Annotated in this window: 119 protein-coding genes and 3 pseudogenes (2 of these 122 cut by a window edge); 15 read left to right on the plus strand and 107 right to left on the minus strand. The window is 42.1% G+C overall.

All coding sequences use genetic code 11. The features are described 5' to 3' along the window. From V9W66_RS08745 to V9W66_RS08900, 32 genes and pseudogenes are all read right to left on the minus strand, one after another. A protein-coding gene (locus V9W66_RS08745) for an integrase DNA-binding domain-containing protein (RefSeq protein WP_207705775.1) crosses the window boundary here: on the minus strand, nucleotides 1–669 show its 5' portion. It extends 171 nt beyond the left edge of the window; the window shows 669 of its 840 coding nt (coding positions 1–669); its start codon is at nucleotides 667–669; its stop codon lies off the left edge, out of view. A gap of 11 nt (nucleotides 670–680) precedes the next feature. Then, entirely contained in the window at nucleotides 681–932 is a 252-nt protein-coding gene (locus V9W66_RS08750; protein WP_008789357.1) for an excisionase, read from the minus strand. Nucleotides 933–946: 14 nt separating this feature from the next. Further along, nucleotides 947–1,183, minus strand: a complete 237-nt coding sequence (locus V9W66_RS08755; protein ID WP_330575276.1) for an excisionase — start codon at nucleotides 1,181–1,183, stop codon at nucleotides 947–949. Beyond that, nucleotides 1,164–1,394: an excisionase gene (locus V9W66_RS08760; protein WP_144093548.1), complete on the minus strand. Its 231-nt coding sequence runs from the start codon at nucleotides 1,392–1,394 to the stop codon at nucleotides 1,164–1,166. Before V9W66_RS08760 ends, V9W66_RS08755 begins: the two co-directional genes overlap by 20 nt. A 91-nt stretch (nucleotides 1,395–1,485) precedes the next feature. Next, nucleotides 1,486–1,707, minus strand: coding sequence for an excisionase (locus V9W66_RS08765; RefSeq protein ID WP_144093550.1), 222 nt, complete (start codon nucleotides 1,705–1,707; stop codon nucleotides 1,486–1,488). Beyond that, nucleotides 1,700–2,260, minus strand: coding sequence for a type II toxin-antitoxin system PemK/MazF family toxin (locus tag V9W66_RS08770; protein ID WP_144093552.1), 561 nt, complete (start codon nucleotides 2,258–2,260; stop codon nucleotides 1,700–1,702). The genes V9W66_RS08765 and V9W66_RS08770 overlap by 8 nt, the downstream gene beginning before the upstream one ends. Before the next feature lie 104 nt (nucleotides 2,261–2,364). Continuing rightward, on the minus strand, nucleotides 2,365–2,952 hold the full coding sequence (locus V9W66_RS08775; protein ID WP_144093554.1) for a sigma-70 family RNA polymerase sigma factor: 588 nt from the start codon (nucleotides 2,950–2,952) through the stop codon (nucleotides 2,365–2,367). Between the two features lie 561 nt (nucleotides 2,953–3,513). Continuing rightward, entirely contained in the window at nucleotides 3,514–4,239 is a 726-nt protein-coding gene (locus V9W66_RS08780) for an ImmA/IrrE family metallo-endopeptidase (RefSeq protein WP_002594700.1), read from the minus strand. Between the two features lie 130 nt (nucleotides 4,240–4,369). Further along, entirely contained in the window at nucleotides 4,370–4,945 is a 576-nt protein-coding gene (lexA, locus tag V9W66_RS08785) for a transcriptional repressor LexA (protein ID WP_330575277.1), read from the minus strand. Nucleotides 4,946–5,444: 499 nt separating this feature from the next. Continuing rightward, nucleotides 5,445–6,266 carry a hypothetical protein gene (locus V9W66_RS08790; protein ID WP_024853353.1) on the minus strand — a complete coding sequence of 274 codons (822 nt, stop codon included), beginning with the start codon at nucleotides 6,264–6,266 and terminating at the stop codon, nucleotides 5,445–5,447. A 34-nt stretch (nucleotides 6,267–6,300) separates the two neighbouring features. Next, entirely contained in the window at nucleotides 6,301–7,590 is a 1,290-nt protein-coding gene (locus V9W66_RS08795; protein ID WP_144093558.1) for an ATP-binding protein, read from the minus strand. Nucleotides 7,591–7,991: 401 nt separating this feature from the next. Next, nucleotides 7,992–8,309 carry a hypothetical protein gene (locus V9W66_RS08800; RefSeq protein ID WP_080656541.1) on the minus strand — a complete coding sequence of 106 codons (318 nt, stop codon included), beginning with the start codon at nucleotides 8,307–8,309 and terminating at the stop codon, nucleotides 7,992–7,994. A gap of 147 nt (nucleotides 8,310–8,456) precedes the next feature. Then, nucleotides 8,457–9,440: a helix-turn-helix transcriptional regulator gene (locus V9W66_RS08805; RefSeq protein WP_144093560.1), complete on the minus strand. Its 984-nt coding sequence runs from the start codon at nucleotides 9,438–9,440 to the stop codon at nucleotides 8,457–8,459. Nucleotides 9,441–9,478: 38 nt separating this feature from the next. Next, nucleotides 9,479–9,697: pseudogene (locus V9W66_RS08810) on the minus strand (TfoX/Sxy family protein); the annotation flags it as partial. A gap of 29 nt (nucleotides 9,698–9,726) precedes the next feature. Further along, nucleotides 9,727–10,683 carry a D-alanyl-D-alanine carboxypeptidase family protein gene (locus V9W66_RS08815; protein WP_144093565.1) on the minus strand — a complete coding sequence of 319 codons (957 nt, stop codon included), beginning with the start codon at nucleotides 10,681–10,683 and terminating at the stop codon, nucleotides 9,727–9,729. 37 nt (nucleotides 10,684–10,720) lie between these two features. Beyond that, on the minus strand, nucleotides 10,721–11,224 hold the full coding sequence (locus tag V9W66_RS08820) for a hypothetical protein (protein ID WP_024853357.1): 504 nt from the start codon (nucleotides 11,222–11,224) through the stop codon (nucleotides 10,721–10,723). A 521-nt stretch (nucleotides 11,225–11,745) separates the two neighbouring features. Beyond that, the gene (locus V9W66_RS08825) at nucleotides 11,746–13,035 is read right to left on the minus strand and encodes an IS110 family transposase (protein ID WP_144093630.1); all 1,290 of its coding nucleotides are present in this window, start codon (nucleotides 13,033–13,035) and stop codon (nucleotides 11,746–11,748) included. A gap of 146 nt (nucleotides 13,036–13,181) precedes the next feature. Then, entirely contained in the window at nucleotides 13,182–14,369 is a 1,188-nt protein-coding gene (locus tag V9W66_RS08830) for an ABC transporter permease (protein ID WP_144095174.1), read from the minus strand. Further along, nucleotides 14,359–15,072 (minus strand): ABC transporter ATP-binding protein, encoded by a 714-nt coding sequence (locus tag V9W66_RS08835; RefSeq protein ID WP_144095123.1) that lies wholly within the window; start codon nucleotides 15,070–15,072, stop codon nucleotides 14,359–14,361. The genes V9W66_RS08830 and V9W66_RS08835 overlap by 11 nt, the downstream gene beginning before the upstream one ends. Nucleotides 15,073–15,092: 20 nt before the next feature. Beyond that, nucleotides 15,093–15,944, minus strand: a complete 852-nt coding sequence (locus V9W66_RS08840; protein ID WP_144095125.1) for an efflux RND transporter periplasmic adaptor subunit — start codon at nucleotides 15,942–15,944, stop codon at nucleotides 15,093–15,095. Nucleotides 15,945–16,080: 136 nt separating this feature from the next. Beyond that, nucleotides 16,081–17,166, minus strand: coding sequence for a vancomycin resistance histidine kinase VanS (vanS, locus tag V9W66_RS08845; protein ID WP_144095127.1), 1,086 nt, complete (start codon nucleotides 17,164–17,166; stop codon nucleotides 16,081–16,083). Further along, nucleotides 17,153–17,854: a VanR-ABDEGLN family response regulator transcription factor gene (gene vanR, locus V9W66_RS08850; protein ID WP_144095129.1), complete on the minus strand. Its 702-nt coding sequence runs from the start codon at nucleotides 17,852–17,854 to the stop codon at nucleotides 17,153–17,155. The genes vanS and vanR overlap by 14 nt, the downstream gene beginning before the upstream one ends. Nucleotides 17,855–17,859: 5 nt before the next feature. Beyond that, nucleotides 17,860–18,072: a helix-turn-helix domain-containing protein gene (locus V9W66_RS08855; protein WP_024853363.1), complete on the minus strand. Its 213-nt coding sequence runs from the start codon at nucleotides 18,070–18,072 to the stop codon at nucleotides 17,860–17,862. A 246-nt stretch (nucleotides 18,073–18,318) separates the two neighbouring features. Then, nucleotides 18,319–19,585, minus strand: a pseudogene (locus V9W66_RS08860) (lysozyme family protein); the annotation flags it as partial. Nucleotides 19,586–19,886: 301 nt separating this feature from the next. After that, entirely contained in the window at nucleotides 19,887–20,639 is a 753-nt protein-coding gene (locus tag V9W66_RS08865) for a MerR family transcriptional regulator (RefSeq protein ID WP_243121811.1), read from the minus strand. Nucleotides 20,640–20,902: 263 nt separating this feature from the next. Continuing rightward, nucleotides 20,903–21,382, minus strand: a pseudogene (locus tag V9W66_RS08870) (lysine--tRNA ligase); the annotation flags it as partial. Between the two features lie 171 nt (nucleotides 21,383–21,553). Continuing rightward, nucleotides 21,554–22,792: a site-specific integrase gene (locus tag V9W66_RS08875; RefSeq protein WP_144095131.1), complete on the minus strand. Its 1,239-nt coding sequence runs from the start codon at nucleotides 22,790–22,792 to the stop codon at nucleotides 21,554–21,556. 45 nt (nucleotides 22,793–22,837) lie between these two features. Beyond that, complete coding sequence (locus V9W66_RS08880; RefSeq protein WP_334296081.1) at nucleotides 22,838–22,999, minus strand: CopG family transcriptional regulator; 162 nt, start codon at nucleotides 22,997–22,999, stop codon at nucleotides 22,838–22,840. A 93-nt stretch (nucleotides 23,000–23,092) separates the two neighbouring features. After that, entirely contained in the window at nucleotides 23,093–23,281 is a 189-nt protein-coding gene (locus tag V9W66_RS08885; RefSeq protein WP_144095135.1) for a DUF6462 family protein, read from the minus strand. A gap of 481 nt (nucleotides 23,282–23,762) precedes the next feature. Beyond that, a complete protein-coding gene (locus V9W66_RS08890; RefSeq protein ID WP_144095137.1) occupies nucleotides 23,763–24,035 on the minus strand; it encodes a helix-turn-helix domain-containing protein in 273 nt (90 codons plus the stop codon). Further along, nucleotides 24,025–24,459 (minus strand): sigma factor-like helix-turn-helix DNA-binding protein, encoded by a 435-nt coding sequence (locus V9W66_RS08895; RefSeq protein ID WP_144095139.1) that lies wholly within the window; start codon nucleotides 24,457–24,459, stop codon nucleotides 24,025–24,027. The genes V9W66_RS08890 and V9W66_RS08895 overlap by 11 nt, the downstream gene beginning before the upstream one ends. A 5-nt stretch (nucleotides 24,460–24,464) precedes the next feature. Beyond that, nucleotides 24,465–24,737 carry a hypothetical protein gene (locus tag V9W66_RS08900; protein ID WP_144095141.1) on the minus strand — a complete coding sequence of 91 codons (273 nt, stop codon included), beginning with the start codon at nucleotides 24,735–24,737 and terminating at the stop codon, nucleotides 24,465–24,467. 211 nt (nucleotides 24,738–24,948) lie between these two features. On the opposite strand from V9W66_RS08900, the gene V9W66_RS08905 reads away from it, so the two are divergent. After that, nucleotides 24,949–25,314 carry a helix-turn-helix domain-containing protein gene (locus V9W66_RS08905; RefSeq protein WP_144095143.1) on the plus strand — a complete coding sequence of 122 codons (366 nt, stop codon included), beginning with the start codon at nucleotides 24,949–24,951 and terminating at the stop codon, nucleotides 25,312–25,314. 74 nt (nucleotides 25,315–25,388) lie between these two features. On the opposite strand, the gene V9W66_RS08910 is transcribed toward V9W66_RS08905, so the two are convergent. Further along, complete coding sequence (locus V9W66_RS08910) at nucleotides 25,389–25,721, minus strand: hypothetical protein (RefSeq protein WP_144095145.1); 333 nt, start codon at nucleotides 25,719–25,721, stop codon at nucleotides 25,389–25,391. A 173-nt stretch (nucleotides 25,722–25,894) separates the two neighbouring features. Here V9W66_RS08910 and V9W66_RS08915 point away from each other — a divergent pair, with 173 nt between their 5' ends. The 3 genes from V9W66_RS08915 (at nucleotide 25,895) to V9W66_RS08925 (ending at nucleotide 26,661) form a co-directional block, all read left to right on the plus strand. Beyond that, nucleotides 25,895–26,152, plus strand: coding sequence for a helix-turn-helix domain-containing protein (locus V9W66_RS08915; protein ID WP_144095147.1), 258 nt, complete (start codon nucleotides 25,895–25,897; stop codon nucleotides 26,150–26,152). Between the two features lie 178 nt (nucleotides 26,153–26,330). Then, nucleotides 26,331–26,504 carry a hypothetical protein gene (locus V9W66_RS08920; RefSeq protein WP_186290103.1) on the plus strand — a complete coding sequence of 58 codons (174 nt, stop codon included), beginning with the start codon at nucleotides 26,331–26,333 and terminating at the stop codon, nucleotides 26,502–26,504. Further along, on the plus strand, nucleotides 26,491–26,661 hold the full coding sequence (locus V9W66_RS08925) for a type II toxin-antitoxin system RelE/ParE family toxin (protein WP_243121812.1): 171 nt from the start codon (nucleotides 26,491–26,493) through the stop codon (nucleotides 26,659–26,661). Before V9W66_RS08920 ends, V9W66_RS08925 begins: the two co-directional genes overlap by 14 nt. Nucleotides 26,662–26,849: 188 nt before the next feature. On the opposite strand, the gene V9W66_RS08930 is transcribed toward V9W66_RS08925, so the two are convergent. Next, complete coding sequence (locus V9W66_RS08930) at nucleotides 26,850–27,287, minus strand: winged helix-turn-helix domain-containing protein (RefSeq protein WP_330575402.1); 438 nt, start codon at nucleotides 27,285–27,287, stop codon at nucleotides 26,850–26,852. 286 nt (nucleotides 27,288–27,573) lie between these two features. On the opposite strand from V9W66_RS08930, the gene V9W66_RS08935 reads away from it, so the two are divergent. The 4 genes from V9W66_RS08935 (at nucleotide 27,574) to V9W66_RS08950 (ending at nucleotide 32,580) form a co-directional block, all read left to right on the plus strand. Continuing rightward, nucleotides 27,574–28,323 (plus strand): ABC transporter ATP-binding protein, encoded by a 750-nt coding sequence (locus tag V9W66_RS08935; protein WP_144095149.1) that lies wholly within the window; start codon nucleotides 27,574–27,576, stop codon nucleotides 28,321–28,323. 12 nt (nucleotides 28,324–28,335) lie between these two features. Then, entirely contained in the window at nucleotides 28,336–30,309 is a 1,974-nt protein-coding gene (locus tag V9W66_RS08940; protein WP_144095152.1) for an ABC transporter permease, read from the plus strand. Nucleotides 30,310–30,428: 119 nt separating this feature from the next. Continuing rightward, nucleotides 30,429–32,000 (plus strand): ATP-binding protein, encoded by a 1,572-nt coding sequence (locus V9W66_RS08945; protein WP_186290101.1) that lies wholly within the window; start codon nucleotides 30,429–30,431, stop codon nucleotides 31,998–32,000. After that, nucleotides 31,978–32,580: a response regulator transcription factor gene (locus tag V9W66_RS08950; RefSeq protein WP_330575404.1), complete on the plus strand. Its 603-nt coding sequence runs from the start codon at nucleotides 31,978–31,980 to the stop codon at nucleotides 32,578–32,580. The genes V9W66_RS08945 and V9W66_RS08950 overlap by 23 nt, the downstream gene beginning before the upstream one ends. Nucleotides 32,581–32,652: 72 nt before the next feature. Here the strand turns inward: V9W66_RS08950 and V9W66_RS08955 are convergent, their stop codons facing one another. Then, nucleotides 32,653–32,781, minus strand: a complete 129-nt coding sequence (locus V9W66_RS08955) for a hypothetical protein (RefSeq protein ID WP_279232891.1) — start codon at nucleotides 32,779–32,781, stop codon at nucleotides 32,653–32,655. A gap of 203 nt (nucleotides 32,782–32,984) precedes the next feature. Here V9W66_RS08955 and V9W66_RS08960 point away from each other — a divergent pair, with 203 nt between their 5' ends. Together V9W66_RS08960 and V9W66_RS08965 are read left to right on the plus strand one after the other, a co-directional pair. Continuing rightward, a complete protein-coding gene (locus V9W66_RS08960; RefSeq protein WP_144095158.1) occupies nucleotides 32,985–33,326 on the plus strand; it encodes a plasmid mobilization protein in 342 nt (113 codons plus the stop codon). Further along, nucleotides 33,275–34,666 carry a relaxase/mobilization nuclease domain-containing protein gene (locus V9W66_RS08965; RefSeq protein WP_144095160.1) on the plus strand — a complete coding sequence of 464 codons (1,392 nt, stop codon included), beginning with the start codon at nucleotides 33,275–33,277 and terminating at the stop codon, nucleotides 34,664–34,666. The genes V9W66_RS08960 and V9W66_RS08965 overlap by 52 nt, the downstream gene beginning before the upstream one ends. Nucleotides 34,667–34,681: 15 nt before the next feature. Here V9W66_RS08965 and V9W66_RS08970 read toward each other — a convergent pair whose 3' ends face one another. The 6 genes from V9W66_RS08970 to V9W66_RS08995 all read right to left on the minus strand — a co-directional run bounded on the left by V9W66_RS08970 (nucleotide 34,682) and on the right by V9W66_RS08995 (nucleotide 40,607). Continuing rightward, the gene (locus V9W66_RS08970) at nucleotides 34,682–34,963 is read right to left on the minus strand and encodes a winged helix-turn-helix domain-containing protein (RefSeq protein ID WP_330575405.1); all 282 of its coding nucleotides are present in this window, start codon (nucleotides 34,961–34,963) and stop codon (nucleotides 34,682–34,684) included. A gap of 243 nt (nucleotides 34,964–35,206) precedes the next feature. Next, nucleotides 35,207–37,603, minus strand: a complete 2,397-nt coding sequence (locus V9W66_RS08975; RefSeq protein WP_144095164.1) for an ABC transporter permease — start codon at nucleotides 37,601–37,603, stop codon at nucleotides 35,207–35,209. A 15-nt stretch (nucleotides 37,604–37,618) separates the two neighbouring features. Further along, on the minus strand, nucleotides 37,619–38,284 hold the full coding sequence (locus V9W66_RS08980; RefSeq protein WP_144095166.1) for an ABC transporter ATP-binding protein: 666 nt from the start codon (nucleotides 38,282–38,284) through the stop codon (nucleotides 37,619–37,621). Nucleotides 38,285–38,381: 97 nt separating this feature from the next. Beyond that, on the minus strand, nucleotides 38,382–39,413 hold the full coding sequence (locus V9W66_RS08985; RefSeq protein WP_144095168.1) for a sensor histidine kinase: 1,032 nt from the start codon (nucleotides 39,411–39,413) through the stop codon (nucleotides 38,382–38,384). Next, nucleotides 39,410–40,099 (minus strand): response regulator transcription factor, encoded by a 690-nt coding sequence (locus tag V9W66_RS08990; protein WP_144095170.1) that lies wholly within the window; start codon nucleotides 40,097–40,099, stop codon nucleotides 39,410–39,412. The genes V9W66_RS08985 and V9W66_RS08990 overlap by 4 nt, the downstream gene beginning before the upstream one ends. A 127-nt stretch (nucleotides 40,100–40,226) precedes the next feature. Beyond that, entirely contained in the window at nucleotides 40,227–40,607 is a 381-nt protein-coding gene (locus V9W66_RS08995) for a winged helix-turn-helix domain-containing protein (protein ID WP_243121813.1), read from the minus strand. Nucleotides 40,608–40,914: 307 nt separating this feature from the next. Here V9W66_RS08995 and V9W66_RS09000 point away from each other — a divergent pair, with 307 nt between their 5' ends. Beyond that, nucleotides 40,915–42,123 (plus strand): IS110 family transposase, encoded by a 1,209-nt coding sequence (locus tag V9W66_RS09000; protein ID WP_144100615.1) that lies wholly within the window; start codon nucleotides 40,915–40,917, stop codon nucleotides 42,121–42,123. A 239-nt stretch (nucleotides 42,124–42,362) separates the two neighbouring features. Here V9W66_RS09000 and V9W66_RS09005 read toward each other — a convergent pair whose 3' ends face one another. The 8 genes from V9W66_RS09005 to V9W66_RS09040 form a co-directional block, all read right to left on the minus strand. Beyond that, nucleotides 42,363–43,055 carry an ABC transporter ATP-binding protein gene (locus V9W66_RS09005; protein WP_144094036.1) on the minus strand — a complete coding sequence of 231 codons (693 nt, stop codon included), beginning with the start codon at nucleotides 43,053–43,055 and terminating at the stop codon, nucleotides 42,363–42,365. After that, nucleotides 43,048–44,469 carry a hypothetical protein gene (locus tag V9W66_RS09010; RefSeq protein ID WP_144094037.1) on the minus strand — a complete coding sequence of 474 codons (1,422 nt, stop codon included), beginning with the start codon at nucleotides 44,467–44,469 and terminating at the stop codon, nucleotides 43,048–43,050. The genes V9W66_RS09005 and V9W66_RS09010 overlap by 8 nt, the downstream gene beginning before the upstream one ends. A 9-nt stretch (nucleotides 44,470–44,478) precedes the next feature. After that, a complete protein-coding gene (locus V9W66_RS09015) occupies nucleotides 44,479–44,805 on the minus strand; it encodes a hypothetical protein (protein WP_144094038.1) in 327 nt (108 codons plus the stop codon). A 42-nt stretch (nucleotides 44,806–44,847) separates the two neighbouring features. After that, entirely contained in the window at nucleotides 44,848–45,966 is a 1,119-nt protein-coding gene (locus V9W66_RS09020) for a helix-turn-helix domain-containing protein (protein ID WP_144094039.1), read from the minus strand. Between the two features lie 202 nt (nucleotides 45,967–46,168). Continuing rightward, nucleotides 46,169–46,393 (minus strand): class B sortase, encoded by a 225-nt coding sequence (locus tag V9W66_RS09025; protein ID WP_243121704.1) that lies wholly within the window; start codon nucleotides 46,391–46,393, stop codon nucleotides 46,169–46,171. A 194-nt stretch (nucleotides 46,394–46,587) separates the two neighbouring features. Next, nucleotides 46,588–49,869 (minus strand): DUF3849 domain-containing protein, encoded by a 3,282-nt coding sequence (locus V9W66_RS09030; RefSeq protein WP_144094040.1) that lies wholly within the window; start codon nucleotides 49,867–49,869, stop codon nucleotides 46,588–46,590. A 23-nt stretch (nucleotides 49,870–49,892) separates the two neighbouring features. Further along, nucleotides 49,893–50,765 carry a DUF6674 family protein gene (locus V9W66_RS09035; RefSeq protein WP_144094041.1) on the minus strand — a complete coding sequence of 291 codons (873 nt, stop codon included), beginning with the start codon at nucleotides 50,763–50,765 and terminating at the stop codon, nucleotides 49,893–49,895. A 12-nt stretch (nucleotides 50,766–50,777) separates the two neighbouring features. Continuing rightward, nucleotides 50,778–59,093 (minus strand): DEAD/DEAH box helicase family protein, encoded by an 8,316-nt coding sequence (locus tag V9W66_RS09040; RefSeq protein ID WP_144094042.1) that lies wholly within the window; start codon nucleotides 59,091–59,093, stop codon nucleotides 50,778–50,780. 78 nt (nucleotides 59,094–59,171) lie between these two features. Here V9W66_RS09040 and V9W66_RS09045 point away from each other — a divergent pair, with 78 nt between their 5' ends. Further along, the gene (locus V9W66_RS09045; protein ID WP_144094043.1) at nucleotides 59,172–59,858 is read left to right on the plus strand and encodes a type II toxin-antitoxin system PemK/MazF family toxin; all 687 of its coding nucleotides are present in this window, start codon (nucleotides 59,172–59,174) and stop codon (nucleotides 59,856–59,858) included. Between the two features lie 136 nt (nucleotides 59,859–59,994). Here the strand turns inward: V9W66_RS09045 and V9W66_RS09050 are convergent, their stop codons facing one another. From V9W66_RS09050 to V9W66_RS09330, 57 genes are all read right to left on the minus strand, one after another. Next, complete coding sequence (locus tag V9W66_RS09050; RefSeq protein WP_144094044.1) at nucleotides 59,995–60,492, minus strand: helix-turn-helix domain-containing protein; 498 nt, start codon at nucleotides 60,490–60,492, stop codon at nucleotides 59,995–59,997. Between the two features lie 3 nt (nucleotides 60,493–60,495). Then, nucleotides 60,496–61,497 carry a radical SAM protein gene (locus V9W66_RS09055; RefSeq protein WP_144094045.1) on the minus strand — a complete coding sequence of 334 codons (1,002 nt, stop codon included), beginning with the start codon at nucleotides 61,495–61,497 and terminating at the stop codon, nucleotides 60,496–60,498. 86 nt (nucleotides 61,498–61,583) lie between these two features. Beyond that, the gene (locus V9W66_RS09060) at nucleotides 61,584–67,958 is read right to left on the minus strand and encodes a SpaA isopeptide-forming pilin-related protein (protein ID WP_144094046.1); all 6,375 of its coding nucleotides are present in this window, start codon (nucleotides 67,956–67,958) and stop codon (nucleotides 61,584–61,586) included. A 19-nt stretch (nucleotides 67,959–67,977) separates the two neighbouring features. Further along, on the minus strand, nucleotides 67,978–70,074 hold the full coding sequence (locus tag V9W66_RS09065; protein WP_144094047.1) for a DNA topoisomerase 3: 2,097 nt from the start codon (nucleotides 70,072–70,074) through the stop codon (nucleotides 67,978–67,980). A gap of 23 nt (nucleotides 70,075–70,097) precedes the next feature. Beyond that, a complete protein-coding gene (locus V9W66_RS09070; protein ID WP_144094048.1) occupies nucleotides 70,098–70,373 on the minus strand; it encodes a hypothetical protein in 276 nt (91 codons plus the stop codon). A 70-nt stretch (nucleotides 70,374–70,443) separates the two neighbouring features. After that, nucleotides 70,444–71,886: a CD1107 family mobile element protein gene (locus tag V9W66_RS09075; protein WP_144094049.1), complete on the minus strand. Its 1,443-nt coding sequence runs from the start codon at nucleotides 71,884–71,886 to the stop codon at nucleotides 70,444–70,446. After that, nucleotides 71,870–72,118 carry a DUF4315 family protein gene (locus V9W66_RS09080; protein ID WP_144094050.1) on the minus strand — a complete coding sequence of 83 codons (249 nt, stop codon included), beginning with the start codon at nucleotides 72,116–72,118 and terminating at the stop codon, nucleotides 71,870–71,872. The genes V9W66_RS09075 and V9W66_RS09080 overlap by 17 nt, the downstream gene beginning before the upstream one ends. 14 nt (nucleotides 72,119–72,132) lie before the next feature. Beyond that, nucleotides 72,133–74,913 (minus strand): C40 family peptidase, encoded by a 2,781-nt coding sequence (locus tag V9W66_RS09085; protein WP_330575525.1) that lies wholly within the window; start codon nucleotides 74,911–74,913, stop codon nucleotides 72,133–72,135. Nucleotides 74,914–74,945: 32 nt separating this feature from the next. Further along, the gene (locus V9W66_RS09090; protein ID WP_144093308.1) at nucleotides 74,946–77,369 is read right to left on the minus strand and encodes a VirB4-like conjugal transfer ATPase, CD1110 family; all 2,424 of its coding nucleotides are present in this window, start codon (nucleotides 77,367–77,369) and stop codon (nucleotides 74,946–74,948) included. A 25-nt stretch (nucleotides 77,370–77,394) separates the two neighbouring features. Further along, the gene (locus tag V9W66_RS09095; protein ID WP_144093282.1) at nucleotides 77,395–77,823 is read right to left on the minus strand and encodes a PrgI family protein; all 429 of its coding nucleotides are present in this window, start codon (nucleotides 77,821–77,823) and stop codon (nucleotides 77,395–77,397) included. Nucleotides 77,824–77,835: 12 nt separating this feature from the next. After that, on the minus strand, nucleotides 77,836–78,708 hold the full coding sequence (locus V9W66_RS09100; RefSeq protein ID WP_144093284.1) for a VirB6/TrbL-like conjugal transfer protein, CD1112 family: 873 nt from the start codon (nucleotides 78,706–78,708) through the stop codon (nucleotides 77,836–77,838). Between the two features lie 3 nt (nucleotides 78,709–78,711). Beyond that, nucleotides 78,712–78,927: a Maff2 family mobile element protein gene (locus tag V9W66_RS09105; protein ID WP_144093286.1), complete on the minus strand. Its 216-nt coding sequence runs from the start codon at nucleotides 78,925–78,927 to the stop codon at nucleotides 78,712–78,714. A 233-nt stretch (nucleotides 78,928–79,160) separates the two neighbouring features. Next, a complete protein-coding gene (locus V9W66_RS09110) occupies nucleotides 79,161–80,984 on the minus strand; it encodes a VirD4-like conjugal transfer protein, CD1115 family (RefSeq protein ID WP_144093310.1) in 1,824 nt (607 codons plus the stop codon). Between the two features lie 155 nt (nucleotides 80,985–81,139). Beyond that, complete coding sequence (locus V9W66_RS09115; protein ID WP_144093288.1) at nucleotides 81,140–81,622, minus strand: PcfB family protein; 483 nt, start codon at nucleotides 81,620–81,622, stop codon at nucleotides 81,140–81,142. A 388-nt stretch (nucleotides 81,623–82,010) separates the two neighbouring features. Beyond that, the gene (locus tag V9W66_RS09120; RefSeq protein WP_330575252.1) at nucleotides 82,011–82,418 is read right to left on the minus strand and encodes a hypothetical protein; all 408 of its coding nucleotides are present in this window, start codon (nucleotides 82,416–82,418) and stop codon (nucleotides 82,011–82,013) included. 69 nt (nucleotides 82,419–82,487) lie between these two features. After that, on the minus strand, nucleotides 82,488–83,297 hold the full coding sequence (locus V9W66_RS09125; RefSeq protein ID WP_144093292.1) for a hypothetical protein: 810 nt from the start codon (nucleotides 83,295–83,297) through the stop codon (nucleotides 82,488–82,490). Nucleotides 83,298–83,299: 2 nt separating this feature from the next. Then, nucleotides 83,300–83,587, minus strand: coding sequence for a helix-turn-helix domain-containing protein (locus V9W66_RS09130; RefSeq protein WP_243121615.1), 288 nt, complete (start codon nucleotides 83,585–83,587; stop codon nucleotides 83,300–83,302). A 17-nt stretch (nucleotides 83,588–83,604) separates the two neighbouring features. Then, entirely contained in the window at nucleotides 83,605–83,799 is a 195-nt protein-coding gene (locus V9W66_RS09135; RefSeq protein ID WP_144093296.1) for a hypothetical protein, read from the minus strand. 74 nt (nucleotides 83,800–83,873) lie between these two features. After that, nucleotides 83,874–84,173: a DUF6809 family protein gene (locus tag V9W66_RS09140; protein WP_144093298.1), complete on the minus strand. Its 300-nt coding sequence runs from the start codon at nucleotides 84,171–84,173 to the stop codon at nucleotides 83,874–83,876. 10 nt (nucleotides 84,174–84,183) lie between these two features. After that, nucleotides 84,184–84,522: a DUF6050 family protein gene (locus V9W66_RS09145; RefSeq protein WP_144093300.1), complete on the minus strand. Its 339-nt coding sequence runs from the start codon at nucleotides 84,520–84,522 to the stop codon at nucleotides 84,184–84,186. Next, the gene (locus V9W66_RS09150) at nucleotides 84,519–85,607 is read right to left on the minus strand and encodes a DUF6017 domain-containing protein (RefSeq protein ID WP_144093302.1); all 1,089 of its coding nucleotides are present in this window, start codon (nucleotides 85,605–85,607) and stop codon (nucleotides 84,519–84,521) included. Before V9W66_RS09150 ends, V9W66_RS09145 begins: the two co-directional genes overlap by 4 nt. A gap of 21 nt (nucleotides 85,608–85,628) precedes the next feature. Then, the gene (locus V9W66_RS09155; protein ID WP_144093304.1) at nucleotides 85,629–86,504 is read right to left on the minus strand and encodes a ParB/RepB/Spo0J family partition protein; all 876 of its coding nucleotides are present in this window, start codon (nucleotides 86,502–86,504) and stop codon (nucleotides 85,629–85,631) included. Then, a complete protein-coding gene (locus V9W66_RS09160; RefSeq protein WP_144093306.1) occupies nucleotides 86,497–87,273 on the minus strand; it encodes a ParA family protein in 777 nt (258 codons plus the stop codon). Before V9W66_RS09160 ends, V9W66_RS09155 begins: the two co-directional genes overlap by 8 nt. Nucleotides 87,274–87,288: 15 nt before the next feature. Continuing rightward, entirely contained in the window at nucleotides 87,289–87,465 is a 177-nt protein-coding gene (locus V9W66_RS09165) for a hypothetical protein (protein ID WP_186290008.1), read from the minus strand. Next, nucleotides 87,459–87,923 carry a DUF6075 family protein gene (locus tag V9W66_RS09170; protein WP_144093314.1) on the minus strand — a complete coding sequence of 155 codons (465 nt, stop codon included), beginning with the start codon at nucleotides 87,921–87,923 and terminating at the stop codon, nucleotides 87,459–87,461. Before V9W66_RS09170 ends, V9W66_RS09165 begins: the two co-directional genes overlap by 7 nt. 254 nt (nucleotides 87,924–88,177) lie before the next feature. Next, nucleotides 88,178–90,211: a lysine--tRNA ligase gene (gene lysS / locus V9W66_RS09175; RefSeq protein WP_144100373.1), complete on the minus strand. Its 2,034-nt coding sequence runs from the start codon at nucleotides 90,209–90,211 to the stop codon at nucleotides 88,178–88,180. Nucleotides 90,212–90,275: 64 nt separating this feature from the next. Next, the gene (gene greA, locus V9W66_RS09180) at nucleotides 90,276–90,761 is read right to left on the minus strand and encodes a transcription elongation factor GreA (protein WP_015526720.1); all 486 of its coding nucleotides are present in this window, start codon (nucleotides 90,759–90,761) and stop codon (nucleotides 90,276–90,278) included. 269 nt (nucleotides 90,762–91,030) lie between these two features. Then, on the minus strand, nucleotides 91,031–91,981 hold the full coding sequence (locus V9W66_RS09185; protein WP_015526721.1) for a glycosyltransferase family 2 protein: 951 nt from the start codon (nucleotides 91,979–91,981) through the stop codon (nucleotides 91,031–91,033). 115 nt (nucleotides 91,982–92,096) lie between these two features. After that, nucleotides 92,097–93,065, minus strand: coding sequence for a tRNA dihydrouridine synthase DusB (gene dusB / locus V9W66_RS09190; protein WP_144093621.1), 969 nt, complete (start codon nucleotides 93,063–93,065; stop codon nucleotides 92,097–92,099). A gap of 9 nt (nucleotides 93,066–93,074) precedes the next feature. After that, nucleotides 93,075–93,443 (minus strand): DUF6145 family protein, encoded by a 369-nt coding sequence (locus tag V9W66_RS09195; RefSeq protein ID WP_015526724.1) that lies wholly within the window; start codon nucleotides 93,441–93,443, stop codon nucleotides 93,075–93,077. Between the two features lie 131 nt (nucleotides 93,444–93,574). After that, nucleotides 93,575–94,381: a biotin--[acetyl-CoA-carboxylase] ligase gene (locus V9W66_RS09200; protein WP_144093620.1), complete on the minus strand. Its 807-nt coding sequence runs from the start codon at nucleotides 94,379–94,381 to the stop codon at nucleotides 93,575–93,577. Next, a complete protein-coding gene (gene argF / locus V9W66_RS09205; RefSeq protein ID WP_015526726.1) occupies nucleotides 94,381–95,379 on the minus strand; it encodes an ornithine carbamoyltransferase in 999 nt (332 codons plus the stop codon). Before argF ends, V9W66_RS09200 begins: the two co-directional genes overlap by 1 nt. Nucleotides 95,380–95,405: 26 nt before the next feature. Further along, the gene (locus V9W66_RS09210) at nucleotides 95,406–96,347 is read right to left on the minus strand and encodes an SPFH domain-containing protein (protein WP_144093619.1); all 942 of its coding nucleotides are present in this window, start codon (nucleotides 96,345–96,347) and stop codon (nucleotides 95,406–95,408) included. Between the two features lie 3 nt (nucleotides 96,348–96,350). Beyond that, nucleotides 96,351–96,791 (minus strand): NfeD family protein, encoded by a 441-nt coding sequence (locus tag V9W66_RS09215; RefSeq protein ID WP_144093618.1) that lies wholly within the window; start codon nucleotides 96,789–96,791, stop codon nucleotides 96,351–96,353. A gap of 15 nt (nucleotides 96,792–96,806) precedes the next feature. Further along, the gene (locus tag V9W66_RS09220) at nucleotides 96,807–97,583 is read right to left on the minus strand and encodes a TrmH family RNA methyltransferase (RefSeq protein ID WP_144093617.1); all 777 of its coding nucleotides are present in this window, start codon (nucleotides 97,581–97,583) and stop codon (nucleotides 96,807–96,809) included. A gap of 36 nt (nucleotides 97,584–97,619) precedes the next feature. Then, the gene (locus V9W66_RS09225) at nucleotides 97,620–98,279 is read right to left on the minus strand and encodes a potassium channel family protein (protein WP_114002749.1); all 660 of its coding nucleotides are present in this window, start codon (nucleotides 98,277–98,279) and stop codon (nucleotides 97,620–97,622) included. A 13-nt stretch (nucleotides 98,280–98,292) separates the two neighbouring features. Beyond that, nucleotides 98,293–99,687 carry a TrkH family potassium uptake protein gene (locus tag V9W66_RS09230; protein WP_243121601.1) on the minus strand — a complete coding sequence of 465 codons (1,395 nt, stop codon included), beginning with the start codon at nucleotides 99,685–99,687 and terminating at the stop codon, nucleotides 98,293–98,295. Between the two features lie 8 nt (nucleotides 99,688–99,695). Next, nucleotides 99,696–100,685: a 6-phosphofructokinase gene (gene pfkA / locus V9W66_RS09235; protein ID WP_144092968.1), complete on the minus strand. Its 990-nt coding sequence runs from the start codon at nucleotides 100,683–100,685 to the stop codon at nucleotides 99,696–99,698. 212 nt (nucleotides 100,686–100,897) lie between these two features. After that, a complete protein-coding gene (locus V9W66_RS09240; RefSeq protein WP_144092970.1) occupies nucleotides 100,898–101,767 on the minus strand; it encodes a sigma-70 family RNA polymerase sigma factor in 870 nt (289 codons plus the stop codon). Between the two features lie 910 nt (nucleotides 101,768–102,677). After that, nucleotides 102,678–102,911, minus strand: coding sequence for a hypothetical protein (locus V9W66_RS09245; RefSeq protein ID WP_144092972.1), 234 nt, complete (start codon nucleotides 102,909–102,911; stop codon nucleotides 102,678–102,680). Nucleotides 102,912–103,305: 394 nt separating this feature from the next. Next, nucleotides 103,306–103,476, minus strand: coding sequence for a hypothetical protein (locus V9W66_RS09250; protein ID WP_186289991.1), 171 nt, complete (start codon nucleotides 103,474–103,476; stop codon nucleotides 103,306–103,308). Nucleotides 103,477–103,694: 218 nt separating this feature from the next. Next, nucleotides 103,695–103,910 (minus strand): hypothetical protein, encoded by a 216-nt coding sequence (locus tag V9W66_RS09255; RefSeq protein WP_144092974.1) that lies wholly within the window; start codon nucleotides 103,908–103,910, stop codon nucleotides 103,695–103,697. Beyond that, complete coding sequence (locus V9W66_RS09260) at nucleotides 103,907–104,431, minus strand: hypothetical protein (RefSeq protein ID WP_144092976.1); 525 nt, start codon at nucleotides 104,429–104,431, stop codon at nucleotides 103,907–103,909. The genes V9W66_RS09255 and V9W66_RS09260 overlap by 4 nt, the downstream gene beginning before the upstream one ends. Further along, nucleotides 104,424–104,888 carry a hypothetical protein gene (locus tag V9W66_RS09265; protein WP_144092978.1) on the minus strand — a complete coding sequence of 155 codons (465 nt, stop codon included), beginning with the start codon at nucleotides 104,886–104,888 and terminating at the stop codon, nucleotides 104,424–104,426. Before V9W66_RS09265 ends, V9W66_RS09260 begins: the two co-directional genes overlap by 8 nt. Beyond that, nucleotides 104,869–105,021 carry a hypothetical protein gene (locus tag V9W66_RS09270; RefSeq protein ID WP_186289992.1) on the minus strand — a complete coding sequence of 51 codons (153 nt, stop codon included), beginning with the start codon at nucleotides 105,019–105,021 and terminating at the stop codon, nucleotides 104,869–104,871. The genes V9W66_RS09265 and V9W66_RS09270 overlap by 20 nt, the downstream gene beginning before the upstream one ends. Nucleotides 105,022–105,166: 145 nt before the next feature. Beyond that, the gene (locus V9W66_RS09275) at nucleotides 105,167–105,337 is read right to left on the minus strand and encodes a hypothetical protein (protein WP_186289993.1); all 171 of its coding nucleotides are present in this window, start codon (nucleotides 105,335–105,337) and stop codon (nucleotides 105,167–105,169) included. A gap of 34 nt (nucleotides 105,338–105,371) precedes the next feature. Continuing rightward, a complete protein-coding gene (locus tag V9W66_RS09280) occupies nucleotides 105,372–105,521 on the minus strand; it encodes a hypothetical protein (protein ID WP_186289994.1) in 150 nt (49 codons plus the stop codon). A gap of 92 nt (nucleotides 105,522–105,613) precedes the next feature. Next, nucleotides 105,614–105,763 carry a hypothetical protein gene (locus tag V9W66_RS09285; protein ID WP_186289995.1) on the minus strand — a complete coding sequence of 50 codons (150 nt, stop codon included), beginning with the start codon at nucleotides 105,761–105,763 and terminating at the stop codon, nucleotides 105,614–105,616. A 108-nt stretch (nucleotides 105,764–105,871) separates the two neighbouring features. After that, complete coding sequence (locus V9W66_RS09290; RefSeq protein WP_144092980.1) at nucleotides 105,872–106,060, minus strand: hypothetical protein; 189 nt, start codon at nucleotides 106,058–106,060, stop codon at nucleotides 105,872–105,874. Then, nucleotides 106,057–106,284: a hypothetical protein gene (locus tag V9W66_RS09295; protein WP_144092983.1), complete on the minus strand. Its 228-nt coding sequence runs from the start codon at nucleotides 106,282–106,284 to the stop codon at nucleotides 106,057–106,059. Before V9W66_RS09295 ends, V9W66_RS09290 begins: the two co-directional genes overlap by 4 nt. Further along, nucleotides 106,281–108,137: a bifunctional DNA primase/helicase gene (locus V9W66_RS09300; RefSeq protein ID WP_144092985.1), complete on the minus strand. Its 1,857-nt coding sequence runs from the start codon at nucleotides 108,135–108,137 to the stop codon at nucleotides 106,281–106,283. The genes V9W66_RS09295 and V9W66_RS09300 overlap by 4 nt, the downstream gene beginning before the upstream one ends. After that, a complete protein-coding gene (locus tag V9W66_RS09305) occupies nucleotides 108,122–108,859 on the minus strand; it encodes a helix-turn-helix domain-containing protein (RefSeq protein WP_186289996.1) in 738 nt (245 codons plus the stop codon). The genes V9W66_RS09300 and V9W66_RS09305 overlap by 16 nt, the downstream gene beginning before the upstream one ends. After that, on the minus strand, nucleotides 108,798–109,157 hold the full coding sequence (locus V9W66_RS09310; RefSeq protein ID WP_144100371.1) for a hypothetical protein: 360 nt from the start codon (nucleotides 109,155–109,157) through the stop codon (nucleotides 108,798–108,800). Before V9W66_RS09310 ends, V9W66_RS09305 begins: the two co-directional genes overlap by 62 nt. Before the next feature lie 14 nt (nucleotides 109,158–109,171). Further along, a complete protein-coding gene (locus tag V9W66_RS09315; RefSeq protein WP_144092989.1) occupies nucleotides 109,172–109,357 on the minus strand; it encodes a hypothetical protein in 186 nt (61 codons plus the stop codon). After that, complete coding sequence (locus V9W66_RS09320) at nucleotides 109,354–109,605, minus strand: hypothetical protein (RefSeq protein WP_144092991.1); 252 nt, start codon at nucleotides 109,603–109,605, stop codon at nucleotides 109,354–109,356. The genes V9W66_RS09315 and V9W66_RS09320 overlap by 4 nt, the downstream gene beginning before the upstream one ends. Before the next feature lie 89 nt (nucleotides 109,606–109,694). Further along, nucleotides 109,695–110,183, minus strand: coding sequence for a hypothetical protein (locus V9W66_RS09325; protein ID WP_243121602.1), 489 nt, complete (start codon nucleotides 110,181–110,183; stop codon nucleotides 109,695–109,697). 40 nt (nucleotides 110,184–110,223) lie between these two features. Continuing rightward, nucleotides 110,224–110,415 carry a helix-turn-helix transcriptional regulator gene (locus V9W66_RS09330; protein WP_144092993.1) on the minus strand — a complete coding sequence of 64 codons (192 nt, stop codon included), beginning with the start codon at nucleotides 110,413–110,415 and terminating at the stop codon, nucleotides 110,224–110,226. A 142-nt stretch (nucleotides 110,416–110,557) separates the two neighbouring features. Between V9W66_RS09330 and V9W66_RS09335 the strand changes: the two genes are divergently transcribed. From V9W66_RS09335 to V9W66_RS09345, 3 genes are all read left to right on the plus strand, one after another. Then, nucleotides 110,558–111,208, plus strand: a complete 651-nt coding sequence (locus V9W66_RS09335) for a helix-turn-helix domain-containing protein (RefSeq protein ID WP_144100369.1) — start codon at nucleotides 110,558–110,560, stop codon at nucleotides 111,206–111,208. Nucleotides 111,209–111,724: 516 nt separating this feature from the next. Then, the gene (dinD, locus tag V9W66_RS09340; protein WP_144092997.1) at nucleotides 111,725–112,621 is read left to right on the plus strand and encodes a DNA damage-inducible protein D; all 897 of its coding nucleotides are present in this window, start codon (nucleotides 111,725–111,727) and stop codon (nucleotides 112,619–112,621) included. A 60-nt stretch (nucleotides 112,622–112,681) separates the two neighbouring features. Beyond that, complete coding sequence (locus V9W66_RS09345) at nucleotides 112,682–113,728, plus strand: site-specific integrase (protein ID WP_144093000.1); 1,047 nt, start codon at nucleotides 112,682–112,684, stop codon at nucleotides 113,726–113,728. Between the two features lie 91 nt (nucleotides 113,729–113,819). On the opposite strand, the gene V9W66_RS09350 is transcribed toward V9W66_RS09345, so the two are convergent. Beyond that, on the minus strand, nucleotides 113,820–115,343 hold the end of the coding sequence (locus tag V9W66_RS09350; protein WP_144100367.1) for a DNA polymerase III subunit alpha. The gene runs 1,944 nt beyond the window's last position; only the last 1,524 of its 3,468 coding nucleotides appear in the window; its start codon lies off the right edge, out of view; the stop codon is at nucleotides 113,820–113,822.

Genomic DNA, 115,343 nt, shown 5'->3' on the forward strand with positions numbered 1-115,343 from the left:
TCCGGTCAATTCGCCCACACGCAATCCAGTTCCGACCATAACCGCAAATATTGGATACCAATACTGTGTTTCCGGTGTGTTCTTCAGATAGTTAAGAAAAAGTTCCTGCTCTGGTTTGGTTAATGCCCTGCGTTTTTCAGTCTTAAAACAATGTGATTTTTTCAATTCACGCAAAACATTGTCCGTTGGATTGCTTCTGATATAATCATCATCTACTGCCATTTCAAAGACCTGATGTAAAACGGTATGTATGCTGTCAATCGTTGCGGGTTTCAGATGTCTATCATCAACAAGACTGTTGTAATATCTTTTTATATCAGTCTTTTTTATAGACATTATGAATTGAGAACCAATCTGATTACGCACGAATGTCTCGTACATATATTTGTAATTCTCAAAAGTATTATTCTTTATTCCACGTTTCAAATCTCTCCAAAGTTCATACATATCGTTAAGTGATGTATAGCGTGCTTCTGCCTTGATACCGTCTTTCTTGTCCTTGTCGATTTCATCTTCCTTATATCTTAAATCATCCAAGTTCCTTGCATAAATACAATGTCTTTTACGGTTCTCATCTGTCCATCGGAATTGATAAGTACCGTCCGGACGTTGCGATTCCCCTTTGCGGAGAACCTTTCTTGATTTATCTTTTCTTTTTGTATTTGCCATTGTGTTACCTCCTACAATTCTGTGCTTGAGTCAATAAACTCCTCTAACTTCTCTCGTATAATTAAAAGCCTGTCGCTTCTTGCAATTCTGAAACTGCAATCCTTATCCATCAATAGTGCCTTTAATCTTCGCTCTCCAATACCTGAATAAGCAGCCGCTTCCTCGACCGTAAGACATTTCTTTTCCCAAATCGGTATATCCTCCGGTGGTTGCAATAGCTGTTGCTGATATTCATAAAGTTCAGAACCATCTATTTTGTACATCTACATTCCTCCCCTCAAATAGAACACATCTGGTCTAAATATTCTTCAAATTGTTTGCGTTTAATTAGAGTTCTTTTCCCAATTTTCAATGTAAATTGTTTTGCTTCCGGTTGCTTTGTAAGTTCTCGTATTGTTTCTCTACCAATGCCCGTATATACATACATTTCATCAATAGAAAGTGCTATCTTATGCCACAACGGAACGCTCTCGCTTTTACTGAAAAACCACTCATCATTCAATCTGTTCATCATCTGCACCTCCCTTAAATTCCGATGTCTGAATAAATTTCTCGAATGCTTTTCTCTTGATAAATCTGCGATTACCCATCCATAATACAAATGGGCAGGCATATAGATTTGTTATTTCAATCAGTTTTTTCTCACTGATTCCTGTATAAAAAGACGCTTCTCTTATGGTTAATATAGGCTTATGCTCTAATGGCATTTCTTTTTTGCTTTTCATTTCGTCCTCCTTGTATTGATGGCATCAGTATATTCATTTTTCTGCGATAAGCCCATTATGCAATCGGACTCATCGCAGATTTGACTTTTTACTATATTGAATACTGCCTTTCGAGATATTCCTCAAAGGATTTTCTCTTGATTACCCTGCGACTTCCTATCCATATCACAAAAGGGCAGTCCTCCGATTCTGACATCTCATATATCTTATTGGCACTTATCCCTGTGTAAATTGAAGTCTCCGTTACCGATAAAACAGGTTTTAACCAAAGCGGAATGTCATAACTTACACTTTCATATCTTTTCTTAGACATTCTGACACCCCTTTCCTCTTGCGTTGTGCTGTCTTTCAGCAATCACATAATCCCAACCGGATTGATTGCATTTATCACAATGGTCTTTGACCTTAGCAAACGGGTCAAGCCGACGCACGATATAATCGGGATTGTGAATATAATCTTTCAGGCACTTTGAGCAAAGGCAACGGATATTTTCTTTCTTTTCTTCCTTATAAATCCAAAGTCCGAAAGTCTTTTTAAGCGTTATATTTATTCGCCTTAAAAGCTGCTCATCTTCAATCGTTCCGATGTAATCTCTGAGTTCATCTTTGTTTACTGTCTGAAGTTGCTCCAGTAGAACCATTGACGGCTTCTTGAGTCCAAACTCCTGACCGAGCAGGATATGTGACGGCAGGTATCTTTTCTTGATAACGCCTGTTACCGCAGCCACAATAATTGTTGGTGCGTTTCTGTTATAATCATCTGCCTGAATTACAAGTACCGGTCGTGTTCCGCTTTGTACCGAACCTGTTCGTGTTCCGAAGTCGTAGTAGAATAAATCCCCACGGCAAATTGTTTTTTCTTTCATATGTAAAACCTCACATTTCTAAATATTTTGAAGTGTCATTCGTATCTGGAATGAAATACCCCCTTCACTCATTGCACAAAAGGGTTCATTTTGGACACCCAAAATCAGAGGTTCTTATAAATTTTCTTAAAACTTTTCTTTGCCGCTTCAATAGACTTGCTGACAGAACTGTGATAAGTTCCTTCTTCTGCTGCTATTTCACGGCAGCTCTTTCCCTCAATGACAAACTTATACAATCTTCGTTCCTGAGCTGGTTTCATCATTGAAAGCACTATTCTAACTTTCTCAATTTCACGCAGACGCTGTAATTCTTTTCTCTCTGCAATTTCTTCTGCTTCTCTGAGTTCAAACGGGTCAACAAAATCTAAGAATGCTTCATTATGGAATTGCTCAAATAAATCATCCTCATAACAAAAAGCATCTAAATGTCTTGCATCTCGCATTTCACATCTATGAGTTTCTCTGTTATCGTCAATAATCACTTTTCCCTGTGCCATAGACAGCAGGACAAATGGAGTGTATCTGCTGATAATATCCGGGTATTTATCCCACAGTTCTTCTTCGGTAAGTTCGGTAATAACTGCCCATTTCTCTCTGCCAGTATATCCGTCATACTCATATTTGAGGTTCATAAGTTTACAATCTCTTGCAAAAAGTTCTTCCTGATTATTTAATTTGTTATTCTTTGTCATTTCCGTAATCTCCTTGAACTTGAATTTTTGAATTGGTTTGAAATCAAAAATTCGGAGATTACGGGTATTTAGCTATCTGGCACTGCCAAACGGTATAAAACATAAAAGTCCTTTCCCAAGTAAGGGAAAAGACCTAATACTGCACGAAGCATAATCGAATAAAACAGCAACAAAAAAAGCACCGTCGAATCTGGACAGCAAAGAATACTTCTATTCTTCACTTATCCGGCTTCGTACGGTGCTTGGTAGTTTAGCAAATAAATTGCTTATCTCCGCTTACTCGATTAGAAATCGTTTCGATATTTACTTGTAATCTTCATCGCCTGCAATTCCTGCCATATCCGTTCCTGCGGATTCTGCGGAAGTAAGCGAGATTTAATATGTGAACATTCTTGCATTTCTGACATTTCACACTCAAATGTCCGGTTGCGTCTGAAAAAACTCTCTGTATCCTGAACCCTCAAGTCGGGCAGAGAATATCACGCTCTTTCAGACTTTCTGCTTCTACTCTTGATAGAAGCAATCTCTTTTGTATTTCAGGTGCTACCTGAGTCTGTAACCTCATTGAGAAACACCTCCCAGATTTAACTCATTGGAAATGTACTCAAGGATATTGTGATACTCAAATAGCCCCATATCTCTCAATCTGATAACCAAGGCTGTATAAGATACTCCGATATAAGCTGCCATTCTGCGGATAACTGCTTTATCCTTTGAAGTAATGGTATTATCGCCATAAACTCTTATCGGATTTGACTGATTATATTTCGCCAAGGCATTTTCAATAATTCTTCTCGGCATAAGAAGCGAAGCTCCCATTGTATCTGCCTGCCACTCGACAGACGCAAACATCTGAGCCAGTTCCTCTTTGGAATAACTACGCTCACTGTCATACTCTGCATGAAAGCGTCCTTCACTCGGCATTGCATACATCTTACTCAAGATATGATGTGACGCTTCGTGTGCCATTGTAAATCTGCGACGTCCCTGCTCCTTTTCGGCAAGAAGAAATTTATCAAGTACGATGGTATCTTTCGGGAAAACAAAGGGAATAATTTTTCCGTCCTGATGTACCAGCAGTGGTGTTGCTCCATCTGCCAGAAAACCAATCCTGCCTGCATCATCTTCTGCGAAAGAAGCGTATTCAATTCGTAACATAAGAAATTCTGTAATGAAATGTTCTATGTCGATGGATTGAATCACTCGATTGCTAAACTTATTAGCATAAGCTGTTATCAAGCCTTCGCTGATTTCTTCCAACTCGGCTCTTGACATATAAATACTCAAGTTGTGTCCACCTCCGACTCCACCTTGTCCGGCGGTGCAACTCCTCCGGCAAAGTTCTGTTGTATTTCCGCACTATCCAAATTGATTAGATAGCGAATTCCTTCAAGTGTTCTCATTCGTCTGTCCTCTGTTATAGTTCTTTGATGATGTGACAAGCCACACCCTGAATGCAGCACTCATCTACAATAATGTCTTTCATCTTCTTATTTTCCGGATGGAGAATGATTTTCTTATTCTCATCATCACGGAAGTAGCGTTTCAATGTATTCTGATTATCCACAAGGGCAACTACTATATCGCCCTCATTGGCTTCTACCTGCTTTTTGACAACCACAAGGTCGCCGTCATCAATCCCTGCTTCAATCATAGACTGGCCGCTTGCTCTTAATATAAAGAAATCTCCTTTGCCGAAAATAGCAGTAGGAAGTGATACATATTCTTCAATATTTTCTTCCTCATACTGAGGACTGCCACAAGGAATAGAACATACAATCGGTGTCTGTGTCTGTTCGCCACTGTACTTACGGGTCACATTGGTGCGAATCTCCTGCCCGTCGTACTCAATCATATTCTTCTCAGCCATCTCTACCAAGTATTTATATGCTGTACCTCTGGCAATTCCAACTGCTTCAGCAATCTTTGTAGTCGATGGGGATTGTCTGTTTTGCAGGTAATAATCCTCGATATACTTTTTTATCTCACTCATAAGTTCAGGACTCTTGCTTCTCATACCTGCACCTCGCTTTCTTTTCTATTGGAAGCAGTTTGCTTTCGATAGTTTCATTATACCTGATGCGAAAAATTTTTCAAGTAGGTTTTTCGCAAAAGAAAAGAGGTGTCGCAATTTGCTAACACCTCCGTACCTTTTAACTCATTTTATTTCTTTTTAACTCAACAATGTTAAAAGCAAAGTTTTTGAGTTGTTTTGGCTTTTATTAAAAATTTCTGCCTATATAGGCTTTTTTGTTCAATGAACCTTTATTCTTTAATTTGTGCAGACCGTCTGCACAATTAGATTGTTTTCTCAGTGTGGCAACAATCTAAGCAATATATAAATCTCCGATAATAGCCGCATTGATTGTGGATTCACTGAGTCCAAAATCTTTAAGAACTCTTTTACTATATATTATCCTTCACTCCATAACACTGATACAACATATCTGTCATATTTATTTCATTGAAAATTGTAGCCCATAAAGGCTTTTTTATTCACTACGATTGTTTTCAAATGTTCTATACACGATGAGTTTGATACACAATATGCCAAGTTCTCTGATAAACTCTGGTGTAATTTCCCAAAACGGAGATTGATGCAGCTTTTCAAAAACAAGCTTCAATATCTCCCGCAAAATACTATTGCTGATATTGATTTTACTCTCTATTGCTTTTTCAGCGACATTCCAATCTTCTGTACCTGCCACTTCTTCTGAAGTCATCACATATACGATGATAAGCGAGATATATTTTTTCGCTTCTGAATCCTGACGACTTATATGATTGTAGCAATTTAGAATTTCATCAGCAGCCATTTCGAGTTTAAGAGTAGCATATTCAGACATAATGGAATCTGCCATTATATCTGCAATCGCTTCTCTCCATACAGCATATCCGGCATTATAATATCCATCTTCTTCGCCACTTCCCATACAATATCTGTCGAAAAAATCTCCGCTTTCAATTTCATTTCTTGTACAAAACAGATGGGATATTTCGTGTAAAAATGTCATCAATACTTCGCTAAGAGAAAACTCTATATCTGATCTAATAAGTACACCATAAAGTTTTTTCCCAACAAATGCTTCCGCTGCAATAAACTCAAAGTAATTCTCAGTTTCGTGCTGCTTTTCATATTTGTCAGAAAAATATTTCTCGCAAAACCGCTTATATACAGCAAGTCCGTTGGCAGGTGTAAAAAAGTCCAATACAACATTTTCAGATATAATATCTGACTCCAGAACATCGTTAAACATAGCTAAGGCTTCAAAGAAGTACTCTTCCAATTCTTCTTTCGTATATCTTGTACTCACTTATCTTCCTCCAACAATCGCTATATGCTCTTTTTTATATAAGCTCCTTATCCAAAAGGAAATCAATCACATTGATATTCAAAATACCGTTATCATCATACCAACGCTTTCCAATATCTTTCCTTACCACAATTTTAGGAAAAGAATCTCCTGTAAGTGTAAATGGTCTGAGTTCTACTTCAGCTTTTTCATCAGTCGGCATCGCATACGCTGACTGGATATAGGTACGTTTTCCTCCTGAATTTACAACAAAATCTATTTCCCTTGGAGTACGAATTGAATTGCCTTTTTCACTGAGTGTCCTTGCATAAACAACACCAACATCAACGGAAAACTGCCTGATATTCAACTCATTATATATGATGTTCTCCATTATATGTGTCATTTCCTGTTGACGGAAGCCTATTCTTGCATTTCTGAGTCCAATGTCCTCGCAGTAATATTTATTTGGCGAATCAAAATAAGATTTGCCTTTTACATCATATCGCTTACTTTCTGAAAAAAGGAACGCATCTTCCAAATGTCCGATATATGCCCGAATCGTGTTGGCAGACACACCGCCCCCTTGTTTAGATTTCAGAGTGTTCGCAATTTTAGTCGGATTTGTTAATGAGCCAACCGATGAACAGAGCAAATCTAATATCTGCTCCAGAACATCTTGTCTTTCAATTCTCTTACGTTCAACAATGTCCTTAATATACACTTCTGAGAAAAGCGATTTCAGATAATTCATCTTAGCTGTATCATTAGGTCTCGACAAGATAAGCGGCATACCTCCATAGAACGCATATTCATCAAATGCTTCGTTTTTATCTCCACCAACAGCAGAGTAATATTCTGCAAAACTAAGTGGGTGTATTCTTATTTCATCGCTTCGTCCTCTAAATTCAGTAAGAATGTCACTGGAAAGCATTTTTGAATTACTTCCGGTTACATAAACATCTAAATTCGATAAACCTCTCAAATCATTAAGAGCGTCGTAAAAAGTAATTTTCTTACCGTCCGGATTATATGGATTAGCCACTTCATCAGACATTTGAATTTCATCAACGAAAAGATAATACTCGTCTTTGCTTTTTTCCACTTTCTCTCTTACATACGATGAAAGAATAAGCGGATTACGATATTTAATATCTTTCGCAAGGTCAAGCTCAATCGTAATAATCTGCTCCTCTTTTACACCGTTATCAATCAGATAATTTCGATATATATTTTTAAGAAGATAGGACTTGCCACATCTCCTGATACCGGTAATTACTTTCACTAAGCCGTCAAAACGATATGAAAGCAACTGTTCAAGGTAACTATCACGCTTAACTTCCATAAAGCCCACTCCATTTCATTGAAAATTTCTGCCTATTTAGGCTTTTTCAATCAATATTATATATGTTTTCTATCAGAATTTCAAGTTATCATTGAAAATTATAGCCCAAAAAGGCTAAAATATTCAACGAATTTTTTTTCTTTCTCCCTATAAATCAAAAAGGTGCTGCACACTTGCTAACACCTCTTTAGTCATACGATATATCCATTGAAAATTCCCGCCCATAAAGGCTTTTTTGTTCAATGAACTTTAATCTTGTAATTTGTGCAGACCGTCTACACAATTTCTATTCTGCTTCCTTATCTTCGCTATCCTGCTACTGAAGATTAAATATGGAATAGTCTACACGCTGTGTCGATAATTTCAAGAAAAAACTTATAAAACTTCAAACAAGATATACATTACTTCTTGAATTTATATTTCCCTTTTCCGTGACCGGATACTGGTTCAATAATATCTGCCTGAACCAAGTTGGAAAGAAGTTTTGAAGCACCTGAACCTTTCAGCTCAAAAAGTTCCATAACCGCACTTCTTCCAAACACCTCATCAAAGCCAAACTTCTCAAAAAGTCTATGGATATGAATCCTCATTTTTACCGAGAAATCACTACCTTTTTCGGAAAGTACACTTTCAATATCCACTTTTTTGTCTTGAATGTCCACTTTTTCATTCTCAATATCCACTTTTGTATCCCCAATGTCCACTTTCTCTTCGTCCAAAAGTCCACTTATATGAAGATTTCGATTATGAAGCTCATTTTTCTCGTTCAAAAGCAGATTTCTGAGAAACACTTCCAAATACTCTGTTGTTTCGTGAAAGCCTTTTTGCAGGTTCGTATAGTTTGCACGGACAAGTTCAAATCTGCACTATTCGCTTTCCTGCATATTCTCATCAGCTTTTGAAATCATCTGTCTGTACTGTTCTTTCACACTTTCCGGTGCAAGTATCTGTACCTTGCCATTGAAGCCAAATACCCAACCGAAAAAGGTAGGACTGGCTGATACTTCGGTCTGTACCCTGAAAGACGTCATATCATACGCAAGGGTTGTCACATCTTCTCCGAAACGGTCTACCATTGTTTTCATCAGGCTGTTATCACACCGTAAATCCACAAGGACTTTTTCGCCTGAGAACATAAAGAATACTTCCTTTGTGTAATTCTCAATATCAAAATCATCGGGCATAGGAACAATATCTTTATCCAATATCTCCGGCTTGGAAGCAATACGGTCTACCCTGAAATTGATAACCTTGCTTTTCTTCTCTGAATATCCGAGAACATAATAATAGTCCCCACACCAGAGAAGTTTATACGGACTGAGCTTATACACTTCGCCCTTATTCTTCATAACCTTTTTCTTTAATCCGGTATAATCGTAATACTGGAAAGAAATCTGTTTACCTGCGTTGATGGCATCGTTTATAGCGTCAATAATGTAATATATCTGCTCATTATCCGGCTTAATGCGATTGACCACATAGTTATTACGCTTCAGCTTTGCCACCTGCCCCGGGCTGGTCATCGTATGTATCTTCTCAATCAAAGTTTCGCTTTTCTTCTTGGTAATGAACTTCGATGACTCCACTGCGTCTATCAGCAGTTTCAGTTCCGGCAATTCAAACTTTCGACTGGCTACAAAGTATTTGCTCTGAGTAGAATGGATAGTAACAATGTCCATTCCAAACTCCTGAAGTGCAGCAATATCTTTCGTGACCGTCGTTCTGTGTGCAGATATTCCGTATTCATCATTCAACATATTGATTAACTGTGTTGTGGAAAGAGGATTTTCTTCATCGGTTCTTTCCAGTAAAATCTTTTGTAAATATAAAATCCTTGGCTTTGTTTCCATAATTTTTATATACCTATCGCTCCATCAATAGTATCTGTCTACTTTTTCTTTTTAGGCTTAGGTGCTGGTAATTCATCGTACATTGCATTAAATAGTCCTGTTAAAAATTTCTTATTATCCACATCTTCTACAAGCAGCATTTCCTTTGCCCCATCATACGGCAATTCATAAGTAGCTGTCGGCATATATGAAATTGCTGATTTTATCGGTTTTACAAGTAATCTGTCATCATAAATTCCGCCGACAATTTTGCCTTTACTCTTTTTTAAATAGAGTAATATGAAACTTATTGTGTAAGATAATATGATTCATCAATCGTTTTCAAAATGAAATCCACATCGTCATATCGGGAAGTATCAGACTGAGAACCTAAACTGCATATCAAAAATTCTTTGTTGTGTTGCCGGTAAAGTACAATTAGATTGTAATCATCTGATAAAGAGCCAGTCTTGATACCACATACATTTTCATTATAATATTCTGACGCAGGATCAAGGAAAGTGTTTGTATTCTGCCAAGTTTGCGTACTGCCATCAGGCAAGGTTGCCGTATAAGTGTTTTGAGATACAATTTCCCTAAACCACGAATATTCCAATAACCGATATACCACGGTTTTCAAATCTAAAGTAGTTGTAAGTGCTTCTGTATCAAAACCACTGGGATCATATAGAACTGTGTCCGAACACCCTTCTTGCTGTAAATACCGATTTAAATTTTCCATAAAAATTTGGACACGCTCTCGACTGCTTCCTGCCTGTGGAGAAAGAATACCACCGCAATAGTCTGCCACAACATACGCAGCGTCATTTCCTGACGGTACTAACATTGCTGCAAATAGATTGTGTAAAAAATATTCTTTTTCCTCAATATGGGCAACAGACGAGCCGGGTTTAGTGAGTGAAATAGCCTCATAGCTCACATCAACAATGCTGTCAAGTTCTGCCAGCGTTGCTGCATATTCTACAACAAATAGTTTTGCCAAACTTGCAGGCACTTGTGGTGCTTTTTCATCCTTTGAAATAAATATCTCATCATCAGAACAGTCCACTGCAATCAGTGATTTCGCATTATAGGAGTCCGGAAAATTTTCTTTGTATAAAAAGCTATTGATTTTATTCTTGACATCCCTAAAATTTTCCGGCTGCATTACCCACGGTACAAACAGCATACCGCCTCCTATACAAAGTATACAAAAAATTAAAAGTATTCCCACCCGTTTCTTTTTACGGCGTTTTCTTTGCATATCAAGTCCACCTCCTTAAGCAAAATTATACGATAGTTTAATCGGCATAGTTTGCCCGAATACACTCTGTAAATCCTGACGGATCGCCCAATTTGGCTTTATCAATATTCTGGCGAAGATAATTGCGAGTGGCGTCATCACACCGATCTTCTCCCATATAAGGCATATCAAACGCTTTTTCCAGTTCTTCCAAAGCTTTTGCCGCCCTCTGTGAATCCGTATTGTAGGTGTCAAGCCATTCTTTCATCCAAGTATATTCCCAAAGATTAGATGCTCTTGTATCACCATATCCTACCTGAAAAGACGCTCCCGTATCTTCTCCCTCTAAAGTGTCCGGCGGCGTAAAGCCCTCCGGCCAATCCAAATTCTCAATCGTCGTCAGATATTCTTTCTCAATCGTTTCAAAGTCTGTGAAACCTCTTGTACCCGTATCAGAGTTCGGAGAAGCAGAACACCCTGCCAATATAACCACCAACGAAGAAATCATAATGCAAAGCAGAAGTTTAGAAAACTTTTCAAATTTAGAGATTGTTTGTTTCACTTTTATTTCCTCCCTATATAGTCAAGTCTTTTTTCCTTGAAAATCAAGGATTTTTTAGTGTTTCATCAATAAATATCTCAGAAGAAGGAGCCATAGGAATGGACATTTCTCTGTATCTGGTACGAAAATAGTGGATTTTGGGTGCACGAAGTAAAACGTCTTCTTATTTCGTTTTACATGGCCTTGTGTGTACCCATCCATCTACGGCAGCGAACCTCCCATGTCTACCAGGATCATCAGTCTATGCCGAGTCCTAACTTCTCTCGTCCCGCCTGTCCATAACCAGGGTGTCAGCTCAGCTCCTTTACAGGGTCATGCCCTCTGGAATATATTCCTGCCGACTACTGGCTCATTCTTTGTTTGTTGTATTACTGACTTCTTTCCTGTAACAGCACCTTCCGGTGGACGTTTTCCTGTTACATTCCATTTACTTCTTAATTACAGCTATCATGGCTGGTCTCAGCCTTCCACTTCCCTCTCTGAAGGGCTCAGACCGGCCATGATACACTGTTTCTTTCTCTTTATGCCGCTGGCTGTATTTCTGGTCTTACGATGTCATTCAGCATCTTCTGACCATCATAATCCACACCTTTGGTTAGTATCGTATAAAATATCCGGATCAGCTTACATGCCACCGTTATCACTGACTGCATCTTTTTCAGTGGATTTTTCTCCCTTGTCCGGTAATAACTATGGATCTCTTTAAACTCCTTGTTTTTTCCGATCACGGATATCGCAGCTTCATATAATGCATATCTCAAACGCTTTCTTCCTCTGTGACTGATCCGGCTTTCTCCGTTGTGTTTCCCAGAGCTGTCCGCAACAATCGCATAACCGGCAAGCTTCTGCACCTGTTTCGGATTATCAAAACGTCCAATGTCTCCTACTTCTGCAATAAAGCAGCTCACCGTCTTTATCCCTATCCCATTGATCTCCATCAGCTTATCTATATAGGGAATTTCAGAAAGCGTTTTCTCTATCTCTTCCATAAGTTCATCCATCCGTTTCTTATATCCTTCGTAATCTTCCAGCAGGTTTCGGATCTCTTTTCTGGCACTTCTTGGTGCTTCCGTATTTCCAATGCTGTGCTCCGCTGCTGTTACCAGGGTCGTTGCCCTCTTAATCCCAGCGCCTTTCAGCCTTGCATCTCTCCATATTTTGTTTACACCTTCCACTCCAAGTTCCCTGATATCACAGGGCAGCGGTGCCTGTTTGATTACCATCAGTCCGCTTACTGCATCCGGATTCCTGTAAACGTTTTTGATCTCCGGAAAATAAATGCTGAACCAGCGGGCCATCCTGTTTTTGATCCTTGTGATTTCTTCCTGTGTCTGAATTCGAAGGTTAGACAGATTTCTGATCTCTGCATAGATCCCGGTTGGAATATATGGATATGAGAATCTTCCTTCATTTACCAGACTTGCAATTGTTTTTGGATCTTTACGGTCATTTTTACTTGGATTATTGTCATCCAGCTCTTTGGATTTCTTGACATGATGCGGATTCACATGTACCGGCTTCATTCCCTGTTCCTGCAGGTACGCTCCAAGGTTCAGCCAGTAGTGACCTGTTGGCTCCATTCCTGGAATAATAACTTCCATTCCATGTTTCTCTGCTATATCGTTCATCCATTTTTTGAATGCTGCAAATCCAGTTTCATCGTTACTGAAAGCAAACGGTTTCTTTGAGTACTCATAATTGCGCCAGTTAAAAGCCCTTGCATAATGGGTTTCACTTCCCACATCAATACCAATGATTAAAGTTTTTTCCGTAATAGATGCAATTTTTGCATTCTGTGTGTTATAATTCATTTCAAGTACCTCACTGTTTAATAAGATTTTTACTAACCGTGCAAAGTCAGTAATCTTATTTTACTCTGAGGTATTTTTTTCTCAACCTTCTTTCTCGGAATTCCCTATATTTGAATTATACAAGAAGCTCCTTTTATTCATTTCTTTCATCTAAGAGCCAATGCTGGTTCTAATTTTGCTGCTTTCAGCGCTGGCAATAAGCCGCCGCACAACGCTGTAAGCATAGACACAGTTACAGCAATAATAGCAACACTGATTGGATAACTTGGTATTCCCACTGGTGAATCCACGGGAAGTAATATTCCAATGCAATGCACCAAAATCAGTGAAATCAAAATAGCCGCAAAGCAAACAAATATTGACAAAATTAACTGTGATCCTAAAACAAGTGTCACAATGTTTGTTCGTGAAGCACCTATCGCTCTGCGGATTAACAATTCATGCGTTCGCTGTTCCAATGAAGATAATCCTATATTAATCTGTCCTAATACAGAAACAAACAGTAATAGCAGCGAAGTAACTAAAAGTCCTAATTGCAATATGGATAATACCGAATCATAGGTATTGCCCACATCACTTCGTCCGGCATTTTCCACATGACCGCCAATACTATCAGCTAAAATATCATTGACGGCGGAATGTATCTGTTCTGTTGTCAGACCTGTCGTAGAATGCCAGTATATATTTGCGCTTTGTACTTGCCACATTGCTGGTGTAAAGTATAACATTGCCATCGAATCTACATAGACAGTAGGTAAATCTCTGCCATCATTTACGACTCCGACAATATTGAAAGGTGTAAGCGCAAGTGTATTTTTTACATTTCCAGCAGCATAGGATGACTCCGCAAAATATTTTTGCGCTTTTTTATTTACAACTATCTCAAGCCTACTACCACTTTTGCTCGAAGATTCTAACCACCTGCCTGATGTCATTGGAAGATTATAGACTTGATTATAAGATTCCGTTGTGCATACGACTTCAACAGCCATCAGGTTTTGGTAAAGATTGTTCAAAGATGTCGGTGTTAATGTGTTCATTGGTGCAAACTTAATATCTTCTTTCATAGAGAAAGTAATAGCAGCTATATCATCAATGGATTCAAAAGTCTGGAAAAATCGTTCCATCTTATCTCTATCGTGAAAATCGGACTCTGTTATGACAAAAGCATATGTAGGCGTCCACCCATACACCTGTGCGTTTACAGAAATCAAATACTCCTTTCCCAGTGTACCGACTAATACTGAGGCGATCATTGCTATAATGCCTACAAGCATTGAAATACTTGTCAGAATACTTCTAAGCGGAGAAAGGCGAAGATCTTTAAGTATCATTTTTAGCACAAGCTATCCTCCCTCCATCCATTTCAAAAATCGTGTCACAAGTTTCTGCAATATCAGGATCGTGTGTCACCAATAGCAGCATAATGCCCTTTTCTTGTACGATATTATGCAGCAACTCCATAATCTGCTTTCCTGTTTTTGTATCTAACGCTCCCGTCGGCTCGTCACATAAAATGGCTTCCGGCGATACTGCAAGTGCCCTTGCGATTGCAACTCTTTGTTGTTCACCGCCTGACAAATTCACCGGATAATCATTTTCTTTACTTTCCAATCCTACACTTTTCAGCAACTCTAAAATAATCTCCTGTCGCTGCTTTTTACTAAAGGCTTTTTTAGCATAAAGCAAAGGTAATTCAATATTTTCCCAAACTCTTAAATACTTAATCAGAGAATAGTTCTGGAATACAAATCCGATATTATTGGCTCGCAGCATAGATAGTTCACGGTCTTTCAATTTGGAAATGGAAATCCCGTCGTAAATATAATCGCCTTCATAGTCTCGATTCAATAAACCGATAATGGAAATAAGACTGGTTTTTCCCGAACCTGACTTTCCAACAATGGCATAACTACGACATCGCTGCAATTCCATATTGGCGTCATTTACTGTTGTCAGCATATCGCCATTATTTAATTTAACACTTGCTTTCAAGTGATGTATTTGAATTAAGGTGTTTTTAAAAATTTCTTTCATTTTATCAGTTTCTCCTCTTATCAGTTTCTCCTCGGATCGAGGTTTGGCGGAGTAGCAGATACTATATCGCCTTCCTCTAAGCCGGATAATATCTCTATATTCGCTCCATCTGTCGCCCCCAATGTTACTTTCGTTTGTACGCCTTTTCCGTCCGGAGTTACTACTGTGACGGTTCCGGTGTCTTGTCTGCCTGCAATTACTGACAGTGGCAACATAAGAACGTCTTTTCTTGTTTCAGCCGTTATAACCACTGTAGCACTTTGCCCTGACTTCACATTGACATTTTGAGCAATCAAGCATTGCACCCCCTCCTGCTGCACGATACCTGTAAATGCATCTCCCTCGGCGGCAGGCGATACCACTGCGATTACTTCAGTTGGACCTACACCATCATAAACCTGAAATTTTGCTTTCAAATCTGCATATTCCGGCAAGGTACTTAAAAAATTCTCTGCTTCTATATTGAGAGCAAATCCTGTATACTGTATCGTTACTACAGGATAATCCGCCGGTACACTTTCACCGGATGGCGCAATAGATGTAATCGTACCATCAACCGGGGATTTCAATTCTTTTCCATTCACCATTCCAATGACCTGTCCAGCAGTAATTTTTTCTTCTGTTTCTATCTTGGTATGAAACTCTCCATTTTCGGGTGAAGCAATAATAAATGGTACTGCCGGAGCAATCGTTGTTTGCGCTGAAACGGTTGGCGTGATTGTTCCTCGAACAACTGACACGGTTTTGTCTGTTGATACTGCGCTATCTGTCAAGTTATTTTCTTCTGTTTGCTTAGTTGTCGAACAGGCAGATAGTGTAAATACAAGAAGCAAAATAAAAAATATCAGTATTTGTTTTCTTGTCAATTTCATTGTTCCTCCTTATAGCATATCACAAAAATATGAGCCTCTATCTTGATGCCTTTATTGTATCAAAACAGAAGCTCGCATTTTTTTAATTGTTCGTAAGATATTCCTCTTTTTTTCTGTGTAAATTCCTACAATTTTCCTACGACAGCGGTAATGTGATTGAAAACTCGATTTGTTCCTCCTGACTTTTAGCAGTGATTGTACCGTTGTGCAACTCCACAATTTGCCTTGCTATAGCTAAGCCTAACCCTGCGCCGCCTCTGCTTGTACTCCTTGCTGTATCAAGCCGGTAAAACTGCTCGAAAATCCTGTTTAATTTTTCTTCCGGTATAGTATCGCCATAATTATGAAAAACAATACGGACTGTTTTATCCTGACACTGAGCGTTAATCGTGATTTCTGTATTTTCAAAACTGTAAATAACGGCATTTCTCAAAAGGTTATCAAAAACGCGCTGGATTTTATCTGCGTCACACCGAAGCATTATATCAGCAGCAGCACAAAGATTGCATTGCAGATTTTTTTCTTTGAGCATAGGTTTAAACTCATATATGAGTTGTTCAAGCATCCGAGTCAAATTGATTTTCGTGTATTGTAATGTAATATTGGACATATTAAACCGTGTAATTTCAAAAAATTCGTTAATCAAATCCTCTAACCTTTCTGCTTTATCAAGAGAAATTGAAAGATACTTTTCTCGGAGTTCCTTTGACATCTGTGATTCGTCTTTTAGTAAAGTCAAATACCCAATCACAGAAGAAAGCGGAGTTTTCAGATCGTGTGCAAGATACATTATCAAATCATTTTTCCGCTGTTCATTTTCTTTGGCAAGCCTTGCATTGCTTTCGGCTTCTTGTTTCAACCGATTTATGTTAGCGGCAATTTCACTTAACTCCGGGGACAACTCAATATAACTGATATTTGGATCGAACATTTTTCCTGTTGCAGCCTGTAATTCGTACACATAGTCAACTACTTTTTTCAGAAGTCGATAGGTCAAATATATAATACAGCACCCCCATACGATTACTGCCACTATATCAAGGTACAATGCCCTGTAATATAGGTAGTAATTTAAAACATACTTGCTGAGGATTTTCTGTACTATAATCTTTAAAAGAAATGTACTGGCTAAAATAATCGCAGAACAAACTGCACATTGAATGATATATCTTTTGAACAAGGCGGAGAGCAAATAATTTTTGCCTCTTTTATTCAATTTCATAACCTACCCCCCAAACAGTTTTAATAAACTTTGGATTCTTTGATGGCTCATTTAATTTTTCCCGAAGCCGACCAATATGCGACATTACCGTATTGTTGCTGTTGCGAAAATATTTTTCTTTCCATACGGATTCAAACAACTCCTCAGAAGCGACAACTTTACCCTGATGTTCGCATAGATACCACAAAATCGAAAACTCTAACGGAGTCAGTGCTATTTCTTTACCAAACAAATAACACTTGTGGCTAACTCTGTTAATCAGTAGCCCTCTGATGTCATATTCTTCTTTTTCTTCGGGCTGAATCAAATTAGGATTGTTATAATTCTGATAACGCCTTAATTGTGTTTTCACTCTTGCCACAACCTCTAAAGGATTAAACGGTTTTGTTATATAATCGTCTGCGCCAATGGTAAGCCCCATAATCTTATCGCTATCTTCAATCTTTGCTGTAAGCATAATAATTGGAAAATAGAACTTTTCACGGATTTTTTGGCAGAGCCGAAAGCCATCTATGTCTGGCATCATAATATCAAGTATCGCTAAATCAATTTCTGAATTTTCAATACATTTCATAGCGTTTGCACCGTTGTAACATTTATATACTTCATATCCGTCATTTTTCAAATACACTTCCAAAAGATCAACAATTTCCTTTTCATCATCGACAATTAAGATTTTCTTATTCATTGATATTATGCCTCCTTTTCAGGTACAGCTTCCATTATGTCACCAAAATCACATTCTAGGTATTCACATATATTCAGCAATACAGGAAGTGTAACATTTTCGTTCTTTCCAAGTTTTGCGAATGTACCTTTACTGGCACCAATTGCTTCTCGTAATTGGCTCTTTTTCATTTCCTTATCAATTAAAAGTTTCCAAAGTTTATTGTATCTAACCTTCATTTTTGCACCTCAAACAAACTGCATTTTATAATTTTCCAATTCACCTGTATTTTATAATATAGCACATTTTGAGCAAATTTACAGTTATAAAATCCATATATAAAGACTTTTAGTCCTTAAATAAGCACAAGTACTTCACAAATAATTATGTAATCAAGCCGCCTTGTTTTTGGCAAGCGGCTTGTAATTTTAATAAGCCGGTACACCGTATCCGTAGATTACGCTGTCTCCGACAGTATAGCTCCTCTATCTACATTCATCGCCAGAGTTACCCTCTACGGTATAAACAGTACCGTTCTCGCATTTCTCTGTAATGCCCACATGGTCGATTGTTCCGTCTCCGTCCCAGTCAAAAAAGATGATGTCGCCTGCCTGCGGCTCATAATTCCTGTCCTGCCATTGCCCGTTGCCCTGAAACCAGTTCACACCGTCCGAACAGAAAGATAATTTCGGGATAATGCCGTTCTCAAGATAACCGCATTGATCGGCGCACCACGACACGAAGCAGGCGCACCACTCCACACGAAGCCGTACCACGACCAATATGGCTCGCCGTCCTGATTGCCTAGCTGCGTCAAAGCGACCTCCACAATCACCTGATTGCCGTCGCTTGTAAATGCTCGTCCGTAGGGATAGTATCGAAGCACATGAGAGACATACTGGGTATCGCTATAGCCGTCCCAGCCCAAGTGTTCCGCCTGCATTGCAGAAAATTCAACGGCGTTTGCGTAGGAATAACCGTCGTAGTTGGTTTTCGCCCAAGAGATATAGCCGTTTCCGTAGTTATAGCCTTGCAAGGAAAGTTTGATATGCTCCATATCTATGGGATTTTCCGCTCCCGCCGCATTTAAGCAGTCCGCAAGGTTTTGGCTTCTCACATTAATGGAATACTCCGGGTTGGTTATCCCGTTGGGAGAATTAGGATACCTTGTGTTGTACCCACATTCCGAAGCCTGCATTTGGTCATTGCCCCGTCCGCCCGATTCCTGCATCATCACCGTCTTGATAAACTCCACATATTCAGGAATCCCGTACTGACGGGCATACTGCTGTATCAAGGGGTCATAGGCTTCCACCTCGGCGCTCACGGGGGTATAAGCGTTGCTGTTTCCTCCGCCGCCGAAGATAGATACGGCGCACCCAAGCAGGACGACGATTACAATAATCAAAACCGCTATCCAGCCGCCTGCGGCGATTGCGGCAATCAATGCTTTCGTTCCGTCTATGATTGCCTTGATCGCAAGCGCCGTTGCCTTTACCATTGCTTTCGCCGTAACAACAGCAGCACGAGTCGCCGCCCTTGCTGCCCCTGAACTGTACCCTGAGAAGTCTTGACCGCAGCTTGTGCCGTTTTCTGTGCCGCCCGTGCGGTATGCTACGTTGTCTTGACCTTCGTTTTAGCAGTACGCTCGGCGGTTTTTATCGTTTTCTGCGTTGTTTTCGCCGAGCTTTTTCCGACGGTCTTGATCATCTTTTTCCCGGCAGAACGGGTAGACTCTTTGACGGTCTTTTTCGCCTGTTCTGCCGCCTTAATACTTTGATTAACGCTCTAACATTGTATTCAAGCCGTTTCATCCAAGTATATGAAGTTTTGGCTTTATCTTGTAGTTTGCGAATATCCGTACAAATAGAAAAAGCCCTTTGAGAAAAGGATTTTTCCTCTCCCAAAGGGTAGTTTAACTTTTACTTAGAATTATCTTTTTTAATAACTAAGTTATAATTGCTATCATAATACAGTCCAAGTTCTCTACACATTCTATCGTTCACATTATCTAACGCTTTCTTATATTCTGCATACGTTGGAGACAGAACCATTAAATTAGGAATGAATATATCGTTATATCCTTTATTTTGTAACTCTTTCTGCATTTTCTCTGTGCAATAAATGCTGGATGGTATTTCATTATACCGTTTTTCATTTTAGCACCTTTCCATACTTTTTCTTTTAGTCTTTCATATTCACTTTCACTCATATCACGATAATAGGCTATCATCTCATCTGCGGTTCTGGTTTCTTGTGCAATTCCACCTATCATCTTCGCACCTATTCCCATAATGAAAGGAACTTTCAATATCGTTTCATCGCAATATTCTAATATGTTTTGTAGTGCTCGCTTCTGTTCCAGAGTCTTCAACCTTACATTAAGAAATGGTTTGAAATGACTTTTAAAATAATCTCCCCATTCTTTTCCCGGTAGCAAAGACTCAATTGCATTTTCAACGGTTTGATAATCAAGTGCCTCATTTGCTTTGTCTGCGTCACCATCATCTATAAATTGCTTCAAAGCTTCAAGTTCTGAGTCTTTTAAAACTTTTTCCTGCACTTTTTCTTGATAAATACGAAGAAGAATACTTTTGTCGCCAGTTTCCAAAAGACTCTGTATGTCTTTAATACTAATACCGAGTTTTCTATATACTGAAATCTTTTTTAAAGTTTCAACATCTTGTGCAGTATAGTTACGATAACCATTGTTATCTTTATCCACTGACAGCAATCCTTTTTCTTCATAATACTTAACTGCACGCTTTGTCATTCCAACCTCATTTATAATTTCATTTAATAACATCAGATGCACCTCCTTATGATTTATGTTGATAGTATAAGCGTATACGCTGCGTGCAGGTCAAGAGTTTTTCGTCTTTCTTCTAAAAATGGGCAATCCCGATTTCAGGACTGCCCATTCATTCTGCCAATTATGCGATTTTTTCTTGCTTGCACCGATTTCTGCATCAATTGATGTAAGTTTGATGTAAATCGCTGTTTTTTTAGTTTTTTATCAAATGAAGTACGTCCCGTCTATTCGGTAAAACGGTACATCTTTACATCATCTTAATAGAGCTTTGCACCTGCTGGAATATGGTCATCAACCATCAGAAGATGGAGCTTTTCTTCGCCTTCTTCTTCGTGGATAGCACTGAGGAGCATACCGCAAGAGTCAATGCCCATCATAGCTCTCGGTGGAAGATTTGTGATAGCGATAAGCGTCTTTCCAACCAGTTCTTCCGGCTCATAAAAGCTATGAATACCGCTTAAAATGGTTCTGTCTGTGCCTGTTCCGTCATCAAGCGTAAACTGTAACAGTTTCTTTGACTTCGGTACTGCAACACACTCTTTAACCTTTACTGCACGGAAATCTGACTTACTGAATGTATCAAAATCAACAAATTCCTCAAATAAAGGCTCTACCTTTACCTTAGAAAAATCAATCTTTTCAGACTCAGTTTTTACATTTTTTTCAGGTGCTTCAGAAGCTGTATTATTTACATCATTTTTCTTATTTACACCATCTAAGGACTTCATTGTCGGGAAAGTTGCACGAGATAACGTGCTATTCCGTATTATCCTGTATTCAAGGTTTTTCCCTCTAATATGATACCTTATTATGCTGTATTATTCAGTATCTAAAAATCAGGATTTATTGTAGTTTTGTTGTATACCACACTTCTTTGTTGTACATGAAAAGTTCCTAAAGAACTTTTCCTAAAATACATCAAGCTTGTGTGATAGTTTTTCTATTGCCTCTGTTTTTTTCATATCTGTGACTTCAGCATATATGTCCATAGTTGTTTCAATGTTTGCATGGCCCATAACTGCCTGAATCACTTTAATGTTCGTTTCATTTTCGCAGAATCTTGTACAAAAAGTATGTCTAAGATGATGACACGAAAAGTGTGGAATTATAACTGGCTGGCGCCTTTCCTTTTTAGCCTTTAACACTTCCTCTGCATTATAACTTTCCGATATACGTCGAATAGTTCTATTGATTGACTGTGGATTATGAAGATTTCCAAACCGGTTACTAAAGATGAATCCGGTCATACCATCAAGTTCTATCACGTTAAAACCATTCTCCTGCTGGTATTCATATTCCTCTCGAAAAGCTTCATATACAGCATCCATCATAGGAATCACTCGAATACCTGCCTCCGTTTTTGGCAAAGAAACAGCAAATTCACATTTTCTTGTATCTGTTTTTCTGGCATAATAGGTTACGCTATGATTAACGTCAATCAGACGTTTTTCCATATCAATATCTTCCCATCGGAGACCTATTACTTCTCCTATCCGACATCCAGTTCCAAGTAATACTGTAAATAAGGGTGTCCATTTGCAAAACACAGGATTATTTGCCATATAATTCATAAATGCCCTTTGCTGCTCTACCGTTAATGCATGCCGAACGCCGTGATTTTTCCCTGGCTTCTTCTTTATTTCTGCCATTACACCAGCAGATGGATTATTGCGGATAATTTCATCCCGGACAGCAAGCTGAAACGTTGGATGAAGCACCGTATGAATTATTTCCAGTGTATTGATCTGTAAATGTTTTTCATTTATCAAATGAAGATAAAAATACAATACATCAGAATATTTAATCGTACCTATTTTCTTCTTTCCAAATTCTGGTCTGACAAAACGATCATACATATAAGTATAATTGGTATATGTAGTTCGCCTTAAATCAGTTTTCGTTGAAATATACCTGTCAAACACAAAATTTAGATCCGCTTTTCCTGCTGCATATACATCCAGTCCATCCAGTTGATCTTTAATCAGGCTCTTTTCTATTTCTCTCAGCTTTATCAAATCCATTGAATACTTATATCTTCGTTTTCCAAAAGGATCAACATACACATATATATACATATTATCGGATTTCCGCTGACTTTCGCCTTTTCGCAACGCTCTGCCTTTGTTATCTTTTCTTGCTTTAGCCACTTTCTACCTCTTTCCTATTTTTACATAGTAAAGAGATTCTGTATGCTAACTTACGGTATTGTATAATGATTCAATACCTCTTTTAACAGCTTGTGTTAATGTCAGATTACGCTGTTGTGCATATTCTGATAATTTTTCGTGTTCTTCTTTTGTCAGCCTAACGCTCACAAGTTTTTGTTTTGGGGATTCTGCCTTGGGCCGCCCCATTTTTGCCACTCATATGCACCTCCTTCATAACCTATACTTATTATACTTTTTGTTTTACAATAAGTCAAGCTTTTTCTGTCATACAAAAACTCTTTAATCTTCTAAACGAAAAGTTTCCAAATATGCTTCAAATATTTCACAGTTTACAAGAACTAATTTATCCAGCTTATAAACTGCATGGGCATCTTTCGCCATCTTTTCAAATTTAGTTTGGCACATACTGTACATCTCTGCACCCTCTTTATAACGAACAAATTTCTTTCTGTTAACCTTTTGCTGCAATTTAAATAACCTCCTCTATCACTTACCTGATATGTCTACCAATAAAAAAACACTTCCTATTAAAAATGTCCTTTTATTGGCAGACATTTAAAATAATCCTGCAAGTGGCCATCAGGTGTGGCCCCATTGGAATTGCACCATCTTCTTCAGACCGGACTATTGCCGGAAGTATCATTATCAAAAACAGCATCATGGCCGCAAAGTTCCTATCCTCTGCTTATAACAGCATAATTCTCGCTCGTACCTTTGCTTCAATACCCGAATCAGTATTTCTTCGCTTTTCATTCCCCGACTTCCCGACAAGTTGTCGGGAAGTTCAGAAACAGGCAGTCATGGCGTATCTGCTATCTGGCTCAACTGTTCCATACGTCCTTGCAGGATTGACCATATTCAATTTTCAAGGTGCGATGCACTTATCTATCCGGCTCCTGAAAGGGATAAAGGAGCTGCCTTATAAGTGCTGTCGTGCTGTTCTCAAACTTTAATTACTGCTTTCTTCACTTTGATCTGTTCCATAGGGAACCGGTTTAAACTTCAAAATCTTTGTAATCAGTTTTGTTTCCAAACGCCGACGTAAAGTTTCATCTACACAATAATGAAGCTGTCCAAATTCATCATACAGCTTTCTGGTAGATAATCTTTTTATGTAGCTTTCATAATGCTTCAGAACCACATTGATGGCCTCCACATCGCCCATTGTTGCTGCCTCAATAATATGGAAAGGCAGCAATTTTTTCTCAAACTCATTTTTCATCTGTACTTTCCTCCATAACTTTTTTCAGCAGCTCCAACGAACGTTTTCGATGTTCATTGATTGTACTTCTCACAAGATTCATTTCTCTTGCTATTTCCGCATCACTCATCCCCATAAAATATGCAAGCAGAATCACATCCCGCTTCTTTTCTGTAAGTGTCTGCAATGCTTCCGCAATCAACGTACTTTTCACTTCAATGTCATAACCAAGCACTTGAAAGCAATGACTTTCTGCATTGTATTCATCCATAGTAAAAAGCTGATCCAACTCCTTTTTTGACATTTCAGAAAACAATATCTCATACCTCTGGCGATACACCAGATGTCTGATATAATCCGTTACCTCTGACTTCAATGCCATTTTACAGATCCGGTCAAATTGATTTCTGACCGTCAGTTCGTCACTGGAAGTAGATTTCTCCATGAGATTCACCTCCTTCCCGTACCAACTGTCCAAGAGCGAAACCTTTTTCCCTTTCGTTCTTGTCCCGTAGGCTTATTCCCGATGTACGGGTGGAAGTGAAAATTTTTTAAAGAATTTTCAAATATATAAAAAACGCCTGCATGAGCAACTACCCACCAGACGTTATTTATATCCCTTATGCTATTTTCCCCCCACAATTCAGGGGCGTATAATGCACTTTTGAAATCATAGTTTTCTTTTTGTAAAAATATAATTCCTATGCATTTTCCTTCCTGCACGGAAGAAAAGTTTTCCTGATCACCTTCTTAAAATATCCTGACAAATAATTTCTCCCAAATGTACGTTCATTAAGCAGCCATTTCTTTTGAATGCCATTTTGCAAGTCTGCCCTCCAAGTTCAAAAGTGCAATATACCCCTCTAATTTAGGGAACTTATAATGCATTTTCTTTCCGGATTGTGAACTATACACTATAAGTGGAGGTTATTATATGGCAAAGACAAAACGAATTGATAAAGCAATAGGGTTACGCCTAAAGAAAGCACGAATGGAGCAAAAACTGACGTATGATGAACTGGCAGAAAAATCCGGTGTTTCCACAAGATACATAAAAGAGATTGAAAATCGCGGCAATATTCCAAGCCTTGAAATATTTACAAAGCTAATCCGTGCCTTGAATATTTCTGCCGATCCTTTTTTCTTTCCGAATATGCTTGTAGAAAATCTGGATTATAAAAGACTCCAGCTCTATTTAACACAATGTACGGAAGACCAAATTACTACCATTTTAGCGATTGTCGAAGCTTATCTAAGGACGTATCAAAAACCCATCCAAGAAAGTAGCAAAAATATCTGAATTTTCATTTGAGTTTTTCTTTACTTTTCTGAACTGGAAAAGGTGGCATGTTATCACACACACCACCTTTTCCATCACTTCAATTTTTTAATAAGCTCATCCACATTTTTCCCTTTTGGTACAAGACCGAGACTGCTTAACAGTAATACTCCATCCATAATCCCCTGATAATATGCTCGCTGCTCCTCTTTGAAATGAACATGCTCAACAGCGCTCATATAGCTTTCCAAAATCTCCTTTTTCTTCCCCTGCAGATTTTCAAGCAGTGCTTCAAACTTTTTACGTTCTGTTTTCAGCTCTGCTTCTGCCTCTTTTAAATCCTCCGGAAGAATCACATACTCTCTTTCCATACCCTCACTACGAATTTCTTCCAATACCCCGGATAAAGTTTCATAAAATACGTTCATTTGTGTTACCGCCTTTCTTTTTCAGTATTTTCTTTTACAGTCCGTATTATCAATTTATCCATAATTTTCAACAAGAATATTTTCTATAACTTCATCTTTAGAAGTATATGAATCATTTTATTCCGTAATATAAAACTATGCAACTTCATCTTTAGAAAGTTTTGAGGAATAGAATGATCATCTACTGGGATAAGGAAACAAATTCAAAAAACCGGATTGGAAAACGGGTGAAAGAATTAAGAATACAGAAAAAGCTCTCACAAAAAGGACTGGCCGAACAGCTTCAGCTTGCCGGACATGATTTTAACGATCTGACAATTTTGCGGATTGAACAAGGCACACGGTTTGTACCTGACTATGAGGTAGTGGCTATTGCAGAGTTTTTTCGTGTGTCATGTGAATATTTATTAGGCGTAAGTGACCAGAAATAGGCAGTATTTTCCAAGGCTCTCAACATGTTGAGAGTTTTTTTCTTTATGGGAACAGATTGCCCGGATCGGGCAGGGATGTGCAAATTTTGATCGTGAGAATCTTCATTTTATGATAAGCTATGAGTAGAAACACTGGAACCGCATACACTAATTAATACAGTATGATTGGAGTGATATTATGGAATTTACAGCAATGGATCGACTGAATCAAAAACAAGAAAATGACACTCATCTTCTGCGGATGCTAGATAGAGGCATTGATGACATGGAAGCCAAAAGAGAATTGCCACTTGAGGATGCCTTTAGAAAAATCACGGAATTGCGGGATATAAGAAGAAATGCACGAGTATAAAGTTATTTTGACCTGGGAAGCCATCTATGACGTGACCGATCTTACAGATTATATTGAAGCTGACTTTGGACGGGAACGAGCTGACCGTTTCCAAAATGATATAAAAAATGAAATGACAAAGTTGGGATATATGGGCAGTATGTTCCCCAAAACATAGTTCTGGTATCGAAGTTATGTTATTTATAAAAAACCGTTCCCGCCTTCCATCATTTTCTATATTGTGAAAGAATCTGAGAAAGAAATTCATGTGCTGCGGGTACTCCGGGAAGAACACAACTGGGGAAGAACTCTGACAGCCAACTCAACCTATACATATCCTGATTAAAAAACAAGCAGCGTTCTAAATTATAGTTCGCTGCTTGCATTTTTATTGAACCGATAACCAACGCCCCATACAGTCTGAATGTAAAAAGGATGGGTCGGATCATCTTCGAGTTTTGTCCGGATATGATGAATGTGCGTCATCACAATGTTGTAATCGCCAGAGTACGGTTCGTTCCAGACAATATCATAAATCTGTTCTTTGCTGAATACCTGACCTGGATGCGCTGCCAGAAGATGGAGAATTTCAAATTCTTTATATGTTAACTCTGTTTCCTGATTACATTTTTTTACAATCCTTTGACCAATATCTATCAAAAGATTTATATACCGGATTTCGTTTTTGTTCCTGCATTTATGTTGAAATTGAATCATCTCATTTTCCTGCAAGACTTTTAGAACTGTATCGAAAATTTCTTCTTCATCTTCTTCAAAAGAAACAATTAGCATTTTTCCACCCAAACCACCTGCCCCCTTATCAAAACTTTATTTTTCGTTTATACTCGCTTTCTATCAACCTTCTTTATAATCCTTTGTAAATGTATTATTCTCATCTGATAAATAAAATCAATATAACAACAAAAGAAAATCATAATTCCACGATGCGGTAATGTATTCCATAATATCTTATCAAAACTAAATAAATATAGCATGAGTAAATCACGCAAAAAAGTTTGCGTGATTTACTCATGCTATATTAAAAAGTGTTCGTTATACTGTTTAAGTACCACGAAAGGAGCGAACAATTATGAGTACATTATTGCAAGTAAATGACATAACCAAAATCTATCAAACCCAACCAAAACCTGGACTGGATCACGTTTCCTTTGATGTGATGCAAGGAGAATTTCTCGGTATCATGGGTGCCTCTGGCTCTGGAAAAACAACTCTTTTGAATGTGCTTTCCACCATTGATGTGCCAACAAGCGGTAATATTAACATGGGAAAAGTTAAAATTCAGGAGCTAAATCAAAGACAGGCAGCCGATTTTCGTAAGGACAATCTGGGCTTCATTTTTCAGGAGTATTTCCTGTTGGACAGTTTGACCGTACAAGAAAATATTGCAGTACCTCTGACCTTGCTGCACAAAAGTGCCAAAGAGATTGACAAAAAAGTAATGGAGCTTGCAGAGCTATTCGGAATTGCTTCACAACTGAAAAAATACCCCAGTGAGTTATCCGGTGGTCAGCGCCAGCGTGTTGCCGCTGCTCGTGCAATGGTAAAGCGTCCACCACTGATTTTTGCAGACGAACCAACGGGGGCATTGGACAGCAGTTCGGCAACAGAATTGCTTTTTGCTCTCTCGGAAGTCAATCAGACTTTGGGCACAACCATTTTGATGGTAACCCATGACCCGTATGCAGCAAGTTATACTGACCGCATCCTGTACTTTAAGGACGGACATATTATTTCTGAATTGAAGCGGTGCAACAGGGCTCGCCAGGACTTCTATGAGGAAATCATGCTGGAAGCTGCCAGACAGGATAAACAGCGGTAAGGGGGCGATTCCATGAAATTATCTGCCATTGCCTTAAAAAATCTGAAACGGAACTTTTCCTTCTATTCCCTGTACCTGTTTTCCGTTTCCTTTGTCCTGATGATTTACTTCTGCTTTACCTCTTTTTCCATGAACCAAGTGATTATGGAAAAAATATCTTCGGATGGTCGGGTAGAAACCATGTGCCAAACAGTAGCGGTATTCATTATGGCTTTTGTTATTTTCTATATGTTCTACTCCAACAATTTTTTCATGCGCAGACGGATGAGAGAATTAGGAATTTATTCTCTGCTGGGGTATCGAAAATCTGCAATGTTGGGGCTATTGACCTTTGAGAATATCTTTATTTGTTTTGGCGGTATGGTTCTCGGTATTCTGGCAGGCAGTGTCCTCCACAAAGGAGTTATCGCCGGAATCGTCGCACTTTTAGGAATTACCATAGATCAGGCTGCAATCCCTTTGATTTATCCAGCAGCGGTAAAGTCAATCCTATCTTTTGTTGTTGTGGTTTTGATTACATTGACATTATCCAATGCAAGATTGCTTCAAAAGTCCACCCTGCTTGATTTAGTACGGCTGGAAAAGAAAACGGAAAAACCCATTCGAGTTCATTTTATCACTGCATTTATAGGCTTATCCTGTCTGCTCTGCGGATATGGGCTTGCCCTTGATATGATGCGGGGAAGGAAATCTGTTTGGTACACCATCGGATTTTCCCCTATTGCGTTGCTGACAATGCTTCTGGTGGTTGCCGGAACTATATTCTTTATTTACTCTTTTTTGCCATACGCCTGCCAGAAAATCCGGCAGAAGAAAAGTTCTCTGTATCGGGCAAATACCATTATCGTGGTTCCTAAATTTATGCACCGCATCCGTTCCAATGCAAAGTCTTTAATTCTACTGATTTTATTATCAGCAGGAACATTGGCAATTTTGGGAGCAACGGTATTATCCGTGTGGTATCCGCTGGAAGCCTTGGAGCGGATTATTCCATCTGCTATGGAGTTCCGAATTACAGATGATGAGGAAAAGCAACGCTCCTTAGATGCACTGGATCAGGCAATCGGCAATGAAGCATACCAAAGCCATGAAACCACATTGCTGAAAGTAACTGCAACATCAGAAAATCTTCCGGTAGAATATGACATCAGTGCAGAAAAAGGACGCATTCCGGGATTTGAATGTATGAGTCAGTCGGACTACTTTTCAGTTATGCAATTACAGGGAAAAGAGCTGCCCTTCCAGGAGCTTGCCGACGATGAGTGTATTCTGATAAAATACCGCCCGGATACGGAGCAAGCCGATATTGGAGCCAAATACACATTGACAGTAGCAGGAAACGATGTTTCAACGGTTACTGTCCGGGAAACCAGCCTGCAAAATGCTCTGAGCTTTGGAAACAGCGTTGGAACTTTAGTTGTTTCCGATACGGCGTATCATGCTCTGAACCAGAGGAGCCCAGAGAAAATCCGGGTAGTCAGCATTGATGGCGAAAATATGCGTTCTAATGAACAAGCATATCTGGCACTAAAAGAAGCTATACCGGAAAATCCATATCTTGTGTCTGCATGGCAGCGGCAGGATGAATTGATTCGGGAAAACAGCTCTACCTTTTTACTGATTTGTTTTGCAACGGTTATCTTCTTGATTGCAACAGGAAGCATATTATATTTTCAAAATATATCCTCTGTTTCCTATGACAAATCCGACTATGAAATTATGCAGCGGATGGGGTACAATGAAAGCATGATAAAGAAATCCGTAAGGCGGCAAGTCCAGACATACTATATCATTCCGTATGTGATAGGATTGCTGCATAGCATTTTTGCCATTACCTGCTACAAATCAGCTTTAATGGATGACTTGCTTGGGAAAAGCAGTGCTGTATTGGTTCCGGTTCTGTTTTCAATTGCAGTATTTTCTGCTATCTATGCAATTTATTATCAGTTGACCAAACATTCTTGTTATAAGATTGCCTTGAATTAAGGATAGCGGCTGGTATCCAAATGGGTGCCAGCCGTTTAGCTGTTCACAAAGATTTAAGATCACCAAACTTGAACTTATAGAGAAACAACAGTACAATGAAAAAGAACGGAGGTGGACACATGAAAAACGCATACCTTTCCCGGCAGGTATTCTTCGCTTTCAATCAGTTTGCGATCATCTGCTATCTTGGATTTATGGCGGCACAGAATGATTTTATACAGCAAAATTCCTTTGTTCATTTCCTGCTGCTTTCATTCCTGATTTTTGATGCGGAATATATTTCATATAAAAACGTAAAAGGTAACAAAACCTTAAATCACTTTTCCTTGCTATTATTATTGCTGGGCTGGCAATTCCTACTGTATCTTTTTGATTTCCGTCCCATATCAGATATAGTATCAACGGTGTTGCTCCCTATTTGCTTCTATCAGTCGATTTATTTTGTACAGGCATTCTTATTTCAAGAATCTGCTTACCGAGGGCAAAAACCGCTTCTTGCCTTTTTGAAAACTTCCTGTATCATAGCTGTATTCTGCTTCTTTGTTTCGGATCGTGCTTTTTTTGCAGCCTATCAGCTGCAAGTCCTTCTTTCAACCGTGACCCTTATCATCGTGGGCATCATGCAGAGAAAGCGGATCATGTTTGTAGCAAAAAGCCAATGGAAGCGAATACTTTTTTCAAGTGTGCTGGTATTCCTCCCGTTTATCTGCTATATCATTGCGTTTCTCAAAAACGCTGCATATTTGGAAAACCTGGGGAGCTATATTCCTGTGATGCTTACCTTTGTCAGTATCCATAGTATTGTATTTCAATATCGTCCTAAACAGGCACAATTCTGGGCGCTATCTGGAGGCAACCTTGTATTTCTCGCTTCTGTTGGGCTGACGGGATTGATTGGTATCGCATACCTTTTCAAAATCCCTCTTATGGCAGTTTTTATGAGTATCCATATGGCAATGTTACTGATGCTTATTTACAATGTGCTTCTATATGTGCGCATTTGCAGCCATCCAACAGATTATAATAACGCCGCAGATCGTCAGCACTTCTATGCCTACTCATTGGAACAAATTAAGAGAGAAGAAAAACTCAAAAAAGACTTTTCAAACTATCTGCATGACGATATTTTACAAGACCTGCTTTCTATCAAAAATATGATACGCAAAGCAGAACAGCCGGAAGTGAAACAGTTGCTGCTTGATACTTTAACGGAATTAAATTCCTCCATCCGATTTCAGATGCAGAGCTACCATCCAACTCTGATAAAAAGTTTAACTTTGAAAGAAAACATTCAAAGCCTGCTTGATTCGTTGAGTGAAAATAATTCCGTTACAATTCGGTTGGATTGTGATGCTGACTTTTTTCTCGTAGAACCGTACAATATGTTGATCTACCGCATGATAAAAGAACTCACAACAAATGCACTGAAACACTCTTCCGCAACAACCATTTCTGTTTTGTTGATACAGGAAAACGGGCGTATTACCCTAAAGGTAACGGATAATGGCAAGGGCTTCCAACCATTTATCCATCAGACCGGAACACACCAAGGACTTGCTTCTATCGGAGAACAGGTCAACTTATTAAACGGCACTATGAATATCAAGCCAGCCGCTGGTGGAGGAACAACGATTGCCATTTCCATGCCCATGAACGGAGGTGATTCCTATGAAAGTTTTATTAGTCGATGACCATGCCCTTTTTGCAAAGAGCCTTTCCATTGCCTTATGTGACTTCCCGGAAATTGAACAGTTTTCCAGTACAAAAGACATTCAACATCTGGAAGAACTGATTGCCGGAGAACTGCCGGATATTCTGTTGATTGACATTAACTTAGGCGGGCTGACAAACGAGGACGGGCTAATGCTCACAAAGCATTTATTGGAACATTTCCCAGAACAAAAAATTGTCATATTATCTGGCTATAATCTTCCTGTCTACCGCAAAGAGGCAAAGCGGGTTGGCGCAAAGGGGTTTATTAGTAAGGATGTAGAACCCGACGAGCTTCTTCATATTTTGCTTATGGTTAACGATGGGGCAACACACTTCCCACGAGAGGAGGTTTTTATCGAGGATCTGACCGAGGGAGAAAAGAAAGTCCTCGAATTGGTTGCCACAGGTGCCAAACGTAAAGATATTGCTGAACAGCTTTTTATCAGCGAAAGAACCGTATCAAACCACTTACAACATATTTTTGAAAAGTTACAGGTGGGGTCTACGATAGAAGCAGTAACAAAAGCAATACAGTTAGGGTATATTGCGCCCATATAAATGAAAATATATGTTTTTGCAAACCATCACTCTCTCATTTCCTCTATCCTTTATGTGTTCCACCCAGATTGCCTAAGCAATCGGAACACGCACACCCTGCTTCGCAGGCTGCACATCAAAAGAAGCAAGCACTGCCGTTGTCATGACAAACGGCTCATTTTCCACTACTGCCCTTCCAGACACAATGTGGAAAAATGACACAGGGAAGTATCCCTGACCCTCTTGATTTTTTCATCTTACTCTTGACCCTCTTTTTTCATTTTGCTACAATAAGCAGTGGACAGGTATATCCAAACAACCAAATAAAAATGATACGAACTGTTGTAAACCGAACAAGTTACAGCAGTTTTTTTGTACCCATTTTTAGAGAATCGCAAACAATCATAAGAAATGAGGAATGGAAAATGACAGAACGTACACGAAAACACCCCGTACAATTTTACCTGAGTGATGATGAACAATACATCCTGGATGAAAAGTTCCGGCTCTCCAAAATGAGAAGCAAATCTGCTTTTCTCCGGAAGTTGGTGCTATATGGATTTGTCTATGATGTGGATTACTCCCACATCCGTGAAATGAACGCCTTGCTGGGAAATATCAGTGGTAATCTCAACCAGATTGCCAAGCGGGTAAACACAACAAATACCATTTACAAAAAAGATATGGAAGATATAAAGGAGCTGATGGATCAGATATGGCAGTCACAAAAATCCATAGTATTAAAACAACCGTTGATAAAGCAATAGAATACATCTGTAATCCAGATAAGACTGATGAAAAGATTTATATTTCATCTTTTGCCTGCGCCCCGGAAACCGCTGCACTTGATTTCAAATATACTTTAGACCACACCACAGAACAAAATTTTTCTGACGGTCAGGATAAAGAAAACAAGGCATTTCATCTGATACAGGCATTCCTGCCGGGAGAAGTTTCTTACGAAGAAGCTCATGCCATTGGAAAAGAATTAGCAGATAACTTATTACAGGGAAAGTATTCTTATGTACTGACCACACATATAGATAAAGGTCATGTACATAATCATTTAATCTTCTGTGCTGTAGATAATATCGAACACAAGCATTATCACGATTGCAAACAAAGCTATTGGGAAATCCGAAAGCTCAGTGACCAATTATGCCAGGAACATGGTCTGTCTGTTATTGAGCCGGATGGAAAACGTGGCATGAAATATAATGAATGGACTGCAAATAAAAATGATGCCGGGTGGAAATCACAGATACGAAAAGATATTAACCAAGCTATCAAAGTCGTTTCCTCTTATGAAGAATTTCTTGCTTTAATGAAAGCCAAAGGCTATGAAATGAAGGGCACAGAAATTTCTGAAAACGGAGGAAAATATATTACTTTCCGCCCTGTTGGAAAAGACCGTCCTGTCCGTGGAAGTGCTAAGTCACTGGGCAAAAACTTTACGAAACAACGGATCAAAGAACGGATAGAAAATAAACGTCAGCACACTCCGATGCCCTACACACGGAAACGTATTATTGATACCGCTTCTGATCCCAAATTTGCAGAAAATATTGGTTTGAAAAAGTGGGCCGCAAAGGAAAATTTGCAGATTGCTTCTGAAACATACAATCAAATGCTTGCTCGGAACATCCACAATTTTGCTGAATTGGATAACAAGATTTTATCCCTGCAGGAACAGAAAAAATCTGCTAATACTACTGTCGTTTCACTGGAACACAAAATGCAGGAACTTGCAGAAATTATTAAATATGTGGAACAATATCGTGAAAATAAATCCTATAATGACCGCTATGAAAAATCCAAAGATCCTGATAGATTTTTGAGAAAATATGAATCGCATATTATCCTTTTCTCCGGTGCGGAACGTATGCTACAGCGGAAAGGTATCGACCCTGCACATATGAACTTGAACCACTTAAAATCACGATATAATGAAATGCTGTCGAAGAAAAAAGAACTTGTCAGTCATTATAAAACCACAAATACAGAAATAAAAGAACTTGAATTAATCCGTCAGAACATGGAAAAATATCTGGATATTACACCACCGAAAACAAACAAAACACTTGATTCTACAACACCGGAAATTTAAAAAACGGCAGCGAAATCACTCGCTGCCTGCCCTTCCATTGAACTTATAGCCTACACCCCATACCGTTTGAATATAAACCGGACGGCTCGGATCATCTTCTATTTTTTCTCGGATATGACTGATATGGCTCATTACGATATTGTAATCACCGGCATATGGTTCATTCCAGACCATATCATAAATCTGTTCCTTAGAAAACACTCTCCCAGGATTTTTTGCAAGAAGCTGAAGAATTTCAAACTCTGTGTAGGTTAATTCAATTTTTTTATTATCACGGATTATCTCTCTGTGGTTCAAATCAATGATTATATCCTTGTACCGAATTTCTGACTGTAATTGCACTTCTTGAAAAGTAAATTTTTCTCTTCCAGAATCCAGTACAGATACAACTGAATCAATTAGTTTTTCTTCATCTCCCGAAAAGGACACCAACAGTATTTTCCCGATATTTTCACCTTCTTATCAAATTTTCGTTATTTTTTGAATCTCTTTTCAGTCTCATCTCTATCATTCTGATTTTCCACCCTATGTTTTTCTCGACTATTCTCGTATGGCCTCCATAATATCTGTATTCTTTAGTTCGCCTGACGTGTATAAAGAAAACACGAAGTAAATAGCCATAAGCAGAATAACAAAGGCCAGAAGGAACAACCAAGGGAAGGAGAAACTGATACAATGATTTGCCGCATCCAGTCTTTTGCAGGTAATGAAACTTGCAATGGAACTTACAACAAGTGCAATCAGAAGTGAACCTGCAAGATAAATCATGAGTTCTCTGTTCAGCATTTTTCTCAGTTGGTTTTGTGTTGTCCCGACAGCCCTTAACAAGCCAAACTCACGCTTTCTGTTCTGCAAGTCTACCATGAGCATATTCATAAGACTGATTCCGCCAAAGACAAATAAAATTGCGGAAATCATATAAAATGTTTTGATAGTTGGACTATAGTATTTCTGAATACTTGCTATTGTTTGCTCAATCGTGTTCACTTCGATTTTCCCATTTCTCTCAGCAATTTCAGATACTGCTGATAAAACAGTTTCAAAGTTATCATCAGATACTTCAAGGGCTAAAACACCTGTCTGCTCCGTTATTCCAGTCAGCTTCTTAGCAGTATCATAAGTCATAATGAAGTAAGGACTACCAGGGATAACTGGGCTATGCTCCATTAAAGCTGCTCTATTGTATGTGCCAACAACAGTTGCCTCAATATCAAATGTACTGCCGCTAATCTTTAGTTCATCTCCAACTTTAGCGGTATCTTCGGCAACCAGTATCCCATTTTGGGCAACCATATCATCATAATTTGCCGTCCCGGCAGATAATATCGTCTGTACCCTTGCAATCTCTTCCTGATTTAGCGTTGGGAAGAAATTGGTAATACTTGTGATCGAACCACCTCCTCCCGGAAAAGTAATCGTCATATAGATACAATTTGATGGAGTAATTTTTTCTATCCCATCCATCATTTCCAACTCCTGCAGCAGCGCATTATCTTCCAACGGGTTTTCTTCGAGCTGGAGCTTTGAGCTTCCGTATGGATCGGCCTCCTTATCAAAAGAACTTCCTATTGTGTTTTTTATTTGTATAAGGATATTGCCGGCAGGATAATATTTGAAGCTTGCCTGTTTTTCGGGATCAATAGAGCCAGCAACTGTAGAAGTAACCAGCAGAAACGCCCCGCTCAATCCAAGCATCAAAAGAGTCAGAATTGCTTTCTGTTTATTCCTCTGTAAATTTATTTTAGCCAGACTAAGTGGCGTGAGCTTTCTGTGAAGCTTTTGGCTGTTCTTTGCTTTTCCTGCATACGCAATATACTTAGAACTTTCCACTGGGGAAGTATTCATTGCCACCCGAACAGGTTTGAAAATCGCAATGTTCACTACTATAAAAGCTATTGCAGCAGTTATGACAGCGTAGATAACCGTTGTTTTCAAATGAAAGCCATCTGGACAACCTGAAAATCCAATCAATGCACCAACGATAAGACCACAGGGAATGCCGGCTAAAGCATAACTCCGTCCCTCTTTTCTTGCCATTTTTTTAATCTGCTTTTTGGTCATACCAATCGTTCGCAGTTGACCAAACATCTGAACATTCTTTACGATCTTTGTATAAAAAACACCATAAATTATTGTTGCAGCCAAAGTGGCAGTTATAGCAGCCAGCAGCGGAACCGAGATAGGAATTCCCGATTTAATTGCGCCTGACATCACCGCAAAATATTCTGTCAGATTTATCTGACCCTCTTCGATACCCGTATCTTTTATTGCCTTAGCTGCAAAATCAAGAATAGCTGCCGGGCTGATAACATCCGTATTCAGCCGGGTATAGGCAGTTACTTGAAAATTGCTTCCAGACAGGCTGTGTGCAAGTTCTTTATTCACATAAATATAATAGCCGTTACTTTCTTTTGTATCAGCCAGAATACCCGAAAGCGTATATTCTTCCTCCTGCCCGGTTCCGGTCAGATCAAGCGTGATGGTATCGCCAACCTGATAGGCTTTTCCGAGAAAATCAATATAGTTTTGAGGAAGCATAATTTCCGTTTTCTTTTGCGGTATGTTTCCCTGAAAGGTCTTTTCTTCCTGGTTCAAAAAATAAGCTTCATTTCCATAGGCAACCGTAATCGTTTTATTGTCTTGATAAAACAAGCCAATCGCAGAATATTCGCCAATCCATGAAACATCTGTATTCTGATGTAATAATCCTGCCTGTTCGTCTGTAATACCCAAAATACCAATTTGTGCTTTGTTCCTCTGCGTATTTTTGTATTCTTCCTGCGTTCCGATTGAAATGAGAAGAATTGAAAAAACCATACAAACGGCGAGAGCAATTGTAAGAAACAGAAATGCCTTGCTTCTTTTATCGGCTTTTATACTTCTATTTGCCAGTTTTTTCACAACAGCGCTTGTGTCATTTTCAAAAGGCCAAGTCATAAATTTCCACCTCCTTTAGCCTGCAATCCTGCCGTCCTCAATCCGTACAATGCGGTCGGCAAGCTGGGCGATCTCGTTGTTATGGGTAATCATGACGATGGTCTGATTAAATTCTCCGCTGGTACGCTTCAAAAGCCCCAGCACATCGGCACTGGTCTTGCTGTCCAAATTTCCAGTCGGTTCGTCTGCAAGGATAATGGCTGGCTTCGTAATCAGCGCACGGGCGATAGCCACACGCTGCTGTTGGCCGCCAGAAAGGTTGTTCGGCATATTCTTCAGCTTATCGCCCAAAGCCAGCATACGCACAACCTCGTCCATGAATTTCTGATCTACCGTGTCGCCGTCCAGTTCCACAGGCAGGACGATATTTTCATACACATTCAAAATCGGCACCAGATTATAGTTCTGGAAGATAAAGCCGATATTGCGGCGGCGGAAAATTGTCAATTCTTCATCATTCTTTTTCGCCAGTTCTTCACCCCGGACAATCACACTGCCGGAAGTAGGGTTATCAAGTCCGCCCATCATGTGAAGCAGTGTAGACTTTCCGCTGCCGGAAGTTCCAACCACAGCAACAAATTCTCCCTGTTCTACAGTAAAATTCACTCCATCAAGGGCACGGGTAATATTAGGTTTTGTGCCGTAATATTTTTTGAGGTTAATCGTCTGTAAAATGCTCATATTCAAAACTCCTTTCAAGGCTCTCTGCCTGTTGATGAAGCCATTGTAAAACATAAATGTCACAGAAATGTCCGAGTTAAAATATTTTTTGAAATAATTATCGGCTGGGAAGAAAAACAGAAAAGGTTGAACCTTTCTCAACTTCGGATGTTACTTTGATATATCCACCCTGTCTGGTGATGATCTCACGGGCAAGGTACAATCCGATACCAACGCCCGGTGCATCGTGAACTTCTTCCTCCCGGTAGAAACGCCGGAAGATGGTAGCTTGATTAGGCTCGGAGATACCCTTGCCTGTGTCTCTTATATCCACCTTGATATACATTTCCCATTGCTCCACGGTCACGCTGATGTTGCCCCCGGCGGGTGTGTATTTTACCGCATTGTCCAGTAAATTAAAGAGGGCTTCGGATGTCCACTTACTGTCATGGGAGAGGGTGAGATCTTCTGGACAGTTCACGGACACAGCAATTTCCTTTTTCTCCGCAGCATAGACAATCCCGCTCATGGCCTGCGCCAAAGTACGGAACAAACTATCATCTTTCTTTTCCAGCCGGATAGCCCCGGTTTCTAATCTGGAAGCCTTAACAAGTGCTTGAAAAAGGAAATCCAGCTTGTCGGTCTGACTGCGTATGCCCTGCAAAAAGTCCGTCTGTTCCTGCTCGGTAACAGGCTTTGTCAAAAGCGTGTCCGTTACCATTTTAAGATTGCTGACAGGCGTTTTTACCTGATGGGATATATCGGACACCAGCATTTGAAGTTCCTTGCGTTCCTCATCCACCTTTCGGCGGTTCTCCTGCATAATTCCATACAGCCGTGTTAAGCGGTGGCTGATACGGGCAAAGAGCGTTTCGCTGTCACTGACTCTCTGGGATTCTTCGCTGCCGTCAATCATGTTATCTAATGTCCGGCACAAGTCAGAGGTAAAGAGGGACAGCCGCTTTCCAAAGCACAGTACCAGCACCCACAGCCAGATAAGGGCGCAGAGCGTCAATACTCCGCCTGCTATGAAAATCCGTACATCTTTCATTACGACACCGAGGATAACGGTAATTGCCAGCATGGAGAAAATCATCCCGGCAACAACCAGCATACACAGTTTTTTGACAGAAAGGTTATTCTGCTTCATTTCTTTTCGCCTCCCGTCCATTGATAGCCCATGCCGTAAACGGTCTTGATATATGCACCGCCGTCCGCTTCAATCTTGCTGCGAATACGGCTGATAGAAGTGGTAAGGGTGTGTTCGTCCACATACTTTTCATCCACATCCCACAGCTTTTCCAAAAGCTGCTGACGTGTAAGTACCTGCTTCGGATTTTTGCGGAACAGGTTCAACATTTTATATTCCATTGCGGAAAGGGTAAGCGGCTTGCCGTTCAAGCTGGCAGTCAGCTCCGAGAAATCAAGAAACAGGCTGCCGTCATCGTAAATGTCCTTTGCTGGCTTGTGGTGTTCCAGCATGGCAAACATAGCCTTGACTTTCCGTTGTAATGCTCCAATGGAAAAAGGCTTTGTGATGTAGTCCATGGCTCCGACTTCATAGCCCCATATCTGGTCGCACTCCTGATCGTTGGCGGTCAGAAATATAACCACCGTGTCCGGGTGTTCCGGTTTGATAAGGCGGCACAGATCATAACCGTTTCCATCCGGCAAATTTATATCCAGCAACACCAAATCGAAAGATTTTGCTTTCAGAGCTTCGGCTGCTGCCCTTGCATTTAAGACATTGGTAATGGCGTAATCATCCGACGCCAGATTGTAGGCAAGGGTCTTATTCAAAAGGTTGTCGTCCTCGACAATCAAAATCTGCTTCATGTAATCACTTCCTTTAAGGGTTTACAGATAGTATAACGGGTAAATGTCCGAGAAATGTTACAAGGGAACAAGAAATTCTTTATTTCTTAATTTTAGCATACTCCGACAAATGTATTTGGAACAATATTTAGACTTTTTGATTGAATAATCTAGTGTTGTGTACCGGATCGTCCTCTATCTTTTCCCTGATATGGCTGATATGGCTCATCACGATATTGTAATCACCAGAATACGATTCTTTCCAGACTACATCGTAAATTTGTTCCTTAGAGAGCACCCTGCCAGGATTTTTTGCAAGAAGCTGGAGAATTTCAAACTCTGTGTAGGTCATTCCAACTTTTTTACCATTCCGAATCACTTCCCGGCGTTCTAAATTAATTATTATCCCCTTATGCTGCAGTTCTGATATTATATTCATTTCTTGAAATGTGAATTTTTCTCTGCCCGCATCCAAAACGGAAATAACAGAATCTATCAGCTTTTCTTCATCGCCTTTAAACGATACCAACAATATTTTTCCGATATTATCATCTCTTTTCTACTACAATATATTTATGGTTAATATCCCTTACAGCCAGTAAGGAATTATCCATCTTGTTGCTTAAGCTGTATAATGATGGAGCAATTGGTATATCGTCCCTTTTCTTGGACATCGCGTCCGCAATTAAGACTGATAACCAGCTCCTCATTCGCAGCGTTCGTTTTATGCAGGTTGAATCGCCATAGGTGCATTCGCGTCACACCACAGTAGATTGAATAGGCAATGAGTAAAACTGGTATTTATCCATTGCAATAATCTTAAGGAGTGACAATTTATGAACGCAGTAGGTATCGATGTTTCAAAAGGTAAAAGTATGGTTGCTATCATGCGACCATTCGGTGAAATTGTTTCCACACCTTTTGAAATCAAACACACGGCCAGTGACATCCGTTCACTTGTAGAACTAATCAATTCTGTTGAAGGTGAGTCCCGAATCGTGATGGAGCACACAGGACGTTATTATGAAGTCCTCGCTCATCAGCTTTCAGAGGCAAATCTTTTCGTCAGTGCCATTAACCCAAAACTTATCAAAGACTTTGATAATGATTCTCTTCGTAAAGTGAAATCTGATAAAGCGGATGCTGTTAAGATTGCCCGATATGCTCTTGACAAATGGCAAAATCTTAAACAGTATAATGTTATGGATGAATTACGTAATCAGCTCAAAACCATGAACCGTCAGTTCGGCTTTTACATGAAACACAAGACGGCTATGAAAAATAATCTTATCGGCATCCTTGACCAAACCTATCCTGGTGTTAATACTTACTTTGACAGTCCTGCACGCAGTGACGGCAGCCAGAAATGGGTTGATTTTGCATCTACATACTGGCATGTGGACTGTGTCCGTAAAATGTCCCTGAATGCCTTTATCGACCATTATCAAAACTGGTGCAAACGCAAGAAGTACAACTTCAGTCAGTCAAAAGCTGAAGAAATCTATGGAAAAGCAAAGGAACTTGTTCCTGTACTTCCAAAGGATGCCATTACAAAGCTTATTATCAAGCAGGCTGTAGACCAGCTTAATAGTGCCTCTACAACTGTTGAATCACTACGCACTCTCATGAATGAAACTGCATCCAAACTCCCGGAATATCCTGTCGTTATGGCTATGAAAGGGGTTGGAACTTCACTTGGTCCTCAGTTGATGGCTGAGATCGGAGATGTTTCCCGTTTCACTCACAAAAGTGCTATTACTGCATTTGCCGGTGTAGATCCTGGTGTTAATGAATCCGGAACCTATGAACAAAAAAGTGTTCCTACCTCAAAACGAGGTTCCGCTGATCTTAGAAAGACTTTATTTCAGGTAATGGATGTCCTGATTAAAACGCATCCTCAAGATGATCCTGTTTATCAGTTCTTAGATAAGAAACGTGCTCAAGGCAAGCCTTACTATGTCTATATGACTGCAGGTGCTAACAAGTTTCTAAGAATCTACTACGGACGAGTGAAAGAATATCTTTCATCTCTTCCAGAATCTTAATTATCCACTAATATTTTCAGACCAGCACTGGTGTGGTGGTCTTATTTTGATACCCAATTTTCAACCTGTATAAAATTTTCAATGTTCTTTCAATTTAGCCTTGACTTTTTATTTGCAGGCTTAATAAAGGAACGACGGCCTTGCTTTGTTCAAAGCCGCAATCTAGTCAAAATATGGGGATAGGCTGCTGAACGACATTTTTCTTTTGCCGTCGTCCGTCAGATAACCTCTATTTTAATTCAGACACATTTCTGAAAAAACACATCTTCCAGCTGTTTAAAATCTTTCGGATTTTCAGTTTGAAAAACTTTCCTTTGTTTGTCGATAAAAACTATATCATCGCAGAAATTCGCAACCAAATCGAGGTTGTGGATAGAAAACAGGACAAGATTACCCCTATCCCGATATTCGCTCAGCAGATTCTTTAGCATAGCTACACTTTCCGGATCAAGTCCATTGAAAGGCTCATCCAAAATCAAATTACCCGCACCAGAAAGAAAGGCTGCCATCAAATACACTTTTTGTTTCATTCCCAATGAGTAATTCGCAATATATTCATTCAGTGATCGATCCAATTTGAATGCGATTGACAGCTTTTTGAGTGTTTCATCAGATTTCACAACGTCTTGACGATATAACTGTATAATGCACTTCAAGTATTCATTTCCAGTCAAATTCAAAAACATCTCTTTGCTGTCTGGCACATAGAAAAAGTGAAATTTAGACTCATATTTCTGGCTGTTAATACCATCAACCTCCACTTTTCCGCTGTCTAAATTGGCAGGTTGTGTAACCGCATTTAATAATGTGGATTTTCCTATTCCATTAACACCGACCAGTGCATAAATCCGTTGATTTTCTAAAGAGCAGGAAACATTTTCAAGGATTGCATTGTTTCCATATTTTTTTGAAAGATCAATTATTTCAATCACGAAAGGCCCTCCTGTAAAATATCAAATATCCAAGCTCTATCATAACAATGCAGACACTTATACAGACTGCAAACAAAAGCAGAGAGATGGAACCAGATATTTGTGTTGAAAAATATATTTCCCAAACAGTCAGAGCTATTGAAACAAAGAGAACCAACACTTTACTGATATTCCCATGGAGCAACTCATTTGTACTATTTGGTGTGCGCGGCATTTTATAATCTAAAAATACCCCAATCCATACGCAACTGTAATTCGTAGCTGTACCATAACCGAGAAGCAAACAGGCGTCCAATATGGGGATATTGCGAAAAAGAATTACTCCCACCCCAAACAGCAATACTGTAAGTTCTCCCCATAGAAACCCCTGTATTGTTTTCCAGAAAAACAGCCGATGTGCGGATATAGGAAGAAAAGAAAAATAGGATTTATTTGGGTCGCTGGAATACGCTGTACTTGAAATCGTATTAACTGCACAGCAGGATACCAACAGGAATAATTCTAGCGCATATTTTTCAGACAAACCTATCCATTCAAAATTTTGTACCAGCAAGCTAAAGAGAACAAATACTGTTAGAATATTCTTGATGTTTGAAAAGAAAATGAGTTCCTTATTTCTTGACACTCTTTTCCATTCCAACAAAAAATATGGATTTTGAATTTTAGTAGGTGCGATGGCCTTATCAGTTCTCCTGTACTGGAAATTCTGTGTATTCAGATACCCTCTGATATATTTAGCTTTCACGAAAAAGCTGGTGCAAACCGCCAGCAATATCATGGGCAGTATTACAATCAAAAGCCACTGGACAGGATTAAATATCCCATTCAGATTTTCTAAATATCCAGACCAAAAGAAAATTTTAGTTACAAGATTGCCCACAGACAAAGCCAGCAATAAAAAGGCTCCATATTGAAAGAGAATAAATCCATATCCCACAATGGACGCCGGAAGCAAATTCCCAATAGCCGTAGATAGCACCAGGACAAGCAAATCAATCAGACAACTACAAATCCAGCAACCTAGCAGAATGGTAATGGTTAAAAGCCAATCATCACTTGCGTATAAAAAATAAGCCCAAAATCCACAAACAACCATACCAAATTGGAAACAGGCAAGACGGCCAATAACTAACGAAACCAACTTGTCAACCGACACCGGAAAGCATAGTACATCTTTTATTCTTCGATTTGTAAAAAGCTGATCTGGTATTTTATATATCGCAACAAAAGCACATATCCAAAATGTCAGAATTGCAACTAACACACGGTAAGATGATATTGGTTCAGGGAGATAGCGGTTTACGATATACCATGTCAAGTACCCCACATAAATTCCTACCATTGCAATGGAAAGAGTGATGACAGGAGTGTTTCTACTTTTTAGGATTGCTTTATATAATGTGCACTTAATCATGGCTCTAACTTATACCTGTGAGATGTACGATACCATCATTACAACCAAAAGCACAACAAACATAACGCTATTCACCTTAGTCAAACGCTTTTGCTTGATAAAGCCAATATTCACAACCAAAGCAATAACCGGAAACAGCCAAACGGCTAAAACACTGGGGAGTGGATAATAAGTATCACCTGTATGCAAAATAGAAATCTGTTCGGGCAGGAAAAACAGCATAATACCAGACAGCACGAACATGAAAAGGATAATTGCAAAATTGACAGTTGCCAGCTTCGCGTTGTTTTCGGTAAAGTTTTCACCCAGGATATTTTTCAGAAATTTGCGTATCATTTTATAATCCTCCATTTCTCAACCAGTTTCTTCGATACTGGTTCACTGATTTTCTTCAAGAGTTTTTAACCGTTTTATCATGTTCTGAAATTGAACATTATCTTTTAACGGTTCAAAGACTTTACAATTTATAATAGACTCCGACACACTTTTTTGCATCATCATTTGGTTTCGGGGCATATCGCTTCCCAGCGTAAGCGTGTTTTCCAACCACCCATCTAATAGATCAAAATATTCGTCACCATGAAAATTCAGGGGATAAATATTACTGGTTGCTAGCTGCGTATATTTTTCCAATGTTTTCAATGCTTTTTCCGAGTTTCCCAACTTCATATACCCTTGTGCAATTGTAAAATACAACGGGAGTATAATTCCCGGATGTAATTTGTTCAAATTGAAAGCTCCGGCAATAGCAAGGGCCCTCCGACCTGTTTCCTCAAAGGTTTCCGCATTGTCCAGACACAACCCTAAATATATGGATAACAGGTTCATAAGAATAACCGTATGCTGAAAAATACCTACCTGCAAAATACTTCTGGCTTCTTTTTTATTACCCAGAAAATGATAAGCCGAGGCAAGCAAAGGTTCCGTGGATGTCATAGAAAAATCAGGCTCCCCCAGAAGATTTAGCACTTCTTTCGGATTGCCGAGAGATAATTGACATAGAGCCTCCATGTTAAGGGCCTGTTTTGCCAAATCCACGTCGTCTGTTTCGGATTTCACTCGTTCAAAAAGCCTGCTGGCTTCCTCCAATATTTCTTTTGCTATGGCCTTATCTTCAATCAGTGTGTTATGATTTACATACAAGCTACCGATTTGATATAAGAGAGGAAAACAGGAGAAATATTTTTTTGTAATCTCCTGGCATTGTTCTCTTACTTGCTCTATCGGCTGCGTGGAGAAGTCTGAGGCCAACTTTCGGTATATGTCACGAATTTGTTCTTTTGTCATTTGTGGTTCATAGCCGACCAGTTCGTCAATACTGATATTGAAATAAGTGGCAAGCTGCGGTAACAAAGTAATATCAGGATATGTCGTTCCTGTTTCCCATTTTGAAACAGCAGCTTTAGAAACACCTATATATGAGGCCAATTCGTCCTGTGTAATTCCTCGCTTATGGCGGTTTTCAATCAGAATGTGTCCGAGATTGATTTCTTTCATGTTCTTTACCTCCTAACAGCAGTATAAAAAAATGAGGCATGAAAAGCAATAGAGCTACTTTTAACTTCTTGTGAAAAAGTAAACCAGCAGGAAACCTCCTACTCATGTCCCCCCTTCGCTGCAGAAAGTTTCCTATAAGTGGCTGATTCAGCCTGCCCCTAACATTGCCTACATGGTATACGTGATACTATGTCAAGATTGGCTATTCTATTTTCTTTGCTACCACCACCATTCTTCCATTCCTGGCAGAATATTCGCAAGTTACTAATGTCAGCAGATCATCCCCATACTCCGGAATAACATTGGTTTCATACAGGGACAATCTTTTACACTTCCTCACATATTCGTCAAACTTTTCATTCTTATCCGCATTCACAAATTCATAAAATGCAAATCCCTTTGTATCGTATACTGTAGTTTTAAACACTGCCTGCAGAGTACATCCAGACAGCAAGACACTCTATCATTCCCAAAGCACGAAATCCATGTCTTATTTTCTTCATATGTCAGTTCCTCCTTATGTCCATTTTCAGTATCATTTTCACGGAAAAAGGCGGCAGAAAATGCCCTCACGCACTTTCTGCCGCCTGTACCCCTATTCTTCACTTAAATCACTTTTTCTCACTTATCCATGCTTCTTTCCGGTTTCTTCTCCGGTTCCTTTGCTGGTTTGTCAGCCTGTGCCACACGTTCCTTATTCAATGCCAGCTTTTCCATGATAGACATTCCCTTTGTATCCGATTTTTCCTGCTTCTCCGGTTTTATATTATTGAGAACACCGTCAATCTGGTTATAATTTGCCTCTTCCAGTTCTTCCACTTTTGTCAAAGGATTTTTCTCTCTCCGTTCCGCCAGATCATCTATACGATTTACAAACGCTTTCGCTGCTTTTACATCTTCTACAGGTTCCCATTCATCAATGACCCCCTGCAGCCATTCTCTGATATATCCTGCATCTCCGCTTTGTAAATCACAATAAATCCGGCTCACATTTTCTTCTCTATCATCTACCGCATCCCAATATTCATAAGTATCATACTCTTCTGAAAATTTATCGATGTCCGCAGCCAGCTCCCTGCAGTCTTTGTCATAATTTTCTGCTATTTTCTGGCTTTCCAAAGCTTTTGTTTCCCTATCCCATACTTTCATTTCCGGGAAACGGGCAATAGCATCCTTGATTGCCTGTTGCACCAGCGTACTATCCCGAAATTCCGGCACATGGTTGATCATATCCACATCAATCGCCTTACCACTTACCAGATCAAACTCACTGTCCATATAACGCTCAGTTCCTTCCGTATGCAGCGTAAATCCAATGCCTTTTACAGCACTCATTCTTTCTGACGGAATCGCTTCATACAAATGCACTGCTTCCTCAAAGGTAAGATTTTCATGGTATTCCCCAAGACTCGGAAATTCCATACACTCCGCCACATAAAATGTCAATGTCTGCACCGGATGTTCCGTAACCACCTCTGCTTTCTGCTGATCGGACGTTGTTTCTCTAAAACTTTTCACTTTTTCCTCCAGATATTGATTTGCTCTGGCTAAGTATTCCTCAATGCTTCCGGACTTCTCTGCTGTGATAGGATTGATGTCTACCATCATACCTCCAACGGATAAGCCATTCTCATGAAGCATATCAAAAAATACATCTTCCCGTATTTCTCCCTGATATTCAATCACCACATCCACATCAGAATCTTCCCTTTGAATATCTGCAGTCCGGCTTCCATATACTCTTGCTGCAGTCACTTTCACATCATACCCGGCATCATCCACCATGCTTTGTGCATAAGCCAACACAGTTTCCTCGATGTCTACCCGGCTCATCTGGTTCAATGCTTTCTCTGGTTCCGTTTTATCAGAAACAGGCGGTACCTTTAATACTTCTTTCTTTGCTTCCCTCTGTGCCTGTTCCTGACGCACCAGATGGACGAATCCATCCAACACCGCCGGATGGCTGTCTACCAGAAAATCTATATTTCTATTTCTCTCCCAACTGTCCATATCCTCCGCTACCGGGATTGTCTTTGCCCATTCCTTGTTTTCCCGTGAAAAGCGTCCGTCCTGCTCTTTCAGACGGATGCTGCTGGAAAGAACGTAAACAACTCGCTCCATACCATATCCGTCAAGCACTTCCTCTGCCGCATCCGGCTGCAGATGCATCCCGTCAAAATTATCACGGATAGCAGCTTCTATGGCATTTTTACAGGCAATGTTCTCGTTTCTGGATATTCGGTACTGTTCCAGTTCCCCGTGTTCTCTGGCATACGCCGCTGAGTGGGCATACACCGAAAAATATTCCTCAGATAATTTCTGCGGCTCTATGCGGTTTGCTTCTTCCACATGCTCCATGAATGACTCGTAATTCAGCACCTCGCCATCCTCATAGTCCAAGTTCTCATCTTCCAGAATTTCACTCATAGCCTCTTCTATATTTAAATCCGTATTGTCATAAACTCCTCCGTCCAACTCCCGGTAATTTCGGCTGTAAAAGGTATAATCAAATCCTTCATCCGTATGCTGGATGGTAAAATACCGTCCGCCAATCGCATAAGCAATCTGTGTCTCATGCAGATCAATCGCAACATCCATCTGCTCTACTACGGATTGTATCTCCGGATTATCCCACCCTTCTATCTCTCGGTAATCGAAAGTCATGCGGTCTATGCCGTTATAACACTGGATAAAGTCAAGACTTCCCGGAAGCGGATTGCTGTTCTGGATACCAAAGGCTTTTCTCTTATCATTTGGCAGTGAAAAGTACGCCTGCAGTGCTTCTTTTATGTCTGCATACTTCTTTATGTCCAGTGGCCCGGCTTTCTGCAAATCCTCTACCACATAATAATAGTCAATATAAGAATGCTCTGCTTTCTGCTCTTCTCTATCCTGTTGCTGTTCTAAAAACTGCGCTACTTCCTGAAATCCAAAACGATCTACATACTGAGCATGGTTCTCCCCATTCTGATGAAGCAGTACAATATCACTAACTGACAGGGAATGTCCGGTAAAATCTTCCGGACGAAACAGGTTAAACTGCTCAAAAATATCATCCAGGGTCTGTCCTTTTTGAAGCGGCGCTGTATAAATCAGCTCGTAGTTTCCCTTTTCCACCTGCAGACCGGACTTTTCCAGTAAATCCAGACTGGCGAAACGATGGTAATGCAGCTCTTCACCATCTTTTAACTGATAAATACCGAAACGGTCTGTCTCTCCTGTAAACAATTCTTTTTCTTTCTCATTTAAGAAAACAGGTGCCTCCAGTTCCTTCCTTGCATTTTCAATCACCTGTTCATGAACACGAAAATCTGGATGATGAAGCGTATCCCGAAGCTCCTGTGCCAGCTTATAGGTATCTGCCATATTTCCAGTTTTCTCCGCATAAGTGTGGAGTAATTTCCATTCCGAATCATTTAATACAGGTTCCCCAAAGTCTATACGATTGATCAGATTTTCCACCTGTTTTTCTATAGAAAGTTCTGTGCTTTCTACTACCTCTGCTTCATCTACATCAAACCAGAAATCATAAAAGACCGGGTAATCATCACCTTTTCCATTTGATGCCAATATTGACATCACCTCTGCACCCTGATCTCTGAAATACTCTTCCACATCAAGATTTGCCAACGCATCCTCATCCATTCCGGCAATATTGTTCATCTGTTCTTTTACCCATTCCCGGCTCTGATCTGTTATTTTACATACCACATAATCCGTTTCAAACTGAGAGGAAAACATAACCACCACATCACTGTCTTTGATTGGTTCCTGTTCCATTGCTTCCATTTCCTGATCAATTTTAAGGAAGGCATCCTCATTTTTCTCCATTTCTTCCTTAAGTCTGCGAAATTCCTCTCTGTTTTCATCCCATGCTTTCTGTAATTCTGCATATCTTCCCATATCTGCTCCTTTCCGGGTTATCCCTACAATGCCGCTTCCTGTTTCTTTGCCGTTTCTGCCATCGGTGCTGTTTTCTGCTGTCCGGCCTGCTTTTCTTTCATAGACTGCAGTTTCTCCATGATGGAGGACTTCTCCTGCTTATCTGGCAGTTTTTCTACACTTGCTGCTTTTTTCCCATCCGCAATCTTCTCTACTCTCTGCTCCAGATTTTCTATTTTATGGATGTCCTTTTCAATCTTCCCCGCATTTTTCAGACAGAAATCCTTCATGGCCTGATAAGGACGTTTCATCTGATAGAAAAATCCGCCCTCTTTTGGCTGTGCTACTTCCTGTGCTTCTTTTCCGACCATAACTCTTCCTACATTTTTAGCATGGGTTGTAGTTGCCCGCAATTCTCCGGCTACCTGATCGATCTTATCCATCGAACTCTGCATTTCTTTCGCACTCTGCAGCAATGACTCCCGTATCTGGGTAAGACTTTCCTTTACCCCTAAGAACTCACACACATGATTTAAGGCAGTCACACCCTGATCTTTAAAATTTTGAACAAGCTGTGCTGCCTTTTCATTCAATCTGGTTTTCATACCATGTATCTGTTCCTGCAGGTGATTGGCCTGCCCCTGCAGATTCTGTATCAGATCGGACAGGGTATGACGTACTTCTTTTGTCTGTGGGATCTGCTGTACCTGTGCAAGCTGTGCCTTGACCGTATCCAGTTCCTCCAGAACGGAAAAGAAATTTTCCTCAATATCATTCATGTAATTCATCAGTAGGTGAACCGTCTGCCGGTTCTGCTCCAAATTCACATCCAGCAGGATTTTTAACAATTCCTCTACGTTTGGCATCTCTGTTTCTTTTTCTTCCGCCACTTCAATTTTTTCATTTTCCAAGGGCATTTTTTAGTCCTCCTATAAACTCGCTGCTTTTTCTCTGTTTTTGTTATTTCCTATTCCCATCTGGCTGCTCTGTTCTTTAAACTGTGCCAGTTTTTCCATAATAGAGGTACGAGCATCCTCTTTTCCGGATAAAGATGTATCTGCTTCCTCCTGCTCTTCCAGACAATCCTCTGCTCCTTTTTCATCCATGTTTAAAAGAGCATTTAATTCTGATAATCGATCCAGCTTTTCATTCAGTTCTAACTCCTGTGCAAAAGGTTTCTTTACTTCTTCTTTTGCATTTTCAAGCTGCTTTTGGGTATTGTTCAATGCTTCTTTTTCCTTTTGCAGCTCCTTTTCCATCGCATCCAGTGCATTGCCGATACGGGTCAGATTACCAAAGACATCGGTACCGATTTCCACGTTATGGCTCAATGCGCCTTTTAAATTGACCGTAAACTTCTGATAAAAGCTGTCAAACGTAACATTCATTTTAAATCCCAGATACTCTCCGATTGGTGTTGCCACATTGGGTGTTTTTACCTGTCTGCAGAAAGAAATGAGGGCAGTTCCGGCTTCCTTTTTATCCGTGTAGATACGATCTCCAAGTTTCATCGCAAAACTTTCCTTATCCGCAGGCTTCACCTCTTTGTAATGCGCCAGATCAATCTCATATGCGGCAATCATTTCTTTTGCCGCACTGATTTTCTTCGGGTAATTCTTTGCGATATTATCCTCCAGACGGTAAATCTGGCTGGTATGGTTGGCTTTTAAGAGTTTGAGCTTTGATACCTGAATGTCCAGATCCATCTTTTCTTTTATGTAGGGATTACCCGTAGCCAGTGCCTTAACTTCCGCATAGGATAATGCCGCTTCATCTACATCCTCACAGGAACGTACCGGGGATTTACTGGTCATAATCTGCCCGATGAATTTCTGTTTATTCTCAATGAGCTGCCAGGAGTATGCATCAAATGTTCCCTCTGTGATATAGCGGAAAATGCGGACTTTCGGATTTTCATTTCCCTGACGTAAAATACGTCCTTCCTGCTGTTCAATATCAGACGGACGCCACGGCACATCCAGGTGATGCAGGGCAATCAGTTTGTCCTGCACATTGGTACCTGCGCCCATTTTTGCAGTGGAACCAAGCAAAAAGCGAACCTGCCCGCTCCTTACCTTTGCGAACAGCTCCGCTTTTCTTATTTCTGTATTTGCCTCATGTATAAATGCGATTTCTTCTTCCGGTACCCCTTTCGCCATCAATTTTCTTTTGATGTCATGATATACGTCATCAAAAACTTCTGCATCTTCTTCCTTTCCATTTATTTCAGCTTTTGCTTTACCGACAGCCTTCGGTGTACTAAGGTCGCAGAAAATCAACTGAGTAGATTTCTGCTCTGCTGTCTCTTTCCAGATGTCCAGTGCCTTTTCCACACAGGCATTGACTTTGGAATCTTCATTATCCGGCAGCATCGGATTGACAAGTCTCTGATCCAGTGCCAGTTTTCTTCCATCGTTGGTTATCCGCAGCATATTATCCTGTGACGGGTCAACCAGCCTGTCCCTGACGGCCTGCGCCCGGTCTGCAAGACTTTCCACCATTTCCTGTTGATATTCGCTGGGTTTTAACACCACATCTTCATAGACCGCCTCCGGAACCGGAAGTTTCAGCATATCCGGTGTCTGAATGTCTGCCGACTCTTTAAAGACAGAAATCAGCTCCGGCAGGTTGAAGAATTTCGCAAACCTTGTTTTCGCCCGGTATCCGGTTCCCTCCGGTGCCAGCTCAATGGCAGTGATGGTTTCCCCAAAGGATGCCGCCCAACTGTCAAAATGTCCAAGCCCCATCCTCTGCAGCGTGCCATACTGGAGGTAACGCATGTTCGTGTAGAGTTCCGTCATACTATTCGAGATGGGGGTTCCGGTTGCAAACGTAACGCCCTTTCCTCCGGTCAGTTCGTCCATGTACTGGCATTTTGCAAACATATCCGAGGACTTCTGTGCTTCGGTCTGTGCGATACCTGCCACATTCCTCATTTTGGTATAAAGGAACAAATTTTTATAGTTGTGGCTCTCATCCACAAAGAGCCTGTCCACTCCCAACTGCTCAAAGGTAACGACATCATCTTTTCTGGATGTATCATTCAGGCGTTCCAGTCTTGTCTGCAGGGATTTCTTTGTTTTTTCCATCTGTTTGATGGTGTAACGCTCCCCATTCTCCGCTTTTGCCGTTTCAATCGCCATCTCGATCTCATCAATCTGTCCTTCGATGATGCGCTCCTGACGTTCCCTGGACAATGGAATTTTCTCGAACTGACTATGCCCGATGATGACTGCATCATAATCACCTGTAGCGATCCTGGAACAGAATTTTTTACGGTTTGCAGGTTCAAAATCTTTTTTCGTAGCGGCAAGGATATTTGCTCCCGGATAAAGCTGCAGAAATTCACTTGCCCACTGCCCGGTCAAATGATTCGGTACTACAAACAAAGATTTCTGGGCAAGTCCAAGCCGTTTGCTCTCCATTGCAGCCGCCGCCATTTCATAAGTTTTTCCAGCCCCCACACAATGTGCAAGCAGAGTATTATCCCCGTAAAGCTGATGGGCAACCGCATTTTTCTGATGCGGACGCAGGGTAATGTCGGGGGACATTCCCGGAAAGGTCAAATGGCTTCCGTCAAATTCTCTGGGGCGGTTAGAATTGAAAATTTCATTGTACTTTTCGCAAAGTGCCTCCCTGCGGTCTGCATCCTGAAAGATCCAATCCTTATAGGCTTCCCGGACAGCTTCCTGCTTCTGACTTGCCAAAGTAGTCTCTTTTTTATTTAATACACGCTTTTCCTTGCCATCCTCTATAACGGTATCAAAAATACGGCAGTCTCGTAAGTTTAAGGAATCTTCCAGTATTTTATAGGCATTCGCCCTGCCTGTTCCGTAAGTAGCTTCCACAAGAGGATTGCCGCTGTCTGCATTCTTTCCCTTGATGTTCCACTGTCCGGTCACCGGGGAATACTGCACTCCGATAACCTCTTTGTCCATCTTCCACTCCGGTGTTTCAAACACCTGCCGCATAAAATCATTGATGTATTTAGGGTCTACCCAGGTTGCACCAAGCCGTACCTCTATTTCGGAAGCATCCAGAAGTTTCGGCTGTACCCGTTCCAGTGCCGCTACATTTACGGCATATTCCGGGTTCGTTTCTGCAGATAAGCGGGCAATAGACAGCTTTTCCCGCACTTTTCCGGATAAATACTCATCACTGTTTTCCCATCCGGCATATGGGTCATCTGGGTCACTTAACGGATTCTTAAAGATCACACCCGACAGCTCTGACACAATCCGCTCATAATGTTCGGAACCGCCTAAAAGCGATTCCATGTACCGAATATCCACACAGGCTTTTTCACTCATGGAAACTGCCAGCGCTTCGAAAGGGGTATCTACGGAAGTCACCGTTTCCTGCCGTTTGATGGTACGCTTTGTAAACATATCTGCTTTGCACTTCAAGGTACCATCCTCATTTAAGACTTCCAACGAACATAGCAGACAGTAACTGGAATCCTGATTAAACGCCCGCTTATTGGTCTGGGAATTGATAAGTCCGAATTTCTTTGTAAACTCATCATACAACGCAGATAATTCTGCCTGCTTTTCCCGGATAACGGTATCTCCGTATTCTTCCAACTGATAGGCAATGAGATCATTGACGGTATCACGAAGCGAAACCATTCCTTTGATACGCTCCTGCATGGTTCCTGTCATCTCCACAGGCTTCATCACGGAATTTTCCCGGTAATACACTTCCCCATCTACTACCGCATAACTGAAATTTTTCACCGATGGGTCAGCCAGAATCGTCGCTTTTTCTATATCATCTTCCAGCTCATCCAGACCGGAGTTTTCAATTTCTCCCTGTATATGGCTCATTGCTTCCTTTAGTTGTTCTTCCAGAGATTTTCCCTCTATTGGGCTGCACGTGGCTTCCATGCCATAGGGTCCGGATACCAGTTCCATCTTTCCTGCCACCATTTCCGGATGTTCAATGAAATACTGGTTCATGGCAATTCCATCTTCATTTTCTCCAAGATGTACCCAATCCGGTTCCAGATCCACCACACGGTCACGCTTCTTAAAGAACAGAATGTCAGAAGTGACTTCCGTTCCGGCATTCGCCTTAAATGCTGTGTTTGGCAGACGCACCGCTCCCAGAAGCTCCGCCCTCTGTGCCAAGTATTTTCGGACGGCAGGACTTTTCTTATCCATGGTTCCCTTAGAAGTAACTACCGCTACAATTCCGCCTGGCCGTACTTTATCCAGAGATTTTGCCAAGAAATAGTCATGGATTAAAAAGTTATGTTTATCGTATGGCTTATCCGCCACCTTATACTGTCCAAAAGGTACATTTCCCACCACAACATCAAAAAAATCCTTAGGATGGTTTGTTTTTTCAAAACCAGAAATCTGAATCTCTGCCTTTGGATAAAGCTGCTTTGCGATCCGTCCGGTCAGGCTGTCCAGCTCCACCCCGTACAGGCGGCTGTCCTGCATCCGCTCCGGCAGCATCCCGAAGAAATTCCCGATACCTATAGACGGTTCCAGAATATTTCCTTTTTCAAACCCCATCCTGCCAAGTGTATCGTAGATAGAACGGATAATTATCGGAGATGTGTAATGGGCATTTAAGGTAGACTCTCTGGCAGACGCATATTCTTCCGGGCTTAACAGGGATTTCAGCTTCTGATACTCGTTATACCATGCACCGTTTTTCTCATCGAAGGCTTCGGAAAGTCCTCCCCAACCCACATATCCGGATAAAATTTGCTGTTCTTCCTGTGTTGCAATCCGATGTTCGTTCTCAATCTGCTGTAATGTCTCAATCGCTGCGATGTTCCGTTCAAACTTCTGTTTTGCGGTTCCTGCCCCTAATGCATCATCTGTTATATGAAAATTGACAGCTCCCGTTCGATCAATCCTATCCCCCGGCTCCGTCTTTTGCACTGTAACTTCTGGTTTTACTTCAAAGTCCGGCATCAATGGCTCGACCTCGGAAGTATCCACTTCCTCTGTTTCTACCATCTCCTCATTTATTTCCGCAGTTTCTTCCTGTTCCGGTACGTCTGCTTTCCCATTCTCCGACTCTTCTTTTTCCGGCTCTGACTTCTGTGCCTGCAGATTTTTTCCAGCTTCATGCACCAGCTCATCATAAGGAATTTCCCGAATTTCCTCTGCATGATCAGAAAGATATTCCCTTGCTGCAGCCTCATTGATAAAAAAACTGCTTTGCTTCGAATACGGTTCTAAATGTCCATCTTCTTCAATGGTTACAAGACGATATCGGATTCCTTGCCGTCCATCCTGATAGTGATAAGTAAAAAAGCCGATACTGTAATCGGTATAATCTTCTGTACTTTCCAGTGCCACCACCTTACGATGATCGTTCTGTCCCTGTTCTATCTCTGGTTCTTGAACTGTTTCTTCCGGTATTTCCGCTTCAGCCTGCAGTTTTTCTTTTGCTTTTTCCAAAGCTTTCTGTTCTTTTTCTGCCTTCCACGCTGCAAAGGCTTCTTTTGCTTTTGGAGTAAGGAAACGATCTATATCAATCAGTTTCCGGATACGTTCTGCAACTTTTGTCCATGTAAGCAAAAGCTTTGCTGTCGGCTCCATAATACTTCCTTTACTCAGTCGCAGACCCTTTCCATCATAATCTGCATAACTGTGCCACGCACCCACAAGTGCAGGACTGGAGCCTCCGATTCCATACTCATTCTTTAAAAAATCTGCCTGCTCTTTCTTGTTATGGTTGTTTAAAAAGAACTCATAAATACGGAATAACCCGCCGGACATACTGCTTCCACGACTTAACTTATAGTCAATTTCATCCTGCGTGATAAATGTTTCTACTGGCACTTCCACTTTTTTTGCTGACGGAAAAGATAGCTCTTCCCTTTTCAGTTCCTCCACGGAGGTACGGATGTCTTTCGGCTTATAAATCAGGCGGAACCTTGCTTTTACTTCTCCTCTGTCCAGTTCTCCGATTGCCTTATCCATATGATAAAGTATTTTATCAATACCCTCTGGGTTGGAAAGCATTTCCGCCAATGCCTGTTGACTGTCCGGGAAGCTACTCATACGCAGTTCCGGTTCCTCCGGCATGGTTCCGTATTCATCCCGGAAAAAGAAATAGATTTTTGACGCCAGTTCCATCCGTTCCTGTGCCGGCACATGCCAGACTTCTGCTTCCTCCATATATCTACCTGACACGATCAGTTCATGCGTATAATCTTCCACTCTCTTCCAGGATAACTTCAGCGGTGCACGAAATCTCGCCGCATTTCCCCTTGAGAAATTCATCCCTTCTTCATCGTACCAGACGCAAAGAGGCTCTCCTTCAAACGTAAAGCCTTTACCGCCCATACCATATTCCTGCTTCAAGAACTCTGCCATGGTATCCGCATCCAGACCTTTCTGGTATTTGGCATAAATACGGGAACGGCTGTTTTGCTGACCGCCGCCGCTTAACAGAACATAGTCAATCATTTCATCGGTAATCGGATTGGATGCAGCCAATGAAAATACCTCATCTGCCCGGTCAATAGAAATATTTCCCACCTGTTCTGCCATACTCGGAAAGAGGTTCATCTGCTCATAAACAGGCTCCCCTCTTTCTTCTGTTTCTTTCACTTCTTCCGGTATAAGATAGACATTTTCACGGATATAATCGTCCAGAAGCTCCCTGACCGCATCCCATGACAGCTTTGTCTCTGAAGTACGGGTAAGATAATTTCCCGCCCAGACAACAAGTCCATCTTCCTCTGCTTTATACCCCACACGCTGTCCATCTACATCAAAAAGGGAATAATCCTGGTTATAACTTTCTTTAATATATGCTGTCCGCTTTGCCTCGTCCGGTTCGGAAACAAACTTCATGGCAATGTCTGGACGCTTATTTTTCATATATTCATCAAAGCAAAGGACACCACGAAGCGTATTTTCATCCTCAGAAGACAAAAAATCGGGCAGCTCATCACTGTCCGATTTTTCTGGTTCTATATGAAATTGTGGTTCTTCCGGATATTCCGGAGTAATCTCCGGTTCTTCCTTTTCTTCTAACGGTAAATCAGTTCTGTCAGAATCATCTCCTCCGCTGACTGTCGGACGCTGTTCTTCATCTGCACCCACTTCGTCGGTTCTTTCTCTTTCAGTTCCTCGTTCACGCCCTGGCTCTGGCTCATCTGCTCTGTCAGCAGTTCCATCCTCTGCTCTGCTGTCTCCTGAATCTCCAGCAGGTGGTTCATCAATTTGCCGCTCAGAAGAAGCCCGGAATAAACTCCTTTCTTGTTCTCCTTCAGATAATCCCTCCGCAGGATACCGTACTTCGTCAGCATTCCCTCCGGCTGTTCGTCCATCTTGATATTCGGGATGTAATAATCGCCGTTCTTCTGATATGTCAGTTCCATAAACACTGCCCCTTTCTTCTCTATCATTCTCTTTTTTGTTTTCTTCGATGTTCTGTTTCCGCGTTTCGCTTTTACGCTTTAAAGCATTGTAGCGTAAGTTTTGAGTATTGTCAACTTCTTTTTTAGAGATTTCCTGTTCATACACACGGATTGCTTTCCCGATTTCCATGAGAATTGGTTTACAAAGTTCCGTTGTATTGCTTCCTAACTGTGAAAGTACCGGAACCGTATTAAATTCATGGATAAAATCAAAATTCATGGAATCCTGATAATCTTCTGCATCCAATCCACACCGGGTAAGCAGCGTATAGGATATACTGGCCCGCAATGTCTCCCGCAAATGGACTTTCAGGGAATACTCATCCAGTCCATCCAGAAAACTTCCGTCTGTCAGATACAAAAGATCCTCTGCCACTTCTTCATAACAGTCATTGGTCACACTCTCTGCAATCTCCAGGAGCCTGTCACCAAAGGACTTCTCTGCATCCGTTTCCCCGTAGATATGTTCCAAACGTTTCATGACGGATTGTTCCTGTTCCTGCTTTAATTCCCACAGGTACGGATCACGCCCGATTCTGCGGGCTTTATGGACATCTGATACGTCAAATACATATTTTAACCGTGTATAGGAATTTTCCTCATCAATCAGGGCAATACCCTTTGCCCCTTTATTTACCCAGCAGTTTAATTTCCGGCTGTTCCAGACTTCGATGCTGGCACAGGCCGTCGCATCCGGACGCTGGGCATAAATCAATAACTGTTCCTGGAATGGATATTTATATATCCTTGCGGCAGTGGTAAGATACCGCTTCCATGCAGTCTCATTTTTTACAACCTCTTTCGCAGTTTCTTCTGCCAATTTTGAGATTATTTCATATTTTCTTGCCAAATAAAATCCCTCCTTTATTTGTTGTACTCTGCTACATAATCTGCTAAAATAAAACCATCATTCCGAAAGGAGAACATCATGAAACATACAGCCACATTAGAAGATGCAAACCATTCTTTGGACGAAGCGGTTTCTACATTGCAGAATCATCTCTCCAAAGTGGATCAAAATGAACCTGAACAGCTTAAATTAGCGAATGAATATTATAAATGGACAACCTTAAAGACCAACTTGATATTGAATGAAAAATCATTCCAGATACCACCTACTGCACTCCCGAACATCATCAAGCCATCCAGTTTCAAATGGCTTCGCCCGGAAAAGCAGGCTGTTGTATCAAAATACTACCGTTATGATAAGGAAACAGATACATATGTTATTTCTGTCAAAAAACAGAGTGTTCCCTGCGAAGATATTGAAATGATTGCTCGTTCTCTTGTCCTGATCCGTAAGGCTGTCGTATGGGTAGATTTTGGCTACAACATCGGCACTGAGTTTGGTGGAAGGCATCCTGCAATCATCTTAAAAAATTTAAAGGATTCCCTGATTGTAATACCGCTTTCTTCTCAGGAACCAAAATCAATGGATTATAACGTAAAAGTTGATAAGGTTTATGGTTACCCGCTAATGCCACGTTGGGTCAATGTAACACGCATCACACAAGTCAGCTTATCCAGAGTACATTTTGAAAAGATTGGTGATGTCAAACCTTGTATTCTCAACCAAATCAGTGAAAAACTGAAAAACTGCGGTATAATTATTTAGCTATTTACATACCCTATAATGATTACAAAATCGTTTGACAAACCATACGCTTTATGCTAGTATGATGATGTAAACGCAGGAGCAATCCTGGTAATTTTGTAACCGAGAGGCTGTCATTTATGGCAGCTTCTTTTTGTTATATATGCCAGTTCCATTTCCAGTCCAAATACTCCTGTTCTGTTATCTGACCATTCGCCAAACATTCCCGCCAGACCATCCACTCATTCAAATATGCCTCCATCTGACCATAAGAAAATCTAATGCCAATAAAAGGTGACTGCGCATCGTTACTGCCCAGTGACAGAGCATATTGCTTAGGTTCATTCTCATCTCTCCGTCCTGTTTCTATTTTGAACACATGAATGGCAGCTTTGTTTTCTTCTTCCAGCCAGAAAAACATCTGCATCAAATCTTCCGGACTTCCCTGTTTTGGTCTTATAAACTGAATCGGACTTACAGAAAGAATTTCTGCCATTTTATACAGCGTATCCTTCTTTGGTTTGCGATGCCCCATTTCATACTGTGCAATCCGAATATCCGCCCCGGATTCCTTATATCCGAGCCTGATTCCCAGTTCTCTCTGTGTCATCCCACGGTATGTACGGATTCTTTTTATGCGTTTTCCCAGTGTCATTTTTTATCTCCCATCTACTAAAATTTTCCGTGGTACCGGACAACCTTTTTCCATCCATCTTCGATACGGTTCATACTTTTCAAAATCCGGACAGCTTTTTATTATATTGATCCTGCCACACCACCTCTGCATATGCTGGCAAATCTTAAAATCCCGAAGCTGCTTTTCACTGTACCGCAAATCCACATCCAGAAGCCATCTTCCTTTACTGTCCACAAATTTCTGTTTATCATAAATCATGACGAAAGGCATAAACCCCAGATTACGCAGCGTATAAATACGGAACAAATCTTCCTTCATGGTACTCCAGTAATTGGTCAGGACATACACTTTGCATTGCCCCGCCGCCGTCAGTCCTGCATCTCGGAATAATCGAAACTGTTCCTCTAAATTTTCCCGTGGGTCATCCCAGGCGAAATGATAATCTTTCACTTTTATCTTCTCAAGTGCCGAAAGAATTTCCTCATCCAAAAGCCGGACATCCATGCCACCGTTAAACTCTACCTGTGCATGGGAATCTACAAGCTGTTCCAGAAGTTCCATTTTCTCACTACAGGCAAGGAGATTCTGATCCAACAGGATAATCCTCTTCTGCCCCCGCCAGAACTCTTGCAAATCTGCCACTTTCCTGCTCACACACCCGTCCTTTTGGGGAGTAATGCAAAACCCATGATTTTTCCGTGGACATCCTCTCGTCAAAAATCCAAATGCCGTATCTTTCGTAAGCGCAGGATACAGGCTGTAATCCGGATAACTGTGTTCCATTTCATAGGGCAGAGTATTTTCCAGATCATAACCACTGCCGCCCCGGAAAATTTCATCATATCCCGGCAGCTCCGGCTCCTGTGACTCTGTAAAAATCTTACTGGCGTACAGCCTTTCATAATGACTGCCTAAAGAAGCAAATTCCACCATGTCTCCTCTGCTTTTATGGTAGGAAGAAATTTTCATAAGGGGAAGATTAGGAAAATTATGGCTGTCACAGTCCACCAATCCTATTTTCATTTGCACCTCTTTTCTGCAAGTTCAAGGGCCGCATGGAAAATCCATGCAGCCCCATCACAATGCTCTTCTATTCTTTTATCTGTCGTTTATTTACGTTTTCTTTTCACAAGCAGAACTATCATTCCACCTGCAGACACCACCATTGCTGCAACAAACAGCCAGATATTGGTATCATCGCCTGTCTTTGGTGAATTGACAGAAGTTGTATTGTTCGGTGTATCCGGTGTTCCCGGCTGGTTTTCTTCCGGAAGTTTTTCATTGGTAAGATCTAAGGTATATTCCACTACCGGAGTATGGTCATCCACGTATTCAAAAACCACCTTATGCTCTGTTTCATCCAGTTTATAACCATCCAGTGTTTTTGTTTCTTTCAGGATATATACAATGGCCTCTTTATATTTTCCATCTTTAAAAGAAGCAATCGGATATTCCCCGGACTCTGCATGACCAGCACTGTCTGTTACCAGTGTTTCCAGTACCTTACCTTTGCTGTCACAAAGAGCAAACTCTACACCTTTCATCGGCTTTTTAGTATCTTTATCCGTTTTATTTAAGATGATTTTTCCCATTGCCTGGGCATCTTCCATCTTCACAGACTGGATTTCACCTGTATCTTTGACTTCAAACGGCACTTTACTGGAAATGATATATCCCTTTGGTGCAGTTTCTTCCAGAAGTGTGTATTTTCCAACAGGCAGTTTTTCCAGATAGTGCGGTTTCTTACCGGATGTCCAGCTTTCCATCACCTCATTATTTTCATTCAGGATATAAAGTTTTGCTCCCTCAACCTCGGAACTTCCGTCTGTCATATCCACTTTGCTGATTTCTACCTTTGTAACATCATCTTTCATTTCTACTTTCTGGACTTCTGCAGTATTTTCCACGGTAAAAGTAATGCTTTCTGCTGTCACATAACCGTCTGCAGGAAGTGTTTCTGTCAGGGTATATTCTTTTCCGACTTCCAGTTCTTTGATAATGTGCGGTTCTGTACCGGATGTCCAAGCATCTACCACATTTCCATCCTGATCTGTCACTTCCAGTTTTGTACCCGGCAGCTCTTCTCCTGTAGTAAGGTCAGATTTTGTGATTTCAAAGATAGTTGCCTCATTTTCAAAGGTATACTCAAAAGTAACTTCCGGCACATCCTCTCCGGCATACTCGAAAGTAAATTCTTTGATTTCTTCTGTAGTAACAAAACCTGCAGGTGCTTTTACTTCTTTCACATAGAAGCTGCCACCCACTGGAAGATCTGCAGTAAAGAAGATTTTTCCATCCTTGTCCGTCGCTTTCTGCTCAATAATCGTATGTGCTTTTACAAGCACATCACCGTCAGCATTCTTAATATCTTCTTTTGCACAAAGGGCAAATACACCGCCCTCCAGCACACGGTCAGAATCTTTTTCTTTTTTGGTTACGATTACTTTTGCTTTCTGGCGGCTGTTCTGCCATTCAGAATCGTAAGTTACCACCGGAGTATCCTGGTCACGGTAAGTCAGATCAATGTCCCTCGGTTCTCCATCCAAAACAAATCCGTTGGCTGTTTCTTTTTCTACCACATAATATTTTCCAAGCGGCAGATCATCGCTTCTTGCAAAGCCAAGTTCATCGGTTGTGATCGTTGCTACCAGTTCATCTTTTTTGTAATAATCATCACTTTCTCCGTAAGCGGCTTTAACGTCTTCTCTGGCATAAATTTCAAAGGTAACGTCTTTCAAAGAGCCTGTTACATAATCCCAGATAGAATCCATTGCTCCTGCAACCATTTCATTCCAGGTCACTTCACTTAAGAATTCACCTTTTTTATTGATGATGATACGTCCAATCGGAACGTCATCCTTCATTTCCACTTTCTGAATTTCTGCAGTATCCGTGATCGTAAATTCCACTTCTTCGGCTTTTAAGTAGCCATATGGTGCAAATTCTTCACGCAGCGTATAGGTTTCCCCAACGTGCAGACGTTTGATGATATGTGGCTCTCCCTTCACGGAAGTCCATTTATCAATTTCATCTCCATCTTTATCCAAAACCGTAAGTGTTGCTCCATCCAGTTCCACTCCTGTAGTAAGGTCGGATTTTGTAAATTCAACCGTTGTCGGCTGGTTCTTAAAGATTTCTTTCAGGCGGACAACTTCTACATCCTGGCCCTGATAAGAAACTGTCACTTCGATGATTTCATCAGAAGAAACAAATCCGTCCGGTGCCTGTAATTCTTTGATATAATAGCTTCCAAATGGTAAATCCTGTTCAAAAACGGCGGTTCCATCATCACCTGTAACGGCTGTGCAAAGCTGCTCATCTGCTTTCACAATCACTTTTTCCCCGGCTTTGATGTCTTCTTTTGCATATAAACCAAATTCTGCTCCGGCGATGGTGCTGCCGTTTTCCGCATCCTGTTTTTCCACGGAAATCTCTACTTTCTGGCGCTCATTGATAAATTCTACGCTTTCCACCACAACAGGAGTATTCTGATCCACATAGACATACTGCACATTCTGCTCTGTTCCATTATGTACAAAACCATCCGGCGCTGTTTTTTCTACCACCTTATAATTTCCAAGTGGAAGATTTTTGATTGTGGCACTTCCTGTTTCATCTGTTGTAAGCTCTGTCACCAATGCATCTTTGGCATACTCTAAAATTCGATTTCCGGCATCGTCTTTCTGGAAATCAGCAGTATAAATATCTTCTGCAGCGTAGATTGCAAAGACTGCTCCGGCAAGGTTCTCGATCTCATATTTGAAATCTTTTCCGTAGTCTTTCAGAACCTCACCCTTTTTCACTACGGTAAACTCTCCTTTTACCGGATGGTTTTCATAAACCACTTCGATAATGGCATCTCCGGAAATCGGGTCAATCTGATACAGTGTATCACTGTCCACTTTAATTTCTACATAATTCTTGTTGATGGTATATCCATCCGGCGCTGTCACTTCTTCGATACGGTAATGTCCGATTTCTAAGTTCTGTGGAAGGATTAAATAACCGTCCGCATCGGTAAAATAAGATTTATGTACGATAGTAATTGGATAGGTAGTTACCTGCTCCACATATTTCTCATTGTCCATATCGAAAATCTTAAATTCTGTTCCAGCAGCTAGTACCGTTTTCTTTGTTTCATCGTCCTGTTTGGTGATTTTCAGTTTTGCCGAAAACTCATCATCCAGAAGCACACGCCATACCTGCGGCTCTGTCGGTTTATGTTCTGTGATTCTTACGATAAAGTCATCCACTGGTTTATAATTGTGAGGTGTAGTTGTCTCTCTAACCACATAAGTTCCATATGGAAGCGGAATGGATACCGCATATCCTTTTTTGTCGGTAAAGATTTCAGTTGCCCCATTTTCTCCGAGTACCACTGGAGTAGCGGAATCAAAATCATAAGTTCCATCTTCTTTCACGGTTAAAGAAGATACCAGATAAGCAGTAAATCCTGCGCCTTCAAGAAGTGCTGCATCGGTATTCCCGTTATTTGCTGCTTTGATAATCTGGAATGGCTGTTTTTTCACCTGTTCCGGTGAAGTACAGTCTCTTTCTACAGTGGCAACCAGATCACCCTCATAACTGCATACCAGATCATACTCGTTCTCGTCTGCAAGGTATCCTACTGGTGGAGTGATCTCTTTTACAAAATATTCGCCCAGATACAGGTTTTCAATTCTGGCTTTTCCTTCTTTATCTGTTGTCAGGGTTCCCACCTGTTCCCCGGCTTTATAAATCACACCCGTCTTTCCATCCGGATGCACAATATCTTTTCTTGCGTATACACCATATACTGCCTGTTCCAGAGAAGCATCGCCCTGTGGAACGTTTGTATTCGTTTCCGCATCTTTTTTCTGCAGAACAATCGCAGCATTTACTCGTTCATTGGAAAAAGTATGAGCAAACTGTACTTTCGCTTCCTCATCATTGGTGTAGGAGAAACGGAATGAATATTTGTCCTCCAGGTTTCTTAAATAATTTTCCGGTGCCTGCACTTCTTTCACATAATATCCAAAACCGATTGGCAGGTCAGATGTAAAAGCAGCTTTTCCTTCTCCATTGGTTGTTACTTTCTCAATCAGAGTGTCTTTCTTTACTACAACAGCTCCATCGGCATTTAAAATATCTTCGTCCGCATATAATCCGAAAATTCCTCCCGGAAGTGGATTGGTAGTCTCCTTATCCTGTTTTACCACACTGACCTCTGCCTTCTGACGGTCATTCTGGAAAGTAGTTTCCGCAAATGCCGCTTCTGCAGTCTGGCCTGCATAGGAAATGGTGACCGTTTTGGATTCACCTGCATTATAAAAGTTCTCCGGTGCTTGAATTTCCGTTACACGGTAAGTACCAAGATGCAGGTTTGTAACAGTTACAGAACCATCGTCACCTGTCACCAGATTTTCCTTTACCAAAGCTCCTGCCTGATATACAACGGCTCCATCCGGTGTTTTAATATCTTCTGCCGCATAAAGGTTATAAATTGCTCCCTTCTGGCGGCGTTTCTCATACTGGAAAGTAGTTCCGTTTTCATTAGAAGATGCCCCGACTAGCACTTCACCTTCTTTGTAAATGGTCAGATTCCCAAGTTGCTCCTTATCCGTTACTTCAACAGATACCACTTTTCCCACTTTCAAAGTGACATTATAAGCAATGGCATTATAATTATACCCGGTAGGTGCTGTGATTTCTTTTAAATACACTTTGTTCTGTGTTTTCAGAAAAGTAACTTTAGATGCTCCATTTTTATCGGTTGCAGGCATTTCTACAATCAGATTTGTGCAGGCTTCATCGCTGTAAATACCATATACCGCACCTGCAAGATTTTTTCCGCTATCCGCATCCTTTTTTACGATTTCCACGGATGCCTGCTCCACCCATTTCACGGAAAAGTCCACATATTTTTCATCTGCAACGCCTTCCCCGAATACAAGAGCTAAGTCCTGTGTTGATCCGCCTGTTGTAATCTTATAAGCGGAATAATCTTTTGTGATGCTTCCTTTCATCGTTACAGACCAGGAACTGGAAACATCTTCTGTCTGTGTAAGCGGCGCTGACAGATAAAAGACTGTTCCACCTGTCACTTCCACATCTGCCCCTGCAGCACTTGTTTTTCCAGTTGTTACATTATGAAATTTCACACCATCCGGTAACTTCATCGTAATCGTCTGCAATTTGTCTGCTTTAAATGTAATTTCCTTTGTTCTCTGAATGTTTCCGTCTACATAGGCAGTCACATCTGCATCAGAAAATGACATATCTACTTCCGGGATGTCCGGCTGTGCCATACAGTAGTTGTAAAGTTCCATCGCAAGGCTCTGTGCGGTTGCATTTGCACCGGAAAAGGCATCACCGCTTCCATTTGCATAGCTGGCAGCCATATGGACAATGATAAATTTCTTTCCTTCCGGAAAATCCGGGTGTTTCTCTGCAAAAAATCCATTTTTACCGCTGGCTTTTGTTCCGTAATAACATACTTTGGCAAGTGCTTTTCCATCTTTCAGACGAATAATGGTATAAGTTCCGCTTCCCGGTGATGGTGCAGACGGCTGAATACAATATGCCGTAGCGGAAACATTCCCAAACTGTACGGTATATCTGAAGGTAATGTAAGTTCCCAGCCCATAGTCTGCATAGCTATAACCAGCTCCTTTTGTCACTGTTACCTGCTGACTTGCTCTTTCCTTAGATTCAGCATAAAAGGTTACACTCTCACCGATTTCGAGAGCAGCAAGGTCAATCCCCTGTTTTTCTGCTTCTTCAAGAGCATCTTCCGGTGTCATGGTTTCTTCTGTCTCCGGATCGGCTTCTGTGTCCTTTTCTTCCTCTGTTTCTGCATTACCGATTTCTTCCTCAGTTTCCTCTGCTGGTGTCTCTGTTTCAACAGGAGGCTCTGTTTCCGGTAATTCTATATCCGGCAGTTCTGTGTCTGGAATTTCAGGGATTACAGGAAGTTCTGTATCTGGTTCCTGCGACTCTGACTCTCCCTCTTCTTCACCAGATTCTTCCGTTTCCGTGTCATTGCTTCCTTCCGTACCTGCTTCACTTCCGGATGCACCCTCAGTCTGTGTTTCCACCGCTTTTACAATGATGTTCCTGTGGATCTGGTAGATTGGATTTCCACTTACCGGCTCTACATAATATACCGTTTTATAGGTATCTTCATGATCTGTAGAAAAATCGTCTCCCGCTTCATTTTTTGCTTCATGAAATGTTATTTTTACTTTCTTTTCATCTGAAATTTCCAGTCCGGTAAAGTCTTTCTCTACCTCAAACTCGGAACCAATTTCCACTTCATGGTCTTTTGCCTTCACAACTTCATCTTCGGCAATCTGCTCTTTTACTTCCTCATATGTCGGATATTCGATTTCCTTTTTCTCCGGCTCTGCCGCATAAGCACTAAGCGGTGATAAGGTTGTAGATAAAATCGTCATAACCGCCATCACGCCGGAAAGGAATTGCCTGAATCTTACTTTTTTCTTCATGTTGATTACCTCATTCTTTCTATTTTTGATTGGATTTCTGTTTTTTATTGTCAAAGGTCATGGAAAACTGCGGATATTTCCCGGAAGCATCCATATGGATGACTGCGGAAAAGGTACTGTCCTTTTTCTGGGAATACAGACCGGATACCTTTGCCTCACCCTTATTTAAAAGTGCCTGGGCAATAGATTTGTTCAGTTCTTTCCGCATGGAAGCAAAATATTTATTGTTCTTGAACAGGGCAAAATCACATGCCCGGTTCTCACAGTAAAAGTTACTCTTGCTTTCATAGACGTTCCCGCCGCACTTCGGACATTTCCCGATCACTTCCCGGTCACTGCCAAACATATGCTTTCCGTTTTCCTCCACCTCATGGTAGGTATGTACCAGATCGGAAACCAGTTCCTCAATGCCTGCTAAAAAAGTGTCTGCTGACTTTTCCCCTTTTGCTATCAAGGTCAGGTCATTTTCCCATTCTGCTGTCAGCTTCGGAGATTTCACGACTTCCGGCAGTACCGTAATCAGCTTGATACCATCATCCGTAGGGAACATCTGCTTATTTTTTCGTTCCACAAAGCCTTTCTCCACCAGTTTTTCAATGATTGCCGCTCTGGTGGCAGGTGTACCCAAGCCTTTTCGCTCCACCTCATCATTCATCTGTTCGCTCCCGGCGTGTTCCATAGCAGAAAGCAGCGTATCTTCTGTAAAGTGTTTCGGTGGTGCTGTGAAATGTTCACTGACTTTTGTTTCTACCTGCTCAAAGGTCATTCCCTCAGATAACTGCGGCAGTGGTGTCTCTTCTTTTTCAGCTTTACTATTCCCGGATTTTAAAGACTTTTTAAATTGTTCCTCATAGGTTTTCCAACCATTTTGAAGGATACTCTTCCCAGTCGCAGTAAACATGATGCCATTACAGGAAAGCTCTGCTTTTACTGTTTCATAAATGTGTTTTTCTCCAGTAGCACAGATCAGGCGCTGGGCAATCAGTGATAAAATCTGCATCTCCCCACCCGGAATCTTATCTAAATCTGCTTTGGCAAGTTCCATCGTAGGAATAATGGCATGGTGGTCAGATACTTTTTTGCTGTTTAAGACTTTCTCCACCTTCGGCTCATGGGAAATTCCCTGCATGAAAGAAATGTTTTTTTTAATTACCCCGGCAATGTTCCCGGCTGTCTGCCCCATATCCTCTGTTAAAAACTGGCTGTCCGTTCTCGGATAAGTCACCAGCTTCTTTTCATACAAAGACTGGGTGTAATCAAGTGTCTGCTGTGCGGTAAAGCCAAACAGACGGTTTGCTTCTCTCTGCAGCGTAGTCAAATCATATAATTTCGGCGGATTGACTGCTTTTTCCTCTCTGCTTACGTACATGACAAGAGCCTGCCCATTACGGCAAGCTCCTGCTATCTGTTCTGCCTTATTTTTGTCATTGATACGCTCTGTAACTGCATCCATCCCACCACACAGAAGATGCGCCAGAAAATACTGCTCCTTTTTAAAATCTGTAATGCTCTGTTCCCGATCCACCAGCATGGCAAGGGTCGGGGTCTGTACTCTGCCAACGGTCAGCTTATGGCGATAAAGCACCGTAAACAGCCTTGTGGCATTGATACCTACCAGCCAATCTGCCACACTTCTGCAGACTGCGGACTGATACAGATCATCGTATTCCCTGCTTTCTCGCAGATTCCGAAATCCATCCTCAATCGCTTTTTCTTCCATAGAAGAAATCCACAGTCTTTTAAACGGCTTTCTACATCCAGCCTGCTCGTAAACCAGACGAAAAATCAATTCTCCTTCCCGTCCTGCATCCGTTGCACAGATAACTTCTGTAACCTCCGGATTATGAAACAGCCCCTTTAATATTTCATACTGTTTTCTGGTGTTTTCCTTCACCTGATACTGCCATACATCCGGGATGATTGGCAGCGTTTCATACGCCCATTTCCTCCATTCCTCCCGGTAGATATCCGCACTAGCCAGTTCTACCAGATGCCCCACACACCAGGACACCAGATAACCATTTCCCTGCAGATACCCGTTTTTGTGTTCCGTGGCATGAAGCACTTCCGCAATGCTCTTTGCTACACTCGGTTTTTCTGTGATAACTAATTGCAATCTTTTTACCTCCGATTTTTATTTTACTGAAAGGAAAACTTCTTTTCTTCCTTTGCGGTTTTCATAAACCCGCTTTTTACTTCCGCAAGCTCCTGTTCCAAAACAGAGAACATCTGCTCTACCTGCTGTGGCGTATACTCATAATTCCCGGTATTTGACAGATAGGAAAGCCTTGAAATTGCCATTCTTGCTTTTGTCACTCGCCCCTCCGCCAAACGGATGAAACGCTCACTTTTGCTCTCGTTCTCTTTTCCGGTTTCCGGTTCTTCATTCTGTACTTCATTTCTTACTTCTTCCATGGTAAAAACCTCTTTTCTTTTTATATTTGTGGCGGGAAGGCGGCTGGTTTTTACCGCTCCCCATCCATTTTTACATATACTCTTCGTCCTCTGGGTATTCCCCATCGGCTTCTTCCGGTTCCTCGTTCCCTGGTTCCTCATCAGTTTCTTCCTCGTCCTCGAAAGTTTCCTCGTCCTCCATATCATCTTCGTCCTCATCGTCATAATCCGCATCAAAGCTGCCATTCTTTCCTTTGACAAATTTCAGATAATAATAACCGCCGCCGACTGCCCCAAGAACCAGAAGCATGATAAGCATTGTGCCGGAATTATTTTCTGATTTCTTTTCCGGCTCTTTCTCTGGTTTCGGTTTCTCTGTCGGCTCCGGTTCTGTTTCTTCCGTATTCTCTTCTTTCTCAAGTGGAAGTGCTGTTTCCTGTATCGCATTATTCTGCGGCAGAGTCACCATATTGCTGTCTGTGAAATTCAACAAGTCATTCTCACTCACCTCGGTAAGCAGATAGACATTTTCATCTGTTTTTTCATTATCAATGATCAGGTAAAATACCTTATCGCTTTTCGTCTGGATGGTGTAAAATTCTTTTCCGCTTTTTTCTGTACCGGACGGAACTTCCTGCACTCTCCCTATATCAGTATCCACATTTTCCGGCTCTGTAGGCTCTGCGGATGTATTCCCTGTTGTCTGATGTTCTGTAACATCCGCTTTTGCACTGGTAGGCGGTGTTGCATTTGCATCTGCGGGAAGAGAATTGTTTTTCTGCTCCTCCCCCGTTCCGGACGGTGTTTCTTTTACTGCCTCCGGATCTTCATAATATGGATTTGCAACTTTATAATTTTCGGAAATATTTCCTGCATTATCCCTTACCTGCAGCGTAAAATACTGATACGTGGTATCTGCTTTCTGCAGACGTACCTGTAATGCGCCATTGGTAAGCTCGGTAAATTCATTGCCATTGACATAAATGGCAGCTACACCGGAGCCTTCGTCTGCCCCCTGTATCAAAAGCGCTCCGTTTTTTGCCGCCGCACTCAGTGTCGGCTTTGTCTTATCAAAACATTCAATATAACGGTTCTGCTCGTATGTCTCCCCGTTCTGATCGGTCACACGCACATATACACTGCTGTTTGCTGTGACTTCCACACTCATGCTCTGGGTCACATCTGTCCAGCCGCCGTTTTCAGAAATTCTGGCTTCCACTTTTGCAATGGAAAAACCGCCTGTATTTTTTGTATCTTCTACCTGGATACCCACAGTCGCTTTCTCTGCCTGCCATCCTTCCGGTGTGGTAAAAGTAATCTGTACTTCCGGCTGTTCTGCAGTAGTTTCCGCAACTGTTTCCTCTTGTGTTTCTGTCTGCATTTCTTCTTGTGTTTCGGAAGGTGCTTTGGCACCCTCCGCTTCTTCCGCCCACACGGTCATCGTTCCCAGTGAGCCGAGAGCCGTTCCCATTGGAAGCCCTGCCATCGCAGCGGCAAACACCAAAGCGGCTGCTTTTTTATGTATCTTCTTCATTTCCTGTCTGCTCCTTTTCTCTGGTTGCTAAAATCTGTTTTTGTTCCTCATTACTAATATCAATCATCAACTGCAGCTCCTCGGCAGAAATACCGTTCTTACGGATAATCTTTAAGTATTCCATATTTTCTGCCTGTAATATCCGTTCCTCCATGTCCTTTGCTTTTCGCTGTAACTGTCCGATTTTATCGTTAAGTTTGGAAAGATCTGCTTTCATTTTCTCAATGCTCACTGTGTCACCTCCCCTCAATTTGGTCTTCCAAATCCGTAGAAATGCGACTGCCAGTAAGGCGAATTGATGGAAGTATATTGGATGGGATCTCCGCAGTGGATCATTTGGCCATCTCCGGCATAAATGCCCACATGGGTTACAGGTTCTCCTGCCGCATAGGTTCCGGTAAAGAAAATAATATCTCCTGCCTTTGCTTCTTCCGGTGCAACAGGAGTACAGATATTATAAATTCCCTGTGCGGTCAGTCTGCCCATGTTGCAGACTCCGGAATTGGTAAACACATAACTGACAAAACCGGAACAGTCAAAGGAAGTTTCCGGGCTGGAACCACCCCAGACATAAGGCATTCCCAGATATTTTTCCGCTTCCGTAAATAAACGCTGAACCGTTTCATCATCATAGGAACTGCCTCCGCCGTATAAGCCACCTTCCCCGGTTGCGATATAAAAGACCGGATTGTAATAGGTTCCGTCCTTTACCAGTTCCAGATAAAGCTGACTTCCGGTTGCACTGCCTGTACTTCCGGTTGTTCCGATTATAGTATCCGTTGTCACCGCAACACCCTCGGACACGGCAATATTTTGAAGATGAGCATACTTAATCTGGACGCCATCCTCATCCTGTGTCACCACATAATTTCCAAAAGTACCGGAATACCCTGTAGCTGTCACAGTTCCATTCATTGCGGACTGTACTTCGGTTCCTTCTTTTACGTTAATTTCCACACCCCGGTGAAGCTCCGTCTGTCCGGTTGCATTATTTACGAAATAGCCATAATAAGTGCTGATATAGGAATACCAGTTGAGTTCAATCGGAGTGGCATAGGTCTGCAAGTTTCCTCTGCAGGAGTAGACCAGCTTCTGGATTTCTTTCTGCTCCTCATCCATCCGGTTTGTAATCACTCCAAATAATGGCTTCGCCTGCACAGATACATTCAACACATCCACGGTCACTGTACGGGTGACTTCCACTGCATTTTCATTTCCTTCTGCCAGATAACACTCCCAAGTCTTATGACCGTGTGCCGATGCAGCGCTATGACTGTCGTAATACACATCAAACTGGACTCCATACTGTGCAAAGTTTCCGGTATCTTCTACCGTATATTCCACACCGTTCATGACTACTTTCGTTCCCATTGGCAGGAATGGATTTGATGCATCTACAGCAATGGTATGATTTGCCTGCGGCATTGCACCGCTGGCTGTTGGCCCGCCGCTCCAGATACCACAACAAATGGAACAGTTACAATAACCGCTGGTCACCACATTTCCAAGAGATTCTCCTACCTGTATGGTAGTAGTTTCTTCCCTTGTCTCTGTCTTTTCCTCTACGGTTATGCCGTATTGGAGAGCAAACAGTTCTTCCAGTTCCTCTTTTACTTCGTTAAAGGTAAAATCTCCATACTTTGCTGTGAGATAGCTGATGAGAGTATGCGGATCATGCCCGATTGCCCCTACGTTATAGCGGTATTCATCCTTTCCCGGATATTGGGCTTCCATCCGGTTAATCTTCTGCTGTAACTCAGCCTCCATCTGCGTGTAATACATCTCTGCCTGTTCAATCGCATCCGGATCTGCCAGATAACTGGCAGCAATCACATTGGAAGAAACATTCGCAAACATAGCAGAACAGGACGATAAACCTGCCATGATAAATAGAAGAAGTGCCATCAAAAGACCAACTGCCAGAATGACGGTTGTGTTTCTAGCAAAAATCTCCTGTAACTTTCGTGCCACTTTTGTTGCCACATTGACACTTTTAATCGCCGTATCTTTGCTTTCCTTTGCCAGTTTCCCGGCACGATACGCTTTCTGGTATTCCCGCTTGATCCGCTGTTTTTGAAATGCCTTCTGCAAAAGTTTTCTCTGCATTTCCGGATGTTCTTCCAGATACTTTTTGTATTGATAACTGGTAGTATTTTTATAAACCTTCCGTTCCAGACGGTTCAGATTTCTCTGTTCTTTCCTCTGCTTTCGGTAACTGCGGTTGCTGTGCTGGCGAAGAACTATCTCCCCGGCAAGCTCACTTTTATGGGCAGCTTCAACTGCACTGTTGTCAGGTTCTTCCTGATGGATTTTCCCATGTGCCAGACCACCTGCGGCATCTGATAAACGGACACCCGTTTTTTTCACTGCCGCATGATTTTTTCCAGACTTTGGACTTTCATTAAAATACAGCTTATGTTTAACGGTCTGTGTTTCCTCATCTTTTACCCTCTGCATCTGAATTGATTTTTTACGGGTCTGATGTTTCTTTGCGTGCTGCAGCTTCTCGGCTGATTTTTTTGCCTTTTCTTCTGCCTGCTGTAACCTGTGACTTCCTGTTCCCGGTTCTGCATCAGCATTCACCTGTTGATTTCCATTTTTCTTATTCAGACTTCCATCTGTTTCCATCTTGTCAAACTGCAGTTTTCCCGGCTTTACCTGTCTCTGGTTATGATAGCGGCTCCGGTGCTTTGCTTTCCTCTCCCGTACCGCCATCGCTGATTCATGGGAATATCCACTGCTCCTGCCGCCCTGATGGTAATTGCTATGCTCCGTATTCCCATCTTCCTGGCTTTTGCCCTCCTCTTCTTTCGGAGGACTTCTGTTTTCCTGTTTCTTCTGTTTTTTCCCGGAAGCATCGTTCCCAGACACAAAAGACTGTTCTGCATCCGACTTTTTGAAAGACACCTCGGATTCCCGGTCAGTCAGTTTCCGTCTTTCCTTTGTTGCAAGATTTTCTTCCATCAATCCATCCCGACTCATGCGGCTGACTTTCTTCTCTTTTGCATTAAATATCTGTTCCTGCAAAATGCCTCACCTCTTTTCCGCAAAAGAAAAGGTTACTTCGTCTGCATCTCCTCCGGTTTGGAACTCATGATTGCATAGGTTTTCGTATCCGTCGGGTACTTATCGGAAAATGGGATAATCACATTTCCATAAAAAATCAGCCCTTCTCCGGCATTACTGTTATTGACGAAAGAGAGCTGATGCGGTGAAATATTCAGTTTTTCCGCAAGAATCTTCTGATCCCCGCTGTGCTGGTTCAGCATATAGATAAAATCACTGTTACCTACGATATTCTCCACGGCCAGAGAACCCAAGAAATCGCTGACGTTCTGGGTCAGTCCGGTAGGAATGCCGCCCCATTTGCGGAAACGCTTCCAGATTTCCACAGAGTAATTGGCTGTCTGTGGTTGCTTCAACAGAAGATGGAACTCATCCACATAATAACGGGTGGCTTTCTTCAACGCCCTATTGGTGGAAACCCTTGTCCATACCATGTTCTGGACAATCAGCATCCCGGCTTTACGGAGTGTTGTTCCCAAATCCTTAATATCAAAACACACCACACGGTTGTTCATATCCACGTTGGTTCTATGATTGAACACATTCTGGGAACCTGTAACATAAAGCTGCAGGCAGTTGGCAATGCGCCTTGCCGCATCATTCTGATCAGCATACACATTTAATCTGTTCAGGAAATCTTCCAGTATCGGCATATTTTCCGGCTTCGGATCATTGAACAGGTATTCCTCATAAATATCCTTGATACAATGGTCGATAATAGAAACTTCATCGCCGTCCAGTTCTGCATTCTGTGGCTTTTTCATAATCAGCTCACAAAAAGAAGCAATAAACTCCGACTTATCCGCAATGATGGTATCTATATCCTCCACATCCCCGTTAATCCGGTATTTTTCCGGATGGTAAATAACATCCAGGTTCACATCCATAGGATTGATATAATCCGTACTCTTTGCACTGATTTTTACCACCTGTCCGTTTAACGCATGAACAAGCGGGAAATATTCTCCTTCCGGGTCGCACACAATAATGTCATCATTAGTAATCAAAAATACATTCAGGATTTCCCTTTTCGCACTGAACGATTTACCACTACCCGGTGTTCCAAGTATCAAGCCATTCGGGTTTTTCAGCCGCTTCCTGTCTACCATGATCATGTTGTTGGAAAGAGCATTCAAGCCATAATACAGTGCTTCCCCGTCCTGGAATAATTCCTGTGTGGTAAACGGAACAAAAATGGCTGTCGATGTGGTAGTCAGCATCCTGTGAACTTCCGCCTGATTGATACCAAGAGGCAGAGATGCCGTCATTCCCTGTTCCTGCAGATACTGCAAACGGCGGATATTGCAGTTATATTTCTGTGCAATACCCGCCGTCTGATAAACGATATTATCCAGTTTTCGTTTGCTGTCTGCCGTATTCATCAACAGAAATGTAATCTTGAACATCTTTTCATTTCTGGACTGCAGCTCCGTCACAAGATTCTGCACATCATCCCCGTAAGTGACCAGATCCGTGGGAATGATGTCCATATCATAACCGCTTCTCACCGCTTTTTTCTGTTCCTCAATCTTCATTTTCTGAATGTTTGACAGCAGGTTTTTCAGGCTTTTAATTGCCTCTTTCGGATCAATGGGCTGTACATGGATGTTGACAATCAGATTTTCTTCCATATCAAGAAAATCCGCCAGCATTCGGTCTGTCAGCTCCGGAGAAGTAATCTGCAGATAGGATACACAGCCAAAGGTCTGCCCCATGCGGAACATACTGTCATTTCGGAAATCGAATCCCGTAGGAGCAATAAAATCTTTTGTACCAAGTCCTGTCTCTGCCACCATGCCATAGTGAAAACGAAATGGCTCTTTCGTATCCATGTTCATCACATCATGCAGGATTTTCAGACGTTCCACACCGTTTAGGGACTTCGCCGCAGCTCCCAGTACCTTGAAGTTACTTAAAATACCTGCCTCGACCTTCTCAAGTCTTGCCTTTGCCATTTTCAGATTTTCTGCTTTAATGCCAAAGGTAATATATTTTGTCTTGACCAGTCCATTATTTCCCTTTGCAAGCTGCATTTTCAACATATCCGCATATTCTTTGCGGATGTCATCGAAATTATCCCCTTTAAGCGGAATATCAATCGTCTTTACATACTCCTCAAAATTGACCTGCTGATTCAAGAATGTAATCTGAAACTGAATGGAGCTGTCAAAGTAATTCAGGAACTCGCAGTAATTTTCAAATATGGTAGTCTTATCGTCGTTCTGTGCAAGCTGATAATTGATGTCAAAAAACTGAATCGTCTTTGAAAAATAATTGTCCGCGGTCTGGCAGATACCATCCCTGTAAATTTCTTTATAGGGAATCGTATCCTGTGCTGTATAAGGTTTTTTCTTCTTCTGTTCCTGTGCTTTCAATGCCCGCAGTTCTTTTAACCGCTTTTTTTCTTCCTTTGTCAGTCCTTCCCCGAATTTTGGCTGTGCTTTATTTTTTACGCTTCTGCTTTTTGAAGAAACGGAACGGATTTCTCGCTTCCCTGGCTTCTTTTGCCTTCTTCTCAAGTTTTGCACCTTCTTTCTCTAATCTTTCCAATTCCACCATACGGTCATACATATTTTCTGAGCGATACACCCGGATGCCAGGACGCAAGAATTTCTGCCGTATCATATGGTACAATATCTTTTCTGCCGGGAATCCGTCTTTCTCATACATTGCCAGAAAGAAAAATGGCAGCATCGCAATGACCATAAGCGTAGCTGCCACATCTGTTCCCAGACTGTTTTTTGTTAAAAAGTAAACTGGTACTCCGCACACTCCCGCAAGAGAGAAGCAGATGATCTGTCTTTTTGTTAAATTCAGTGCCACCTTTGTCTTGACTTTCGATAAGTCTTTCGGCACTGGTACATATGCCATAGCCTTTCCCTCCTAATGTGCATTGAATATTGATTTCGACAGGGAACCTGTCTTAAATAAACTGAAACATAAAATCACTGTATAAGCTGCCACTGACCAGATAGCCGTGTGCAGGTTGTCCGCAACGGTAATGGTATTTACCAGCACCGCATAGATTGCCACGCAGACCATCATGAAAAATCCCTGGAAGCCCAAGCCTAACAGTGCTTTCACATAATTATTTCCGATACTGCCCCATTCCCGGTTGGTGAAAGTTGCAAACGGGATCGGGGAAACAGATACATAAAGGTAAATTTCAATCATACGTCCGTATAAAATGACGGTAATGAGGACAGATATGATTTTCATGCAAAGACTCACAATCATTGTTTCCAGGCCAAGCCCTAAAAGTTCTCCGATGCCCATATCCTCAATACTGCTCTCCAGCAGTGTTTGTAATGCTTCCGCCACATCTATGGAGGTACTGCCGTTTATAATACCTCCGGCACTGGTCACCACATGATTTGCCACATCGAAAATTGCAAGGGCAATATCAAAGGTATGTGTCACCAGATAAACGGCTACCCACATCTTGAAAATGTATTTAAAGAACATGAACGTATCTGTGTCATGCATGTTGTTTTTTTCCATAATCATGGAGATCAATTCATAACACAGGACAAACGTAATGATCATCCCCGCAATGGGGACAATGACATTATCCGATAACGTTTTAATCATCGAAAAAATGCCACTGTTCCAATCCTGGGGTGTCTTGCCAACTTCTGTTGCAATGGTACCTACTTTCGTATTTACATCCGTGAACATGGTTTCCAAATTCGATGTAACCCATCCCGTCAGAAGTTCCTTTATGAAATCCGTTATCTTTTCAATAATCCCGCCCATAAATTATCCGAACAGGGTTGCAAGCTGTGGAATCAGGTTCATTCCGATCAGCACAATGCCACCGCCTGCCATCAATTGCTTAATTCCTTGCGATTTTGCTCCGGGATTGTCATTTCCATACCCTTCCAACAGGTTGATAACACCCCATGCCGCAAGTCCGGCTCCGATTGCACAGACCAGTGTTTTTAAAGTAGTAATCGCTGTAGTAAAAAATGCCATATGTGTACCTTTAATCCTTTCTTTTTTAGAGAAAGGGAGCAAAAAACACTGTTAAAACCCTGCCTTTTGTGATAGTATAGGTACAGGATTTTTCTTATGGAAAATCCGACATAGCTGCAGCCGTTACTTTCATTTTGACCGATGGGGTATCGGCTGCTTTTTTCTTCCATAAACATCCATTGTTTCCTCCCTTAACTTTGCGACAACTTGTCGGGAAGTTGTCCGTTTACTGGTTACATCCTGTAGACTTCCACCTCTTCATCCGGCTTCATTACAAGATTGGTGCTTAAATATTTTTCAATATCAAAGCGGTTCTTTTTGTCATAGTCCGACAGGTATTTATAGTTCTTATGCTTGCAGATGTCGAATTTATCAGAGAAAAACGGTCTGACTCCACGAAGCTGCATGATACATTTCCCGCCGTCCATGACTGCAATCTCATCCTGGCTCATCAACTCCTTCCCTGTTTTCTGGTAATTCAGTCCATAAGAACGCTGCGAACCTCTGGTATCCGAGGTGTTGTAAAGATCAATGGTCTCTTTACCCAAAATTTCAGCCATCTCTTTTAAGGTTGTTTTCTCCTTTCCACCGAGGAACAGTGTCGTGTCACAATTTCCTTCAATCGTGTCCGCATTATCCTTATAAATCGCCTTTAACTGGCTCTTTGACTGCAAAATAATAGAAGCTGAAATCTCACGGCTTCGGATCGTCGCAATCAGCTTCTCAAATTTGGGGATCTGCCCGATATTCGCAAATTCGTCTAACAGGCAGCGTACATGAATCGGAAGTCTTCCGTCATACACATCATCCGCCCGGTCACATAACAGGTTAAATAGCTGTGTATACATGATGGACACAACAAAATTGAATGTGTCATCCGTATCGGAAATAATAACAAACAAAGCTGTTTTTCTGTCTCCCAATAAATCCAGTTCCAGCTCGTCATAGCTCATCAGTTCCCGCAGTTCCGCAATATCAAATGGAGAAAGTCTGGCACCACAACTGATTAAAATACTCTTTGCTGTCTTACCTGCCGCAAGTTTGTATTTCTTATACTGCCGTACTGCAAAGTGATCCGGGGTCTTTGCTTCCAGTTCCTCAAACATCAGGTCAACCGGATTTTTAAAGTTCTCATCATCCTCTCTGGCTTCTGATGCGTTGATGAGCGCCAGAAGCGTGTTAAAATTCTTTTCTTCTTCCCGGCCCTCATACCAAATGTAGCCGATCAACGCACAATAATACAGTTTTTCGGCTTTCACCCAGAAATCTTCACCGGATTGCTGCCCCTCGCCCTTTGTGTTGGCAATGATCGTAGTTACCAGCTTCAGAATATCCTTTTCACTGCGGATGTACACGAAGGGGTTATAATGCATGGATTTTTTGAAATTGATCGTATTCAGCACTTTGATTTTATAAGGCTCGTAAACCACTTTTCCCTCCTTGTCCCGAATTATCTTTCCGTTTTCGTCTGTCATAGGCGAACCTCTCGCCAGCAAATGCCCCACTTCCACGAGTACAGTCCCTTTGGGGTCTGTCACAACATAAGAACTGTGCATCTGCATAAGGTTGGGTTTTACAAAGAAACGTGTCTTGCCGGAACCGGAACCGCCGATTACCAGAATATTTTTGTTTCTGGCATACTTTGGCTCTTTCGGTCTGCCGGACATCATCAGCCGTTCTGTTTCCGTCAGGATGATATTTTCCTCAAACACAGGGTCAACATAAGGCTGAATGTCCTTTTCCGTTCCCCATCTGGCGGAACCATACTCCACACCCTGCCGGTATTTCTTTGCATTTTTTGCCCGGTAACAGACAATCAGCTTCACAGCAATACCGCCCAGAATACCGTAAAATACATCCATGTAATAGAAACTCGGAATCGGATTTTCAAACGCCCGCTCAAAATAATTGAGTGTTTCCATGCACTTATCCCACGCCGTTCCACCGGAACTGACACGGTACAGCCAGCATATTTTGTTACAGACATAAGCAAATAGAAGATATGGGAAATTCAGCAGGAACAGCTTTTTTCGGTCTGCTCTCTGCAATCTTTCCATCTTATCATGGATAAATCCATATAAATCCGCCTGCATCTTGCCGGGTATGCTGTTCGGGGGAAGGGAAAATCTCTTTCTTTTTCCAGGTTCCGCACGTTTCTGGCGGGGTTTCTTTTTATCCTGCTTCTTTTTTGGGGTTGTTACCTGTTTTCCCATCATAAGCTCTGCCCCCTGTCTTTCTGGTGTTCCTTTGCCCGTTCCCGGTTCATGCCTTTCGATACTGTATCTTTAAAATGAGCCAGTTTTTCCATGATGGACGGCTTATCCTTTTTTAACATCTGATTTCCTAAGTATTTTTTGAAAGCCAGATCCATCGTTGCCTCATCCGGCGCTTTGAAAAACACATAATAAGTCGGGGGCTTTCCGTTATCTTCTCTTTTCAAAGCAAAATCAATCTTAAATTCCCTTGCCACACGTTCAAAGGATTTAATATTGCCATCCGTAATCTGGATATTGGACAAACCCACGCCTTGTTCCCTCAGTTGGTCGTATGTCTGCTTTCCCTGTTTATACGGATTCGGCCCTTTCTGCTTCTGTGCTTCCAGATACTTCCTAAGCATCATCCGCAGCACATCTGCCGTTACCTTTGTAGTCTTAATTGACAAAGCAATCGTTTTTTGGGTAACTTCTTCTTCCAATCTGCATGACCTCCTTTCTTCCTGCTGTTCTGATTTACGGTGGTATCAGCAGATGATGTAAATACATTTCCATAGGCGGCTCCTTTCCACTTACCGACAACTTGTCGGTAAGTTATCCTGAAAACAAAACAGCCGGCAGATCCAATTTTTCTAAACGGAACCTGCCGGCTGTTATAACATTATGTAAGTGTAAACTATATTTTATTTATTCCGGATAACCGGAACCTGCTTGATTTTCTTACCTGCGTTTTTCCGCTGCAGGGCAAAAACCATGTCATCGGTACGGGTAAAAAAACCTATATCCTTTTTCCAGCTCATACCACATTTGCAGTGCTGTAACCCTATAAACTGCTGTTTCATTTTTCTACCGCAATTTGGGCAGATTTTATTACTTTTTCCCATGCTGTTCCTTTTTCAAAAGACTAATTTTCTTTTTATCCACAAAATGTGTTGCATACCATCTTTCAATTTCCGCTTCCCCGCTTTTACTAAATCGGAGTGGGATCACAGGTTTATGCCCTTGCCCGTCTTTTTTCTTTATTCCCCACTGTTTATAATAACAGAACGACGGTGTCCATTGGTTCTTCTTTGCAAACACTCGCATCTGGTGCATGATAAATGACAGCTTATGTAGATTAACGATACACACTTTTTCCAAATACGGAACTTTCCCAAACCGCCATTCCTCATATGCTTTTTTCGGAAGTACACCACATTCTATCAATGTATCTACGGGTGCTGCGTAACCACGCCTTTCCCACTGTTGATACATAGAGTGATGTACCAGACCAATCAACTCTTTTTCTGTTATGGCTTTCACCTCCCAATGTTTATATTTTATCCCATGCGGTTCTGTTTGTCATCCTCATTCTCGATTCTTTAACAAATACACGGTACTAAAATGCCCGTACACCTTCCCATCCTCCCACTCCATCTGGTCAAACAGCATACACTGAAACAGTACATCCACGTCTTCCAATCGGTAGATCCGATTGCATACTTCCGACAGCCCTTCCAACTGCTCCATATGCTGCATTGCTTCCTTCCGGTAAATAAGGCACTGCAAGTATAATCCCGACAAATGTTTCCTGCTGAAAATCAGTGCTGTGGTTTTCTCTCCGTTTACGGTACATTCATATTTTTCCCTTTCTTCCTCCGGAAATTCCAGGAAGCACCGGACGTTCTCCACATACACATCCCCGTCAAAGGAAGGATGTTTCTTTTTCATCCACCGCTTTGCTGCAGCTTCCATATTTCTTCTGTCCAATTCAGAAATGGCGCTTCGGAAATTAACCTTTTTGAATCCGGCATCCATATACACATTGCTTCTTACCTGCTTATCTGCCAGTGCTGCAAATTCTCCGATGCGGAAAAAGTAATCTAAAAGCTGGTTCATCTTCGCCTTGCTTTCCACCAGATGATAGGTGTCCTCTGTAAATCCCATCCCGGCAAACCGTACCGGAACACTTCCCTTACTGATCTCTTTTTCAATCATCCGCAATACATCTCTCTGTGATTCCATCTTATCCTCCAATTCTTTCCGGCCTTCTGCCGCACGTTTTTCCTCAAATAACCGCTGCATCTGCTCATCTTCCCATTTTCCCGCAACCAACAGGGGATACAGGAAGAAAAACATAATGATCTGTACCGCAATAAAACAAATGACAATTGTCATCCTTACTCCCTCCCAAACAATCCGGCGAATGCCTCCCACTTAAAAAACGGACTGATTTTTTTCAATACTGCTATCAGATCCGCTTCATTTTCTATTTCAATATCCAGAAATTCTATGACACTGATTTCCAGGCCGCCCGCTATTTTCTTTAACTGCGCTATCTTTGGTTTCCGATATCCCAATTCATATTTCCGTATGGTATTAACATGAATCCCCGCCCGCTCCGCAAGCTGTTCCTGTGACAATCCCCTCTGGCTGCGAAAATACCGGAGTTTCTCTGCGATCTCCACCAATCCTGCCTCCTTCCTCAAAAAATATGCTTCTTTCTTTTTCCGCTTCCCGCCAACTTGTCGGGAAGTTTTTTCTTATGCTTCTTTTCTTTTTCGTATTCATAGCATTTCATTTCTTCATCCAAAGCCCTGCCTGCCATCATGCAGCTCCAGAATACGAACAGTTCCAAAAGAAATGCCAGTATGGAAATAATTAAAATCAACAGCTCCATTTTACCCGTTCCTTTCTTGAAAAATGGACAGAGAAAAAGCAACCTGTTATTCCACGGCTGCTTTCTCATTTTCACTATTTTGTTTTACTGTCTCCCAAGGTAAACGCTTCTGCAGTTAACCGGATGCCTAATGCCATCCCCTGCATAAAACTCTCTGCATTTTCCATCGTGGTAAGACTGGACGCATATTCTTTATAATCCTGAAACATCTTTGCTTCGTCTTTGGAGAGCAATGCTGCAAATTCCTGTTCCACCGTGTCACACAGCTTCATGGTATCTTGATAATCCTTTTTCTCAGGACAGCATTTTTCTCTCGGCATGATACCGTCATAAAATAAACGCTCCAATAGCTTTCTGTCCATTCCATCCTCCATTTTCTACTCCTTATCTGCCGATTCCGGTAATCCGGCAGATTCCCACAGCCACTCCTTTTATCATCGTGAAAACAGCCACCAGCAACCGCCATACCATAATCACACTGCCGATTACTCCGCCGGCCATCAGGTTGAAAGCTGCCACCCCGACAGTTCCGCCGATTCCCATTCCACTGGGAACCACCCAGAGAAACATTTTCCGGATTCCAAAAGGTATCCCCACAAGCAGCATCAAAAGCCGCCAGTCAAGTTCCCCCTGCACCATGCACAGCGGACGGAACAAAAATGCAAGAAACAGAACCGTTCCCACCGGCATGACTGTTTTGTTTAAAAATTCTCTCCTGCTCATAAATTTCCTCCTCCGTACATATCGTGGTTGACCTCTGCCCGGTAATAATTGTTGATCGTTGAGGGTGCATTAAAAATACAGGCAAGAAGGTAGGCCCTCACATTGTGTATCTTTGTCGTATTGTCATGCAGGCACTCCAAAAGATACTGGATGTGTGAGCTTTCCACTTTCAACAGTTTATTTTTCACAAACTGGTAAGGGTACTCTGCACCTCCAATGCTCAGAGTATCACGCTTCGCACTGATGGTTTCTACCAGAAGTTCCACAATCTCGTCTATGTATTCCTTTTCGCCAAGCCTTGCAGACTGGATCAGGGTGTCATACTCAATGTTCTCTTTCACAATGGCTGTGTATGCGTGTATGACATCCATCTCATCCATCCTCCCAGACCGCTTTGCGGGCTGTCTTTCTGATGGATTGATAAGATTGGTATTACTCCTATCAGTATCACTTAAATCAGTATTATTATAATAAGTATAATTAGGGTCGATTTTTCCGACCTCTGGACTTCGGCTTTCCCGACCACGATAAGTCGGTTTTTCCGACCTCGATAAGTCGGTTTTATCGACCTCGTCAGGTCGGTTTTTCCGACCACGGCAGGTCGGTTTTTCCGACCTCGACAAGTCGGCATTTCCGACCTCGTCAGAAGACAGACCTTCTCCCTCTGTTTCAAACGCTTCCGGTTCCGGTTCCGGTACAGGCTCCGGCTTCTCCTTCATCACAAAGCTTTTCACATAAATAACATCCGGCTTTCCAAATCCCTGCTTCACCCGTTCAATCAGACCGATTCCCTTTTTTGTATCCAACTCTGCAAGGGTTTTCATGCCTTTATCCCTGCCACAGTTCATGTACATCATGACCTGTTCCAGTGAAAAAATGATATATACCCTGTTTTCTTCATCAATCCATCTGTTTTTCATAGACAATGCCATCCGGTCCAGCATCAGACCGTAAAGCACCTTTGCATCACTGGACAGGTTACGAAAATAATCATCCGTAAACAGCACTTTAGGGATACGGTAAAAAGCAAACTGCTCCGATTCATAGCCGTGAAAATAATCAAATGTAACATCATATTTTGCCATTTTGCTTTTCCTCCTTCCCGTTTAATGGCTGTTCTTCCAGTTATCCAGCAATTCAAAAATAACCTGCTCAATCTGCTGTCTGCTGTATTCTTTTGGAAAATAACGGCTGATCTTATTTCCCGGAAGCGTCACCTTGCCTGTATCTTTCTTTTCCTCAGACAAAATCAACTGCACTGCCAGTTCCGTCAGCTTTCCATCCTCACTGTGTTTTTTTAAGGCGTCTGCCATCACTCCGCTGACGGAAACACTCTTTTCCTTAATACAGGCTTGTACCCATGCCTGTTCTTCTTTTGACAGGTACGAAAGGCTGACTGCCGGAATAAATTTTATCTTTCCATTGTCTACCATATCCAAAAGCTCCGGTAAAAGTTCTGTCAGCCGGATATATCTCTGCACCTTTCTTCCGCTGTCTCCAGCTTCTTTTCCAACCAGATCGGCAGTATCTCCGGTACCTTTTGCTCCCTGATGTTTCATGGCTTCCAATTTCATCTTATAAGCAAATGCCTTTTCACTGGGCAGAATATTCTCCCTTTGGATGTTGGAATCTACCATGATGATGACCGCTTCATCATCTGAATAATTACGGATAAGAACAGGCATTGTATCCTTTCCCGCCAGTTCACAGCCACGTTTCCTCCTGTGTCCTGCAACCACTTCATAGCCACCTTCTGCTCTCGGCCTGACAAGCCCCGGATTTAACACACCATAATTGCGGATACTCTCTGCCGTTTCCGTCATTTTTTCATCATCCAGAACTTTAAAGGGATGGCCTTTAAACGGATGCAGGTCTGATATAGGAATCTCCACGATCCTGTCTGTGCCGGGATTGACGGAATCATCAATCCCAAGCAGTTCATTGTAGGAAGTAAGCTGAATCTCTTTCTGAGGTTTACGCATGGTTCAGCACCTCCTCTGCCAGCTCCGCATAGCTTTTTGCCCCTTTACTCCTGCTGTCATAAGCAAAGATGCTCACCCCCTCAGAAGCAGTCTCTGCGATTGCCTCTGATCTGGGAATGGACTTCTCAAAAATACGCATTTCTTTACCATAAGCCATTTTCACTGCCTGCTTATTCCGTTTGGAATTATTATAGCGGCTGCTGTCCATCGTAAACAGAATACCCTCAATCTCCAATCCTGGATTGAAACGCTGTTTAATTCCTTTCACTACGCTCAAAAGCTCAACTAAACCATCCGCTGCATAATATTGAGGCTGTACCGGAATCAAAACACTGTCCGCTGCACTTAACGCATTAATCGTCAGCATTCCCAGAGAGGGCATACAGTCAATGATAATATAATCATAGTTATCTTCCAGAAGTTCCAGATATTCTTTCAAAACTTTTTCCCGGTTTTCTACTGTAATCAGTGACAGATCCGTACCTGTCAGCATCTTATTCGATGGAATGACATCAATTCCCTCTTTATGCCTTAAAACAGCTTCCATCGGGTCAAACTCCATACCCATGATGATATTTTCCATCATATTCTTCAAGGATACCCGGATCTTTTTTGGGAATCCTAATCCCAAAGTTAAATGCCCCTGCGGATCTGCGTCCACAAGCGCCACTCTTTTTCCTAATCGAACCAGAGCTACTCCTAAATTGATACTGGTTGTTGTTTTTGAAACGCCGCCTTTCTGGTTTGCGACTGCAATCACTCTACACATAACTTTCTCCTCCGTTTACTGTTCCGGCCTGACAGCCTTATCAATTTCTGCATACACACGAAAATATTTTTTTGTTCCTTTATTTGCGTACTTTTCTGACATTTCCAGTACATTGATTCTTTTATCCCTCTGCAGGATTTTCTGGAACCACTTAATATCATTGGTGGTTCCCTGCAATCTGATTTTTAACATAAGAAATCCTCCCAGTCCTGGTAAAAGCAATATTCCGGATACCGGATTTTAATTGCCTCCCAAAAATATCTGGCATAACCACAGCAAAATAAGTCTTCTACTGTATAGCATCCACATTCCTGCAACTGTCCATCCGCATCATCAATGTCAAAAACACTTGGAGTTCCATTGCAATAAAGGTTAAATGCCATACGGATAATTTTTAAACTACCACTAGTTTGCCATCCTTCCTTCAGACATTCTGTCTTAATATTTCCTGTTTTGAAATCATAAATGTTATCCACATGATTTCTCGTGTCCTCACTAATTCCGAGACAATATACCAATGCTTTGTAATATACATCTTGATATCTGTCTTTTGATAAATATTCCTGATAAAAATTTTCGTGTTGTTTGCTTTTGAAAGTTATTGTGTGAGTTGTTTTTTCTTTTGCTCCTAACGCTGTACTGTTTTTCATTTTCGTTTTCCTCCAATAATAATATTTTGACATTAACTCAAACACTGTTAGCCGCTTATTGCAGCACGCAAAAAAGGACATCTTTCCAAAATCTCTTTTAGAAAAATGTCCTTTATACAAAATCTCTTATTTACTTTCCATAATACAACAAACGTAATACCAAGTGTTATCACGTATTATACAACAAAAATTTGTTGTACCTCTGTTGTAGTACACAACATCTAACCTACAATTTTATAACTTTCAATCCATTCTTAGTACAGCTTCGCACCTGCCGGGATCCGGTCATTAACCATGAGAAGATTTAATCCCTCATGCCCGTCTTCCTCGTGTACTGCTGAAATCAGCATACCCTCGGAATCAATGCCCATCATCTTTCTCGGCGGCAGATTTACGATTGCAATCGCTGTCTTGCCAATCAGATCTTCTGGCTCGTAAAACTCGTGAATACCGCTTAAAATCGTGCGTTTCCGGTCTGTTCCGTCATCCAGAGTGAACTTTAAAAGCTTCTTACTCTTCGGTACTGCTTCACATTCCAGAATCTTTACTGCACGGTAATCAGCCTTTGCAAAGGTATCGAAATCAATCATTTCTTCAAAGATTGGCTCGATCTTTACGTTGGAGAAATCAACCTTCTCAGCAACTTTTTCTGCCGCTGCAGGAGCTGCTTCAGAAGTCTTGGAAGCTTTCTTGTCAGCGTCCAGGGACTTCATTGTCGGGAACAGAAGTACGTCACGAATAGCCTGGCTGTCTGTCAGGAGCATAACGAGACGGTCGATTCCGTATCCGATACCACCTGTTGGCGGCATACCGATCTCCAGTGCATTCAGGAAGTCTTCATCTGTGTGGTTGGCTTCCTCATCACCTGCGTCTGCAAGAGCATCCTGTGCTTTGAAACGCTCTCTCTGATCGATCGGGTCGTTGAGCTCGGAATATGCGTTACACATTTCCCATGTATTGATAAAGAGCTCGAAACGCTCTACCTTGTTCGGATCGGAAGGTTTCTTCTTGGTCAGCGGAGAGATCTCGATCGGATGATCCATGATAAATGTCGGCTGGATCAGCTCTTTCTCACAGTACTCCTCGAAGAAGAGGTTGATGATATCACCCTTCTTATGGCGATCCTCATACTCGATATGATGCTCGTCAGCAAGCTTCTTGGCTGCCTCATCATCTGCTACTTCGTCAAAGTCGATTCCTGCATATTTCTTGATGGCATCGTTCATGGTCAGACGTGCGAAAGGCTTTCCAAGATCGATCTCGATACCATTGTAGGAAATCTTTGTGGAACCGCAGACCTTCTCTGCAAGGTAACGGAACATGGACTCTGTCAGCTCCATCATTCCCTCATAATCAGTATATGCCTGATAAAGCTCCATCAGAGTGAACTCCGGATTGTGACGGGTATCAACACCCTCGTTACGGAATACACGGCCAATCTCGTAAACTCTCTCAAGTCCGCCTACGATCAGTCTCTTAAGATAAAGCTCCAGGGAAATACGAAGCTTAACGTCTTCGTTCAGTGCGTTGTAATGTGTCTCAAATGGTCTTGCAGCTGCACCGCCTGCGTTGGAAACCAGCATTGGTGTCTCAACTTCCATGAAGTCACGTCCTGCAAGGAAGTTACGGATCTCCTTAAGGATCTGGGAACGTTTGATGAATACATTCTTGCTGTCCTGGTTCATGATAAGATCCACATATCTCTGACGATAACGGGTATCTGTATCTGTCAGTCCGTGGAATTTCTCAGGAAGGATCTGTAAGCTCTTGGAAAGAAGAGTCATCTTCTCTGCATGAATGGAGATCTCACCTGTTCTTGTTCTGAAAGCAAATCCCTCCAGACCAAAAATATCACCGATATCAGATTTCTTGAAATCTGCATAGGAATCGGTTCCAATGGCATCTCTTGCCACATAAACCTGAATGTTACCCTGTAAATCCTGGATATTGCAGAAAGAAGCTTTTCCCATTACACGCTTGAACATCATACGTCCTGCGATCGATACATGGATCGGGCTTGCGTCCATGATGCTTCTTCTTTCTTCATAATCCTTCTTCTGAGCCTCTTTTGCCTGCTCTTCATCAAGACCTGTTACATCAAGCTCCTTGCGATCTTTGAGAAGCTCTGCCTCATGTGCTTCATAGAGATTCTTTACCTCAAGGGAATGATGTGTCTGATCAAATTTTGTGATCTGAAACGGGTCCCTGCCATTTGCCTGAAGGTCTGCCAGTTTGTCACGACGTACCTTAAGCAGCTGGTTTACATCCTGCTTCTTCTGCTCTGCCACTTGTTGGCCTCCTTAATCTATCTGTCGTTCAAGCGGATCTGTGCGATCCGCTCCGTTGTCTGCTTTATACGTTTCTCTGGATCTCAAGAACCTTGTATTTCATGATTCCGGACGGCATCTCAACCTCAACGATATCGTTGGTGTGTGCACCGATCAGTGCTTTACCTACCGGAGACTCATTGGAGATCTTTCCCTCAAGGCTGTTAGCCTCTGTGGAACCTACGATCTTCAGCTCCATATCTTCCTCAAATTCATAATCATGAACCTTAACCTTGCAGCCTACGCTGATTCTGTCAAGATCGACTTCGTCCTCTACTACAACCTCAGCGTTCTTGAGGATCTTCTCGATCTCCTCGATACGTGCCTCGATATCTCTCTGCTCATCCTTTGCTGCATCGTACTCTGCGTTCTCAGAAAGGTCTCCCTGCTCTCTGGCCTCTTTGATCTTTCCTGCTACTTCTTTTCTCTTAACAACTTTCAGATCGTGCAGCTCATCTTCCAGTTTTCTAAGTCCTGCGTATGTGAGTAAGTTCTTCTTTGCTTCTTCCATTTTGCCTTACTTCCTTTCAAAACCGTGCTGTTTTTTCTGAAAAAAATACAGCTTCGGATATTTCTGTTGCTACCATTCCCAAGAGCTCTTTTTTCTAAAAAAGGGCGTAAAAATCTCAGGATATTCACAATTCCTGTATTATACCGAAAAGCCCCAGTATTGTCAAGCATTCCACGTCGAAAAAGGGTCCCTGAAATATGCAAAAAAAGCCGCGCGAAATCTCAGATTTCAACACGGCTTTTCTGTATTATCCTGCCCGGTCTGATTCCTTATTTCTTCTCCGGAAAAAGATCTTTATAACGATTAGTCACCATCTGTGTCTGATACTCAAAATCCTGTTTATGCTGATTGACCAGTGTAGAAAGGATGATCCCTGAAAACCAGCAGATGATAGCTGTCAGGATCACAAACCCGCTGACGATCAGTGTCGGGATCTTTTCCACTGTCCCAACCTCCAGAAAATGTACCAGCACCGGAATAAAGAATACCATTCCCACCACAAACAACACTGCTGCGATAAGGGAAAAGAACTCCAGCGGCTTGTAATTCTTGAACATTTTCACAATAGTCTTCAGGACCTTAAATCCATCTGCATAAGTATTCAGCTTGGACTCACTTCCCTCCGGCCTGTCACGATATTCAATGACTACATTCTCAACCTGCATGTTCTTATCGATGGCGTGGATCGTCATCTCTGTCTCGATCTCAAAATTCCTGGAAAGTACCGGGAATGTTTTTACAAAGCGGTAACTCATGGCACGGTAACCTGTCATGATATCCTTGATGTTGCTTTTGAAAAGACGGTTAATGGAACCTCTTACGATGCTGTTTCCAAAGTTGTGGAAAGGTCTCTTGTTCTCTGTAAAATATGTAGAAGAAAGGCGGTCACCAACTACCATGTCTGTGCCTTTCTCCAGAACCTTGCTGCACATTTCAGCTGCAAACTCTGCCGGATAAGTATCGTCGCCATCTACCATAAGATAACACTGCGCATCGATATCCCGAAACATACTGCGGATCACGTTTCCTTTTCCCTGCTGATACTCATAACGGACAACTGCCCCTTCTTTTCTGGCGATCTCGTCAGTTCCATCTGTAGAGTTATTATCATATACGTAGATCACAGCTTCCGGAAGTGCTTTTTTCATATCGCGGATAACCTTTGCTACCGTCTTGCTTTCGTTGTAGCAAGGAATTAAAACTGCTATTTTATCTGCCATTATTTTTCTCCTGTAAAACAAAAAAACTTTCTGCGGATTCCCACTAACTGACTGTAGCACGCGCCCCGTTCCTTGTCAATAGAACGTTTCGTTTTCTCCGGCATACTTTTCTCTTTTATCGCTCCAGTACCATGTCTGTAAGCTTTTTCAGTTCTTCATAGCTTGAAATATTATTAGATTCTCTCCGGATTCCCGCACTGTGCCGCATACCGGCTGTATACCAGGCTACATGCTTCCGCATTTCGCGGATCCCGATATACTCACCCTTTATCGCGATCTGATCTTCGGCATGGCGCAGGATCATCTCGCAGACTTCCTCTGTGGTTGGTCTGGGAAGCTTTTCCCCGGTGTGGAAATAGTGGTTCAGCTCCCGGAAGATCCACGGATTCCCACGTACTGCACGACCGATCATCACCGCATCGCAGCCAGTCTCTTTAAACATGGCTTCTGCAGTTTCCGGTGAAACGATGTCTCCGTTTCCTATCACCGGAATGGTCACCGCTTCCTTCACCCTGCGGATAGCATCCCAGTCCGCCTGGCCGGAATAATACTGCTGTCTGGTCCTTCCATGAACTGCGATGGCTGCTGCACCGGCATCCTCCACCCGTTTTGCGATCTCCACCACATCCACCGGCGTATTTTCATCAAAGCCAATGCGGACCTTCACCGTTACCGGCTTGGAAACTGCTCCGGAAACACTGCGGACGATCTCTTCGATCAGCTGAGGATCCTTCAGAAGAGCTGAGCCCTCGCCATTATTTACCACCTTGGGAACCGGACATCCCATATTGATATCGAGAATGTCAAAGGGACGCTCCTCAATGCTTTTTGCCACCTCTGCCATAAGGTCCGGCTCGCTGCCAAAAAGCTGCATGGATACCGGATGCTCCCCGGGATCGATCTCCATCAGCGCCTCTGTATTCTTATTATGAAAAGAGATCGCCTTGGCACTGACCATCTCCATACAGATCAGACCAGCCCCCTGCTCCTTGCAAAGTCTTCGAAATGCCAGATCCGTAACCCCTGCCATCGGTGCAAGCACAAAGGGGTTCGGTATCTCCACATTTCCGATCTTCCACTGCATCTTCATGGATCATTCCTCAACGGCATCTGCTTTTTTCTGCAGTTCCTCATCCGGGATATCTCCCAGGAAAAATACCTTGTAATACATTTCCAGAGATTCCAGAAGCTCTCTTTTGTCCCGCTGGAGTTCCTTGATCTTCAGTGCACTTCCGATCTCGTCAAAACGGGCATCTGCCTCCAGGGCCTCAGTCTTAAACTGCAGACTGCCGTCCTCATCAAATTCCAGTGTCAGGATCCCGCCTACATCCTCTGTGAAAAGCACACACATGATCTGCAGCTCCTGCTTTACCGTCTCAGGAAGAGAAGCAAAATCCTGGTTAAAATAATATTTCTGCTCATAAGAGCTTGCTCCGCAGAGCACAATGTTATCCTGATACATAAAATCTCCTTTATTTATAACTTGACACTCCCCACAGCTAAAGCAGGGAGATTCTTGTTTTTTCCACTACTGCAATAAAACATCAACGGAAAATCGCTGACGGAAATTTTATCCGATCTGTGCTGCATGTTTTACACATAGCTGTATAAACCACGTACAGAAACCTCTCCGGAATTTACTTCCTCGACTGTACCGTCTGCACGCTCTACCAGAAGCTCTCCGCCGGCATTGATCCCTCTTGCGATCCCCTCATATGGATCATTCTGATCCAGTACACGTACCGGCTGGTTCAGATTGGCCAGCATTTTCTCATAATCCGGTTTCAGGCCGCTGAGATCCTCTGTCTGTACAAATTTCTCATAATTTTCCTCAAAATGCTTCATCACAAGTCCGACTACCTGTGCCCGGTCAAAGGGATGTCCGCTTTCCAGATACAGAGAGGTAGCCTTATCTGCCATTTCTTCCGGGAAGCTTTCCATATTTACGTTAATCCCGACTCCGATAACTGCACAGCCGATCTTATCCTGCTTCATGGTCATTTCGGTTAAGATACCGCAGATCTTTTTGCGGGAAACAACTACATCGTTAGGCCATTTGATCCCTACCTCAAGACCGAGCTCTGCTACTGCCTGTGCAACTGAAAGTCCCATAACAAGTGTCAGCATCGGTGCCTTCTGCGGAGAAAATTCCGGGCAGATAAGGATACTCATAGTAATGGCACTGTCCGGCGGCGCACTCCATCGTCTTGTAAAACGTCCGCGTCCTGCGGACTGATATTCTGCCACAAACAGCTCTCCGTGTCCTGCGCCTTCTTCCCTCCAGGCACGTTTTCCCCAGAGGTTTGTGGAATCTGTTTCTCTTGCAAAATGGACGGTTTTGCCCGCCCATTTTGTATGTGTTGCCTGTGAAATTATTTCTTCATTAAATAAATCTGACATTATTTCTCCGGCTCTCCTAATGTTGCAACGATCACAGCCTTAATGGTGTGCATACGGTTCTCAGCTTCGTCGAATACCTTGGACTGCGGAGACTCGAATACTTCGTCTGTAACCTCCATATCTGTAAGGTTGAAACGCTCGCCCATCTCTTTTCCGATCTTTGTCTTAAGATCATGGAAGGCCGGCAGACAGTGAAGGAAGATTGCCTTTTCACCGGCGTTCTCCATTACATGTCTGGTAACCTTGTATGGTGTCAGGTCGTGGATACGCTCTGTCCATACTTCGTCAGGCTCGCCCATGGATACCCATACATCTGTGTAGATGATGTCCGCATCTTTTGTTCCTGCCTCCACATCCTCTGTGAGAGTGATGGTGGAACCTGCCTCTTCTGCCCACTGCTGACACTGTGCTACAAGCTCATCATTCGGGAAATATTTCTTGTTGGTGCAGGCTACGAAATCAAGACCAAGCTTGGAGCATACAACCATCAGGGAGTTACCCATGTTGTAACGGGCATCGCCCATGTATACAAGCTTCAGGCCTTTCAGTTTGCCGAAATGCTCACGTACTGTCAGCATATCTGCAAGCATCTGGGTCGGATGATACTCGTTTGTCAGGCCATTCCATACCGGTACACCTGCATGCTTCGCAAGCTCCTCAACAATATCCTGACCGAAGCCACGGTACTCGATTCCCTCATACATTCTTCCGAGAACTCTTGCAGTATCTGCGATGCTCTCCTTCTTTCCGATCTGGGAGCCTGTGGGATCCAGATAGGTAGAACCCATTCCCAGATCATGAGCTGCCACTTCGAAGGAACAGCGTGTTCTTGTGCTTGTTTTTTCAAAGATCAGGGCAATATTCTTACCTCTGTAATACTCATGAAGCTCTCCTGCTTTTTTCTTTGCCTTCAGATCTGCTGCAAGGTCAATCATGTAAGTGATCTCTTCCGGTGTAAAGTCTTTCAGTGTCAGGAAATTTCTTCCTTTAAGATTCATAATATGTCCTCCTCACGGCTGCAGATTTATTTCTGCTCTGCCGGTTTATCTGTCATGATTTCCTTCAGGGATGTTGCCAGACCTGCGATGCCCTGTATCTCAGACGGAATGATGATCTTCGTTGCCTTGCCGTCAGCAACTTTTGTAAGAGCCTCCAGGCTCTTCAGAGTAAGAACAGATTCATCTGCTCCTGCTTCCTTGATCATACGAAGTCCTTCTGCAGTTGCCTGCTGTACTTTAAGGACTGCCTGTGCCTGTCCTTCAGCCTCTTTGATCATACGCTCCTTCTGAGCCTCCGCATGAAGGATCGCCGCCTGCTTCTCAGCCTCAGCATCCAGGATAGCGGACTGTTTTTTACCCTCTGCAACAAGGATGGTGGAACGTTTCTCTCCTTCTGCTTTCAGAATGGCTTCTCGTCTCTCACGCTCAGCCTTCATCTGTTTCTCCATGGCATCCTGGATGGCTGCCGGAGGAATGATGTTCTTAAGCTCCACACGGTTAACCTTGATTCCCCATGGATCTGTAGCCACATCAAGGGAAGCACGCATCTTGGTATTGATAACCTCTCGGGATGTCAGTGTCTCATCCAGCTCCATATCACCGATGATGTTACGAAGTGTTGTAGCAGAAAGATTCTCGATCGCCATGATCGGATTCTCAACGCCATATGCGTAAAGCTTCGGATCTGTGATCTGGAAAAATACAACCGTATCGATCTGCATGGTTACATTATCTTTGGTAATTACCGGCTGCGGTGGAAAATCCACAACCTGTTCTTTCAGGTTTACTCTCCTTGCAACACGCTCAATGAACGGAACCTTGAAATGGATTCCTGTACCCCAGGTAGCCTTGTAAGCACCAAGACGTTCCAGTACCACTGCATAAGCCTGCGGTACAATGCGGATACAAGATGCAAATACCCACAGCACAAGAACGATGACTACAAGCAAAACAACAACTCCACCCATAATTTAGCCCTCCTTGCTAATTTCTTTTACGATCAGCTTCACTCCGCGGATCTCTTCGATCTCAACCACTGCACCTGTTGGAATTTCTTCCCCGTCATCTGCGGTCCGTGCAGTCCACTCGATGTCATTGATCCTCACCTGCCCGGTCTGGGCCAGGTTGTTGACCGTCTGTATCACTACGGCTCTTTTTCCCAGAAGGCTCTCTGCATTGGTCTTTTCCACGCCCTTGTTCATGTAGCGGACCGCCAGAGGTCTGGTAAAGATCAGAAGCACCACGGAAACTCCGAAAAATAAAAGGAGCTGTACAACAATTCCCCCTCCAAGCCACGAGGCAATGCACGCCACAAGAGCACCGCCTGCAAACCAGACAGTGGTAAGTCCTACCGTGATTGCTTCAATTACCAGTAAAATTGCCAGTATTCCAAGCCAGGCCAAAGGTGTCATAAAACCCCTCCTCTCTTATTCTCTTCTCTGTCTTGCAGCTTCGTACATCAGAATTCCCGATGCCATGGCAGCATTCAGCGATTCTACCTTTCCGCACATGGGAATGCGGATCAGGCAGTCTGCTGCCTCCGCCGCCTGATCAGTCAGGCCCTTCCCCTCGTTTCCGATGAAAAATGCGGTACCGCCCTTATAGGATTCCTGATCATAGGAATTCTCACCCTTCAGATGAGCTGCAAAACTGCGGATTCCCTTTTCTTTCAGCTTCTTTTCTAATGATACCACATCTTCCACGTATAGAAAAGGCATTCTGTAAATGGAGCCCATGGTAGAACGGATCACCTTGGGATTTGTGATATCCACGCAGGTTTTTGTGAGGAAAACTCCGCTTACGCCGGCGCCCTCACCGGTCCTGAGAATGGTTCCCGCATTTCCCGGATCCTGAAGATCCTCCAGAACCATGACCAGAGGATTTTTTCCCGCCAGTACCTCTTCCTCGCTCCAGGACGGCAGCTTCAGAACTGTCAGGATCCCCTGGGGAGTCTTGGTATCACACATCTGACGGAATACGGAATCCTTCACGATCTCACAGGGATATTTTTCTGCCCGGGACATCAGCTCTCCATCCCGGGAAACGGTCTCGGAGACAAACACCTGGGAAACCCAGCTTTCCGGTGCTTCCAGAAACATTTTCCGACCCTCTGCCACAAAAAGTCCCTGCTCTCTTCTGGCTTTTGCCTTCTGGTTCAGCTGCATGACATTTTTTATTTTTGCATTTGATACACTGGTTATCATACTTTTATTTCTCTCCTTCCGGCAATCCGTATTCGGTTAACGTAATTCCTCACGACTTGCATTCAGATCTTTGTTTTTTCCGATGGCGATTATGGAACAGTTGTCCGGAAGCGGTTCGGAAGGATCCAGATCTACCGTGACATTTTCACCCTGCTTGATGCCAATGATATTAATATGAAAACGCTCCCGTACATTCAGATCTACCAGATTTTTTCCGATCCAGGATACCGGCATGGAAAACTCCGCCATACTGAACTCCGCTGAAAGCTCAAACACATCCAGATACCCGCCGGACATAAGATTTCTGGCAACCCTCAGTCCCATGGACTGTTCCGGATAAATGATTTTATCTGCACCAATTTTATCAAGTATACGTCCATGAAGAGAATTCATACTTTTTGCAACTACAAAGGGCACTCCCAGATCCTTGGCCTGCATGGTTGCGGAAATACTGGCTTCCAGATTTTCGGCAACTGCGATAATGGCTACATCCACATTCTGGACTCCCAGAGCCTTCAGGATTCCCGGTTCACGGACATCTGCTTTTACCGCATAGGTTACTTTTTCGGAAATCTCTTCGATATTTTCTTCTTTGTCATCAATGGCAAGGACATCACAATCTGACTCTGCCAGCGTCACCGCCAGAGTCATTCCAAACTGTCCAAGCCCGATCACGGCAAAAGATTTATTTTTCATTCTGTTCTCCTGTTTAACCGATCATGATATCTTCTTCACCGAGATGCGTGGTGCTTCCCGGCCTGTTGCGTACACGCATCACAACTGCTGTTCCAAGTGTCAGCGGTCCGATACGTCCCAGATACATGGTAAGGATCACGATCCACTTGCCTGCCACATTCAGCTGAGGTGTCAGTCCTCTGGAAAGTCCTACTGTAGCCACCGCAGAAGTGATCTCATATAAAACATCTGCCAGATCCACTCCCGGCATTACTGCGGACAAAAGCACCGTCATGGTAAAAAGGATCAGCACACTGGTTCCTGCAACAACCATGGCAGAACGGAGATAGCTCTCACGGATCCTGCGGCCGTATACCTCTACATCCTTTTTTCCCTGAAGATATGCTGCAATGGAAAGGATCAGAACCGCAATGGTAGTAGTCTTCACACCACCGGCAGTGCCCATGGGTGATCCTCCGATAAACATCCACAGCAGAGAAATGATCACGGTAGGTGTGGACAAAAGCGACTGATCCATGGTATAAAATCCCGCCGTACGTGTTGTCACTGACTGGAAAAAGGATGCCATGAGCTTTGTTCCCAGTGGTGCCCCCTTCAGCGTGGAAGGGTTTCCGGATTCAAAGATAAATACCAGAAATGCTCCTGAAAATACCAGGATCCCGGTCATCGTAAGGACCAGCTTGCTCTGAAGCCGCAGTACACGAAAAACTCTGGATGGGGAGAGCTCTTTTCTCAGAACCTTGCGGAATTTATCCCACAGATCCCACCAGACGATAAATCCAAGACCTGACACAATGATCAGGCCAATCGTAGTGATATTGACCAGCGGATTGCTCACATATACCGAAAGGCTTGTTTCCCCGAAAAGATCGATCCCTGCGTTGCAGAATGCAGATACCGCCAGAAATATGGCATTCACCAGACCTTTTTTTATTCCAAATTCCGGTACAAAGCAAAACGCATACAGGACCGCACCGATTCCTTCTGCAAGAAACACGCATTTCACCACATTGCAGACTACAGCCACGACTCCACCCATTTCATCCAGGTTATAGGATTCCTTGATGATCCGCCGGTTTTTCAGGGAAATTTTCCGCCGGAGGCTGATGAATATCATATTTGCCAGTGCGATCAGTCCGATCCCGCCGATCTGTATCAGGCACAGGATAACCGCTTTTCCAATGGGGCTCCACTGGACTGCCATAACAACTGTGGAAAGTCCTGTCACACATACGCTGGTCGCCGCTGTAAAAACAGCATCCGGGAAGGTAACAGCCTGCCCGGGTGCACTGCAGAACGGCATCCGCAAAATAAGTCCACCTACAAAAATCACCCCCGCAAAGCCGAGGGCAATTATTTGTGACGTATTCAGTTTATGCAATCCGTCTGAAACTTTTTTTAAGTTCATAAATATCTTTATTTTCTGTAATTATGAGAAAGAGAATTGCAGACCTCCCACATGTAGGAATCTACATTCTTCTGCATTGCAAGAGCCTCATTGATGTCGAAATCAACAAACTCACCATGACGGTATCCAACCACACGGCTGCGTTTTCCGGCAACAAGAAGATCTACTGCAAGAGCACCCATCATGGACGCATATACACGGTCCTTACATGTAGGGCTTCCACCACGCTGCATGTGACCAAGGATCGTTGCACGTGTCTCGATACCTGTTGCAGCCTCGATACGCTTCGCCATAGCCTCTGAATGGCCGATACCCTCAGCATTTACAATGATATGGTGTTTCTTTCCTTTCTTACGGCTCTCTACGATATTGTCAATAAGCTTCTGCTCGTCGTAATCATATTTCTCCGGGATCAGGATATCCTCAGCACCGTTTGCGATACCGCACCATACTGCAAGGTATCCGGCGTTACGTCCCATAACCTCGATGATACTGCATCTTTCATGGGATGTGGATGTATCACGTACCTTGTCAATAGCTTCCATAGCTGTATTTACAGCAGTATCGAAACCGATGGTGTACTCGGTACATGCGATATCAAGGTCAATAGTTCCCGGCAGGCCAATGGTATTGATTCCAAGGTTCGCAAGCTTCTGAGCACCTGCGAAGGATCCGTCTCCACCGATAACAACAAGGCCGTCGATCTCATGCTTTCTGCAGATCTCTGCAGCCTGCTGCTGTCCTTCCTCTGTTCTCATCTCTGCACATCTGGCAGTATAAAGAATTGTTCCGCCTCGCTCAATCGTATCGGAAACGTCCTTTGCCGTCATATCTCTGATCTCTTCATTTAAGAGACCGCTGTATCCTTTATAGATTCCCTTTACGTTCAGTCCGCTGCTTAATCCTCTTCTGACAACAGCACGGATTGCAGCATTCATTCCAGGTGCGTCACCGCCGCTGGTCAAAACGCCGATCGTTTTGATTTTGTTCTCTGCCATATTGTTATCCTCCATCTTATGAAACAACCTATTGTAATACACATATTCGGGTATAGTTTATAGCATTTTTATAAGTTTTTCAATACTCTCTCCACAAGAAAATACCATTTTTACCCCCTGTTTTTCCTGATTTTACGTTTTCTTTTTGGAAAAATAACTTTCTTTTTGCACTGTATGTTCTGTGTTGCAATTTTTTTCGTATCATTCGCGTATCAAAGCACCTGCAATGCTACTCTTTCTGTAGAGCTTGTCCAGGTACGGTTAAAGCTTGTAGCTCCGTTCCCGTGAAGAGCTTTGCTATAAATATACCCATCCTCAAGAAATGGTCTGAGATACCTTGCTCTTCTGGGCCGTTTCAACTGCTTTAAAGCCTCGTTCTGCTGCTGTCGCACTCTTTCTATGGTGATTCCGTTTCTGGCAGCAGTTTCCTGTAAAGAAAGGTTTTCCTGGAACCTTGCTCTGAGCACAGCCGGCATTCTTCCCGGCAATTCATCAACCATAGGCCAGATGATCGCCTTCAGCTCCTGCTGCTTCACTTCATCCAGCATATTCTCGTATTTATCTTCCGGATCAATTACAGTATCCCCGATTGTAGCAAGATTATCCTCCAGGCCTCTCACAGGAACGTCTATACTCCCTATATCTGCTTTTCTTTCATCGGCCTGTATCTTTCTCAGAGTGGTGTCCTTAATGCCCAGATAATAGCAATACTCCCGTTCATTGGGATATCTTCCCACATGAATCCGGAAAGCGTTCTGAAAAGCCTTATACTTTCTCACTCTCTCCGAAGCGTGTACCGGTATCCTCACAGTGCCATTGTTCTGGCAATATCTCAGCAACTGCTGCCGGATCCAGTACACAGCCCAGGATAAAAAGCTCACACCTTTATCGGGATCATAGGAATCCACAGCTTTACAGATAGCAAAGTACGCTTCCTGCTGCAGATCTTCCTCTTCTGCCATGGATCTGTATTTCCTGGCATAGTCTTTTATAATTCCCATATTCTGCTGGTAAAGCTGCAGCATATTATCAGCCACATCCTCACCGGCCTTGATTCTCAGAGCAAGCTGTTCATTGGTCATTTTGGTTACTCCCCTCTACGAAAAAAGCGCAGGAACAATCCTCTGGTAAAAAGATTATTCCCACGCCGATCTTTAAGGCTTCCCCTGGCAGCAGGCCAGGAGGGTACTGTGATATTTATCTGTGAGTGAATTATAACAGGTTGGGGATAATTCTGCAATTTATTTGTTCCGAACCTTAACATTTCTTAACATCCTGCTGCCGCTTTATTTTCTTCTAAACCTCTAGCATTTCATAGCATGTTGCCGTTCGCAACGTTGCAATAAAACTGAGCGCAACGTTGCATTTCACCTTAGTATTTCTTAGCCTTTTACGTACACACTTTTCGGTATTTCGTGTACATACAAAATCAAAGATTTTTCGCCTATTCGTTTCGTTTTTTATTTATCCGAACGTTCGGATAAAAATAGCGAACGTTCGCTTTATTCGTGTTTGTTTTTACACCATAGTTTTCCAGTGTTGCACCAGCGCAATTTTTATTTTTTTTCACGCGCGACCTCTTTCGGGATTGTCGGGAGCACCCACCGGTCTCTAAACTGGTTCCAAAAATCACACTTTTTCTGACCGGGGGTATTCAATCAAGTACTATATATACTTTGTTTATAATTTTGTAGGATATAAACAGTTTTTGTTGCCTTCTTTGCAAACTGATGTTCTTTTCTTGGTTTGGCAGCAGTCTTTTAAAGTGTCAGATATGTCCGTATACTTGCCCTTTTACTTGCATTTTATCTCCCATTATCGTAAAATGAACACGGAATATTTTAACAAAGGGAAATGATACCTGACCCCCATATTTTGGGTTGGGCCATCATTTCCCTTTAGTTTTATTTTCCCTCTCTGCTTACCCATGTAGTGAACTGGTGTTCTCTTCTTGATTCGACCATCATTTTTAAGTGTCCGATTTGGACACGCTTATATGCTGATATTGATTAAACAGCCATAATTCTCTTTATAGCTATATCCACCAATAATCTGCAGTAACTCTGCTTTAACCTTGAGCCCGGCATCCATAACCACGGTCAGACCGGAAGTAAATCCTCTTGGTACATACCCAATAACGGTTTTGCGATTGATGGAAAGCAAATGGATTACGATCTTAACAGCGTTCTGATTGAACAGGTTACCCGGTTCTCTTATCAGTTCCACCTGCATGGAATCCACCGATGGGCCACGAATTACTCCAGAAAACCCAAGTTCTTATCAGTTCCACCTGCATGGAATCCACCGGGAAACTTTTCAGGAACTCAAGTCTCTCCTGACGGTTCTCCGCGCAGGTACCTGCTGCCGGAGAACCGTAAACAGCTATACCAAGAAAGCTGTTGAAGAACGAATGAAACGTGATAACGCATAAGCGCGATTACCCTATCAGTACTCTAACATGAAAGTTAGCAAATGTTAGCATTTCACTGCTGCCATGCTCCGCATATTCTTTAAAAAACTCCCCTCATCTTCAAGACATAACCTTAACATTTCTTAACATAAAAAAGCCAGAGCTCCAATAGTGCTTTTCTTGCATCTATCAAACCTCTGGCTCTATCGCTTATTTTTTATCGCTCGTTTCTATCGCGTGCTTTATCTCTATGTAGGCCCGTTTATATACACCCTGCTGCCGATCAGCAGCTTTATATGACTTAATTACTGGTCTCAATAACTGCAGGATTGCCTGAAGCTCCTGCTCTTTCTGGTATGATACCTTTATCTTTACACTCATGGGCTATTCCTCCAGGAATCCAAGTAAGAGATAATAAACCTCCCTGGCTTTTCCCTTATTTCGAAATATCAGATTTACGCTCATTGTGATATAATTCTTCATTTTGTGCCTTCCTTGTCTATTGCATTTATGTAAATATTGCTGTAAACTTTATTATAAGAGTTATTCACAGTACCCTTAATCTTTCTGAGATTGTACAGCCGAATAGCTCTTATTTTTTATAATTCATGTTGCGCCGGCGCAATTCCGCACATTTCAAGCAATAACGGCCGTCTTTCTTCTGCCAGTGCAAACACTCTCCGCAGAAACTCTTTTATCTTCTCATTCCTGGAATATGCAAGCATCATCAATTTGAACTTCAAATAATCCTCCGGTGTGCTTTTGGAAAGTTCCAAGACAAGTTCCGCACCTAAGCAATTTATTATTCTATTCATACTTCCGTCCTCACAACTGAACTGTTACGAATTGCCTTTTTACTTCTTTCCAAGCGTTTTCCCTGCATTACGCCATACTGAAAAACCCTAAACATTGCAAAGTCATGATCTTTTGTACTGTTTGTAATTTCTCTCATCAATGAAAGCCTAAACACCTTTTCAATTTCCGTTGTTGGTTGATGTTTTAATAAAAAGAGATCTTTCTTATTTTTTCGACGCTCAATAACTTTATCCAAAACTTCTATTACTTCTCTCGCATCGTTCAGAAATTCAGATTTAACTTTTTCTCTTTCATCTTCTCCGCAACTCAAGTATTTTTCCGCCAGTTCACGATATGTATTATAATTTTTACTATCACGAATAAGAGTTATTGTATCTCGCTTCGGTAAGTAAAATAACTTTAATTCCGAAAGGCTAACGTCATCACCCCATTGTTTTAATATGCAATTTACTGTATATCCTGTCAGATCACCAATGTTGCAAGATTCCACTCTCAGCTTTTCGTTAATTAATTCATACATGATTAATACCTCCTGTAAAAACTCCCTGTCTCTTTGTATTCTTTTTCTTGATAACTCTCTTAATCGGTTCCGGATATTCCCGTTCCCCGTATTCTTCTACAGCTTCCACAGTAACCCATCTAAGCCCTCTGGTGTTTCGGATCAGAACTTTATCACCTGCTGCCACCTGGTCAATCAGTCTTTCCGGAAGCTCCCACTCATACCGCTTTCCGTGTTCTTTGTGGCGTGCCTTTATAACCTGCCTCCTGCCGTATTTCACTGGTACATCCCCCAAACCATACTTAACGGCCAGTAAATAACTGATATAACCATCTAAAAGTCTGTTCTGATCATCCAGAATGATTTCTGTCGGCAGCAGGCCTGTTTCCTTAAATTCCTCTTCTTTTTCACACATCTTCTCTGTAGATGGTTTCGTGATTTCAAACCACGGAAAAATTTTAATCTCCTGTAACTGCATTCCGGTTTCCTCCTCTGTTCTCATTGCCTGCTGCCAGCATCCCCTCAGCGATCAGCCAAACCCGGCGAAGCATCACCAGATCCATTTTATCCAGCTGCTTCCCTATCTGATCTTTATACTCCTGTTTTGTCATTTCTCCTCGTCCTCTCTCAGGTGTCTCAGAATTTCCCAGATGAACTGCAGCATCTCCAGATCATCAATCTTCTTTACCTCTTCACAAATACGCTCTTTATAGCTCTGTTCTGACATGTCTGTATCTCCATTCCGAATTATGTAAATCAATATCCAACAATCAGCCAGTGAATGATCATCCCTAAAGGCAAACCAACCATAAGCATCATAAAGCCGCACCACTGCAAAGCATTACTCAACATTCTCTGCACTTTTTTCTTTATTCGTCTTTTATGTACCTGTTCCCACTGGCTGTAGGTCATAAGCTTCTGTTTCATATGTTCCCACGTTTTCCTCTCCCAATCGGAGATATTAACGATTCTTTTCTCTTTCAAATGCTCCCAGCTTTCTGGCAATCACGCTGATCTGCAGCAGATGCTTTACATCCTGAATATCCTCCAACTCCCGGGAGATCTTCCCACGTAAAAGCTCTACATTTTCGTTTGTTCTTGTAATACTCATATATCAAAAACCTCTCTGTTTTCTTTTTTAAGGTGTCGCAAATGTCGCATTATCTTGTCAGTTTCCTTTTTATGGTGTTAGAAATGTTAGGATTATAACTTTCCCGGCACTTTATCCAATTCTCTCAGGTTGTTTCCCAGCAATGCCTTTGTGTGTATATAAATCAAGCTTAACTTTCTTTCGTCTGCACATTCCAGCATCCGGGCAATGCTCTTTTTCAGTTCTTCTTTGCGATTTTCCATGAAAATACTTGTCCTTTCTGCCGGTTCCGTGCTACTATGTACTTGCTCTAGTGGCCGGAAACGGCTTATTTGCTCCTGTGTGAGGTGGTGCTCATGCAGGAGCCTTTTTCATGTTATGGGGAGCCTTTTCTTTCTGCCCTGCTGCACGCTGTTTCTGTATTTAACCAGGTATACTCTGGCCCCGGTTTTGCGTGCGATCTGGGCAACCTCTTCCCGGGTAAACACTGCAATGCTATATAATTCGTGATCCCCATCACTGTATGAGACACAGTAATAATACCCGTTCAATTTCTTCATCTTCTCACCTGCCTCTCCAGCTCATCCAATTTCTGCATTGCTCCCAGAATCAAATACTCAGCCATCTTACACCGGCCATATTGGTCAAAGAGCTTTTCGCTCTCTTCTGCTGCCTGAGACCACTGTTCATCCGTCATGGGAAACTCCATCACCGCCCACTTGCGGAAAAACTTCCACACTCCGGTAAATATCATGTAATATTCTTTCAGCTCCTGCTCTGTCATTCGAACGGTATCTCCATTTGTTTAATCTGTTCCTCTGTCACTGACATGAAACCATCTTTATCCGCTTCCCAACCGTAACACCTGGTAAAGTCTCCTGTGTTGTCGCTGATCCGCTTGGAAGCTTCGTCATAATACAAAGTCAATGCCTTTTCTCCTGCTGCCAGTTTCCCGGTCAACCGGTTCTTTGATACGGCCAGAATCCTCTCGTTCTCTGGAAGTTCCTTGCCCCTTTTGTAGGTCATGACCACGTCCACCTTGTTTGTAATGTCTGCGCTGCCACTGACAGAATCGTTATCATCTGCTCCAAAGCTGTTCTTTCTGGGATGTACAACCAGGATCACAGCCACCTGCTGCCGCTTCGCAATCTTTACCAGTTTGTCCACGAATTTACTCTGAGCCCGGTACAGATCCACACTCATCCCTACATCAAGGGCCGTCATGAGATTATCTAACAGCAGCAGCTGTACACCATATTGCTGTACTGCTTTCTCCATGATTTCCAAAAGATCTCCCAACTCATCGTCCTCTGTGGATTGATTATCAAACAGGTATGCCCGATCCCGGTACCATTCAGAGATTTTATTAACCTTCTCTTTTGGGATAAAATAGTTCACGGTTCCGGCCGGCCCTGCCCGGTCAATCACATTGTGCTTTCCTGCGATCTGGAAGTCTATCCAACGTTTGAAGAAATAATCCGGTAACTCTCCAGAGTATGCAAAGACTGTTCCCCCTTCGTTCAGCGCATTGGCCAGGATCTGAGATCCCAGGGTGCTTTTTCCCTCTCCCCTCTTACCGGTCAAGATAACTGTCTGCCCCAGATAAATACCGCCAGACAAAACCCGGTCAAGGCTTTCTATCCCTGTTGGGATTTTGGGAAGAGAAAACAGATCCACGGCTTTCACATCCGACAGCTGTTTAACCTGCTGTATAGGAATCGCTTCTGCCTGTTCTACAGCCTTTCGGACTGCTTCCCGGCCGTACTTCTTCAGGATCTCATTTGCATCCTTACAGCCTTTATAATCCTGCTGCCGAACAACCTTTACTGTTCCCCGGAAACGTCTCTGCATATCATCCAGTAGGGTGATCACTCCGTTTTCACAGTCACCGAACACAATTAAGGTGTCAAAATTCTGTAGCCAGTCCCAGCAGTACGGAACCCAGGTAAAGCCATTCTTTCCGTTTGGAACAGATACAGCATTTTCAATTCCTGCCTCCGTAACGGATAAGCTATCCAACTGCCCCTCCGTCAAGACCAAGGTCTTATTCTCCAGATTACACTGATACATCCCGAACAGGATCGGCTTGCAGTTCGCCTCACACCATTCTTTCCCCTTATCCACTGCCGGGTTAAAATCTGTTTTCCGGTACTTTACAAACTGCAATGTGCCTTTTTCATCCAGGAACGGGAATACCAGCACATTCTCGTGTTTTGTCTGTACCGTGATCTGATATTTTTCAGCAGTGGCAGCAGTGATCTTTCTGCTTTCCAGGTATGTAATGGCAGCAGGTTTCGGTTTTACCGGCTGCATCTTCTTGAAATGCCGGAATTTCTTCTGTCTTCCGGTCTTGTAATATGCTTCTACATCGCTCCCAAGGTTGAACCATGGAAACTCTGCTGCCAGTGTAAGCATATTTCCAGAAACAGAGCAGGAAGATCTCAAGCACTTAAACTGTCCATTGGTCAGATTGATGGAGAACGTCCCTTTATCTCCATTCCGTCCACCATTGCAATAAGGACACCGTATAAACTGGAGTTCATCCCCTCTCTTCTTGGTCTGGATCCCGGATGCTCTGGCAAACTCTAAAGCGTCTGCTTCTTTAAATTCGTAATAGCCCATTATTCCTCGCTCCATAGATCAATACGTTTCTCTTCTGATTCTTCCGGTTGCGGTTTTGGCCTGTTCTTTGCGGCTCCCTGATCTTTATTTGCCCAAGTCCTAACCGCGGCTTTCCAGTTCTTCATTTTATTTTTTCCAACCATCCAGCCTTTGCACTCATAGAAATCAACAAAGCGTTGAGCATCCAGTGTATAATCTTTTTCTAAGCAATACTGCCTTACTTCCTCTTCCGTAGGTGCAACAAACCTTGTTCTTTTTTCTTTTGGGGTTGATTTGGGTGTGGTGTCAACCTCTGGTTGCACACACATATATTTTTTATTACTGTTATTTTTTATATTGTTATTGTTTATATTGTTAATGTTAGTTGTCGGATTCTTGGCAGTCGGTTCTTTGGCAGTCGATTCCTCCGCAGTCGGAGAAATAGTATTCGGTAAATCAGACACATTGATTTCGTGTGTAAGCTTATATACTGTTTTTCCAAATCTGCCGTTTTTATTAATCTGCTGCTTCTTAACTGCTCCCGCTTTTACCAGGACATTGATATATTTATAAAATGTTTCCCTGGAAACTCCTGTTTCTCTGAGAATAGTATCTACACTCGGATAACACTCATCAGATGTCCCGCAGAACGCTGCCAAATATGCGTACAATCCTTTTGCAGCAAGAGGCAGGGAGTTATTTCTGGTAATGTCCTGATAAACCATCCCGTAAGCCCCTTTCTTCTCCTGCTTTGCCATGCTTTCGCTCCTGTCCTCTATCATTGCTGTTTATCATGGATAAGCAATCTTTATCCGTATTGACCAGCATTCCATATTCTGAGGATGATATATAAGACACATATCCACTTGAAACCAGAAGATCTAAAGCTTCATCCTCACATTCCAAAATTTTCACCATACTCTTTGGGTTCGAAACAAGCCCGTCCTTATCTGCTCTTATCGCCAAGTGGAAATACAGTAACTGTGCTTTTACTGGCATACCAAGAAATTCATCTGTATTGACTGTCGCGCGAATATCTCTTTTTCTGTTTCCCATTATGTTCTCCTCTCTTATCCGACTTCCTCAAAGCCAAAATACTTTTTCTTGAAAAACGCCACCGGGACTTTACCGGATACGGTCAGATATCCCTCTGTTCTCAGTTCTTTATTCAGCTCCCGGATGATGCCGTAGGCCTTACTTTCGGATACGCCCATAGCCTCCGAGATCTCTTTGGCGGTCAAATACTGTTTTTTCAAGGTTCTCTCACCTCCCTGTCATTAACCTGATACAAACATTGTTTGGAGCAGCTTGCAACGTTCGGAAGATTGTTCCGAAGCTTTCTGCTGTGCTCCTGATCCACCAAGGGCCGAAGTAAAGCAAGTTCCTGGTTGATCTGCTGCAGCTCTGCCTCATATTCTGGTTTCCAGTCAACGCCACTGTGCAGCAGGATAAAGGTTCTTCTGTGCAGCAGGTCTATGTATTTGCTTACATCGTGTTTATTCATGCGTTTTTGCCCCTTTATGCTTTAGGCTATAAATTGTACCTTGAAGCAGTTTAAATTGATTTTAGGTCTGTTTGACAATGTAATTACAATTACTTGTCAATATTCTGACGTCCAGATAACAGACGTTTACCAATCTCTTCACGCTGTTCATCTGTCAGCACGCTAACCTTTGGCGGTGCAACTCTGATCCATGCTGTAGGAACATGGGCGCAAATGGTTTCGCCTTCTCCGGTGCTTTTATTAAGCACTACAATCTCACATTCTTCCGGGTACTTCTCTGCAAGTTTTTTGATTCTGGTTATATATCTCGGTTGTGAGAATGTGACCGTTGCCCGTTTCTGATCTTTAATAAATTCGATTGCATTTTCTACAGTTCCGGAGATATCCGGCAGCAGCAGTTCTCTAACCTGTGTACCTGCTGCCTCAGCCAATCTCTCCATTGCGTCCTCAGACGCAAAACCATTCGTCATGATCCACTGAAAAGATCGTGTACCCAAACCGGTGCTCTTGCAGATATCTTCTGCTGTCAGTTTCTGAGCTGTCATTATCTCCTGGAATCTTTTCCCGTTAAATCTCATACAGATCTCCTTTCGTCCTTAAGCCACCGCCCCCGGTGATTTAATCAATAATTTCTGTTACATCCACGCCAAGAGCTCTTGCAATCTTTTTTCCGACTTCATCGGAGCAACTTCTCCCGGATTTAATGCCGTTAACTGTTACTCTGGAAACACCTGCTTTTTCAGCAAGCTGTTTTTGAGTCATATCCTGACGCATAAGTTCCATTGTTAATTTGAATCTGTTAATTCTCATCGTCTTGTCACCTCTCTTAATCTTTTGATTATATTTTTGTTTTATCATAGTCTTTTGATTAAGTCAAGCGTTTTTTATAATCTTTTGATTGAATTTTTAAAATATTTATGCTATTCTGAGTTAATAAGAGAGGTATTTGACTATGACATTTTCGAAAAATTTAAAACAAATCAGAATAAAAAAAGGGTTTTCGCAAAAAGAAATAGCCGAACGTTTAGGCGTTTCACAGCCAAGCTACGCTCAATACGAGAATGGAAAGCGTAATCCAAAATTAGAAACGATACAAAAAATTGCACACGCTCTTGATGTTAACCCATTAGTTTTAATTGGACAAATTTCCGAAACCTTGTCCGATGATCTAAGGGCAGAGCCTAATATTGAAAAAGCTTATTTTGATATTTTCAAATATATTTACGGAAAAATTGATATCGTACAAAAAAAAGATCACAATGGATTCGGATATAATTATATTTTAGGCGACGAGCCGAATTCTATAAAAATATCCGACTTAACGTTTGACAACATAACAGAATGTATTGAAGATTTTATACAATTATATGTTAAAACAGCTACTGAGAACGATGAATCACAAAAATGTTTTTTATTACTTTACACAATAAAAGATATGGAATTGTCAGATATAGAAAAAATTACTGAATTCGCGCAATTTATAAAAAATAAAAGAAAAGACCCGGAAATTCTTGCCGCCCACGCCCGAACAGACGTAGAACAGACTCCGGAAGGGCTCCAACATGATCTTGATATTATGAATGATGACAAAAATTGGGAATAGAGTTTTTCCAAAAATGACGAAAAGGTGTCCGACTTGGACACCAATAGAACTGATCGGCAACGCCCCGAGCTCAATAACGAACCGTTATCGAGTTTGCATGCCAGATTTGAGTACTGATAGAACTGATCGGCAGCAGGATCTTGTTGCACTGCTGCCATGATAATATATTCCTGAGCTTTGACAATATAATATACTTACCCAGGGAACCGTTGGGGTGTTATGCCAGCCGCCGGACACTTCTGTGAAAGGAGGCTGGTGCTTATGGTTACATATGGCGACTTATTTATTTTTGTAATTATGCTTTGTGCAGTCATAACTCTTGTTATTACTTTTATGCAGAAAAAATAGCACCCTCGTCCTGGTAAGATAAGGTGCTATTTTCTGCAAACTTATTTCTTTCCGGCGGTCAGATGTACACTGACCAACGGCACTCTTGTTAAGTATATTATACCTTTATATTTGCTTTTTTACAACCGTTTGCAACAGTTTAAATAGCAGGAAGGAGAATACCACTTTATGAACAATGAAGAATTTTCAAGAAAGTTAAATGAAATCAAAGAACGAGCTTTAGCTAAATCTACACCCGAAGAAGAAACCCAATATACTGAATCACTTTTTGAATCAATTAAGCATATTGATGAAAACGGTGATGAATTCTGGTATGCAAGAGAGCTTTCCAAAGTTCTTGAATACAGAGATTTTAGAAATTTTGAATTAACTATATATAAAGCCATGGATGCCTGCGAAAACAGCAGTAATATTGTGTCAGACCATTTCGGTGAAGTCACCGAGATGGTCCCCATTGGTTCAGGAGCCAAACGAGGATTTAAAAGCTATAAACTATCAAGATATGCTTGCTATTTGATTGTTATGAACGGTGATCCTTCAAAAAAAATAATCGCTCTTGGCCAAACATATTTTGCAGTTAAAACCCGGCAGCAGGAATTGATTGAAAACTTTGACGATCTCACTGAAGATAAGAAGCGTTTAGCAATCCGAAATGAAATGATCGCTCATAACAAATCCCTGGCTGAAGCGGCAAAAATGGCAGGCGTAGAAACCCCACAAGAATATGCCATCTTCCAAAATAAAGGTTATCAAGGATTATATGGTGGACTTGGTGCAAAAGAAATACATACTCGAAAGGGTTTAAAGAAAAGTCAGAAAATTTTGGATTATATGGGCAGCACTGAACTGGCCGCCAATCTTTTCCGTGCAACCCAAACAGACGAAAAACTTCGCCGTGATCACATCACTGGAAAATCTGCTGCCAATACTACCCACTATGAAGTAGGCAAAAAAGTTCGTCAAACAATTAAAGAACTGGGAGGAACTATGCCTGAAGATCTTCCCACCCCACCAAAAAGCATTAAACAAATCGAGCAAGAACAGAATAAACTGGAAAAAAAATAGTGATCTACCCCTTTCATCCTTAAGCCACCGCCCCCGGCCAGAGAATGAAAGGATGATCTTATGCCAGCATATTATGACGAGAAAACAAAATCCTGGTATTGCAAATTTAACTACATCGACTGGAACGGTAAACGCCGCCAGAAGATGAAACGAGGATTTTCCAAAAAGATAGACGCAAAAGACTGGGAACACCGGTTTATTGTTGCCCTGAAATACGATTCCAAGACAACGATCGGAACTATTACAGAAACATTCCTGCAGGAGATTGCTCCCAGGCGGCGTTGTACTACAATCCGTAATTACAACAATGCAATAAAGAACTATATCAACCCTTACTTCCGGGATCTTCCGCTTGGAGAATTGTCAGAAAAGCATATCATAGAATGGCAGAACCGGCTGCTCTCCTCTAATATGGCCGACACCTATATGCACGAAATTGATACTATCTTCCGGACTGTGTTTAAATTCGGTGCACGCCGCTGTAAGCTTTCAGCCAATCCTTTTGACGGTATCGAGAAGATCGGCCGGACCCGTGCCCAGACAATGCAGTTCTGGACGTTGGATCAGTACCGCCAGTTTATTGCTCTGATTGATGATCCGGTAAAGCACATGGCTTTCCAGCTTCTGTATTACACCGGGATCCGCCTGGGTGAGTTGATGCCGCTGACTGCTGCCGATGCAGATACCACAACAGGGATGCTGCATATCACCAAGTCCCTGCAGCGTATAAACCGCCAGGACGTTATAACGCCGCCTAAAACGGGAAAAGGAACCAGAGACATAATAATGCCCCGGTTCCTCTGCAACGAGCTTATAGAGTACAAGAAACGGCTTTACGGCTGTGATGATGATACAAGGCTGTTTACCATGTCCAAGTGTGCCCTGTATTATCCCATGAAGAAATACTCACAGCTGGCCGGGGTTCCCCGGATCCGGCTCCACGATCTCAGGCACTCTCATGTTGCTCTGCTGATCGAATACAACGTTTCCCCTCTGGTTATTGCGGATCGCCTGGGCCATGAGAGTATTGAGGTCACTCTTGGCACTTACGGCCACCTTTATCCAAACAAGCAGCAGGAGATCGCTGATATTCTTGATAATTTATAACATACTCCAAGCCCTGGAAATTGACCGTTTCCGGGGCTTTTCGTATCAAATTCGTATCACGGGATTGATAAACACAGTGTTTTTCCTGCTTTTAAAGGTTTTTCAATACTCTCTCCACAATTTTAACATTGGAACTTCCATATTTTTTACACATGCGCTCCAGCCAGGGATCCTCGATATGGACCTGATAAGCAGGGGGAAGTTTCTTCATTGCCTTGACATCTTTGAGATAAATAACCACCGTGCTGTTTCCTCTGGATTCCATCAGATCATCTACCAGACCGGTCTCGGCTTTTGCGTACTCTTCCCGGCTTTCAAACTGGAGCCACAGTTCTCTTGGCATATCATCAAAAAGACGGACCTTTTCCAGGATCAGCTTGCTGGCTTTGTCGTCTTCTGCGGATACTCTTCCCTGAATAAAGAGCCGGGCATCTTCATTCAGGAACATCTGGCATTTTTCGTAATCACGTGGAAATACCACAACCTCCACGGTGCCTACCAGATCTTCCACTGTAAGGAACGCCATTACCTTATTATTCTTTGTATATTTTATGGTTTTATCCGTGATCATTCCACCCACGATCACTTTCTGGTTATCGTAAACCTCCGGTATCCCTGTTTCATCATCCGGCTGAAAATCAGAAGTTTTTGCAGAGATCATTTTTTCCATCATATTCCGGTAACGCTCCAGCGGATGACCGCTGAGATAGATGCCGAGAACTTCCTTCTCAAAGGTCAGTATCGTCTCCTTCGGATATTCTGCTGCCTGCGGCATACGGATCTCAAATTCCTTTTTATCTTCTTCAGGCGCAATATCAAAAAGACTCAGCTGTCCCGCCATGGTATGCTTCTTATCCTGGTTGATACTGTCTATGATCTGCGTATAAACCGTCATTTTCTGATTCCGGTTTCCCTCCAGGCAATCCAGCGCTCCGGCCTTGATCAGATTTTCCACAACTCTCTTGTTAACCTGGTCGATATTTCGCTCAATAAATGTTTTCAGGGAGGTATATTCTCCGTGCTCCTCACGCTCCCGCACAATCCCCTCGATTACCGGACGGCCGATACTCTTGATGGCAGAAAGTGCATAACGAATGGAACCATTGTCAACAGAAAAGCCATAAACACCATGATTGATATCCGGCGGAAGGATCCGGATCCCCATCTGGCGGCATACAGAAATATACTCGGCAACCTTGTTCGGCATTTCCACAACGGATGTCATCAGTGCAGCCATAAATTCTACCGGATAGTAATATTTGAGATATGCCGTCTGGTAGGAAACCACTGCATAAGCGGCAGCGTGAGACTTATTGAAGGCATATTTTGCAAAATCTGTCATCTCATCGTAGATCTTGTTTGCGATCTCCTCGGAAATACCGTTGGCGATACATCCCGGTACTCCCTCTTCCACGTTTCCGTAAACGAAATTCTGGCGTTCTTTTGCCATAACAGAAGCTTTTTTCTTGGACATGGCACGGCGCACCAGGTCACTTCGTCCAAGGGTGTAGCCTGCAAGCTCACGGACGATCTGCATAACCTGCTCCTGGTATACGATACAGCCATAGGTCGGCTTCAGGATCGGCTCCATCTGCGGACAGTCATAACGGATGGT

Source organism: Blautia massiliensis (ex Durand et al. 2017) (genome assembly GCF_051861785.1).
In the GTDB taxonomy this organism is placed as follows: domain Bacteria; phylum Bacillota; class Clostridia; order Lachnospirales; family Lachnospiraceae; genus Blautia_A; species Blautia_A luti_A.

Bases quoted from the DNA above. Each gene is read 5' to 3' on its own strand.
- V9W66_RS08750 (WP_008789357.1), bottom strand. From the start codon at position 932: ATGTACAAAATAGATGGTTCTGAACTTTATGAATATCAGCAACAGCTA.
- V9W66_RS08755 (WP_330575276.1), bottom strand. From the start codon at position 1,183: ATGATGAACAGATTGAATGATGAGTGGTTTTTCAGTAAAAGCGAGAGC.
- V9W66_RS08760 (WP_144093548.1), bottom strand. From the start codon at position 1,394: ATGAAAAGCAAAAAAGAAATGCCATTAGAGCATAAGCCTATATTAACC.
- V9W66_RS08765 (WP_144093550.1), bottom strand. From the start codon at position 1,707: ATGTCTAAGAAAAGATATGAAAGTGTAAGTTATGACATTCCGCTTTGG.
- V9W66_RS08770 (WP_144093552.1), bottom strand. From the start codon at position 2,260: ATGAAAGAAAAAACAATTTGCCGTGGGGATTTATTCTACTACGACTTC.
- V9W66_RS08775 (WP_144093554.1), bottom strand. From the start codon at position 2,952: ATGACAAAGAATAACAAATTAAATAATCAGGAAGAACTTTTTGCAAGA.
- lexA (WP_330575277.1), bottom strand. From the start codon at position 4,945: ATGAGTGAGATAAAAAAGTATATCGAGGATTATTACCTGCAAAACAGA.
- V9W66_RS08795 (WP_144093558.1), bottom strand. From the start codon at position 7,590: ATGGAAGTTAAGCGTGATAGTTACCTTGAACAGTTGCTTTCATATCGT.
- V9W66_RS08805 (WP_144093560.1), bottom strand. From the start codon at position 9,440: ATGGAAACAAAGCCAAGGATTTTATATTTACAAAAGATTTTACTGGAA.
- V9W66_RS08815 (WP_144093565.1), bottom strand. From the start codon at position 10,683: ATGCAAAGAAAACGCCGTAAAAAGAAACGGGTGGGAATACTTTTAATT.
- V9W66_RS08825 (WP_144093630.1), bottom strand. From the start codon at position 13,035: ATGAATTATAACACACAGAATGCAAAAATTGCATCTATTACGGAAAAA.
- V9W66_RS08830 (WP_144095174.1), bottom strand. From the start codon at position 14,369: ATGATACTTAAAGATCTTCGCCTTTCTCCGCTTAGAAGTATTCTGACA.
- V9W66_RS08835 (WP_144095123.1), bottom strand. From the start codon at position 15,072: ATGAAAGAAATTTTTAAAAACACCTTAATTCAAATACATCACTTGAAA.
- V9W66_RS08840 (WP_144095125.1), bottom strand. From the start codon at position 15,944: ATGAAATTGACAAGAAAACAAATACTGATATTTTTTATTTTGCTTCTT.
- vanS (WP_144095127.1), bottom strand. From the start codon at position 17,166: ATGAAATTGAATAAAAGAGGCAAAAATTATTTGCTCTCCGCCTTGTTC.
- vanR (WP_144095129.1), bottom strand. From the start codon at position 17,854: ATGAATAAGAAAATCTTAATTGTCGATGATGAAAAGGAAATTGTTGAT.
- V9W66_RS08855 (WP_024853363.1), bottom strand. From the start codon at position 18,072: ATGAAGGTTAGATACAATAAACTTTGGAAACTTTTAATTGATAAGGAA.
- V9W66_RS08865 (WP_243121811.1), bottom strand. From the start codon at position 20,639: ATGTTATTAAATGAAATTATAAATGAGGTTGGAATGACAAAGCGTGCA.
- V9W66_RS08880 (WP_334296081.1), bottom strand. From the start codon at position 22,999: ATGGGGCGGCCCAAGGCAGAATCCCCAAAACAAAAACTTGTGAGCGTT.
- V9W66_RS08890 (WP_144095137.1), bottom strand. From the start codon at position 24,035: ATGAAAAATGAGTTTGAGAAAAAATTGCTGCCTTTCCATATTATTGAG.
- V9W66_RS08895 (WP_144095139.1), bottom strand. From the start codon at position 24,459: ATGGAGAAATCTACTTCCAGTGACGAACTGACGGTCAGAAATCAATTT.
- V9W66_RS08905 (WP_144095143.1), top strand. From the start codon at position 24,949: ATGGCAAAGACAAAACGAATTGATAAAGCAATAGGGTTACGCCTAAAG.
- V9W66_RS08910 (WP_144095145.1), bottom strand. From the start codon at position 25,721: ATGAACGTATTTTATGAAACTTTATCCGGGGTATTGGAAGAAATTCGT.
- V9W66_RS08915 (WP_144095147.1), top strand. From the start codon at position 25,895: ATGATCATCTACTGGGATAAGGAAACAAATTCAAAAAACCGGATTGGA.
- V9W66_RS08920 (WP_186290103.1), top strand. From the start codon at position 26,331: ATGGAATTTACAGCAATGGATCGACTGAATCAAAAACAAGAAAATGAC.
- V9W66_RS08925 (WP_243121812.1), top strand. From the start codon at position 26,491: ATGCACGAGTATAAAGTTATTTTGACCTGGGAAGCCATCTATGACGTG.
- V9W66_RS08935 (WP_144095149.1), top strand. From the start codon at position 27,574: ATGAGTACATTATTGCAAGTAAATGACATAACCAAAATCTATCAAACC.
- V9W66_RS08940 (WP_144095152.1), top strand. From the start codon at position 28,336: ATGAAATTATCTGCCATTGCCTTAAAAAATCTGAAACGGAACTTTTCC.
- V9W66_RS08945 (WP_186290101.1), top strand. From the start codon at position 30,429: ATGAAAAACGCATACCTTTCCCGGCAGGTATTCTTCGCTTTCAATCAG.
- V9W66_RS08950 (WP_330575404.1), top strand. From the start codon at position 31,978: ATGAAAGTTTTATTAGTCGATGACCATGCCCTTTTTGCAAAGAGCCTT.
- V9W66_RS08960 (WP_144095158.1), top strand. From the start codon at position 32,985: ATGACAGAACGTACACGAAAACACCCCGTACAATTTTACCTGAGTGAT.
- V9W66_RS08965 (WP_144095160.1), top strand. From the start codon at position 33,275: ATGGCAGTCACAAAAATCCATAGTATTAAAACAACCGTTGATAAAGCA.
- V9W66_RS08975 (WP_144095164.1), bottom strand. From the start codon at position 37,603: ATGACTTGGCCTTTTGAAAATGACACAAGCGCTGTTGTGAAAAAACTG.
- V9W66_RS08980 (WP_144095166.1), bottom strand. From the start codon at position 38,284: ATGAGCATTTTACAGACGATTAACCTCAAAAAATATTACGGCACAAAA.
- V9W66_RS08985 (WP_144095168.1), bottom strand. From the start codon at position 39,413: ATGAAGCAGAATAACCTTTCTGTCAAAAAACTGTGTATGCTGGTTGTT.
- V9W66_RS08990 (WP_144095170.1), bottom strand. From the start codon at position 40,099: ATGAAGCAGATTTTGATTGTCGAGGACGACAACCTTTTGAATAAGACC.
- V9W66_RS09000 (WP_144100615.1), top strand. From the start codon at position 40,915: ATGAACGCAGTAGGTATCGATGTTTCAAAAGGTAAAAGTATGGTTGCT.
- V9W66_RS09010 (WP_144094037.1), bottom strand. From the start codon at position 44,469: ATGATTAAGTGCACATTATATAAAGCAATCCTAAAAAGTAGAAACACT.
- V9W66_RS09015 (WP_144094038.1), bottom strand. From the start codon at position 44,805: ATGATACGCAAATTTCTGAAAAATATCCTGGGTGAAAACTTTACCGAA.
- V9W66_RS09020 (WP_144094039.1), bottom strand. From the start codon at position 45,966: ATGAAAGAAATCAATCTCGGACACATTCTGATTGAAAACCGCCATAAG.
- V9W66_RS09030 (WP_144094040.1), bottom strand. From the start codon at position 49,869: ATGGGAAGATATGCAGAATTACAGAAAGCATGGGATGAAAACAGAGAG.
- V9W66_RS09035 (WP_144094041.1), bottom strand. From the start codon at position 50,765: ATGCCCTTGGAAAATGAAAAAATTGAAGTGGCGGAAGAAAAAGAAACA.
- V9W66_RS09045 (WP_144094043.1), top strand. From the start codon at position 59,172: ATGAAACATACAGCCACATTAGAAGATGCAAACCATTCTTTGGACGAA.
- V9W66_RS09050 (WP_144094044.1), bottom strand. From the start codon at position 60,492: ATGACACTGGGAAAACGCATAAAAAGAATCCGTACATACCGTGGGATG.
- V9W66_RS09055 (WP_144094045.1), bottom strand. From the start codon at position 61,497: ATGAAAATAGGATTGGTGGACTGTGACAGCCATAATTTTCCTAATCTT.
- V9W66_RS09060 (WP_144094046.1), bottom strand. From the start codon at position 67,958: ATGAAGAAAAAAGTAAGATTCAGGCAATTCCTTTCCGGCGTGATGGCG.
- V9W66_RS09070 (WP_144094048.1), bottom strand. From the start codon at position 70,373: ATGGAAGAAGTAAGAAATGAAGTACAGAATGAAGAACCGGAAACCGGA.
- V9W66_RS09075 (WP_144094049.1), bottom strand. From the start codon at position 71,886: ATGAAGAAGATACATAAAAAAGCAGCCGCTTTGGTGTTTGCCGCTGCG.
- V9W66_RS09095 (WP_144093282.1), bottom strand. From the start codon at position 77,823: ATGGCATATGTACCAGTGCCGAAAGACTTATCGAAAGTCAAGACAAAG.
- V9W66_RS09100 (WP_144093284.1), bottom strand. From the start codon at position 78,708: ATGGGCGGGATTATTGAAAAGATAACGGATTTCATAAAGGAACTTCTG.
- V9W66_RS09105 (WP_144093286.1), bottom strand. From the start codon at position 78,927: ATGGCATTTTTTACTACAGCGATTACTACTTTAAAAACACTGGTCTGT.
- V9W66_RS09110 (WP_144093310.1), bottom strand. From the start codon at position 80,984: ATGGAAAGATTGCAGAGAGCAGACCGAAAAAAGCTGTTCCTGCTGAAT.
- V9W66_RS09125 (WP_144093292.1), bottom strand. From the start codon at position 83,297: ATGACAATTGTCATTTGTTTTATTGCGGTACAGATCATTATGTTTTTC.
- V9W66_RS09135 (WP_144093296.1), bottom strand. From the start codon at position 83,799: ATGGAGCTGTTGATTTTAATTATTTCCATACTGGCATTTCTTTTGGAA.
- V9W66_RS09140 (WP_144093298.1), bottom strand. From the start codon at position 84,173: ATGGAGGATGGAATGGACAGAAAGCTATTGGAGCGTTTATTTTATGAC.
- V9W66_RS09145 (WP_144093300.1), bottom strand. From the start codon at position 84,522: ATGAGCAGGAGAGAATTTTTAAACAAAACAGTCATGCCGGTGGGAACG.
- V9W66_RS09150 (WP_144093302.1), bottom strand. From the start codon at position 85,607: ATGGCAAAATATGATGTTACATTTGATTATTTTCACGGCTATGAATCG.
- V9W66_RS09155 (WP_144093304.1), bottom strand. From the start codon at position 86,504: ATGCGTAAACCTCAGAAAGAGATTCAGCTTACTTCCTACAATGAACTG.
- V9W66_RS09160 (WP_144093306.1), bottom strand. From the start codon at position 87,273: ATGTGTAGAGTGATTGCAGTCGCAAACCAGAAAGGCGGCGTTTCAAAA.
- V9W66_RS09165 (WP_186290008.1), bottom strand. From the start codon at position 87,465: ATGTTAAAAATCAGATTGCAGGGAACCACCAATGATATTAAGTGGTTC.
- V9W66_RS09170 (WP_144093314.1), bottom strand. From the start codon at position 87,923: ATGAAAAACAGTACAGCGTTAGGAGCAAAAGAAAAAACAACTCACACA.
- greA (WP_015526720.1), bottom strand. From the start codon at position 90,761: ATGGAAGAAGCAAAGAAGAACTTACTCACATACGCAGGACTTAGAAAA.
- V9W66_RS09185 (WP_015526721.1), bottom strand. From the start codon at position 91,981: ATGGCAGATAAAATAGCAGTTTTAATTCCTTGCTACAACGAAAGCAAG.
- dusB (WP_144093621.1), bottom strand. From the start codon at position 93,065: ATGCAGTGGAAGATCGGAAATGTGGAGATACCGAACCCCTTTGTGCTT.
- V9W66_RS09195 (WP_015526724.1), bottom strand. From the start codon at position 93,443: ATGTATCAGGATAACATTGTGCTCTGCGGAGCAAGCTCTTATGAGCAG.
- V9W66_RS09200 (WP_144093620.1), bottom strand. From the start codon at position 94,381: ATGTCAGATTTATTTAATGAAGAAATAATTTCACAGGCAACACATACA.
- argF (WP_015526726.1), bottom strand. From the start codon at position 95,379: ATGAATCTTAAAGGAAGAAATTTCCTGACACTGAAAGACTTTACACCG.
- V9W66_RS09210 (WP_144093619.1), bottom strand. From the start codon at position 96,347: ATGGGTGGAGTTGTTGTTTTGCTTGTAGTCATCGTTCTTGTGCTGTGG.
- V9W66_RS09215 (WP_144093618.1), bottom strand. From the start codon at position 96,791: ATGACACCTTTGGCCTGGCTTGGAATACTGGCAATTTTACTGGTAATT.
- V9W66_RS09220 (WP_144093617.1), bottom strand. From the start codon at position 97,583: ATGATAACCAGTGTATCAAATGCAAAAATAAAAAATGTCATGCAGCTG.
- V9W66_RS09225 (WP_114002749.1), bottom strand. From the start codon at position 98,279: ATGAAAAATAAATCTTTTGCCGTGATCGGGCTTGGACAGTTTGGAATG.
- V9W66_RS09230 (WP_243121601.1), bottom strand. From the start codon at position 99,687: ATGAACTTAAAAAAAGTTTCAGACGGATTGCATAAACTGAATACGTCA.
- pfkA (WP_144092968.1), bottom strand. From the start codon at position 100,685: ATGGCAGAGAACAAAATCAAAACGATCGGCGTTTTGACCAGCGGCGGT.
- V9W66_RS09240 (WP_144092970.1), bottom strand. From the start codon at position 101,767: ATGACCAATGAACAGCTTGCTCTGAGAATCAAGGCCGGTGAGGATGTG.
- V9W66_RS09250 (WP_186289991.1), bottom strand. From the start codon at position 103,476: ATGAGTGTAAAGATAAAGGTATCATACCAGAAAGAGCAGGAGCTTCAG.
- V9W66_RS09255 (WP_144092974.1), bottom strand. From the start codon at position 103,910: ATGAATAGAATAATAAATTGCTTAGGTGCGGAACTTGTCTTGGAACTT.
- V9W66_RS09260 (WP_144092976.1), bottom strand. From the start codon at position 104,431: ATGTATGAATTAATTAACGAAAAGCTGAGAGTGGAATCTTGCAACATT.
- V9W66_RS09265 (WP_144092978.1), bottom strand. From the start codon at position 104,888: ATGCAGTTACAGGAGATTAAAATTTTTCCGTGGTTTGAAATCACGAAA.
- V9W66_RS09270 (WP_186289992.1), bottom strand. From the start codon at position 105,021: ATGACAAAACAGGAGTATAAAGATCAGATAGGGAAGCAGCTGGATAAA.
- V9W66_RS09275 (WP_186289993.1), bottom strand. From the start codon at position 105,337: ATGAAACAGAAGCTTATGACCTACAGCCAGTGGGAACAGGTACATAAA.
- V9W66_RS09280 (WP_186289994.1), bottom strand. From the start codon at position 105,521: ATGAGTATTACAAGAACAAACGAAAATGTAGAGCTTTTACGTGGGAAG.
- V9W66_RS09285 (WP_186289995.1), bottom strand. From the start codon at position 105,763: ATGGAAAATCGCAAAGAAGAACTGAAAAAGAGCATTGCCCGGATGCTG.
- V9W66_RS09290 (WP_144092980.1), bottom strand. From the start codon at position 106,060: ATGAAGAAATTGAACGGGTATTATTACTGTGTCTCATACAGTGATGGG.
- V9W66_RS09295 (WP_144092983.1), bottom strand. From the start codon at position 106,284: ATGACAGAGCAGGAGCTGAAAGAATATTACATGATATTTACCGGAGTG.
- V9W66_RS09300 (WP_144092985.1), bottom strand. From the start codon at position 108,137: ATGGAGCGAGGAATAATGGGCTATTACGAATTTAAAGAAGCAGACGCT.
- V9W66_RS09305 (WP_186289996.1), bottom strand. From the start codon at position 108,859: ATGGCAAAGCAGGAGAAGAAAGGGGCTTACGGGATGGTTTATCAGGAC.
- V9W66_RS09310 (WP_144100371.1), bottom strand. From the start codon at position 109,157: ATGGGAAACAGAAAAAGAGATATTCGCGCGACAGTCAATACAGATGAA.
- V9W66_RS09320 (WP_144092991.1), bottom strand. From the start codon at position 109,605: ATGAATAAACACGATGTAAGCAAATACATAGACCTGCTGCACAGAAGA.
- V9W66_RS09325 (WP_243121602.1), bottom strand. From the start codon at position 110,183: ATGAGATTTAACGGGAAAAGATTCCAGGAGATAATGACAGCTCAGAAA.
- V9W66_RS09330 (WP_144092993.1), bottom strand. From the start codon at position 110,415: ATGAGAATTAACAGATTCAAATTAACAATGGAACTTATGCGTCAGGAT.
- V9W66_RS09335 (WP_144100369.1), top strand. From the start codon at position 110,558: ATGACATTTTCGAAAAATTTAAAACAAATCAGAATAAAAAAAGGGTTT.
- dinD (WP_144092997.1), top strand. From the start codon at position 111,725: ATGAACAATGAAGAATTTTCAAGAAAGTTAAATGAAATCAAAGAACGA.
- V9W66_RS09345 (WP_144093000.1), top strand. From the start codon at position 112,682: ATGCCAGCATATTATGACGAGAAAACAAAATCCTGGTATTGCAAATTT.